General features: G+C 70.5%; 113 protein-coding genes, 1 tRNA gene and 1 pseudogene (2 of these 115 only partly in view). 79 read left to right on the forward strand and 36 right to left on the reverse strand.

The features are described from left to right. The 7 genes in view from ABD143_RS29750 to ABD143_RS29780 are tightly spaced (at most 57 nt apart) and all read left to right on the forward strand, a layout consistent with a single transcriptional unit that may run on beyond the window. Positions 1–612, forward strand: partial view of an N-acyl homoserine lactonase family protein gene (locus ABD143_RS29750; RefSeq protein WP_343984763.1) — the 3' portion only. Its footprint begins 201 nt before the window's first position; only the last 612 of its 813 coding nucleotides appear in the window; the start codon falls outside the window, past its left edge; its stop codon occupies positions 610–612. After that, positions 609–1,904, forward strand: coding sequence for a hydroxyacid-oxoacid transhydrogenase (locus ABD143_RS29755; RefSeq protein WP_343984764.1), 1,296 nt, complete (start codon positions 609–611; stop codon positions 1,902–1,904). The genes ABD143_RS29750 and ABD143_RS29755 overlap by 4 nt, the downstream gene beginning before the upstream one ends. 5 nt (positions 1,905–1,909) lie before the next feature. After that, on the forward strand, positions 1,910–2,332 hold the full coding sequence (locus tag ABD143_RS29760; protein ID WP_343984765.1) for an FmdB family zinc ribbon protein: 423 nt from the start codon (positions 1,910–1,912) through the stop codon (positions 2,330–2,332). Between the two features lie 5 nt (positions 2,333–2,337). Next, entirely contained in the window at positions 2,338–5,184 is a 2,847-nt protein-coding gene (locus ABD143_RS29765; RefSeq protein ID WP_343984766.1) for an FAD-binding and (Fe-S)-binding domain-containing protein, read from the forward strand. Positions 5,185–5,217: 33 nt separating this feature from the next. Continuing rightward, complete coding sequence (locus ABD143_RS29770; RefSeq protein ID WP_343984767.1) at positions 5,218–6,057, forward strand: patatin-like phospholipase family protein; 840 nt, start codon at positions 5,218–5,220, stop codon at positions 6,055–6,057. Positions 6,058–6,086: 29 nt separating this feature from the next. Further along, the gene (locus ABD143_RS29775) at positions 6,087–6,914 is read left to right on the forward strand and encodes an aldo/keto reductase (protein ID WP_343984768.1); all 828 of its coding nucleotides are present in this window, start codon (positions 6,087–6,089) and stop codon (positions 6,912–6,914) included. A gap of 57 nt (positions 6,915–6,971) precedes the next feature. Beyond that, complete coding sequence (locus ABD143_RS29780; RefSeq protein ID WP_343984769.1) at positions 6,972–7,277, forward strand: adhesin; 306 nt, start codon at positions 6,972–6,974, stop codon at positions 7,275–7,277. A 65-nt stretch (positions 7,278–7,342) separates the two neighbouring features. Here the strand turns inward: ABD143_RS29780 and ABD143_RS29785 are convergent, their stop codons facing one another. After that, on the reverse strand, positions 7,343–7,954 hold the full coding sequence (locus tag ABD143_RS29785; protein ID WP_343984770.1) for an SGNH/GDSL hydrolase family protein: 612 nt from the start codon (positions 7,952–7,954) through the stop codon (positions 7,343–7,345). Positions 7,955–7,997: 43 nt separating this feature from the next. Between ABD143_RS29785 and ABD143_RS29790 the strand changes: the two genes are divergently transcribed. From ABD143_RS29790 to ABD143_RS29815, 6 genes are all read left to right on the forward strand, one after another. Next, positions 7,998–9,002 carry an aldo/keto reductase family protein gene (locus tag ABD143_RS29790; RefSeq protein WP_343984771.1) on the forward strand — a complete coding sequence of 335 codons (1,005 nt, stop codon included), beginning with the start codon at positions 7,998–8,000 and terminating at the stop codon, positions 9,000–9,002. A gap of 559 nt (positions 9,003–9,561) precedes the next feature. Beyond that, positions 9,562–9,711, forward strand: coding sequence for a hypothetical protein (locus tag ABD143_RS29795; RefSeq protein ID WP_343984772.1), 150 nt, complete (start codon positions 9,562–9,564; stop codon positions 9,709–9,711). Continuing rightward, positions 9,708–11,072: a glycosyltransferase gene (locus tag ABD143_RS29800; protein ID WP_343984773.1), complete on the forward strand. Its 1,365-nt coding sequence runs from the start codon at positions 9,708–9,710 to the stop codon at positions 11,070–11,072. Before ABD143_RS29795 ends, ABD143_RS29800 begins: the two co-directional genes overlap by 4 nt. After that, entirely contained in the window at positions 11,069–13,192 is a 2,124-nt protein-coding gene (locus ABD143_RS29805; RefSeq protein ID WP_343984774.1) for an acyltransferase family protein, read from the forward strand. The genes ABD143_RS29800 and ABD143_RS29805 overlap by 4 nt, the downstream gene beginning before the upstream one ends. 29 nt (positions 13,193–13,221) lie before the next feature. Next, on the forward strand, positions 13,222–14,541 hold the full coding sequence (locus tag ABD143_RS29810; RefSeq protein ID WP_343984775.1) for a UDP-glucose dehydrogenase family protein: 1,320 nt from the start codon (positions 13,222–13,224) through the stop codon (positions 14,539–14,541). 97 nt (positions 14,542–14,638) lie between these two features. Beyond that, positions 14,639–15,637: a glycoside hydrolase family 26 protein gene (locus tag ABD143_RS29815; protein WP_343984776.1), complete on the forward strand. Its 999-nt coding sequence runs from the start codon at positions 14,639–14,641 to the stop codon at positions 15,635–15,637. Here the strand turns inward: ABD143_RS29815 and ABD143_RS29820 are convergent, their stop codons facing one another. The 3 genes from ABD143_RS29820 to ABD143_RS29830 are packed head-to-tail and all read right to left on the reverse strand — an operon-like array spanning position 15,638 to position 19,987. Further along, the gene (locus ABD143_RS29820) at positions 15,638–17,275 is read right to left on the reverse strand and encodes an ABC-F family ATP-binding cassette domain-containing protein (RefSeq protein ID WP_343984777.1); all 1,638 of its coding nucleotides are present in this window, start codon (positions 17,273–17,275) and stop codon (positions 15,638–15,640) included. Between the two features lie 39 nt (positions 17,276–17,314). Next, complete coding sequence (locus tag ABD143_RS29825) at positions 17,315–19,213, reverse strand: FtsX-like permease family protein (RefSeq protein ID WP_343984778.1); 1,899 nt, start codon at positions 19,211–19,213, stop codon at positions 17,315–17,317. 3 nt (positions 19,214–19,216) lie between these two features. Beyond that, on the reverse strand, positions 19,217–19,987 hold the full coding sequence (locus tag ABD143_RS29830; RefSeq protein ID WP_343984779.1) for an ABC transporter ATP-binding protein: 771 nt from the start codon (positions 19,985–19,987) through the stop codon (positions 19,217–19,219). Between the two features lie 140 nt (positions 19,988–20,127). Here ABD143_RS29830 and ABD143_RS29835 point away from each other — a divergent pair, with 140 nt between their 5' ends. The 3 genes from ABD143_RS29835 (at position 20,128) to ABD143_RS29845 (ending at position 22,372) form a co-directional block, all read left to right on the forward strand. Next, positions 20,128–20,415, forward strand: a complete 288-nt coding sequence (locus ABD143_RS29835) for a hypothetical protein (RefSeq protein WP_343984780.1) — start codon at positions 20,128–20,130, stop codon at positions 20,413–20,415. A gap of 152 nt (positions 20,416–20,567) precedes the next feature. Beyond that, entirely contained in the window at positions 20,568–21,809 is a 1,242-nt protein-coding gene (locus ABD143_RS29840; protein ID WP_343985014.1) for a helix-turn-helix domain-containing protein, read from the forward strand. Continuing rightward, positions 21,806–22,372: a flavoprotein gene (locus tag ABD143_RS29845; protein ID WP_343984781.1), complete on the forward strand. Its 567-nt coding sequence runs from the start codon at positions 21,806–21,808 to the stop codon at positions 22,370–22,372. Before ABD143_RS29840 ends, ABD143_RS29845 begins: the two co-directional genes overlap by 4 nt. Positions 22,373–22,776: 404 nt before the next feature. Here ABD143_RS29845 and ABD143_RS29850 read toward each other — a convergent pair whose 3' ends face one another. The 3 genes from ABD143_RS29850 to ABD143_RS29860 are packed head-to-tail and all read right to left on the reverse strand — an operon-like array spanning position 22,777 to position 26,119. Further along, positions 22,777–24,159, reverse strand: a complete 1,383-nt coding sequence (locus tag ABD143_RS29850; RefSeq protein WP_343984782.1) for an MGH1-like glycoside hydrolase domain-containing protein — start codon at positions 24,157–24,159, stop codon at positions 22,777–22,779. Further along, positions 24,156–24,956, reverse strand: a complete 801-nt coding sequence (locus tag ABD143_RS29855; RefSeq protein WP_343984783.1) for a sugar phosphate isomerase/epimerase family protein — start codon at positions 24,954–24,956, stop codon at positions 24,156–24,158. The genes ABD143_RS29850 and ABD143_RS29855 overlap by 4 nt, the downstream gene beginning before the upstream one ends. Then, a complete protein-coding gene (locus tag ABD143_RS29860; RefSeq protein ID WP_343984784.1) occupies positions 24,953–26,119 on the reverse strand; it encodes a zinc-dependent alcohol dehydrogenase in 1,167 nt (388 codons plus the stop codon). The genes ABD143_RS29855 and ABD143_RS29860 overlap by 4 nt, the downstream gene beginning before the upstream one ends. 171 nt (positions 26,120–26,290) lie before the next feature. Between ABD143_RS29860 and ABD143_RS29865 the strand changes: the two genes are divergently transcribed. From ABD143_RS29865 to ABD143_RS29880, 4 genes are read left to right on the forward strand one after another with little or no spacing between them, the layout of a single operon-like run. Next, positions 26,291–27,685 carry an ABC transporter substrate-binding protein gene (locus tag ABD143_RS29865; protein WP_343984785.1) on the forward strand — a complete coding sequence of 465 codons (1,395 nt, stop codon included), beginning with the start codon at positions 26,291–26,293 and terminating at the stop codon, positions 27,683–27,685. Then, complete coding sequence (locus ABD143_RS29870) at positions 27,682–28,686, forward strand: carbohydrate ABC transporter permease (protein WP_343984786.1); 1,005 nt, start codon at positions 27,682–27,684, stop codon at positions 28,684–28,686. The genes ABD143_RS29865 and ABD143_RS29870 overlap by 4 nt, the downstream gene beginning before the upstream one ends. Further along, positions 28,683–29,615, forward strand: a complete 933-nt coding sequence (locus ABD143_RS29875; RefSeq protein ID WP_343984787.1) for a carbohydrate ABC transporter permease — start codon at positions 28,683–28,685, stop codon at positions 29,613–29,615. The genes ABD143_RS29870 and ABD143_RS29875 overlap by 4 nt, the downstream gene beginning before the upstream one ends. A 35-nt stretch (positions 29,616–29,650) precedes the next feature. Then, a complete protein-coding gene (locus tag ABD143_RS29880; protein ID WP_343984788.1) occupies positions 29,651–30,862 on the forward strand; it encodes an ROK family transcriptional regulator in 1,212 nt (403 codons plus the stop codon). 56 nt (positions 30,863–30,918) lie between these two features. Here the strand turns inward: ABD143_RS29880 and ABD143_RS29885 are convergent, their stop codons facing one another. Beyond that, positions 30,919–32,811: a glycogen debranching N-terminal domain-containing protein gene (locus tag ABD143_RS29885; protein ID WP_343984789.1), complete on the reverse strand. Its 1,893-nt coding sequence runs from the start codon at positions 32,809–32,811 to the stop codon at positions 30,919–30,921. Between the two features lie 107 nt (positions 32,812–32,918). Here ABD143_RS29885 and ABD143_RS29890 point away from each other — a divergent pair, with 107 nt between their 5' ends. Further along, entirely contained in the window at positions 32,919–33,638 is a 720-nt protein-coding gene (locus ABD143_RS29890; protein ID WP_343984790.1) for a PIG-L deacetylase family protein, read from the forward strand. 24 nt (positions 33,639–33,662) lie between these two features. Then, on the forward strand, positions 33,663–35,306 hold the full coding sequence (gene menD / locus ABD143_RS29895) for a 2-succinyl-5-enolpyruvyl-6-hydroxy-3-cyclohexene-1-carboxylic-acid synthase (RefSeq protein ID WP_343984791.1): 1,644 nt from the start codon (positions 33,663–33,665) through the stop codon (positions 35,304–35,306). Between the two features lie 204 nt (positions 35,307–35,510). Here menD and ABD143_RS29900 read toward each other — a convergent pair whose 3' ends face one another. Continuing rightward, positions 35,511–36,749, reverse strand: coding sequence for an isochorismate synthase (locus ABD143_RS29900; RefSeq protein WP_343984792.1), 1,239 nt, complete (start codon positions 36,747–36,749; stop codon positions 35,511–35,513). Positions 36,750–36,855: 106 nt separating this feature from the next. Here ABD143_RS29900 and ABD143_RS29905 point away from each other — a divergent pair, with 106 nt between their 5' ends. After that, positions 36,856–37,362, forward strand: coding sequence for a DUF3592 domain-containing protein (locus ABD143_RS29905; protein ID WP_343984793.1), 507 nt, complete (start codon positions 36,856–36,858; stop codon positions 37,360–37,362). An 18-nt stretch (positions 37,363–37,380) separates the two neighbouring features. On the opposite strand, the gene ABD143_RS29910 is transcribed toward ABD143_RS29905, so the two are convergent. Next, entirely contained in the window at positions 37,381–38,262 is an 882-nt protein-coding gene (locus ABD143_RS29910; protein WP_343984794.1) for a DMT family transporter, read from the reverse strand. A gap of 65 nt (positions 38,263–38,327) precedes the next feature. Next, a complete protein-coding gene (locus tag ABD143_RS29915) occupies positions 38,328–39,158 on the reverse strand; it encodes an inositol monophosphatase family protein (protein ID WP_343984795.1) in 831 nt (276 codons plus the stop codon). Positions 39,159–39,372: 214 nt separating this feature from the next. On the opposite strand from ABD143_RS29915, the gene ABD143_RS29920 reads away from it, so the two are divergent. From ABD143_RS29920 to ABD143_RS30010, 19 genes and pseudogenes are all read left to right on the forward strand, one after another. Then, the gene (locus ABD143_RS29920) at positions 39,373–40,476 is read left to right on the forward strand and encodes a glycosyltransferase family 4 protein (RefSeq protein ID WP_343984796.1); all 1,104 of its coding nucleotides are present in this window, start codon (positions 39,373–39,375) and stop codon (positions 40,474–40,476) included. A gap of 58 nt (positions 40,477–40,534) precedes the next feature. Continuing rightward, complete coding sequence (locus ABD143_RS29925; protein ID WP_343984797.1) at positions 40,535–41,638, forward strand: glycosyltransferase; 1,104 nt, start codon at positions 40,535–40,537, stop codon at positions 41,636–41,638. A gap of 22 nt (positions 41,639–41,660) precedes the next feature. After that, the gene (locus ABD143_RS29930) at positions 41,661–42,350 is read left to right on the forward strand and encodes a demethylmenaquinone methyltransferase (protein ID WP_343984798.1); all 690 of its coding nucleotides are present in this window, start codon (positions 41,661–41,663) and stop codon (positions 42,348–42,350) included. Between the two features lie 89 nt (positions 42,351–42,439). Beyond that, positions 42,440–43,732: pseudogene (locus tag ABD143_RS29935) on the forward strand (geranylgeranyl reductase family protein). A gap of 131 nt (positions 43,733–43,863) precedes the next feature. Then, positions 43,864–44,229, forward strand: a complete 366-nt coding sequence (locus ABD143_RS29940) for an NADH-quinone oxidoreductase subunit A (protein ID WP_343984799.1) — start codon at positions 43,864–43,866, stop codon at positions 44,227–44,229. A 1-nt stretch (position 44,230) separates the two neighbouring features. After that, positions 44,231–44,794, forward strand: coding sequence for a NuoB/complex I 20 kDa subunit family protein (locus ABD143_RS29945; protein WP_343984800.1), 564 nt, complete (start codon positions 44,231–44,233; stop codon positions 44,792–44,794). A gap of 6 nt (positions 44,795–44,800) precedes the next feature. Further along, a complete protein-coding gene (locus ABD143_RS29950; RefSeq protein ID WP_343984801.1) occupies positions 44,801–45,652 on the forward strand; it encodes an NADH-quinone oxidoreductase subunit C in 852 nt (283 codons plus the stop codon). 55 nt (positions 45,653–45,707) lie between these two features. Next, entirely contained in the window at positions 45,708–47,024 is a 1,317-nt protein-coding gene (locus ABD143_RS29955) for an NADH-quinone oxidoreductase subunit D (RefSeq protein WP_343984802.1), read from the forward strand. Next, positions 47,021–47,824: an NADH-quinone oxidoreductase subunit NuoE gene (nuoE, locus tag ABD143_RS29960; protein WP_343984803.1), complete on the forward strand. Its 804-nt coding sequence runs from the start codon at positions 47,021–47,023 to the stop codon at positions 47,822–47,824. Before ABD143_RS29955 ends, nuoE begins: the two co-directional genes overlap by 4 nt. After that, positions 47,824–49,158: an NADH-quinone oxidoreductase subunit NuoF gene (gene nuoF, locus ABD143_RS29965; protein WP_343984804.1), complete on the forward strand. Its 1,335-nt coding sequence runs from the start codon at positions 47,824–47,826 to the stop codon at positions 49,156–49,158. The genes nuoE and nuoF overlap by 1 nt, the downstream gene beginning before the upstream one ends. Further along, entirely contained in the window at positions 49,155–51,605 is a 2,451-nt protein-coding gene (locus ABD143_RS29970) for an NADH-quinone oxidoreductase subunit G (protein ID WP_343984805.1), read from the forward strand. The genes nuoF and ABD143_RS29970 overlap by 4 nt, the downstream gene beginning before the upstream one ends. Before the next feature lie 23 nt (positions 51,606–51,628). After that, entirely contained in the window at positions 51,629–52,918 is a 1,290-nt protein-coding gene (gene nuoH, locus ABD143_RS29975) for an NADH-quinone oxidoreductase subunit NuoH (protein WP_343985015.1), read from the forward strand. Continuing rightward, a complete protein-coding gene (gene nuoI, locus ABD143_RS29980; protein ID WP_343984806.1) occupies positions 52,919–53,461 on the forward strand; it encodes an NADH-quinone oxidoreductase subunit NuoI in 543 nt (180 codons plus the stop codon). It abuts the gene before it with no gap. After that, on the forward strand, positions 53,458–54,312 hold the full coding sequence (locus tag ABD143_RS29985) for an NADH-quinone oxidoreductase subunit J (protein WP_343984807.1): 855 nt from the start codon (positions 53,458–53,460) through the stop codon (positions 54,310–54,312). Before nuoI ends, ABD143_RS29985 begins: the two co-directional genes overlap by 4 nt. Next, complete coding sequence (nuoK, locus tag ABD143_RS29990; protein ID WP_343984808.1) at positions 54,309–54,608, forward strand: NADH-quinone oxidoreductase subunit NuoK; 300 nt, start codon at positions 54,309–54,311, stop codon at positions 54,606–54,608. The genes ABD143_RS29985 and nuoK overlap by 4 nt, the downstream gene beginning before the upstream one ends. A gap of 84 nt (positions 54,609–54,692) precedes the next feature. After that, complete coding sequence (nuoL, locus tag ABD143_RS29995) at positions 54,693–56,648, forward strand: NADH-quinone oxidoreductase subunit L (RefSeq protein WP_343985016.1); 1,956 nt, start codon at positions 54,693–54,695, stop codon at positions 56,646–56,648. Beyond that, positions 56,645–58,264 carry an NADH-quinone oxidoreductase subunit M gene (locus tag ABD143_RS30000; RefSeq protein WP_343984809.1) on the forward strand — a complete coding sequence of 540 codons (1,620 nt, stop codon included), beginning with the start codon at positions 56,645–56,647 and terminating at the stop codon, positions 58,262–58,264. The genes nuoL and ABD143_RS30000 overlap by 4 nt, the downstream gene beginning before the upstream one ends. Beyond that, a complete protein-coding gene (gene nuoN / locus ABD143_RS30005) occupies positions 58,261–59,856 on the forward strand; it encodes an NADH-quinone oxidoreductase subunit NuoN (RefSeq protein WP_343984810.1) in 1,596 nt (531 codons plus the stop codon). The genes ABD143_RS30000 and nuoN overlap by 4 nt, the downstream gene beginning before the upstream one ends. Before the next feature lie 4 nt (positions 59,857–59,860). Then, positions 59,861–60,862: a polyprenyl synthetase family protein gene (locus ABD143_RS30010; protein WP_343984811.1), complete on the forward strand. Its 1,002-nt coding sequence runs from the start codon at positions 59,861–59,863 to the stop codon at positions 60,860–60,862. Positions 60,863–61,028: 166 nt separating this feature from the next. Here ABD143_RS30010 and ABD143_RS30015 read toward each other — a convergent pair whose 3' ends face one another. The 4 genes from ABD143_RS30015 to ABD143_RS30030 form a co-directional block, all read right to left on the reverse strand. Next, on the reverse strand, positions 61,029–62,102 hold the full coding sequence (locus tag ABD143_RS30015) for a 2-oxoacid:ferredoxin oxidoreductase subunit beta (RefSeq protein WP_343984812.1): 1,074 nt from the start codon (positions 62,100–62,102) through the stop codon (positions 61,029–61,031). Next, a complete protein-coding gene (locus ABD143_RS30020) occupies positions 62,099–64,048 on the reverse strand; it encodes a 2-oxoacid:acceptor oxidoreductase subunit alpha (protein WP_343984813.1) in 1,950 nt (649 codons plus the stop codon). The genes ABD143_RS30015 and ABD143_RS30020 overlap by 4 nt, the downstream gene beginning before the upstream one ends. 137 nt (positions 64,049–64,185) lie before the next feature. Continuing rightward, on the reverse strand, positions 64,186–64,941 hold the full coding sequence (locus tag ABD143_RS30025; RefSeq protein WP_343984814.1) for an enoyl-CoA hydratase: 756 nt from the start codon (positions 64,939–64,941) through the stop codon (positions 64,186–64,188). Positions 64,942–64,963: 22 nt separating this feature from the next. Further along, positions 64,964–65,605: a TetR/AcrR family transcriptional regulator gene (locus ABD143_RS30030; protein ID WP_343984815.1), complete on the reverse strand. Its 642-nt coding sequence runs from the start codon at positions 65,603–65,605 to the stop codon at positions 64,964–64,966. 82 nt (positions 65,606–65,687) lie between these two features. Between ABD143_RS30030 and ABD143_RS30035 the strand changes: the two genes are divergently transcribed. Both ABD143_RS30035 and htpX read left to right on the forward strand, forming a co-directional pair. After that, positions 65,688–66,599 carry an NADP-dependent oxidoreductase gene (locus ABD143_RS30035; RefSeq protein WP_343984816.1) on the forward strand — a complete coding sequence of 304 codons (912 nt, stop codon included), beginning with the start codon at positions 65,688–65,690 and terminating at the stop codon, positions 66,597–66,599. 110 nt (positions 66,600–66,709) lie between these two features. Beyond that, positions 66,710–67,570, forward strand: a complete 861-nt coding sequence (gene htpX, locus ABD143_RS30040) for a zinc metalloprotease HtpX (protein ID WP_343984817.1) — start codon at positions 66,710–66,712, stop codon at positions 67,568–67,570. A 7-nt stretch (positions 67,571–67,577) separates the two neighbouring features. On the opposite strand, the gene ABD143_RS30045 is transcribed toward htpX, so the two are convergent. From ABD143_RS30045 to ABD143_RS30060, 4 genes are read right to left on the reverse strand one after another with little or no spacing between them, the layout of a single operon-like run. Beyond that, positions 67,578–68,342 (reverse strand): SRPBCC family protein, encoded by a 765-nt coding sequence (locus ABD143_RS30045; RefSeq protein ID WP_343984818.1) that lies wholly within the window; start codon positions 68,340–68,342, stop codon positions 67,578–67,580. Further along, on the reverse strand, positions 68,339–68,929 hold the full coding sequence (locus tag ABD143_RS30050) for an ArsR/SmtB family transcription factor (RefSeq protein ID WP_343984819.1): 591 nt from the start codon (positions 68,927–68,929) through the stop codon (positions 68,339–68,341). Before ABD143_RS30050 ends, ABD143_RS30045 begins: the two co-directional genes overlap by 4 nt. 59 nt (positions 68,930–68,988) lie before the next feature. Next, a complete protein-coding gene (locus ABD143_RS30055) occupies positions 68,989–69,321 on the reverse strand; it encodes a nuclear transport factor 2 family protein (RefSeq protein ID WP_343984820.1) in 333 nt (110 codons plus the stop codon). Beyond that, positions 69,318–69,896 (reverse strand): TIGR03086 family metal-binding protein, encoded by a 579-nt coding sequence (locus ABD143_RS30060; protein WP_343984821.1) that lies wholly within the window; start codon positions 69,894–69,896, stop codon positions 69,318–69,320. Before ABD143_RS30060 ends, ABD143_RS30055 begins: the two co-directional genes overlap by 4 nt. A gap of 283 nt (positions 69,897–70,179) precedes the next feature. Here ABD143_RS30060 and ABD143_RS30065 point away from each other — a divergent pair, with 283 nt between their 5' ends. The 4 genes from ABD143_RS30065 to ABD143_RS30080 all read left to right on the forward strand — a co-directional run bounded on the left by ABD143_RS30065 (position 70,180) and on the right by ABD143_RS30080 (position 73,847). Next, the gene (locus ABD143_RS30065) at positions 70,180–71,007 is read left to right on the forward strand and encodes an AraC family transcriptional regulator (RefSeq protein ID WP_343984822.1); all 828 of its coding nucleotides are present in this window, start codon (positions 70,180–70,182) and stop codon (positions 71,005–71,007) included. A gap of 146 nt (positions 71,008–71,153) precedes the next feature. Then, positions 71,154–72,743 (forward strand): alpha/beta hydrolase, encoded by a 1,590-nt coding sequence (locus ABD143_RS30070; protein ID WP_343984823.1) that lies wholly within the window; start codon positions 71,154–71,156, stop codon positions 72,741–72,743. Positions 72,744–72,924: 181 nt separating this feature from the next. Further along, positions 72,925–73,059, forward strand: coding sequence for a hypothetical protein (locus ABD143_RS30075; RefSeq protein ID WP_343984824.1), 135 nt, complete (start codon positions 72,925–72,927; stop codon positions 73,057–73,059). Between the two features lie 62 nt (positions 73,060–73,121). Continuing rightward, complete coding sequence (locus ABD143_RS30080; RefSeq protein WP_343984825.1) at positions 73,122–73,847, forward strand: alpha/beta fold hydrolase; 726 nt, start codon at positions 73,122–73,124, stop codon at positions 73,845–73,847. Here ABD143_RS30080 and ABD143_RS30085 read toward each other — a convergent pair. Next, entirely contained in the window at positions 73,838–74,329 is a 492-nt protein-coding gene (locus ABD143_RS30085) for a YajQ family cyclic di-GMP-binding protein (RefSeq protein WP_343984826.1), read from the reverse strand. The two genes, ABD143_RS30080 and ABD143_RS30085, sit on opposite strands and share 10 nt — an antisense overlap. 81 nt (positions 74,330–74,410) lie before the next feature. On the opposite strand from ABD143_RS30085, the gene ABD143_RS30090 reads away from it, so the two are divergent. Further along, positions 74,411–74,492 (forward strand) — tRNA-Tyr (locus ABD143_RS30090). A 296-nt stretch (positions 74,493–74,788) separates the two neighbouring features. On the opposite strand, the gene ABD143_RS30095 is transcribed toward ABD143_RS30090, so the two are convergent. Both ABD143_RS30095 and ABD143_RS30100 read right to left on the reverse strand, forming a co-directional pair. Continuing rightward, a complete protein-coding gene (locus tag ABD143_RS30095; protein WP_343984827.1) occupies positions 74,789–74,926 on the reverse strand; it encodes a hypothetical protein in 138 nt (45 codons plus the stop codon). Further along, complete coding sequence (locus ABD143_RS30100; RefSeq protein ID WP_343984828.1) at positions 74,923–75,126, reverse strand: hypothetical protein; 204 nt, start codon at positions 75,124–75,126, stop codon at positions 74,923–74,925. The genes ABD143_RS30095 and ABD143_RS30100 overlap by 4 nt, the downstream gene beginning before the upstream one ends. Positions 75,127–75,988: 862 nt before the next feature. Here ABD143_RS30100 and ABD143_RS30105 point away from each other — a divergent pair. From ABD143_RS30105 to ABD143_RS30115, 3 genes are all read left to right on the forward strand, one after another. After that, a complete protein-coding gene (locus tag ABD143_RS30105; RefSeq protein ID WP_343984829.1) occupies positions 75,989–76,777 on the forward strand; it encodes a hypothetical protein in 789 nt (262 codons plus the stop codon). Next, on the forward strand, positions 76,774–77,919 hold the full coding sequence (locus tag ABD143_RS30110; RefSeq protein ID WP_343984830.1) for an XRE family transcriptional regulator: 1,146 nt from the start codon (positions 76,774–76,776) through the stop codon (positions 77,917–77,919). Before ABD143_RS30105 ends, ABD143_RS30110 begins: the two co-directional genes overlap by 4 nt. 409 nt (positions 77,920–78,328) lie before the next feature. Next, positions 78,329–79,555 carry a hypothetical protein gene (locus ABD143_RS30115; RefSeq protein ID WP_343984831.1) on the forward strand — a complete coding sequence of 409 codons (1,227 nt, stop codon included), beginning with the start codon at positions 78,329–78,331 and terminating at the stop codon, positions 79,553–79,555. 1,318 nt (positions 79,556–80,873) lie between these two features. On the opposite strand, the gene ABD143_RS30120 is transcribed toward ABD143_RS30115, so the two are convergent. Beyond that, positions 80,874–81,761: a YaaC family protein gene (locus ABD143_RS30120; protein WP_343984832.1), complete on the reverse strand. Its 888-nt coding sequence runs from the start codon at positions 81,759–81,761 to the stop codon at positions 80,874–80,876. 253 nt (positions 81,762–82,014) lie between these two features. Between ABD143_RS30120 and ABD143_RS30125 the strand changes: the two genes are divergently transcribed. Then, entirely contained in the window at positions 82,015–82,275 is a 261-nt protein-coding gene (locus ABD143_RS30125) for a hypothetical protein (RefSeq protein WP_343984833.1), read from the forward strand. A gap of 107 nt (positions 82,276–82,382) precedes the next feature. On the opposite strand, the gene ABD143_RS30130 is transcribed toward ABD143_RS30125, so the two are convergent. Then, positions 82,383–82,976 (reverse strand): nucleotidyltransferase family protein, encoded by a 594-nt coding sequence (locus tag ABD143_RS30130; RefSeq protein ID WP_343984834.1) that lies wholly within the window; start codon positions 82,974–82,976, stop codon positions 82,383–82,385. 108 nt (positions 82,977–83,084) lie between these two features. Here ABD143_RS30130 and ABD143_RS30135 point away from each other — a divergent pair, with 108 nt between their 5' ends. Both ABD143_RS30135 and ABD143_RS30140 read left to right on the forward strand, forming a co-directional pair. After that, positions 83,085–83,690 carry a nucleotidyltransferase domain-containing protein gene (locus ABD143_RS30135; protein WP_343985017.1) on the forward strand — a complete coding sequence of 202 codons (606 nt, stop codon included), beginning with the start codon at positions 83,085–83,087 and terminating at the stop codon, positions 83,688–83,690. Between the two features lie 176 nt (positions 83,691–83,866). Next, positions 83,867–84,688 carry an alpha/beta fold hydrolase gene (locus ABD143_RS30140; RefSeq protein ID WP_343984835.1) on the forward strand — a complete coding sequence of 274 codons (822 nt, stop codon included), beginning with the start codon at positions 83,867–83,869 and terminating at the stop codon, positions 84,686–84,688. A 69-nt stretch (positions 84,689–84,757) separates the two neighbouring features. On the opposite strand, the gene ABD143_RS30145 is transcribed toward ABD143_RS30140, so the two are convergent. Next, positions 84,758–85,291, reverse strand: coding sequence for a pyridoxamine 5'-phosphate oxidase family protein (locus ABD143_RS30145; protein ID WP_343984836.1), 534 nt, complete (start codon positions 85,289–85,291; stop codon positions 84,758–84,760). 286 nt (positions 85,292–85,577) lie between these two features. Here ABD143_RS30145 and ABD143_RS30150 point away from each other — a divergent pair, with 286 nt between their 5' ends. Beyond that, positions 85,578–86,375, forward strand: a complete 798-nt coding sequence (locus tag ABD143_RS30150) for an alpha/beta hydrolase family protein (protein WP_343984837.1) — start codon at positions 85,578–85,580, stop codon at positions 86,373–86,375. A gap of 226 nt (positions 86,376–86,601) precedes the next feature. Beyond that, entirely contained in the window at positions 86,602–87,177 is a 576-nt protein-coding gene (locus tag ABD143_RS30155; protein ID WP_343984838.1) for a dihydrofolate reductase family protein, read from the forward strand. A gap of 318 nt (positions 87,178–87,495) precedes the next feature. Here the strand turns inward: ABD143_RS30155 and ABD143_RS30160 are convergent, their stop codons facing one another. Further along, complete coding sequence (locus ABD143_RS30160) at positions 87,496–88,929, reverse strand: MFS transporter (protein WP_343984839.1); 1,434 nt, start codon at positions 88,927–88,929, stop codon at positions 87,496–87,498. Between the two features lie 118 nt (positions 88,930–89,047). On the opposite strand from ABD143_RS30160, the gene ABD143_RS30165 reads away from it, so the two are divergent. After that, a complete protein-coding gene (locus ABD143_RS30165; protein WP_343984840.1) occupies positions 89,048–89,536 on the forward strand; it encodes a MarR family winged helix-turn-helix transcriptional regulator in 489 nt (162 codons plus the stop codon). Positions 89,537–89,860: 324 nt separating this feature from the next. Here the strand turns inward: ABD143_RS30165 and ABD143_RS30170 are convergent, their stop codons facing one another. Further along, on the reverse strand, positions 89,861–90,130 hold the full coding sequence (locus ABD143_RS30170) for a hypothetical protein (protein ID WP_343984841.1): 270 nt from the start codon (positions 90,128–90,130) through the stop codon (positions 89,861–89,863). A gap of 50 nt (positions 90,131–90,180) precedes the next feature. Here ABD143_RS30170 and ABD143_RS30175 point away from each other — a divergent pair, with 50 nt between their 5' ends. The 10 genes from ABD143_RS30175 (at position 90,181) to ABD143_RS30220 (ending at position 99,080) form a co-directional block, all read left to right on the forward strand. After that, positions 90,181–90,303 carry a hypothetical protein gene (locus ABD143_RS30175; protein WP_343984842.1) on the forward strand — a complete coding sequence of 41 codons (123 nt, stop codon included), beginning with the start codon at positions 90,181–90,183 and terminating at the stop codon, positions 90,301–90,303. After that, positions 90,303–90,521, forward strand: a complete 219-nt coding sequence (locus ABD143_RS30180; protein WP_343984843.1) for a hypothetical protein — start codon at positions 90,303–90,305, stop codon at positions 90,519–90,521. Before ABD143_RS30175 ends, ABD143_RS30180 begins: the two co-directional genes overlap by 1 nt. A gap of 743 nt (positions 90,522–91,264) precedes the next feature. Next, a complete protein-coding gene (locus ABD143_RS30185; protein WP_343984844.1) occupies positions 91,265–92,032 on the forward strand; it encodes a FadR/GntR family transcriptional regulator in 768 nt (255 codons plus the stop codon). A 91-nt stretch (positions 92,033–92,123) separates the two neighbouring features. Continuing rightward, positions 92,124–93,221, forward strand: a complete 1,098-nt coding sequence (locus tag ABD143_RS30190) for an enolase C-terminal domain-like protein (RefSeq protein WP_343984845.1) — start codon at positions 92,124–92,126, stop codon at positions 93,219–93,221. Between the two features lie 26 nt (positions 93,222–93,247). Continuing rightward, positions 93,248–94,630, forward strand: a complete 1,383-nt coding sequence (locus ABD143_RS30195; RefSeq protein WP_343984846.1) for an ABC transporter substrate-binding protein — start codon at positions 93,248–93,250, stop codon at positions 94,628–94,630. Then, on the forward strand, positions 94,570–95,565 hold the full coding sequence (locus ABD143_RS30200) for a carbohydrate ABC transporter permease (RefSeq protein WP_343984847.1): 996 nt from the start codon (positions 94,570–94,572) through the stop codon (positions 95,563–95,565). Before ABD143_RS30195 ends, ABD143_RS30200 begins: the two co-directional genes overlap by 61 nt. After that, positions 95,562–96,470 (forward strand): carbohydrate ABC transporter permease, encoded by a 909-nt coding sequence (locus ABD143_RS30205; protein WP_343984848.1) that lies wholly within the window; start codon positions 95,562–95,564, stop codon positions 96,468–96,470. The genes ABD143_RS30200 and ABD143_RS30205 overlap by 4 nt, the downstream gene beginning before the upstream one ends. A 246-nt stretch (positions 96,471–96,716) precedes the next feature. Then, positions 96,717–97,958 carry a glycosyltransferase family 87 protein gene (locus ABD143_RS30210; RefSeq protein ID WP_343984849.1) on the forward strand — a complete coding sequence of 414 codons (1,242 nt, stop codon included), beginning with the start codon at positions 96,717–96,719 and terminating at the stop codon, positions 97,956–97,958. A gap of 121 nt (positions 97,959–98,079) precedes the next feature. Further along, on the forward strand, positions 98,080–98,505 hold the full coding sequence (locus ABD143_RS30215) for a VOC family protein (protein WP_343984850.1): 426 nt from the start codon (positions 98,080–98,082) through the stop codon (positions 98,503–98,505). Positions 98,506–98,510: 5 nt separating this feature from the next. Then, positions 98,511–99,080 (forward strand): YdeI/OmpD-associated family protein, encoded by a 570-nt coding sequence (locus tag ABD143_RS30220; protein WP_343984851.1) that lies wholly within the window; start codon positions 98,511–98,513, stop codon positions 99,078–99,080. A 10-nt stretch (positions 99,081–99,090) separates the two neighbouring features. Here ABD143_RS30220 and ABD143_RS30225 read toward each other — a convergent pair whose 3' ends face one another. Next, positions 99,091–99,720 carry a maleylpyruvate isomerase family mycothiol-dependent enzyme gene (locus ABD143_RS30225; protein ID WP_343984852.1) on the reverse strand — a complete coding sequence of 210 codons (630 nt, stop codon included), beginning with the start codon at positions 99,718–99,720 and terminating at the stop codon, positions 99,091–99,093. A 57-nt stretch (positions 99,721–99,777) separates the two neighbouring features. Next, the gene (locus tag ABD143_RS30230) at positions 99,778–100,146 is read right to left on the reverse strand and encodes an ArsR/SmtB family transcription factor (RefSeq protein WP_343984853.1); all 369 of its coding nucleotides are present in this window, start codon (positions 100,144–100,146) and stop codon (positions 99,778–99,780) included. 86 nt (positions 100,147–100,232) lie between these two features. Between ABD143_RS30230 and ABD143_RS30235 the strand changes: the two genes are divergently transcribed. Beyond that, positions 100,233–100,703 carry an ArsI/CadI family heavy metal resistance metalloenzyme gene (locus ABD143_RS30235; protein ID WP_343984854.1) on the forward strand — a complete coding sequence of 157 codons (471 nt, stop codon included), beginning with the start codon at positions 100,233–100,235 and terminating at the stop codon, positions 100,701–100,703. A 115-nt stretch (positions 100,704–100,818) separates the two neighbouring features. Here the strand turns inward: ABD143_RS30235 and ABD143_RS30240 are convergent, their stop codons facing one another. Then, positions 100,819–101,031, reverse strand: a complete 213-nt coding sequence (locus tag ABD143_RS30240; protein ID WP_343984855.1) for a DUF5957 family protein — start codon at positions 101,029–101,031, stop codon at positions 100,819–100,821. A gap of 188 nt (positions 101,032–101,219) precedes the next feature. On the opposite strand from ABD143_RS30240, the gene ABD143_RS30245 reads away from it, so the two are divergent. From ABD143_RS30245 to ABD143_RS30260, 4 genes are all read left to right on the forward strand, one after another. Beyond that, the gene (locus tag ABD143_RS30245; RefSeq protein ID WP_343984856.1) at positions 101,220–101,696 is read left to right on the forward strand and encodes a LuxR C-terminal-related transcriptional regulator; all 477 of its coding nucleotides are present in this window, start codon (positions 101,220–101,222) and stop codon (positions 101,694–101,696) included. A gap of 107 nt (positions 101,697–101,803) precedes the next feature. Next, the gene (locus ABD143_RS30250; protein WP_343984857.1) at positions 101,804–102,226 is read left to right on the forward strand and encodes a YciI family protein; all 423 of its coding nucleotides are present in this window, start codon (positions 101,804–101,806) and stop codon (positions 102,224–102,226) included. Between the two features lie 55 nt (positions 102,227–102,281). Continuing rightward, the gene (locus ABD143_RS30255) at positions 102,282–103,550 is read left to right on the forward strand and encodes an RNA polymerase sigma factor (RefSeq protein WP_343984858.1); all 1,269 of its coding nucleotides are present in this window, start codon (positions 102,282–102,284) and stop codon (positions 103,548–103,550) included. A gap of 88 nt (positions 103,551–103,638) precedes the next feature. Continuing rightward, positions 103,639–104,373: an SRPBCC family protein gene (locus ABD143_RS30260; RefSeq protein WP_343984859.1), complete on the forward strand. Its 735-nt coding sequence runs from the start codon at positions 103,639–103,641 to the stop codon at positions 104,371–104,373. A 10-nt stretch (positions 104,374–104,383) separates the two neighbouring features. Here ABD143_RS30260 and ABD143_RS30265 read toward each other — a convergent pair whose 3' ends face one another. The 3 genes from ABD143_RS30265 to ABD143_RS30275 form a co-directional block, all read right to left on the reverse strand. Next, complete coding sequence (locus tag ABD143_RS30265; protein ID WP_343984860.1) at positions 104,384–106,051, reverse strand: FAD-binding dehydrogenase; 1,668 nt, start codon at positions 106,049–106,051, stop codon at positions 104,384–104,386. A 284-nt stretch (positions 106,052–106,335) separates the two neighbouring features. After that, positions 106,336–107,301, reverse strand: a complete 966-nt coding sequence (locus ABD143_RS30270; RefSeq protein ID WP_343984861.1) for a patatin-like phospholipase family protein — start codon at positions 107,299–107,301, stop codon at positions 106,336–106,338. 27 nt (positions 107,302–107,328) lie between these two features. Beyond that, entirely contained in the window at positions 107,329–107,922 is a 594-nt protein-coding gene (locus ABD143_RS30275; RefSeq protein WP_343984862.1) for a 2'-5' RNA ligase family protein, read from the reverse strand. 170 nt (positions 107,923–108,092) lie between these two features. On the opposite strand from ABD143_RS30275, the gene ABD143_RS30280 reads away from it, so the two are divergent. From ABD143_RS30280 to ABD143_RS30300, 5 genes are all read left to right on the forward strand, one after another. Then, positions 108,093–109,325 (forward strand): serine hydrolase domain-containing protein, encoded by a 1,233-nt coding sequence (locus ABD143_RS30280; RefSeq protein WP_343984863.1) that lies wholly within the window; start codon positions 108,093–108,095, stop codon positions 109,323–109,325. A gap of 5 nt (positions 109,326–109,330) precedes the next feature. After that, positions 109,331–109,726, forward strand: a complete 396-nt coding sequence (locus ABD143_RS30285) for a phage holin family protein (protein WP_343984864.1) — start codon at positions 109,331–109,333, stop codon at positions 109,724–109,726. 101 nt (positions 109,727–109,827) lie between these two features. Further along, a complete protein-coding gene (locus ABD143_RS30290) occupies positions 109,828–110,091 on the forward strand; it encodes a hypothetical protein (RefSeq protein WP_343984865.1) in 264 nt (87 codons plus the stop codon). Between the two features lie 120 nt (positions 110,092–110,211). Then, positions 110,212–110,481 (forward strand): ATP-binding protein, encoded by a 270-nt coding sequence (locus ABD143_RS30295; protein ID WP_343984866.1) that lies wholly within the window; start codon positions 110,212–110,214, stop codon positions 110,479–110,481. Next, a complete protein-coding gene (locus ABD143_RS30300) occupies positions 110,478–111,134 on the forward strand; it encodes a response regulator (RefSeq protein ID WP_343984867.1) in 657 nt (218 codons plus the stop codon). Before ABD143_RS30295 ends, ABD143_RS30300 begins: the two co-directional genes overlap by 4 nt. A 29-nt stretch (positions 111,135–111,163) precedes the next feature. Here ABD143_RS30300 and tenA read toward each other — a convergent pair whose 3' ends face one another. Continuing rightward, a complete protein-coding gene (tenA, locus tag ABD143_RS30305) occupies positions 111,164–111,850 on the reverse strand; it encodes a thiaminase II (RefSeq protein WP_343984868.1) in 687 nt (228 codons plus the stop codon). Between the two features lie 208 nt (positions 111,851–112,058). On the opposite strand from tenA, the gene ABD143_RS30310 reads away from it, so the two are divergent. Beyond that, positions 112,059–112,277, forward strand: coding sequence for a hypothetical protein (locus tag ABD143_RS30310; protein WP_343984869.1), 219 nt, complete (start codon positions 112,059–112,061; stop codon positions 112,275–112,277). A 35-nt stretch (positions 112,278–112,312) separates the two neighbouring features. On the opposite strand, the gene ABD143_RS30315 is transcribed toward ABD143_RS30310, so the two are convergent. Together ABD143_RS30315 and ABD143_RS30320 are read right to left on the reverse strand one after the other, a co-directional pair. Further along, the gene (locus ABD143_RS30315; protein ID WP_343984870.1) at positions 112,313–112,525 is read right to left on the reverse strand and encodes a hypothetical protein; all 213 of its coding nucleotides are present in this window, start codon (positions 112,523–112,525) and stop codon (positions 112,313–112,315) included. Between the two features lie 81 nt (positions 112,526–112,606). Then, a protein-coding gene (locus tag ABD143_RS30320) for a class I adenylate-forming enzyme family protein (protein ID WP_343984871.1) crosses the window boundary here: on the reverse strand, positions 112,607–113,070 show its end. The gene runs 1,225 nt beyond the window's last position; 464 of the gene's 1,689 nt are visible here — the last part of the coding sequence; its start codon lies beyond the right edge, outside the window; its stop codon occupies positions 112,607–112,609.

Below are 113,070 nucleotides of genomic sequence, written 5' to 3' on the forward strand. Positions count from 1 at the left end.
GACTGGGAGGTCCGCTGGAAGCCGACCGGTCTCCAGGAGTTCTTCCCCTACGAGAAGGTCGGCGAGGACGAGTACCTGGACTCCCGGCTCAACCAGATGGGCGTCGGGCTCGACGAGATCGACTACGTGATCCTCTCGCACCTGCACTTCGACCATGCCGGCAACGTTCAGATGTTCAAGAACACGAACGCCACGCTCGTCTGCAACGAGAAGGAGCGCGACTTCGCGTTCGGCTTCGACGGGCTCTTCAACGGCGCGCACCTGAAGACCGACTACGAGGGCCTGGAGTTCCAGACCGTCTCCGGCGACACCGACTTCCTCCCCGGTGTGACGCTGATCGAGACGCCCGGCCACACCGTCGGCACCATGTCGATGCAGGTGGACCTGCCCGACAGCGGCACGATGATCTTCACCTCGGACGCGGTCTACATGGGCGACAGCTATGGCCCGCCCGTCACTCCCGCGGCGATCGTCAACAACCTCGAGGACTTCTACCGCTCCGTCGAGAAGCTGCGCGGTATTCAGGAGCAGACGAACGCGACCATGGTGTTCGGCCACGACGCCGAGCAGATCCACCAGCTGCGCGTGGCGCCGGAGGGCTCGTACACATGACTCTTCCGGACGTGAAGCTGACCGAGGAGACGATCTTCACGTGGGGCGCGCCGCCGCTGAAGTTCGGCGCGGGCGCCTCCGACGAGATCGGGTTCGAGATGGCCGGGTTCGGCGTGCAGCGGGTGCTGATCGTCACCGACCCGGGTATCCACGCCCTCGGCGCGCCGCAGCGCATCGCCGACAACCTCCGCCGCTACGGCATCGAGTCCGAGATCTTCGACGGCGTGCACGTCGAGCCCACCGACGACTCGATGAACAAGGCCACCGAATACGCACGGGCGCAGGGCCCGTGGGACGGGTTCGTCGCCGTCGGCGGCGGGTCGGCGATCGACACGGCCAAGGCCATCAACCTGCTGACCAGCCATCCCGGCGAGCTGATGGACTACATCAACAAGCCGATCGGCAACGCCAAGACCCCGCCGGGCCAGCTCAAGCCACTCGTCGCGATCCCCACGACGGCGGGCACCGGCTCGGAGTCCACCGCGATGTGCGTGCTGGACATCCTGTCGATGAAGGTCAAGACCGGCATCAGCCACTGGCGCCTGCGCCCCACGCTGGCCGTGATCGACCCGCTGCTGACGATGAGCCTGCCGCCTGAGGTCACGGCGGCGTCGGGCATGGACATCGTCTGCCACGCGGTGGAGAGCTACACGGCGCGGTACTACACCACGTTCGACCGGAAGAAGCCCGAGGAGCGGGTGACGTACTGCGGCTCGAACCCGGTGTCGGACCTGTGGTGCGAGAAGGCGATGACGCTGCTGGCGCAGTCCTTCCGCACCGCCGTGCACCACGGCGCGGACGACATCGAGGCCCGTTCGAACATGATGATGGCCGCCACCTTCGCGGGCATGGGCTTCGGCAACTCCGGTGTGCACATCCCGCACGCCAACGCCTACCCGATCGCCGGGATGGTGAAGGACTACCACCCCGCCGGCTACCCGGAGGAGGAGCCGATGGTGCCGCACGGCCAGTCGGTGTCCCTCACGGCGCCGGAGGCCTTCCGGTTCTCGTTCGAGAGCGAGCCGCAGCGGCACCTGCGTGCGGCGGCGCTGCTGGACCCGCGTGCGGACAAGGTCAACGACCAGCGCGAGCAGCTCCCGTCGGTGCTGATCTCGCTGATGCGTGACATCGGAATTCCGAACGGGATCGGCGGGGTCGGCTACACCGAGGCCGACGTGCCAGACCTCGTGCCCGGCACGATGAAGCAGCAGCGGCTGCTGGCGACCTGCCCGAAGACGCCGACCGAGGACGACATCGCCGCCATCCTCACCAACTCGGTCACGAACTGGTAGCCGAGATGCCGATCTACGAGTTCAAGTGCGGGTGCGGCCTTCGGTTCGAGCGGCTCACCCCGCTCGACGCGGCCGCGCCCGGCTGCCCGGAGTGCGGCGGCGAGACACGCAAGGTGCCGTCCGGCGTCGGCCTGGCCGGCGGCGGCCGGGCGGGCACGGGCCTGGCCAAGGAGCAGATGCCCCAGACCTGGCGGGGCACGTACGAGGGGAACCGGGAGTATGTCACCGGGTTACGGCGGCAGTGGGACCGCCGCCAGAAGCTGGAGGCGAAGCACCCCGAGCTGGCAGGTGACCAGCGCCCGATCATCGCGCACGAAGGCCGCTACCACGGGGCCCCGCTCCGTGCGGGGGACCCGGTCCTCGGGCACGGGCACGGGCACGGCCACGGGCACACGACGGACCCGACACCCCCCGCACCGTCAGACTGAGCAGCGTGCTGCCTCCTGATGCCGCCGACCTGCGCGCCGACCTGACCCGGGCCGTTCGCGGCCGCGTCCGGTTCGACACTGCGAGCCGGGCGATGTACTCCGCCGACGCGTCCAACTACCGCCGGGTGCCGATCGGCGTGGTCGCCCCGGTCGACGCCGACGACGTCGAAGCGGCGGTGTCGGTGTGCAACACGCACAAGGTGCCAGTGCTGCCCCGCGGCGCGGGCACCAGCATCGCGGGCCAGGCCGTCAACTCGGGCGTGGTGCTGGACTTCACCAAGCACCTGAACGGGGTGCTGGAGATCGATCCCGAAGCGCGGACCGCGCGCGTGGAGCCGGGACTCGTGCTCGACGCGCTGCGCGCCGCGGCCCGCCCGCACGGCCTGACCTTCGGGCCCGACCCGTCCACCCACAACCGCTGCACCCTGGGCGGGATGATCGGCAACAACGCCTGCGGCTCGCACTCCGTGGCATGGGGCAAGACGGTCGACAACGTGCACGCGCTCGACGTGCTCACCTACCGCGGCGAACGCATCTCCCTCGGCCCCGGAACGCCCGCGACCGGGCGCGTCCCGGACGCCCTCTACTCGCTGGCCGAGCGGCATGGCGCGCAGGTCCGCACGTCGTTCCCCGACCTCACCCGGCGCGTCTCCGGCTACAACCTCGACCAACTCCTGCCCGAGAACGGGTTCGACCTCGCCCGCGCGCTCGTCGGCACCGAGGGCACGTGCGTCACGGTGCTGGAAGCCACCGTCGGGCTGGTGGAGTCACCGCCCGCCCGCGCGCTGGCCGTGCTCGGCTTCCCGGACGCCTACCAGGCCGCGGACCACGTCACGGTGGTTCGCGAGCTCGGGCCGCTGACCATCGAGGGCATGGACGCCGGGCTGATCGCCGCCCTGCGCGCGTCCAATCCGGTCGAGACGGCATCGCGCGCTCTTCCCGACGGCAGTGGCTGGCTCTACGTCGAGACGGGCGGGGCCACGCGAGAAGAAGCCGAGGCGGCCGCGCACGCCGTCGTCACTGCGATGAGGCCGTACGGCCCGACGAGCGTGGTGGTGGGCGACCCGGCGCAGATGCGGGCGCTGTGGCGCATCCGGGAGGACGGCGCCGGGATCCTGACCCGCTCGCCGGACGGCGGCGAGGCGTGGCCCGGCTGGGAGGACACCGCCGTGCCGCCCGAGCGGTTCGGCGCCTACCTGCGGGAGTTCGACGCGCTGATGGCCGGCCACGGCCGCAAGGGCGCGTACTACGGCCACTTCGGCGACGGCTGCCTGCACGTCCGGATCGACTTCGACCTGCTCACCCGTGCCGGGATCGCGAACTTCCGCAGCTTCATGGAGGACGCCGCCGACCTCGTCGTCGCGCACGGCGGGTCGCTATCCGGTGAGCACGGCGACGGCGTGGCCCGCGCGGAGTTGCTGCCCCGGATGTACCCGCCGGAGATCATCGGCGCGTTCGAGGAGTTCAAGGGCATCTGGGACCCTGACGACCGGATGAACCCCGGCCGGGTCGTGCGACCGGCGAAGCTCGACGAGGACCTGCGCGTCTTCGTCGGGATGCCGACCCTGCGCGACGAGCCGGAGCTCGCGTTCCGGCACGACCGCGGCTCGTTCACCCGCGCGACCCGCCGGTGCCTCGGCGTGGGCAAGTGCGTCACCGACCACGGCGGCGTGATGTGCCCGAGCTACCGGGCCACCGGCGAGGAGATGCACTCGACGCGCGGGCGGGCGCGGCTGTTGTTCGAGATGGCAAACGGGCAGGTCGTCACCGGCGGCTGGCAGTCACCGGAGGTCGCGGAGGCGCTGGACCTGTGCCTGTCGTGCAAGGGCTGCAAACGCGACTGCCCGGTGGGCGTCGACATGGCGGCGTACAAGACGGAGTTCCTGGCGAAGCGGTACAAGGGCAGGCGCCGCCCCGCATCGCACTACTCGATGGGCGCGCTGCCGCGGTGGCTGAAGCTGGTGGGGAAGCTCCCGGCGCGGGCGATCGAGGCGCTGAACAAGGCGGCGAACGGCCCGCTGGGGACGGCGGCGAAGCGAGCAGGTGGCATAGCGGCAGAACGCGAGATCCCGAAACTGGCGAGCCGCCGCTTCACCTCCCACCGGTTCAGGAAACCCACATTCACTGGCGAGCGGGGGCGGGTGCTGCTGTGGCCTGACACCTTCACCGATCACTTCGATCCCGGCATCGCCCGGGACGCCGTCGCCGTGCTGTCCGCGCTCGGCTACACGGTCGAGCTGCCGCCGCGGTCGGTCTGCTGCGGGCTCACCTGGACCTCCACCGGCCAGGTCGACGCCGCCCGCCGGGTGCTGCGCCGCAGCCTCCGCACGATCGAGCCGTGGCTCGCCGCAGGTGTCCCCGTCGTGGGGCTGGAGCCCTCCTGCACGGCGGCACTGCGCTCGGATGGACTGGAGCTGCTGCCCGACGAGCCGCTCGCCGCCGCGCTGGCCGACGGCGTCCGCACTTTCGCGGAGGTGCTCGCCGACCACACCGACGAGCTGCGCGAACGGGCGGACGGGGCGACGCGGAGGGCGCTCGTGCAGGTGCACTGCCACCAGCACGCCGAGCTGGGCACCGAGGACGACCGGGCTGTGATGGCGGCGCTGGGCGTCGAGGCGGAGGTGCTCGACTCCGGCTGCTGCGGCCTGGCCGGCAACTTCGGCTTCGAGAAGGGCCACTACGACGTCTCGATGGCGTGCGCGGAGCGGGTGCTGCTCCCTGCGGTGCGGGCGGCCGACCCGGACGTCGCCGTGCTGGCCGACGGCTTCAGCTGCCGCACCCAGCTCCGCCAGGCGGGCACGCGGGAGCCGCTGCACCTCGCGCAGCTGGCTGCGAGAACCCTGGGCCTCTGACGGCGGGTGCGGCGTGCGTAGGAGGATCCGGGGATGGCTGAACGTGCGCTGGTGCTGGGCGGCGGGGGGATCACCGGGATCGCGTGGGAGCTGGGGATGATCTCGGCGCTTCGGGAGCTCGGCGTGGACCTGACCGGCGCCGACCTGATCGTCGGAACGTCCGCGGGGTCCGTCGTCGGCGCGCAGATCGCCACCGGCGTCGACCCGCAGGAGCGCTACGAGGCGCAGCTTGCGCCGCCAGACGGGGAGCTGGCCGCCGCGCTGGGCCGCGGCACGATGCTGCGGATGGGGCTGGCGATGATCGGGCCGCGCGACCCACAGCGGGTGCGGGCGCGGATCGGCCGGGTCGCGCTGCGAGCGAGCCGCGTGCCGGAGGCGGAGCGGATCGCCGTGATCGGGCGGCGCCTTCCCGTGCACGAGTGGCCGCAGCGGGCGCTCAAGGTGGCGGCCGTGGACGCGCACACCGGCGAGTTCGTCGCCCTCGACCGCGACTCCGGTGTGCCGCTGGTGGAGGCGGTGGCGGCGAGCTGCGCCGTGCCTGGCGTCTGGCCTCCGGTGACCACGGGCGGACGCCGCTTCATCGACGGTGGAATGCGTTCCCCCGCCAACGCCGACCTCGCTTCCGGCTCCGACCGGGTGGTCGTGCTCGCGCCGCTGGTGCGCGGCTTCGGCCCGATGGTCGGGGTGGCCGCCCAGACCGCGCAGCTGCGTGCGGCCGGCGCGGAGGTGGCGCTGGTCAGCCCGGACGCCGCGGCCCTCACCGCGATCGGCCGCAACGTGCTCGACCCGGCGCACCGCGCCGCCGCCGCCCGGGCCGGACGGGCGCAGGCCACCGCCGCGGCGGAGGCCGTCGCCGCTGTCTGGAACCGTTAGGGCGCGTCCGCCGCGGGTAGCCTCCGGCCATGTCGCAGGTACCGCACGTCCGGCTCAACAACGGTGTGTCCATCCCGCAGATCGGGTTCGGCGTCTTCCAGATCCCACCGGAGCGCACAGCCGACGCGGTGCGCGTGGCACTGGACGCGGGATACCGCCACATCGACACCGCGCAGGGCTACGGCAACGAGGAGGGCGTCGGGCAGGCCGTCCGGGAGTCCGGGCTGCGGCGCGGCGACGTGTTCGTCACCACGAAACTCGCCAACGACCGGCACGGCTACAAGGAAGCGATCGTCGCGCTGGACGAGAGCCTGGAGCGCCTCGGGTTCGACCACGTCGATCTCTACCTGATCCACTGGCCGCGCCCGCGCGCCGACCGCTACGTGGAGACGTGGCGCGCGTTCGAGAAGGTCGCCGCGGCCGGCAAGGCCCGGGCCATCGGCGTCTCCAACTTCCAGATCCCGCACCTGAGGCGGCTGGCGGCCGCGAGCGAGACCGTCCCTGCCGTCAACCAGATCGAGCTGCACCCGTACCTCGTGCAGGCGGAGCTGCGCGACTACCACCGCACGCACGGCATCGCCACCGAGGCGTGGAGCCCGCTGGCGAAGGGTGGTGACCTGCTCCAGGAGCCGGTGATCGTCGCGCTGGCCGAGAAGTACGGCAAGACGCCCGCGCAGGTGGTGCTGCGCTGGCACCTGCAGCTCGGCAACATCGCGATCCCCAAGTCGGTCACGCCGGAACGGGTGCGGGAGAACATCGACCTGTTCGACTTCGAGCTCGACAACGACGACGTCAGCGCGATCGAGGAGATGGGACGGTTCCTCCGTACCGGGCCGGATCCCGACCTCTTCGGCTGAGGCCATCCGGCCACCCCACCCTGCAGCTCGGCTCCCTTGGGCCTAACGTGGTCCGGCATGTTGGCAATCACCGATCTCGCGGCCGAGGCCATCAAGACCCTGACGAACGACGCCGAGCTGCCAGAGGGTGGCGGGCTGCGCATCTCCGCCCCCGACCCACAGCAGGGCCTCGAGCTCTCCCTCGCCGGCCAACCTGCCACGGACGACGTCGTCCTTGCAGGTGAGGGGGTCAGCGTGTTCCTCGAGCCGGTGGCGGCGGAGGTGCTCGACGACAAGGTGCTCGACGTCCAGCCGGTGGCGAACGCCGACGGCGAGCAAGAACTGAGATTCGCGATCGCGCCGCAGGACCCCCCAGAGGCCTGACCCCCTTCGACCACCCGGCGGGGTGGCTCCTCCCAACGTCGGGAGGAGCCACCCCGCCGTTTTCGTCAGGCCGGTGAAGCGGTGCGGACCGTCTCCAGCCACACTTCGGCCAGCGTGCGGTGGCCCTCGTCCGTCGGGTGCACGCCGTCGTCGGCCAGCGTGGCGGCGCCGACCTCCTCGGCCCGCTTCCGCAGCTCCCGGTCCGCCGTGACGAGCACCGCCCCGTGGCGGGCCGCCAGCCGGTGGACCACGGCGATCCGCTCCTCGACGTCCGGCCGCCAGCCCTCCTGGTCCGGTGAGACCGGCAGCACGAACGGCTCCACGAGCACGAGCCGCGGCCCGTCCAGGGTGGTGAGCAGGCGGTCGTACCTGGCCTCGAACTCCGGCACCGGGCTCGGCATCCCACGGTCGAAGCGGCGCCAGGTGTCGTTGATGCCGATGAGCACCGAGACCAGGCCGGCGTGGTGGGCAACGACGTCGCCCGGCCAGCGCCGTTCCAGGTCGACGAGCCGGTCGCCGCTGAGCCCCGTGTTGATGATCCGCGGCGCCGGGTCGCCCAGCTCCTGTTCGATCATCCGTACGTAGCCGCGGCCGATGCCGCGCGGGTCGGCGCGACGCCCGCAGTCGGTGACGCTGTCGCCCGTGAACACGATCGTGCCGACGTCCTGCAGTTCCATGCACGCTCCTTTGCCCAACTTGTCAGAGGACTAGTGTCGCGGTGTGGAATTTCGTTACCTCGGCGCCTCCGGGCTGAAGATCTCGCAGATCACCTACGGAAACTGGCTCACCCACGGCTCGCAGGTGGAGAACGACGCGGCGCTCGCCTGCGTCCGCGCCGCCCTCGATGCCGGCATCACCACCTTCGACACTGCCGACGGCTACGCCAACGGCGCGGCCGAGACGGTTCTCGGCGAGGCGCTCAAGGGTGAGCGCCGGCAGTCGCTGGAGATCCTGACCAAGGTCTACTGGCCGACGGGCCCGAGGGGGCACAACGACAGCGGCCTCTCCCGCAAGCACATCATGGAGTCGATCGACGCCAGCCTCACCCGGCTGCAGACCGGCTACGTCGACCTCTACCAGGCCCACCGCTACGACTTCGAGACGCCGCTCGAGGAGACGATGCAGGCGTTCGCCGACGTCGTGCGGGCGGGCAAGGCGCTCTACATCGGCGTGAGCGAGTGGACGGCCGACCAGCTGCGCGCCGGTCAGGCGCTGGCGGCCGACCTGGGCATCAAGATCGTGTCCAACCAGCCGCAGTACTCGGCGCTGTACCGGGTGATCGAGGAGCAGGTCGTCCCGACGTCGGCGGAGCTCGGCATCAGCCAGATCGTCTTCTCGCCGATCGCGCAGGGCGTGCTCACCGGAAAGTACAAGCCCGGCGCCGCGCCGCCGCCCGGTTCGCGGGCGACGGACGAGAAGGGCGGGGCCAACATGATCAAGCGGTGGCTCGACGACACCACGCTCACCCGGGTGCAGCAGCTGGAGCCGGTCGCCGCGGACCTCGGTCTGACGATGGCCCAGCTCGCGGTGGCGTGGGTGCTGCAGAACGAGAACGTGGCTTCGGCGATCATCGGCGCGTCCCGCCCGGAGCAGGTCACCGACAACGTCGGCGCCCTCGGCGTCACCCTCGAGGGCGACGTGCTCAAGCGCATCGACGAGGCGCTCGGCCAGGCTGTGGAGCGCGACCCGGCCCTCACGCAGTCGCCGCCGACCCGCCCGAGCTGATGATCGCGTGGGGTGTGCACCCACCGCACGTGCGACGGGTGCACACCCCACGGTCGAACCCACTACCCAGCGCGTACACCGCATACAGAATCCGCTACGTTCTGTAGTCGCCCTCTTGAGTCTCCACGATCGGGGGCGCAGTTTGTTCACGACTTTGTCATCCAGCGGACAACACCGCAGGTCACGGCGTCGTCGCCAGTCGTGACCGCCATCGAGGCGGATTGCCCCTCCCGTGCACCTGCACGATCGATGACATCGCAACCGCCGGCGTAACCCATCCGGGTGGTGCTTTCCCCCGAGTTTACCGCCGGTCGAGCGCATGAGAACCGGCTAATGCCCTGATCGGACCAAGTCTCCGTCGGACGAAGCGTTCAAACCGGACGCCGACCGTCACAATGAGTGCTTTACGGCCGAATGGCCTAGCGCTAGCGTCCGCCAACTGAGTGATGGGGACGCCGAGCCCAGGCGGGCCCACCACTCGGGCGCGGGGCCGTCGACGACGTGGTCGCACTCCGCCCCGCACGCGCCTCAGCGACCACTCGCCCCGCCGGGAGACTTCATGTCCGCCGCAGTGCCCTCTGCGCCTCTCGACCCCCCGAACGCCGACGTCCTGACTATCGCCGGTCTCAGCGGTCCGTTACTCGTGATGGTCGCGATCCTCGCGATCCTCGGCGTCCTGCTCGTGATCAACCGGTTGCCGAAGCGATGACGGAGGCCCAGCCAAGGATCACCACGAGGCTCCGCCGCTACCTGCCGCTGATCGGCGCGCTGCTCCTGCTCGGCTGCTCGATCATCGCGACGCGGCACTTCAGCCAGTACATCACCGGCCAGACGTCGGTCTTCATCTTCGTCGCGTACCTGTCGTTCATCTACCTGGCGTTCACGCTGTGGATGGCGCACACGCACGAGGACTTCGTCGCTACCGACCCGGAGAGCATCGCCTACCTCGCCGGCCTGCGTGTGAGCGTCGTGATGCCGGTTTACAACGAGGACCCGGAGACGTTCCGGCGGGCCCTGGAGTCCATCGCGGCGCAGACCCGGCCCGTGCAGCGGCTGCACGTCGTGGACGACGGCAGCAAGACGCGGGCGTGCGCCGAGGAGATGGAGCGGTTCATCGCCGCCCACCCGGAACTCGACGCCGCGTACACCTACGTCAGCAACAACGGCAAGCGCGAGGCGCAGGCGGTGGCGTTCCGGACCGACCCGGCTGCCGACATCTTCGTGACGATGGACTCCGACACGATCCTGGATGAGCGGGCGATCGAGAACGGGTTGCAGCCGTTCGCCAAGCCCAAGGTGATGTCGGTGGCCGGGATGCTGATCGGCCTCAACCGCCGCCACAGCCTGCTCACCCGTCTGGTCGACCTCGGCTACACGAACTCCACGCTCAACACCAGGGCCTGCCACTCGCGGCTCGGCAGCGTGTGCGTCAACCAGGGACCGCTGGCGTTCTACCGGGCCTTCATCCTGCGCAAGTACCTCGACGTCTACCTGAACCACACGTTCCTCGGCCGCCGCGTGGTGAGCGGGGACGACCGGATGCTCACGAACTTCTCCCTGCTCGAAGGGGAGACCGTGATGCAGCAGTCGGCCGTAGGCGCCACCCTGCTCCCCACCTCCATCGGCCACCTCACGCGGCAGCGCATCCGCTGGTCGCGCTCGTTCTTCCGTGGCGGTATGTGGCTCATCCGGCACCTGCCGGCCAACCGGACGGCCTGGTGGCTGATGGCGTGGCGGTACGTCGCGTTCTGCCTGTTCACGGTGATGTACCCGACGATCCTGCTCATCCAGCCCGCGATCGAGGGCTACCTGCCGATCGCGTTCTTCGTCTACGTCGGGCTGCTCAGCTACGCGAAGTCGCTGCGCTACCTCACCATCCGCCGGGCGGACGAGACCATCTGGTCACAGCTCGTCACCTACGCGATGGCGCCACTGTCGACGCTGCTGCACCTGTACCTGAGCACCCTGCTCCGGTACGTGGGGCTGCTGAGCGTGCAGTCGACCGGCTGGGGAACGCGCCAGAGCGTCGAGGTCGGGTTCACCATCGCGTCCGGGTCGGCGAAGGCATGAGCGCGACCACGGATACGGCGGCCCGGGGCACGGACGTCGCCGAGAAGTCGCCGGGCATCCACTACTACATCGCCCCGCCGCCGCTGCCCCGCCCGACGACGCGCGGTTCGTTCCGGCGAGACATCCAGGGTATGCGGGCGATCGCGGTGCTCGCCGTGGTGCTCTCGCACGCCGGCGTCGCCGGGCTCACCGGTGGCTACGTCGGGGTCGACGTCTTCTTCGTCATCTCCGGCTATCTGATCACCGACCACCTGCTGCGCGAGCTCGACGCGACCGGACGGATCCGCTTCGGGCGCTTCTACGCGCGGCGGATCCGCAGGCTGCTCCCCGCCGCCGTCACGGTCGTGGTCGTCACCGGCGTGTTCACGTACCTGTTCGAGTCGTCGCTGGCGGCGCGGAACCTCGCCCGCGACGCGCTCTGGGCCGCGGCGAACGCGATGAACATCAAGCTCGCCGTCGACGGCACCGACTACTTCGCGTCCGAGAGCGCCCCGTCGGTGCTGCAGCACTTCTGGTCGCTGGCCGTCGAGGAGCAGTTCTACCTGGTGTGGCCGCTACTGCTGCTCCTCTGCGGGGTCCTGCTGGCCCGCAGGCGGGGGACGCCGGGGTACTCGCGGCGTGGCGTCGGGGCCGGGCTCGGCCTGGTGCTGGTGGTCTCGCTCGCCCTGTCGATCTGGCAGACCGGGGTGGCTCAGTCCTGGGCCTACTTCGGGTCGCACACCAGGGCGTGGGAGCTCGCGGCAGGCGCGCTGGTGGCGTTCGCCCTGCCGGTGCTACGGCGGATCCCCGCCGTGCTCGGCCACTCGCTGTCCTGGCTCGGGCTCGTGATGATCGTCGCGGCCGTGCTGACGTTCACCGAGGAGACCCCTTTCCCGGGGTACGCCGCGCTGGTCCCGGTGCTGGGCAGCGTGCTGGTCGTGGCAGGCGGCTCGGTGGCCACCCCCGGCGGGGCGGAGCGGCTTCTCGGGCTGCGCCCGTTCCAGGCGGTCGGGGCGGTGTCCTACAGCTGGTACCTGTGGCACTGGCCGGTGCTGGTCCTGATGCCCGCCGCGCTCGGGTGGGAGCCGACCACGCTCAACAACCTGTTCGTGGTCGTCATCGCCCTGCTCATCTCGATCATCACGTACACGAACGTCGAGAACCCGCTGCGCACCGCGCGGTGGGTCGCCGCGACCGGCCGGGGACTGCTGCTCGGGCTCACGCTCACCGTGACGCTGGCCCTCACGGCCACGGCCGCGCTGGTGGCGTTGCCTCCTGTCATCGGTGCGGGGGTGCCGATCGACATCCGGCCCGGTGACGTCACGGTCGTGCGGGACTCGCTCGGCTTCCGCGCCGTCCCCGTGAACCTGACGCCGCCCGTCGAGCAGGCGCCCGACGACGTCCCGGCCTCCCGTGGCAACCAGTGCCACCTGCAGCTGCTCGAGGACCAGGTCCGGCAGCCGTGCGACTACGGCGATCCCACCGGGGCACGGAGCATGGTGCTGTTCGGCGACTCGCACGCCGACGCGTGGCTCCCCGCGATCGAGCAGATCGCCGGCGGCAACGGGTATCGGCTCTTCTCGCGCACCAAGGCCGCCTGCCCGGCCGTCGACATCGTCGTGCGCGACGGGGACCTCGGCCGCGAGTACACCGAGTGCGAGACCTGGCGGCGGCAGGTGATGGCGGAGATCGCCACGATCGACCCGGCCGTCGTCGTGATGAGCGGCTCGGCAGGCGTCGGCAACCAGTCGGCCGCCGACTGGGCCCGGGCGACCACGACCACCGTCTCGGCCCTCGCCGAACAGGGCATCCGGGTCGTCTACATCGTGGACACCCCGCGCCGGGGGGGTGACCAACCGGGGCCGGACTGCGTGGCGGCGCACCTCGACGACGTGTCGAACTGCATCACGCCACTGGCTGAGGCCCAGCCGTTCCGGGGCATCTCGACCGCGATCTCCACGGCGGTGGCGCGCTCCGGGGGAGTGATCATCGACCCCACCTCGTGGTTCTGCGCCGACGACCAATGCCCCTCGGTCATCGGCAACTACCTCGTCTACCGCGACCAGTCGCACGTGACGGCCAGCTACATGCGGTTCTTGGCGCCCGAACTGGAGCAGCTGCTCCCTCTCGACGCCCGATAGTCGATCTGGAGAGGACTGGGGTTCGTCCCATGAAGATGTCAGTCATCGGTTGCGGGTACCTGGGCGCCGTACACGCTGCGGCGATGGCGGAGCTCGGCCACGAGGTGGTCGGCGTCGACGTCGAGCAGGCGAAGGTCGACGCGCTGTCGGCCTCCCGGCCGCCGTTCTACGAGCCCGGGTTCGAGGAGTTGCTGGGCCGCGCGATGGAGTTGGGGCGGTTGTCGTTCAGCACGGACATCTCCGCCGCGGCGGGCTCGCGCGTGCACTTCGTGTGCGTGGGCACGCCGCAGCGGCGCGGCGAGTACGGGGCCGACCTGCAGTACGTCCATTCCGCCACGGAGGCGCTGCTGGAGGTCCTCAACCCGGGAGAGGTCGTCGTCGGAAAGTCGACCGTGCCGGTGGGGACGGCCGCGGAGCTGGCCGAGGTCGTCACGGGGAAGGTGCCGGGAGCGCTCCTGGCGTGGAACCCGGAGTTCCTGCGCGAAGGCTTCGCCGTGCAGGACACCCTGCACCCGGACCGCCTCGTCTACGGCCTGCCGGAGGGCACGGGCGGGGAGGCGGCCTGCTCCGTGCTCGACGAGGTCTACGCGCGGATCGTCGAGGCCGGGACGCCGAAGGTCGTCACCGACTACGCGACGGCGGAGATGGTGAAGGTCGCCGCGAACTCGTTCCTCGCCACCAAGATCTCCTTCATCAACGCGATGGCGGAGCTGTGCGAGGCCACTGGTGCCGACGTCAAGCAGCTGGCCGACGCCATCGGGCACGACGATCGGATCGGGCGCAAGTTCCTCAACGCCGGGCTCGGTTTCGGCGGCGGGTGCCTGCCGAAGGACATCCGGGCGTTCATGGCGCGCGCCGGCGAGCTGGGCGCCGACCAGGCACTGACGTTCCTCCGGGAGGTCGACAGCATCAACATGCGGCGCCGGATCCGGATGGTCGAGCTCGCCCGTGAGGTGTGCGACGGGTCGCTGATGGGCAAGCGGATCACGGTTCTGGGCGCGGCGTTCAAGCCGATGAGCGACGACATCCGCGACTCGCCTGCGCTCAACGTCGCCGCTCAGCTGCAGCTGCGGGGCGCCAACGTGTGTGTGACCGACCCGGCCGCGCTGGACAACTGCCGGCGGAGCTGGCCGCAACTGGACTATGCGGCAACCCCGCAGGAGGCCGCCGACCGTGCCGACGCGGTGCTGCTGCTCACCGAGTGGCAGGAGTACCAGGACCTCGACCCCGTCGAGTTCGGCGGCGTCGTCCGGCAGCGGCGGGTGCTCGACGGGCGCAATGCGCTGGACCGGGACAAGTGGGAGGCGGCCGGCTGGGCCTATCGGGCATTGGGACGGCGTGCCGCCTGAGTTGCACCGGCACGACCCACCGCGCGCCGGAAGGGGCTTGCTTCTGGGGGCCCGCCACCAGGCTCTGCACACACATACGCACCCGGTGCGTATGTGTGTGCAGAGCCAGGAACGGATCCGGCCCCTCAACCGCCGCACGCTGCTGCAGGGTGTGGTGGCCGCCGCCGCGCTCGCGGCTTGCGCCCCTGCCGAACCACCATCGGCGGAGGCCCAGACGCCGCTGGTCGAGCAGGCCGTCTGGGGCGCGTACGCGTCCACCGAGCCCTACCCCGACTGCGACGCCCACTTCGCGCTCGAGCGGCTGCTCGGCGTGCGGCTGTCGTGGATGTCGTGGTTCTTCAACTGGTCGGTGCCGTGGCCGACGGTCGGCGGGGAGCAGGCGGCGGCCGGCGGGTACGACGTGCTGCTGGCGTGGCAGCCGCAGCTAGACCGCGGTCCCGTGATGTTCGCCGACGTGCTGGCCGGGGAGTACGACGACTACCTGACGCGCTTCTTCACCTTGGCCGCCGCGCACCCGGGGCAGGTGATGATCCGGTTCGCGCACGAGATGAACGGAACCGGCTACCCGTGGGCGCTCGGCTACGACGGAGACCGGCAGCGCGCTGTCTCCAGCACCCGTCAGTTCGTGTCGACCTGGCGCTATGTCGTGGAGTTCCAGCGCCGGCTCGGTGGCGACAACGTGCGGTTCCAGTGGTGCGTCATGACGGCCGACCGCGGCGGGGTCGCGGCCGAGGAGTTCTATCCGGGCGACGACTGGGTGGACGCCCTCGGCTTGGACGTCTACAACGGCTACTACGGCTGGCAGGAGCCGCGGGCAGTGATCAGCTACACCTACCGGCGGCTCACGGCGATCAACTCGCACATGCCGGTGTGGATCTCCGAGCTCGGCTGCCGTGAGCCCGGTATCCGCGAGGAGTCGGGCGACGGGCCGCTGCCGGGGGAGAGCAAGGCGCGGTGGCTCTCGACGCTGTTCGCCAGCACGGAGTTCCCGCGGATCACCAACGTCAACTTCTTCCACGCGGCCCGGGCGTACGACTGGCGGCTGAACTCCTCGCGCGATGCCCTGGAGGTCTGCCGCACCGCGCTCGGCGGCTGATCAGGCCTCGGTCAGCTTCCCGTCCGCCACGGTCCAGCGACGGGTCGTGCGCACCGTGTCCAGCATCCGGCGGTCGTGGGTGACCAGCAGGACCGTGCCGGGGAACGAGTCGAGGGCCTGCTCCAGCTGCTCGATCGCGGGCAGGTCGAGGTGGTTGGTGGGCTCGTCGAGCACCAGCAGGTTCACCTCTCGGGCCTGCAGCAGCGCGAGCGCGGCGCGGGTGCGCTCTCCCGGCGAGAGCGACGCGGCCGGGCGGGGCACATGGTCGGATGTGAGACCGAACTTCGCGAGCAGCGTGCGGATGTCCGACTCGGCCCAGTCGGGTACGGCGTCGCCGAACGCCCTGGCCAGCGGCTCGGGGCCGAGGAAGAGCCCACGGGCCTGGTCGACCTCGCCGACGCGCACGCCCGAGCCCAGCCCGCCGCTGCCCTCGTCGAGCGGGATGCGACCCAGCAGGGCGCCGAGCAGGGTGGTCTTACCGGAGCCGTTCGCGCCGGTGACCACCACGCGGTCGGCCCAGTCCACCTGCGCGTCCACCGGGCCGAGCGTGAACGGGCCGCGCCGCACCACGGCCCCGGACAGCGACGCCACCACCGCGCCCGACCGCGGCGCAGCGGCGATCGTCATCCGCAGCTCCCACTCCTTGCGGGGCTCCTCGACGACGTCGAGCCGCTCCATCATCCGCTGCGTCTGGCGGGCCTTCGCGGCCTGTTTCTCGCTGGTCTCGGCCCGGTTCTTCCGGGTGATCTTGTCGTTGTCGGTGGCCTTGCGCCGCGCGTTGCGCACGCCCTGCGCCATCCAGTTGCGCTGCATCTGGGCGCGGTCCTTGAGCCCGCTCAGCTTGTCGTCGTACTCCTCGTAGGCCTCGCGGGCGTGGCGCCGTGCTACGTCCCGCTCGACGAGGTAACTGTCATAACCGCCGTCGTAGACGCCGACCTGCTGCTGCGCAAGATCGAGTTCCACCACGCGGGTCACGGTGCGGGCGAGGAACTCGCGGTCGTGGCTGACGATCACGGCAGGCGAGCGCAGGCCCTGCACGAACCGTTCGAGCCGTTCCAGGCCGTCGAGGTCCAGGTCGTTGGTCGGCTCGTCGAGCAGCAGCACGTCGTAGCGGGAGAGCAGCAGCGCGGCGAGCCCGGCGCGAGCGGCCTGCCCGCCGGAGAGCGCCGTCATCGGGGCGTCGAGGTCGACCCCGAGCCCGACGTCGGCCACCACCTCACCCGTGCGTTCGTCCAGGTCGGCGCCGCCGAGGGCGAGCCAGCGGTCGAGGGCGACAGCGTAGGCGTCGTCGGCACCCGGTGCGCCGGCGCCGAGCGCCTCGGCGGCTGCGTCCATGGCGCTCTGCGCTGCCGCGACGCCGGTGCGGCGGGCGAGGAACGCCCGCACGGTCTCGCCCGGCCTGCGGTCGGGCTCCTGCGGGAGGTGCCCGATCGTGGCGTCTGGCGGGCTGACGAGGACCTTGCCCTCCTCCGCCTCCTGCTCGCCAGCGAGCAGCCGCAGGAGCGTGGACTTGCCGGCGCCGTTGGCGCCGACGAGCCCGACGACGTCTCCGGGCGCGACGACGAGGTCGAGCCCGGAGAAGAGGACGCGGGCGCCGTGGCCGGCGGCGAGAGAGGTGGCCTGGAGCGTGGCACTCATGTCGACCGAAACGCTACCCGCCCGAAGATCGCGTTGGGGTCAGTCCCTCGCGGCCAGGAGCGTCACCCGGGTCCCGCGTGTTGCCGACCATGACGTGAGCACGCTCGTCACCAGGAACGCCCCGGCCACCACGGTCAGCACGAGTGGCCACGGGAGGGCGAGTGTCGCGTGGCCGGTGACGGCGGTCGTGGCGCCGAGCACAGCCGCGAGCGTCCCCGCCGCGGCGACCGCTCCCAGCACCAGCCCGACCGCCGTGACACCCCACGCCTCCACGAGCGCCATCCGCACCACTTGCCTGCGGGTGAGGCCGGTGGCGCGGGCGGCCGCGAACTCGGGTCGCCGCGCGGCAGCGCCGATCACCACCGAGTTGACCACGCCTATGAGCGCGTACATCCCCCCGAGGCCCATGACCACGAGGAACACGCCGGCGCTCGTCGCGTCGCGGGCCGCGGCGTCGCGGGCGATCCACTCCCCGACACCGTGCACCGTGCCGATCGACGTGAGCGCGGCGCTCACCGCGCCCGGGTCGGTCCCCGGCTCCAGGGCGACGAACGTCCGGGACGGGCCCGCTGCCACGTCCCCGGCGGGCGCGAGACCAGGCGGGAGCAGCAGGGTCGCTCCGCCGCCGATCCCGGGGGGCACGGCGGCGACGACGGGCAGCGGGCCCAGGTCGGTGTCGCCTGCCCGCACGCCGACGGTGTCGCCGACCGCGCCGCCGTCCCCACCGGGGCCGCCGGCGACGCTCCGCCCGACCAGCCCGTCGAGTGAGCCGGCGCCGGGGTGTGCGACGGGGTAGGCCGCCGGGTCGACGACGAGCCCGAGCCCCGTTTCGGTCTCGGCGTCCTCGCCGCTGCCGTGGGTCACGGCGACCGGCACCTCGATCTCGGTGGAGGCCGCCGCGACTCCCGGAACGGCGGCCACCTGCGCACCGACGGGGCCGGTCGCCTCGACGACGAGGTCGGCGACGGTGCTGCGGCGCTGCTCCGCCTCCCCGGCCGCGGCGAACGACGTGAGCGCCCCCGACTGGCCGAGCACCAGCGCCACCAGCACGATCAGCGGCGCTGCCGTGGCGGCGCTGCGCCGCACCCCGTCGCGCATGTTGGCCCTGGCCAGCTCGCCGAGCACGCCCGCGCGACCGGCCGGGAGCAGCCGGGCGACGCCCGGAACGAGCAGCGGGCTCAACGCGCTGAGCGCCACCGACCCGCAGAGCGCCACGTTCACGGCCATCGCCATGCCACCAGCGGCGCCACCGATGGGAGCCAGCACGATCAGGGCGATCGCGCCTGCGGTGAACAGGATCCCGATCACCCAGCGACCCGCGGTCATCACGCGGGCGGCGTCTCCGGTGTCGCGCAGCGCCTCCAGCGGCCGGACCTGCGCCGCCCGCCGCGCTGCGACCAGCACCCCGGCGAGCGCGACGCCGAGCCCGACACCTACCGAGACGCCGAGGATCCACGTGCGCCACTCGGCGGTGAACCCGGCGGGGACGAACCCGAGCGCGCCCAGCAGCCAGGACTGGAACGACATCGTGGCGAGGCCGGCCGGCACGCCGACGGCTGTACCGGCCAGGCCGAGCAGCACGGCCTCCCCGAGCAGCAGCCGGTGCAGCTGGCCGCGACCGCCGCCCGCCAGTCGCAGCAGGGCGAGGTCGCGGCGGCGCTGGGCCACCGTGAACGCGAAGGTCGAGCCGACGATGAACACGGCGAGGAACGCCGAGAAGCCGAGTGTCAGCGCCGACACCGTCACCGCGACGGAGGCGCCTTCGGTGAACCGGATCGCGTCGGACGCGGAGAGCCCGGCGGGGACGTCGAGGGTGGCCGCGGAGATCAGCACGAGCAAGGAGGACTGCACGAGCGCCACCCCGAGGCAGACGGTCAGCGCGGCACCGATGAAGAGCGGCCAGCGCTCGGTGAACGTGGACCAGGACAGGCGCAACACGGCTCAGCCCTCCAGCGCGACGAGGCGGTCGGCGACAGCGCGGGCGGTCGGATGGACCAGCCGGTCGACCAGCCGGCCGTCGCGCAGGAACAATGCGGCGTCGGCACGGGCCGCGGCCGCCGGGTCGTGGGTGACCATCACGATCGTCTGCCCACTGTCGACCATCGCCCGAAGCTGGTCGAGCACCGTGCGGGCGGCGGTCGAGTCGAGGGCGCCGGTCGGTTCGTCGGCGAACAGCACCTCGGGGCGGGTCACCATCGCGCGGGCGATCGCCACCCGCTGCTGCTGCCCGCCGGAGAGCTCGCGGGGCCGGTGCCGGGTCCGATCACCGAGGCCGACGGCGGCGAGCACCGCCCGGACCTCGGCCTTGGCCGGCCGGCGCCCGGCCAGCCGCAGTGGGAGCGCAACGTTCTGCTCGGCGGTGAGCGAGCCGATGAGGTTGAAGCTCTGGAAGACGAACCCGATGCGGTCCCGGCGCAGCGCGGTGAGGTCGGCGTCGCCGGCGGAGGTGATGTCCGTCCCGCCCAGCAGAACCTGCCCGCTGTCCACCCGCTCGAGTCCCGCCGCGCAATGCAGGAGCGTGGACTTCCCCGAGCCGGACGGGCCCATCACCGCGGTCCAGGTGCCGCGCGGGAAGCCGACATCGACGCGGTCGACCGCGCGCACAGCCGCGGTGCCGCTGCCGTAGGTCCGGCTCACCCCGCGCAGCTCGACGGCCGCCTGCAGGGTGCGGGGTACTGCCGCCGTCATGGTCCCCGTCATGGTTCCGGTCATGGCGACGAGTCCACACCGGCCCGGCCCCGCAGGCAGTCGCCTGCGCCCCCGAACCCGGGTGGGGATTACCCCATCCCGCTCAGAATGTGAGCACCCGCAGCTACCTGGGAGTAATCGTTGGTCACGGCAGGGGGGACCGCATGCGCGTCGACGCGCGGCTTCAGCAGCTCGCCGAGCGCAGCGCGAACTTCGGTTTCCTGCTGTCAGTGGAACCTGTGCTGCTGTCCAACGGCGCGGCAGCCTATGACGATCCGAACACGGTTCTCGTCAAGGCACGTCAGTTCGGGGAAGCGGCTGCCGACTCGCTGATCGCGCGAATGGGCCTGCGGAACGGCCAGGCGACGTGCTGCTCAGCATGGCATGCGAACGGATTCGGAGGAGGTGAACGGAATCTAGTGCGTCAGACAGTTCCGGGGTTATGGCGATGAGGGGTGTAGAGGAATCTCGGTCAAAGCCGACCAGGGCGAGTTGTGGGAACGAAGCCGCGGTCCGATTCGAGCGAGCCTCGTATCCCGATAGCCTCTCGTCTGATGGCACGGCTGGCGTGTCGACGACGCCGACTGGTGGCATGGTCTTCCTCGTGCGCGGTGCGGGGGATCAGCTGACTGTCGGAGAGCGGGTCGCCTTCTACCGGGCTCGGCGCGGTCTGACCCAGACCCAGCTCGCGAATCTCGTCGGGCGTGGCCCTGACTGGTTGAGCAAGATCGAGCGGGGCGAGCGGCAGCTGCGGAACGTCGAGACGTTGGCGGAACTGGCCAAAGCGCTCCGGGTGTCCCTGGGTGACCTCCTGGGGCAGCCCGTGCTGATGGAGGACGAGCCCGAGCTCGACGATGTGCCGGCGATCCGTGATGCCCTGATGGCACCCGCGCGGCTGTCCCGCGTGCTCTACGGGCAACCGTCTCCTGCGACGGTCATCGAGCCGTCACGAGCGGCGCAGCTCGTCGAGTTCGCATGGTCCGACTACCAGCGGGGTCGGCTCGGTCTGGTGGTGGCGCACCTACCCGGGTTGATCCGCGCTGCTCAGCAGCTCGAGGACACGGCTTCGGGGAGCACGGACACAGTGCGACGGCAGTCGTGGTCAGTGTCGGCGAGGACTCACCACCTGGCGGCGACTGCGTTGAGCAAGGTCGGCGAAGCGGATCTGTCCTGGATCGCGGCGGAACGTGCGATGCGTGCCGCGGATCGATCCGATGATGTGTTGGTCCTCGCCTCGACTGCCCGGGCGGCCACACATGCACTCCTCGCAGTCGGCCGCTTCGAGGATGCGGTCGATGTCGGTGAGACCGCGGAGAGATGGCTGGTTGCGCGCGCCGAGCAAGGAGATCCAGAGGCGCTGAGCCTCTTCGGGATGCTGCACCTGCGGACTGCGGTGGCGGCGGCTCGACTACAGGACCGCGCCGGGGCCAGCGAGCTGCTCGACAAGGCGCAGCTTGCCGCCGATCGCCTCGGCGAGGACGCCGACCACTGGAAGACATCGTTCGGCCCGACGAACGTAGCGCTGCACAGGCTGTCGGTCGGCCTCGATCTCGGTGATGTCGGCTGGATGGCTGAACACGGCCCGCGGGTCGGTGCGGAGAACATGCCTGTGGAGCGCCGGGTCACCCACCTGATCGATGTTGCACGAGCGATGTCGCATCTCGCCCGGGACTCGGAAGCACTCGACATGCTGTTGAGCGCGGAGCGCGAATCGCCGGCGCTGTTCCGGCACAACGCGGCGGTCCGGGAAGCGGTGAAGGCGATGTACCGGCGCGCACCCGTCACCGGCGGGATGCGATCGTCTCAGCTGCTGGAGTTGGCCAAGCGCTGCCGAGCGGTTCGGTGACGGGCAGCCAACCGGTCATCGGCTTGATCGCCTCAGGAGCTGGGGGCGTCGAGACGATCCGCGCGGGCTTCGTGGAACCCGCCCGTGATCGAGGCTGGCAGGTCGCCATCACGCTGACGCCCACAGCTGCCCGGTGGTTGGACGACACCGGCGAACGGGATCGGCTCGATCGGGCGGCCGGCCTTCCTGTTCGGAGCCGCCCGAGGATGCCGGGCGAGCGCAGCCCGCATCCGCCGGTCGACTGCCACGTCATCGCTCCGGCGAGCGCCAACACCTTCGCCAAGCTCGCCCTCGGCGTCGCGGACAACCAAGCTCTGACCACTGCGGTCGAGGCCATCGGGCACGGCGCCGTTCCCGTGGTGGTCTTTCCGCGTGTCAATGCCGCACATGTTCGACATCCCGCGTGGCCCTCGCACGTAGCCGCTCTCGAGTCAGCTGGGGTGCATCTCGTCCAGGGCGAGGATGTGTGGCCGCTCTACGAGCCGCGGGAGGCGGATCCCGATCGGCAACTGCCGTGGCCGGAGATCATCGATCTCGTCGCACGGCTGACAGATTCGGGCTGATCAGCCACAGACCTGACCCGGACCCGGACATTTCGTACGGGTTGATCCGCTGATCCTGCGGTCTTCTCGCGATGTGTCCCCAACCCCTCGCGATGGTGAAGCTGCTGATATCGCCGCTCGTTGCATCACCGCTGCAGCTCAGTTCCTCGCCGGTCAGGCGGGTGCGGCGGACCGCGCGCTCGCCAAACATCGACGTGCCTCGGATGGACGTTGCACAGGCTGCATGACGCGGCATGTGTCGTGGCCGTGCTCAACAGCCGTGATCGCGCAGCAGGCTCGAAGCCTGCAGTCGGCCACGGATCGCTGAGTCGTGAGTACTGTCCGCAGCCCAACGTCAGCAAGGTGACATTGCAGACGTTCAACGTCAGCGGGGCCACCCCCCTGACGTCCGGGCCCGGGGGTTCTCAGCCTCTCGCGGTCGCCAGGGGGCGACTCGGCTGGGCCTGCTGGCCCGTCAGCAGGTCGAGGGTGAGCGCCGCGGACCAGCTGAAGTCGCCGACACCCCGGCAGGCCCCGGTGTTCGGGTCGAAGTACTCGCGGAACCCCTGGTCGCGCACGGCTGTGAGCATCGCCGTGCGCAGCGTCGCGACATCGGCGTCGCGCCCGTGGCGTTCCAAGCCGCGCAGGACGAGCCAGCTCGTGTTGATCCACGCGGGTCCGCGCCAGTAGCGGGTGCTGTCGAATGCGGCGCCGGTGAGGTCGTAGCTGGGCAGCGGCACGCGGTCGTTCAGTCCGAAGTGCGGACCGGTGATGGCTGTGACCAGCCCGTCGACCACGTCCTCGGGGAGATCCAGCAGGAGTGGCGCGAGCCCGCTGACGGTGGACTCGGGGATCGGCGCGCCGTGCCGGTCGAGCGCGCGGAACAGCCCTGCGCCCGGGTCGTAGCAGTGCTCGAGGAGCGCGTTCCGCAGCTCCGCGGCCCGGCGCCGGTGCGGCTCGGACGGTTCGCCGATCTCGTCCGCGATGTGCGCCAGCGCCTCCTCCGCCCACGCGAGCAGGGCGTTGAACAGCGGGTCGACCACGACGAACGGGTGCGTGGGCAGCGCCGCGGCGTCACGGTAGCCGTGGCCGCGGTAGGCCTCCGCGATGGCGACGTACCGCGCGTAGTCGGCGCCCGTCGGCCGCTCGGCGGCGTTGACGTGGTCGAGGTCGTGGCGGCGGTGCCCGGCCAGCGGGCCCTCGGGACGGTCTGGCAGCGGCACCGCGGCCAGCTCGGCGTCCCAGGCAGGGGAGTTGTCCTGGCCCGACTCCCACGGGTGCACGATCACCACCAGCCCGTTGCCGGCCGAGCGCTCGCGCACGAGGTAGTCGTGCTGCGCGCGCAGCCGCGGGTACATCCGGCGCAGGAAGCGGCGCCCGAGCGCGGGAGCAGCTGCGTAGACCTCCCACACCGCCACGGCGTGCACCGGCGGCTGCACGATGCCCGACGTCTCCCGGCCCCCTGCCCGTCGATTCGGCGCCTCGGGCACATCGCGGGAGCGCCAGAAGTCGGGGCCGGGGAAGTATGCGTCCCGGGCCACCCGCGGGTTGAACACGATGTGCGGCACCCGCCCGTCGGACCACTGCGAGGCGAAGAGCGAGTGCAGCTCCTGGCGCCCCCGCGCGGGCGAGATCTGGGCCCAGCCGATCGCGATGAACGCCGAGTCCCAGCTCCACTGGTGCGGGTACAGCCGCCGCGACGGCACGGTGTACCCGTGCTCCCAGTTGCCGCGCAGCACCCCGGCCGCGCTGCGGCGCAGCGCGTCGGGGTCGATCGGCAGCCCGCTCGTGCGGTCGATCTCGGTCACTCCGCCGCTGCTGCGCGCAACGTCGCCGCCGCCTTCGGGAGCACCTGCTCCGCGGGCCCGGACAGGCGGCACTCCGCCGCCAGGTCGCCGGTGTAGCCGATGCTCGCGAGCGCGGCGAGGAACGCGGTCCAGTCGATGTGGCCCGCACCCGGCTCGAGCCGGTTGGAGTCCGACACCTGCACGTGGAACAGCCGGTCCGAGGCGGCGACCAGCGCTGTGGGCGGGTGGGTCTCCTCGATGTTCATGTGGTAGGAGTCGGCCACCACCCCGACGCTGCCGAGCCCGGTGTCGACGGCCAGCTCAACGGCCTGGTCGAGCCGGTTGACCATGTGGTCCTCGTACCGGTTGAGGGGCTCCAGGAGGATCTTCACGCCCTCGCGCTCGGCGTGCCTGCCCAGCTCGCCCAGCGCGTCGAGCAGCACCGCCCGGTCGCCGTCCTCGTCACGTGGCGGGACGAACGGGGGCAGGCGGCGCGAGAACATCCCGTAGGACGCCGGCGTCATCGCCGAGGAGCCGCCGATCTCGGCGATCACCGACAGCATCGTGCGCAGGTTGGCGAGCGCGTCGCTGCGCCGCTCCGCGTCGAAGTCGCCGATGAAGTGCAGCATCTCGACGCACACGGTGTTCATCACGACGCCGTCGCGGCGGGCCTGGTGCAGCTCCGGGAGCCGCTCCCGGATGCGGTGCCCGCCCCGGCCGCGCAGCTCGATGCCGTCGTAGCCGAAGCGCTGCGCCGCCTCCCATTTCTCCTGCAGCGTGTCGCCGGGGAGCAGCTGCTCCTGGCAGGTGAGGTTCACGACGCACTCCTGACGGGGTTCGGGTCGATGGGCCCTTGGGCTGGTTCGGCGATGCGGCGAGCCGGTTCGGCGCGCATCGCCTCGGGACGGAAGTCGAGCACCACCTGCAGTGCCGCGGCCGGGTCGGCGTCCAGCAGCGCGTAGGCGTCGGCGGCGAGCGGGGCCGGGATGAGGTGGCTGACAAGTGACAGCACGTCGATCTGGCCGGCGGCGACCAGTTCCACCACGGTCCTGTGCAGGCGCTCGGTGCTCCACCGCTGGGCGATCGCCTGCGGGGCGGAGGAGATCTGGGACGACACGAGCTGCACGCGGTTGTGGTGGAACTCCTCGCCGAGGCGCAGCCCGAGGCCGTCGCCCTGGTAGAAGCCGGCGGCGACGACCCGGCCGCCTGCCGCGCACCCGCGGATCGCCTCGTGCAGCGCCTGGTACGAGCCACTGATCTCGATGCAGACGTCCGCACCGCGGGCCTCGGTGAGGTCCTTGATCCGTTCGCCGACATCGTCGGCCATCGGGTCGAGCGCCTGGGAGGCGCCGAGCGCGAGCGCTCGGTCGCGACGGGAGGCGATCCCGTCGACGGCGATCACGGTCGCGCCGCTGCGGGCCGCGAACTGCGAGGCGATCAGGCCGAGCACGCCCTGGCCGAACACGGCGACGGTCTCGCCGATGTGGATGTCGGCGGCGAGCACGGCGTTCAGGGCGACCGCCCCGACCCTGGCGAACGTGCCCGCCAGCGGGTCGAGCCCGGCGGGCAGCAGCCGCTCGGCGACCTTCTCCACCGGCAGCACCGCCTCGCCGCGGTGGCCCCAGAGGCCCCACACGACCGCGCCGAGCAGGGCCGGGTCGACGCCCGCGCCGAGGCCGACGATCTCGCCGACCTCGCTGTAGCCCCAGACCGTGTTCGGGTAGCCGTTCACGGCGGCCTCGTCGACGAACAGACGCCGCTCCGGGTCGAAGACCCGGTCGAGGTGCGGGTTTGTACCGCGGTAGAGCGTGAGCTCCGTGCCGGCGGAGATGCCCGAGTACAGGGTGTGCAGCCGCACATGGCCTGGGGGGAGCGTCGCGGGCGGCAGGGGGAGCACGTCCACCCGGCGCGGTCCGGTGAGGGCCACGACAACCGGGCGAGTATCGAGCGGGTCTGCCGCGTCGGGGGCGACAAGTTCCATTGGGTCTGATCCTCAGATCTTCTGACCGTCACTGCTGACGAAATTCAAGTTACCAGCGACCTATTTACGCTTACCTGTCAATCATATATCCCCCAACCAGCGGTTGTGGATCAGTCCACGTCGAGGTTCACTGTGCGCCACCTGTTCCGAGCTGCGATGGGGGAGCTTGAGATGAGCACCGTGACCAGACGCATCGGCGTGACCCTCGGCCTCGTCTCCGCGATGCTCCTGTCCGCCTGCGGGGGCGGCGGCCAGGGCGGGGGCGGTGATCCACAGGCCATCACCGTGTGGACCGCCGACACGCTGCCCGACCGCGTCGCGGCCACGCAGGCGATCATCAATCGCTTCACGCAGCAGACGGGAATCCAGGTCAAACTCGTCGGGGTGGAGGAGGACCAGTTCAACCAGGTCCTCACGTCCTCGGCGGCGTCAGGCGCGCTGCCGGACGTGATCGGCTCGATCCCGCTGTCGTCGGTGCGCACGCTCGCCACCAACCAGCTGGTGAACACCGACGCCACGAAGGCGGTGATCGACGCGCTCGGGCCCGCGACCTGGAACTCCAGGGCACTCGAGCTCACCCGCGACGGGGACCGGCAGCTCGCGGTGCCGAGCGAGGCCTGGTCGCAGCTCCTCTACTACCGCCGTGACCTCTTCCAGGCCGCCGGGCTGCCGGCTCCCACCACCTACGACGCCATCCTCAACGCCGCCCGGAGGCTGGACACGCCGGAACGGGCGGGTTTCGTCGGGGCCACGGCGCCCGGCGACGCGTTCACCCAGCAGACGTTCGAGCACATCGCGCTCGCCAACGGATGCCAGATGGTCGACAACGCCGGCACGATCACGATCGACAGCCCCCAGTGCGTCGCGGCCTTCGACTTCTACCGCGACCTGATCAGCAACTACTCTGTGCCGGGCACGCAGGACGTCGACACGGTCCGCGCCTCCTACTTCGCGGGCCAGTCGGCCATGGCGATCTGGTCGACGTTCCTGCTCGACGAGCTCGCGGGGCTGCGCAACGACGCCATGCCCAGCTGCCCGGAGTGCGCGGCCGACCGCACGTTCCTCGCGAAGAACACCGGGATCGTCACCGCCCTGGCGGGGCCGCAGGGCACCGCACCAGCGCAGTTCGGCGAGGTGGTCTCGTGGGCGATCACGTCCGACGCGAAGACCGAGCCGGCGCAGCGGTTCGTGCAGTTCATGCTGAGCGACGGCTACACCGACTGGCTGGCGTTCGCGCCGGAGGGCAAGTACCCGGCCCGGACGGGGAGTGCTCCCGGCGCCACCGACTTCGTCGACACCTGGGAGAAGCTGCCGGTCGGCGTCGACACCGAGGGCCCGCTCGCGCAGTTCTACCCGCAGGACGTGCTCGACGCGCTGCAGACCGGACCGGAGGCCTTCAGCCGCTGGGGCATCACGCAGGGCCAGGGCGATCTGGTCGGCGCGTCCCTCGGCGAGCTGCCGGTGCCCGCCGCCGTCGCCGCAGTGACCAGCGGCGGCACCGACGCGCAGGGCGCGGCCCAGCAGGCCGCCGCCTCGCTGCGCAACATCCAGAGCTCCCTCCGGTGAGTGCCGGCGCCGAGGTCGGGGCGGCCCCGGCGCCGCCCCGGCCGGCCGGGGGCCGTCGCGGCGGGAGCGGGCGGACGCTCGCGCGGGCGGACGCCCGTGCCGGGCTGGCGCTGATCTCGCCGACGCTCGTGATCGTCCTGGTGATGGTCGTCGTGCCGATCCTCTGGACGGTCCTGCTCGCCTTCCAGCGGCTGCGGCTGCTCAACCTGCGCGGCGCGGGCCTCTTCGGCAACTTCACGCTGGCCAACTTCGAGAACGCCTTCACGTCGCCCGGATTCTGGAGCGCGCTCGCCACCACACTCGCGTACTCGGTGTTCGGTACGGCGCTCGCGATCGGGATCGGCCTCGTCGCGGCGCTCGCGCTGCGCAGGCCCTTTCGCGGCCGCGGGCTCGTCAGGGCGGCGATGCTGCTGCCCTACGTCGCCCCGATCGTCGCGGCGACGTTCGCCTGGACCACGATGCTCAGCCCGCAGTTCGGGGTGGCCAACCACTGGGGCACGCGGCTGCTGGGCTGGGACGAGCCGATCGCGTTCCTCAGCCAGCGCAGCAGCGAGGTGTCGATCTTCGGGCTCACGTTCGCGGTGCCGACGGCGCTGCTCACGGTGATCGCGTTCGAGGCGTGGCGGTCGTTCCCGTTCGCGTTCCTCTTCCTGACCGCGCGGCTGCAGGCTGTGCCGGCCACGCTGGAGGAGGCCGCGCGCGTGGACGGGGCCACCCAGACGCAGCGGTTCCGCTACATCGTGCTCCCGCAGCTCCTGCCGACGATCGCGGTCCTCGCCGTGCTGCGCTTCATCTGGACGTTCAACTCGTTCGACGACATCTACCTGCTCACGGGCGGCGGCGCGGGCACGGAGGTCGTCGCCGTGTCGGTCTTCAACACGTTGACGGCACGCGGGGACATCGGCGGGGCGGCCGCGCAGGCGCTCGTGCTCGCGGCGATCCTCGCCGTGTTCATCGGCCTGTACCTCTGGCGGCTCGCCCCTCGGGAGGAGCGGACGTGACCCAGCTGACGAGGGCCACAGAGACGGGCCCGGCGCCGGCCGCCGCGCCGGCCCGACGGCGCTTCAACCGCGACGCGTTCGAGAACCGACTGTTCGCGGTGCTGCGCGTGGTCGTGATCGTGCTCCTGCTGATCGTCACGCTTTTCCCCTTCTACTACATGGGGCTGCTCTCGCTGCGGCCGCTCGACCGGGTGCTGCAGGACCCGGGCGCGCTGTGGGTGGGCCCCTCCGAGGTCGACCTGGGCAGCTACGCGAGCGTGCTTGCGCCGCCGGCCTCGGGAGGCCAGGGCTTCCTGGTCTTCATGGCGAACAGTGCGATCGTGGCGCTCGGCGCGGTGGCGCTGACGCTGCTCTTCGCGCTGCCCGGCGCCTACGCGGTGAGCAGGCTGAACTTCTTCGGACGGCGCCAGATCAGCGTGCTGTTCCTCGCCGTCTACCTGTTCCCGAGCATCCTGCTCGCCGTCCCGCTCTTCGTTTTCTTCACCCGGATCGGGCTGCGCGGATCGCTGTTCGGCCTGCTCGTCGTCTACGTCTCGCAGATCGTGGCCGTGTCGATCTACATGCTGCGCAACTACTTCGACACGGTGCCGGTGAGCCTGGAGGAGGCCGCTGCCATCGACGGCTGCTCTCGCCTGGGCATCCTGCGCCGGATCAGCCTGCCGCTGGCAATGCCGGCGATCATGGCCAATGCGCTCTTCATCTTCATGATCGCGTGGAACGAGTTCCTGTTCGCGCTGCTCTTCCTCATCGAGGACCGCGACCGCTGGACCGTCTCCCTCGGGCTCTCGCAGCTGGCCGGAAGCATCGAGATCCCGACAACCGTGCTGATGGCGGGCTCGGTCATCGTGACCCTCCCGATCATCGCTCTCTTCTTCGCGAGCGAGAGACTCCTCACGGAGGGGCTCACCGCGGGAGCCGAGAAGGGCTGACCCGCGCCCGTCGGGTCAGGAGGAAGGTGGGCCTGGTGTCGGTCATCGACCCCGAGCGGACCGGCGCCGAGCGCGCCGCCACTCCGTTGTCGGCGGGCGGGCTGCTGCAGCTCGTGCGCCGGGGCGTCGCGACCACGCGGCGCGACCTGATCCGGGTCACCGGGCTGTCGCGGTCCACCGTCACCCAGCGCGTGGACGCGCTGCTGGCTGCCGGGCTGCTCAAGGAGCTGGCGGGCGAGGCCGAGGGGCGGGGCCGCCCGGCTGGGACCCTCGCGGTCGACGAGCGGTACGGGCACATCCTCGTCGCGGGACTGCACCGCGACCACGCCGAGCTGACGGCGATGGACATCGGTGGCCGGCTGTTGCACCAGAAGACGCTCCCGATGTCCATCAGCGAGGGGCCGGAGCGGGTTCTCACGGCAGTGGAGGCGGAGCTGGCAGGGCTGCTGGCCGAGGCCGATGTCGATCCGGGTGCCACCGTGGCGCTCGGCGTGGGCGTGCCGGGGCCGGTGGACGTCTCGGTCGGCCGCGCGATCCAGCCGCCCGTGATGCCCGGATGGCACGACTACCCCGTCCGTGACCGGCTGGAGGCGCACTTCGACGTGCCCGTGTACGTCGAGAACGACGCGAACCTCATGGCGCTCGGCGAGCAGCGGGTGCATTGGCCGCTGGCACCGAGCCTGCTGCTGGTGACGGTCGGGACGGGCATCGGCTCCGGGATCGTGATCGACGGGCGCCTCTACCGCGGGGTCGACGGGGGGGCGGGCGACATCGGGCACATCAAGATGTACGGGTACGAGGAGCGCTGCGCCTGTGGGGCGATCGGCTGCCTCGCCGCCGTCGCGTCCGGGGGAGCGCTGGTGAAGCAGCTCGCCGCGCTGGGCAAGGACGTCGCGCACGTCTCCGACGTCCGGCGGCTCGTGCAGCAGTGCGACGCGGACGCGGTGGCCGCGGTGCGGAAGGCGGGCCAGCTGGCGGGCGAGGTGATCACCACCGTGGTCTCGGTGCTGAACCCGGAGATCCTCGTGCTCGGGGGCGACATGGCCTACACCAACGAGCACTTCGTGACGGGGCTGCGGGAGCTGATCTACCAGCGCTCGCTGCCGAGGGCCACCCGGAACCTGCGGGTGGTGAGCACCCGGCTCGGGGCGCTGGCGTCCTTGGTGGGCATGCGCGAGCTGGTGCTGGACGAGGTCTTCGCCCCGGCGGCGGTGGACGCCCGCCTAGCCGCCGCGGCCGCAACCTGACCCCCGCAAGGACCTGGGTGGGCCTATTCGGGGCCTATTCGGGGCCTATTCGGGGCCTATTCGGGTTGGGTCCAGGACGGCAGGTCGGCTCCGCTCAGGTAGCTCAGCACCGCCACCGCGCCTGCTGCCGCCCAGGCCTGCGGGCGGCAGGCGGTCGGGTAGCTGACGGTCTCGCCGTCGAACTCCGCGTACAGCTCGGGGAGCCGGTCGGCGAACTCGCCCGCCGCCGCCACGAGCCCCTCGCCGAGCGAGGTGGCCACGTCGTGGCGTCCGATCCCGGCGAGCCCGAGCACCGCGATCGCCGTGTCGTGCGGCCACACTGAACCGCAGTGGTAGCTCAGCGGGTCGTACCCGCCGCTCGTGCTGGACAGGGTGCGCAGGCCGTGGCCGCTGTCGAGGTCGGCATGCGCGAGCCGGTCGGCGACGAGGTCGGCCTCGGCGGCCGTGAGCATGCCGGTGGAGAGCAGGTGCGCCATGTTGGACGCGGGCCCGGTCACCGGGCGGTCGTGCCCGTCGAGAGCGATCGCGGGGTAGGGCCCGTCGACGTCGTCGATCCAGAACGCGGCCCGGAAGCGCTCGCCGAGGCGGTCGGCCCAGTCCCGCCACCTGGCCGCGCCGGGCCGCCCGAACGTCTCCAGAAGCGCCGCACCGCCCCTCGCAGCGGCGTAGGCGTAACCCTGCACCTCGCACAGGGCGAGCGGGCGGTCGGCGATCGTGCCGTCGGCCCAGCGCACCGCACCGGCTGAGTCCTTCCAGCCCTGGTTGGCCAGGCCGCCGCTGGAGGAACCGCGATAGGCCAGGAAGCCGCCGGCTCCCGCGGTGCGGCCCATCCACTCGAGCGCGGCCTCCAGGTTGGGCAGCAGCGCGGCCACCTCGTCGTGGGGCATTCCGGCGCGCCACGCGTCGTGCAGCAGGCAGCACCAGAGCGCGGTGGCGTCGATCGTGCCGTAGTAGCGCGGCGGCAGGTCGAGCCGGCCCGCGCGCAGCCCGCCGGGCCGGAACTCGTGGATGATCTTTCCGGGTTCCTCCTCGGACCGGCGGTCGTCCACGGTCCCCTGCCTGCGGGCGAGCGCGCGCAGCGTGCCCGCGGCCAGCTCGGTGGAGAGCGGGAGGAGCATGCGCGCCGACCACAGCGAGTCGCGACCGAACAGCGTGCAGAACCACGGGCTCCCAGCGGCGGCGAAGCGGTCGGCCGGGCGCAGCGGGTCGGCCAGCAGCAGGCCGTCGAGATCGGCGAGGCAGCGGTGCAGCAGTGCGGCGGGGTGGCCCGCATCGACCACGGGGACCTTCCACCGCATCGGCGCGGCCGGGCGGAAGTCCTCCGTCCCGGGCGGCGACGGCTCCAGCGTGAACCGGACCGACCACCGGCTGTCCGGCTCCAGACGCACCGGCCAGCTCAGCACGGCGTCGCGACCGTCGGCTCGGGCACCGGCGGCCACCGGCTCCGTGCGCAGGGCGGCGGTGAGCAGGCCGCGGGACCAACGCACCCCGCTTCCGTCGAGCTGGGGGGCGACCGTTTCCACGGGCACACCCGACTTGACCACAGGTGTGGCCTCGAGGTCGCTGCGGGCGCGCAGCTCAAGCTGTAGCGCGATCGCGGTGGCGCCGGTGTTGTGCAGCTCGACCTCCTCGACCGCGCGGCGGTCGCCGAGCCTGCGGTACCGGTGCACCCGCACGAGGGTGCTTGCGCCACGCAATTCGCTGACGAACCGCGCGCGGCCGGCGCCGTCGAGCTGTGAGTCGATGGCGTGCAGCTCGACGCCCTCGACGCCGATCTCGAGTCGGCTGCAGAACCGCGTGTCGCCCACGTACAGCCCCTGGGCGCCCTGCGGGCGGACCTGCCCGTCCGGGTCGGAGAGCAGCTCGGCCGGCGCGGCGAGCACCGTCAGCAGTCCGTCGAGGATCGTTTCGCCTGGTCGGTCCGTCGCGTGACGCGTACGGCGGCGCATCTGGAGCTCCTGGTCCGGGCACTCGCGTGCCCACGGTTGCAGTGCCGAACGAACCTACCCACCGCCGCCGGAGTGCTCGCAGGCACCAGGTGCGGCACCATCTCCGCATGATCGAGCCGTACGGCCCCGTCCCCGAGGACTTCGATCGAGCCCTCGCGGTCGTCGCCCACCCCGACGACCTCGAGTACGGCGGCGCAGCCGCGATCGCCCGCTGGACGGCGCAGGGCCGCAGCGTCGCCTACCTGCTCGTCACTCGCGGCGAGGCCGGTATCGACTCGATCCCACCCGCCCAGTGCGGGCCGCTGCGCGAGGCGGAGCAGCGCGCAGCGGCGGCCGAGGTGGGCGTCGACGTCGTGGAGTTCCTCGACCACCCCGACGGCCTGATCAGCTACGGCGTACCGCTGCGCCGGGACATCGCGGGCGCGATCCGCAGGCATCGGCCCGAGATCCTCATCACCGTGAACCACCGGGAGACCTGGGCGGGCGGCGAACTCAACATGGCCGACCACCGGGTGGTCGGCGAGGCGGCCATCGACGCCGTGCGCGACGCCGCAAACCGCTGGTTGTTCCCCGAGCTGGGTGAGCCGTGGTCCGGGGTGCGCCGGGTGGCCGTGATGGCCTCGCCGCGCAGCACACACGCCGTGGACACGACCGCGGTGTTCGACCGCGGGGTGGCCTCGCTCACCGCCCACCGCGCCTACCTCGCTGCGCTCGGCGGGGCGATGGCCGAGCCGGAGCAGTTCCTTCGGGGCATGGCGGAGGCCGACGGCGCGCGCCTGCCCGGCGCCCGGTTCGCTACGGCGTTCGAGCTGGTCGAGCTGAGCTGACCACGACTGCATAGGCTCCTCGGCGTGAATCCGTCGACGATGCAGGCGCGCGTCCTCGTCGACGAGCTGGTGCGCTGCGGGGTGACCGAGGCCGTGCTGTGCCCCGGCTCGCGAAACGCCCCGCTCTCGTTCGCGCTGCAGGCAGCCGACGCGGCCGGGCGGCTGCGGCTGCACGTGCGCATCGACGAGCGGACCGCCGGGTTCCTCGCGCTCGGCATGGCGGCGCGCTCCAGGCGTCCCGTTCCGGTGTGCACGACCTCGGGCACGGCGGTGGCGAACCTGCACCCCGCGGTGCTGGAGGCGTCGCACGCGGGGGTGCCGCTGCTCGTGCTCAGCGCCGACCGGCCGCCTGCCATGATCGGCACCGGGGCCAGCCAGACGATCGAGCAGTCCGGGTTGTTCGGCAGGGCCGTGCGGCTCGCGCTCGACGGGCCCGTCGGGTGCGGCCCCGCCGACAACGGCCGGTGGCGCACCCTGGTCGACCGGGCGTACGCGGCCGCAACCGGGGCGCTCGGCGGCGCGCCGGGGCCCGTGCAGGTCAACCTCCCGTTCGCCGAGCCGCTCGTGCCCGACGCCGACGGTCCCGTCCCGGAGGGGCGTCCTGGCGGCGGGCCGTGGACGTCCGTGCCGCCGGTGGAGCGCCGCGCGCCGGTGCTGCCGCTGGACCCGGCCGCCCCGACGCTGGTGATCGCCGGCCTCGGCGCTCCTGAGGACCTGCTCGACCTGCACGTCCCGGTGATCGCCGAGCCGTCGTCGGCCGCGTGGCCCGCCGGCCTGCGCACCGGCCCATGGCTGCTCGGTGCCCCGTCCGCTGCCGAGCTCAAGCCGGCGCAGGTGGTGGTCGCCGGGCGCCCGACCCTGCACCGGCCCGTGCAGCGCCTTCTCGCCGACCCGGACGTCGCCACGTATGTGCTGGCCGATCCGCAGGGTCGTCCCTGGACGGACGTGGCGGGCACGGTCCGGGCTGTCGGGGCGCTGCCGCCGCTCGTCCCCGACCCGGCCTGGACCAAGCGCTGGGTGGAGGCCGATGACGCGGCGGCGACCGCCCTGGACCGGGCCCTCGACGACCGCGCGGCACCCGGCGGGCTGCGCCTGGCGAGGTCGCTGCTCGCGGCGCTGCCCGGGGGCGCGCAGCTCGTGCTCGGCTCGTCCAACCCGGTGCGGGACGTTTCGCTCGCGGCCGCACCCCGGCCCGGGCTCACGATCCTCTCCAACCGCGGCGTCGCCGGCATCGACGGCACGGTCTCGTCGGCGCTCGGCGCCGCGCTCGTGCACGACGGCCCCGCCTACGCCCTGCTCGGCGACCTCACGCTGCTGCACGACACCACCGGCCTCGTGATCGGCCCGGACGAGCCCCGCCCCGACCTCACGATCGTGGTGCTCAACGACGGCGGCGGCGGGATCTTCGGGCTCCTGGAGCAGGGGGCGCCGGAGCACGCGGCGGCGTTCGAACGCGTCTTCGGCACCCCCCACGGGGTGGACCTGGCCGCGCTCTGCACCGCCACCGGAACTACCCACGTCGAGGTGGACGTGGCGGACGTGGCGGACGCGGTGGCGCCGAAGCCGGGCCTGAGGGTGGTGGAAGTACGCGCGGACCGGAGGGACCTACGCGAAGCCCACGCAACCCTGCGAGCGACGATCGACGAGGCAGTAGCAGCAGCCCGCTAGTGTCCCGCGCCGCAAGTCCACCACATATCTCGACGGCCCAGCTCCCCGCTGGGCGCACCGGCGCACGGCCCGAGTACGCCCGGTACGAGGACCGCGCCCCGGCACACCCAGCGGAAACCTGGATCCGCCGATATACGCACCGGACTTCCGGCGCGGGACACTGGCCGGACGGCACACAGCGTCGGTGGTGTGTGCAACGTGCGGTCAGTTGCCCGCTTCCAGGGCGTCGCGGACGGCGACCATCTTCGCGTCGGCCTCGCGGACCTCGCTGTCGGGATCGGAGTCGGCCACGATCCCGCAGCCGGCGAAGAGCCGGGCCACCGGGCCGTCGAGCTGGGCGCAGCGCAGGGCGATGCCCAGCTCGCCGTCGCCGTCGCCGTCCACCCAGCCGACGGGGCCCGCGTAGCGGCCGCGGTCCATGCCCTCCAGCTCGGCGATCAGGTCGAGTGCGGCATCGCGCGGGGTGCCACCCACCGCGGCGGTGGGGTGCACGGCCGCGGCGAGCTGCAGCAACGGGGCCGGGGCGGCCGGGTCGAGGGTGCCGCGCACGTCGCTCGCCAGATGCGAGACGTTGGGCAGCGCGATCACCGAAGGCGTCTCCGGCACGTGCAGCTCGGTGCACAACGGGCGCAGGGCGGCAGCCAGCGAGTCGACGGCCAGCGCATGCTCGTGGCGGTCCTTCGCCGAGCCGAGCAGCTGGCCGGGCAGGTCGTCGCCCTCGCCGGGCCAGATCGTGCCCGCGAGTACCCGTGACGACACGGTGCCGTCCGTGCGCCGGACCAGCAGCTCCGGGGTGGCGCCGACGAGCCCGTCGACGGAGTACGACCAGCACGTCGGGTAGCGGGTCACCAGGCCACCGAGCAGGAAGCGCGGGTCGAGCGGGGCGTCGCTGATGGCGAGCAGGTCGTGGGCGAGCGCAGCCTTGTCCAGCTCACCGGCCTGCATCCGCCGCACGGCCTCCGCGACGGCCAGGCGGTAGCGGCCGACCGGCAGGCGGCCGTCGGCGAAGCGGAGCGTGCCGGTCGGACGCACGGGGGTGACCGCCTGCACCGCGGACCGGCCGTCCCCGTCCGCGAACTCCGTGATCCACGAGATGCCGCCGCGGCGGCCGACCAGCACCCGCGGCACGACGAGCACCGAGCCGGGTGAGTCGTCGGTGAAGGTGAAGCTCGCGAACGCGACGGGGCCGGTGCCGGGCACCCCCACCTCGTCGCGGACGTCGAGGTGCTTCGCGAACGACCGCCACCACGCGTCGGCCTCGGCGAACCGCCCGGGACCCCTCGTGGCGATGCGCGCGACCTCCCCCCAGCCCACGAGGCCGTCCCCGTGACGCAGCCAGGCGAGTGGGTTGTGGTCGTCGGGCAGCAGGTCCACGAGCCGTCCGGGGACGTCGAGGAACCGGCTGCGCACGCCCAACCCGATGGGTAACGGGGCAGTCGTCACGAATCTGAGGGTAGGAGCCCCCGCGACGGAGTGCGCGCTCGGCCCGAGAAGCCTCCGACTCACCGTCCCGGCCACACCATCCTCCCGTCGCCTACGATTGACGGCCGTGACCACCGGCGCGGGAACCAGCGGAACGGGGACGCAGCGCACCCGGGCGGCCGATGAGCTGGCCTCGCTGCTGCTGCCCGTCGGTCGCGCCATCGTCAGGCGGCTGCCCGAGATCGTCGCTGGTGTCGCCGTGCTCGTCAGTGTGCTCGCGGTGCTGGCCGTCGCGGGGGCGACTTTCGACGACCGGGCGATCGCCGCCAATCCGGCCGTCAGCCAGGCCGAGGTGCTGGACGGCTCCACGTTCGTCCGCACGCTGGTGCGGTTCACGGTGGCCAGCGGCGAGGCCGTCGTGCCGGAGGGCGGCATCTTCTACCCGCGCGGCCTACAGGTCGGCCAGTCGGTGGCCGTCGAGTACGACGTGACCAACCCCGACCTGGTGCGAGTGGCCGGGCGCAGCGCCCTCGACGGGGTGTTGCCGCTGCTCGCCGGGGTGGCCGTGGTGTGGGCGGCGCTGCTCCCGCTGGCGATCTGGCTGCGCAGGCGCCGCGCCGCCGCGAAGAGCTAATCCCGCGACTCGCGCTCTCTAATCCCGCGACTCGCGGGGTGGGTGGGCCCGGCCTTCCGCGAGTCGCCGGATTTGTGCGCGCGAGTTGCGGGTGGCGAGTGCCACACCTAGCACCGCCAGCACCATCCCGCCCAGTGCGACCAGCCCGAGCGTCTCGCCGAACATGGCCCACGCCATCAGCGCCGTGACGCCGGGCACCAGGTAGAAGTAGCTCGTCACCTGCGTGGCCGCGCCCCGGCGCAGCATCAGGAACAGCAGTGAGATCCCACCGCCGGTGAGCACCAGCACCGACCAGGCGAGCGCGCCGACCAGCTCGGGCGTCCAGTCGAAGCGGAACGACTCGAAGGCCAGCGCGAACGGCAGCGTCACGACGATCGACGCGGCGAACTGCACGACCTGGCCGGTGCGCAGGTCGAAGTCCGGGCAGAACCGCTTCTGGTAGAGCGTGCCCGCCGTGATCGCGAGCAGGGCCATCGTCGTGAGGCCGAGCGTCAGCGGCGAAAGGCCCTCGGTGGTCAGCCGATTCGACACCACGAGCGCCACCCCGGCGAACCCGAGCAGCAGCCCGGTGACCTGGCGTCTCCCGAGGGGGTCGCCGAGCACTCCGGCGACCACCGCGGTGAGCACGGGCTGCAGGTTCACCACGAGCGCCGCGACCCCGGCCGGCATGCCGGCCGCGACGGCCGCCCAGACGCCGCCGAGGTATCCCGCCTGGATGCCGATCCCGGCGACCGCGATGTGCATCGCCTGCCGAGGCCTCGGCCACGACGCCCTGGCGAGGGCGGCGAGCGCGAGCATGAGTACTACCACGCCGGCGTAGCGCAGGATCAGGAAGCTCAGGGGCTCGGCGTACGGGGCGGCGTACTTGGCGACGACGAACCCGGACGCCCAGATCACCACGAACGCGAACGGCGCGGCCCGGACGGCCGATACGGATCTCGACGACGTGGTGGCGATACCGGACCCTAACCCGCAGTCCACCACCCCAGCACGTCGTCGAGGGCGCCCGGCACGGCAACGATCATGGTTCCGGTGGGTAGCGGGTCGGGGCGCCCCGCGCCGTCGACGACCAGCGCCCCTGCCTCGGCGGCCAGGCACGTGGCGCCGGCGACGTCCCACTCCTGGTAGCCCTCCAGCACCGCGGCGACCGCGTGCCCGAGCGCCACCTGCGTGATGGCGAGCGCCGACGACCCCAGCACCCGGATGCCGGTGTGACCGGCGGCGGCGCGGCGGGCGAAGCCGGCGGCGCGGCCTGGTGACAGCTCCGCGCACACCAGGCCCCCGGTGGACGCCCGGGGCGCGACCCGCACCGCCACGCCGTTCGCCCGCACCCCTCGACCGCGGGCGGCGGCGTAGATCTGTGCCCGGCTCGGGTCCGCGATCACCCCCACGACCGGCCCGGACGCGTCCACCAGCGCGAGACTGTAAGCGCACCACGGGAAGCCCGCGACGTAGTTGGCGGTGCCGTCGACCGGATCCACCACCCAGCGGTACGGGGCGCCCGCCGCGCCCGCGTCGGCGCCGAATTCCTCGCCGACCACCGGGATACCGGGGAACTCCGAGGCCAGCACGCGACGGGTGTGGCGTTCGAGGGTGTGGTCGGTGTCGGTGACCCAGTCGAACGGGCTCTCCTTGTGCGCGGCGCCGTCCTGGTGGTCGCGGCCCGCTGTCGCCGTGATCACCTCTGCTGCGTCGTTGGCCAGCCGCCCCGCCACCTCGAGGGCCCGGGACAGCAGGCCCGGCTCCACCGGGAGCGGCGGGGCCGCGGAAGCGGTGGGGTGCTGCTGGACGGTCATGCTCGCCGAGCGTCACCGGCTCCGGTGTCCCGGGTGGGTCCCTCAGGTGACGTGCTGTGGATCACTCGGCCAACTGTGCTGGCCGGAGGCGACCGACATGGGTTGTTGGCCGTGAGTTCGGGCCGTCGTCAGCGGCTGGTCCGACGGCCGCGCGACCGTGCGGACCGTGCGCGTCGCGATCGTCTCCGAGTGCTTCCTTCCTGTCATCAATGGTGTGACGAACTCGGTCCTGCGGGTGGTCGAGCATCTGTCCGAGGCCGGTCACGACGTGCTGGTGGTGGCGCCTGGCATGGACGGGCCCACGGAGTACGCCGGTGTTCCGGTCGTGCGGGTGCCCGCCGTGGACCTCCCTGTTGTCTCCTCGATGCCGGTCGGTGTGCCGAGCCGCCGGGTGCTGACCGCGCTGCGGGAGTTCCGGCCCGACGTCGTGCACCTCGCGGCGCCGTTCGTGGTCGGCTACCGCGGGCTGACCGCCGCGCGCCGGCTGGGCATCCCGACGGTGGCCGTCTACCAGACCGACGTCGCAGGCTTCGCCTCCTCGTACGGCCTCGGCCTCACGGCCAGGGCGGCGTGGCACTGGACGTGCCGGCTGCACACCCAGGCCGACCGGACGCTCGCCCCGTCGAGCTGGGCGACCTCCGCGCTGCGGGCGCGCGGGGTGCCGCGGGTGCACCAGTGGGCGCGTGGGGTGGACTCGCGCCGGTTCACCCCCTCCAAGCGGGACGCCGCGCTGCGCGCGGAGCTGGCCCCCGGCGGCGAGATGCTGGTCGGGTACGTGGGCAGGCTCGCGCCGGAGAAGCAGGTGGAACGGCTGGCGGCGCTGGCCGGGCTGCCGGGCACCCGGCTGGTGGTCGTCGGGTCGGGGCCGAGCGAAGAGCAGCTGCGCGAGACGCTGCCGAGCGCCGCCTTTCTCGGCTTCCGCGGCGGCGACGAGCTGGCGCGGATCTACGCCTCGCTGGACGTGTTCGTGCACACCGGCCCCTCCGAGACGTTCTGCCAGGCCGTGCAGGAGGCGCTCGCGTCGGGACTGCCGGTGGTCGCCCCCGACGCAGGCGGCCCGCGCGACCTCGTGCTGCCCGGCCGCACAGGGTTCCTGGTGCCGCCGCATCCGGAGGGAGCGAGCCCGGACGACCCGGTGTCCGTAGCTGCCGACGCCGATCTGCGGGCCGCCGTGCAGGCGCTCGCCGACCCCGGCGTCCGGGCCCGGTTCGGGCTGGCGGCGCGGCACTCCGTGCTACGCCGCACCTGGTCAACGGTGTGCGACGAGCTGGTGGGGCACTACGCAGGCGTCATCGCGGCAGCATCGGCGGCGGCCTGAGCACTTCTGGTGGATCAACGCCGTCAGGCGGAGATCCAGCAGGGAAGGAACAGTCAACGTGCGGATCGTCCAGCTGGCGAACTTCTACGGGCCCCGCTCCGGCGGGCTCCGCACTGCGCTGCACCACCTGGGGGCTGGCTACTCCGCTCGCGGGCACGAGGTCGTGCTCGTGGTGCCCGGCCCGCGCTCGGCGGACGAGGTGCTGCCCACCGGCAACCGCCGGATCACCGTGGCGGCGCCGCGCCTGCCTGCGACGGGCGGGTACCGGGCCGTGGACCCGTGGCGCGTGCAGCGGCTGCTGGAGCGTCTCCGGCCCGACGCCATCGAGGTGTCCGACCGGCTCACGCTGCGCGGGCTCGGGGCGTGGGCGGCGCGGCGCGGGGTGCCCAGCGTCGTGATCTCACACGAGCGGCTGGACCGGTTACTCGCGCAGTTCCTGCTGCCCGACCGGGCTGCCCGGCGCGTGGCCGACATGGCGAACGCCCGGATGGCAGCGGCCTACGACAGGGTCGTGTGCACCACCGGGTTCGCGAGGGCGGAGTTCGACCGGATCGGCGCTACCAACGTCACGCAGGTGCCGCTCGGGGTGGACCTGGCCACGTTCTCGCCGCTGCACCGCGACCGCGACCTGCGCGCCGAGCTCTCCGCGGGCGCCGACGCACTGCTCGTGCACTGCGGGCGCCTCTCGCCGGAGAAGCACCCCGAGCGCAGCATCGACACGGTGGCCGCGCTCCGCGAGGCGGGGCACCGAGTGCGGCTGGTGGTGGCGGGTGACGGACCGCGCCGGCCCGCTCTGGAGCGGCGGTCGGCCGGGTTGCCGGTGACGTTCGTGGGCTTCGTGCCCGATCGCACGCTGCTCGCGCGGCTGCTGGCCTCGGCGGACGTCTCGCTCGCCCCGGGCCCGCACGAGACGTTCGGGCTCTCCGCGCTGGAGGCGCTGGCCAGTGGCACGCCGGTGGTGGTCTCGGCGTCCTCGGCGCTGCCGGAGATCGTCGGCGGTTCCGGCGCGACGGCCCTCGACCGGCCCGAGGCGTTCGCGGCCGGGGTGACGACCCTGCTGGCTGCGGAGGAGGAGACCAGGCGGGCCGCGGCGCGGACGCGGGCCGAGCAGTTCAGCTGGCCGGCGTCGGTGGACCGGATGCTGCAGACGCTCACGGTCTGAGGTCCGCGTAGCGTTTCGCCCCGTGAGTCGCGCCGACCTGGACAAGGACCCGCACGACGTCGCCGCGATGTTCGACGGTGTCGCCCGCCGCTACGACCTCACCAACACCGTGCTCACCGCAGGGCAGGACCGGCGTTGGCGCCGCCTCACGCGGGAGGCGCTCGGGCTGCGCCCGGGCGAACGGGTGCTCGACCTCGCGGCGGGTACCGCGGTGTCGACTGTGGAGCTGAGCCGCTCGGGCGCATGGTGCGTGGCCGCCGACTTCTCGCTCGGCATGCTCCGCGCCGGTGCGCACCGGGACGTGCCGAAGGTGGCCGCCGACGCCCTGCACCTGCCGTTCCGCGACCGCTCCTTCGACGCGGTGACGATCTCGTTCGGCCTGCGCAACGTCGCCGACCCGGACGTGGCGCTGGCCGAGCTCGCCCGGGTCACGCGCCCAGGTGGGCGGCTCGTGGTCTGCGAGTTCGGGCGCCCCACGGTGGCGCCGTTCCGCGCCGCGTACTACACGGGGCTCGCCACCGTGCTGCCCGCGGTGGCGCGGCGGGTGTCGAGCAACCCGGAGGCCTACGCCTATCTCGGCGAGTCGATCAGGGACTGGTCGCCCCAGCCTGAGCTGGCCGTTCGCATCGGCAGGGCGGGCTGGGAGCGGGTGGCGTGGCGCGATCTCGCGCTCGGCGCCGTGGCGCTGCACCGGGCATTCCGGAAGTACTGACCGGAGTCAGGCAGGGAGGGGGCGCGCGCTGATGCGTCCGGATGCTTAGACTCATCACCGACTTCGTGAATCCGTTCACAAGGAGCCGCATGGCCGCGCCCGAACCCACCACAGGCGACGCCGACGTGATCATCGTCGGCGCCGGTCCCGCCGGATCGACGGCCGCCTCGTACCTGGCCAGGGCCGGTCTCGATGTCCTGCTGCTGGAGAAGTCCACGTTCCCGCGCCCCAAGGTGTGCGGCGACGGCTTCACCCCGCGCGGCATGAAGCAGCTGATCGACCTCGGGATCGACTGCTCCGAGGAGAACGGCTGGCTGCACAACAAGGGCCTGCGGGTGGTCGGCGGCGGCGTCACCCTCGAACTGTAGTGGCCGACGCTCGCCAGCTTCCCGAACTTCGGGGCGGTCCGGCCGCGGCAGGACTTCGACGAGCTGCTCGTGCGGCACGCGGAGAAGGCGGGCGCCCGCCTGCAGGAGGACACCACCGTCACCGACGCCGTCACCGACGAGCGCACGGGCCGGGTGGTCGGGGTCCGGGGCACGGTCGGCAAGGGCAAGGACAAGCGCCCGGTCAGCTACCGTGCGCCGCTCACCATCGCCTGCGACGGCGTGAGTGCGCGCCTCGCCCTGTCCCTGGGCATGGGCAAGCGGGACGACCGGCCGATGGGCGTCGCGGTGCGCCGCTACTACACCTCGCCGCGCACGCACGACGACTACCTCGAGAGCCACCTGGAGCTGTGGGACCGCTCCGACCCGGCCGGCCCCAAGCTGCTGCCCGGGTACGGCTGGATCTTCGGGATGGGCGACGGCACCTCCAACGTGGGGCTGGGGATCCTGTCCACCAGCAAGGCCTACGGCAACACCGACTACCGCGCGCTGCTCAAGTCGTGGCTCGACGGCACGCCGGAGGAGTGGGGCTACCGCGACGAGAATGCGATCGGCACGGTCGGCGGCGCCGCGCTGCCGATGGGCTTCAACCGCACCCCGCACTACCGCCCCGGTCTGCTGCTCGTCGGCGACGCGGGCGGGATGGTCAACCCCTTCAACGGTGAGGGGATCGCGTACGCGATGGAGTCGGCGGCCATCGCGGCCCGCTGCGCGGTGCAGGCGCACGCCCGCACGGGAGCGTCCCGCGAGGCGGCGCTGGCCGGCTACCCGACGGCGATGAGCGAGGCGCTGGGCGGCTACTACCGCATCGGCAACCTGTTCTCGAAGCTGATCGGCAACCCGACGATCATGGGGATGGCCACGAAGTACGGGCTGCCGCGCACCACGCTGATGCGGTTCATCCTCAAGCTGCTCGCCAACTTGTACGACCCGAAGGACGGCCGCGCGAGCGACCGGGTGATCACCGCGATGACCAGGCTCGCGCCCAGCTTGTGATGACGCTCATGCCACCGATGCAGTAAGGCTCACCTGGCTCCGGCCCCCCTGCAGGGCCGACCTAGGGTGCCCGACCGGATTCAGTACAGCTCAGACGACTTGCTCGGAACGACAACGACGAGGGTGACCGGATGCTCGATCCCTACCTCCCGCTGGTGCTGCTGTTCGCACTGGCCGCGGCGTTCGCGCTGTTCTCGGTGACGGCTGCGCCGTACGTCGGGCCTCGTCGCTACAACCGCGCGAAGCTCGACGCCTACGAATGCGGCATCGAGCCGTCGCCGGAGCCCGTGGTCGGCGGCGGCCGCATGCCGGTCGCCTACTACCTGACCGCGATGTTGTTCATCCTGTTCGACATCGAGATGGTCTTCCTCTACCCGTTCGCCGTCAGCGCCGACGCCCTCGGCCTGTTCGGGCTGGTGGAAATCGTGCTGTTCATCGTCACGGTCGGCTTCGCCTACATCTACGTGTGGCGGCGCGGCGGGCTGGATTGGAACTGAGATGGGTCTCGAAGAGCACCTGCCCAACGGCGTGCTGCTGACCAGCGTCGAGAAGCTGGTCAACTGGACGCGCAAATCCTCGCTCTGGCCCGCCACCTTCGGTCTGGCGTGCTGCGCGATCGAGATGATGACCACCGGCGCACCCCGCTACGACCTCGCCCGGTTCGGCATGGAGGTCTTCAGGGCCTCGCCACGCCAGGCCGACCTGATGATCGTCGCGGGCCGCGTGAGCAACAAGATGGCGCCGGTGCTGCGGCAGATCTACGACCAGATGCCGGAGCCGCGCTGGGTGCTCGCGATGGGTGTCTGCGCCTCCTCGGGCGGGATGTTCAACAACTACGCGGTGGTGCAGGGCGTCGACCACGTCGTGCCCGTCGACATGTACCTCCCCGGCTGCCCGCCCCGGCCGGAGATGCTGATGGACGCGATCCTCAAGATCCACGCCAAGATCATGGACGAGCCGCTCGGCGCCAAGCGCGCCGCCGAGCTGGCGGCCAGCGGGCACAAGACCGAGCTGATCCCGTCCTCGATCAAGTACGCCCAGAAGAACTCGGCAGGGAAGTGACGGACCATGCCTGACGAGACCGCCGGCGCAGCCGGCACTTCCAAGGAGTCGGCCGAGCCGACCGGAGGACCCCAGTCCTCGGCCGAGCAGAGCGGCGCCGACGCCGCTGAGCAGCGCGCCCGCGGTGGCCAGGAGCCGGAGGGGGGCGAGGTCGAGCCTTCCGTCAACGGCGACGGCACCTCTCCCGAGGGCGGCACGCGGGTAGCGCCAACTCGTGAGCGGCGCGGCATGTTCGGTGTCAGCGGCTCCGGCGACACCTCCGGCTTCGGCGGCCTGCGGCTGCCCGGGCACGTCCCGGCCCCGGCCGAGCGGCCCTTCGGCGGCTGGTTCGACGACTTCGCCGACGACTTCGCCGACGCGCTCTCCGATCGCGGCATCCCGCGCTCGGCGGTGCAGCAGATCACGATCGACCGCGGCGAGATCACGTTCTACGTGCGCCGCGAGAGCATCGTCGAGCTGTGCCGCACGCTGCGCGACGAGGAGGACCTGCGTTTCGAGCTGTGCTCCTCGGTGTCCGGTGTGGACTACGGCGAGGACGTGCCGCAGCGCCTGCACGTCGTCTACCACCTGACGTCGATGACCTACCGTCGCCGCATCCGGCTGGAGGTCGCCGTCGACGTGGACGACGCGCACGTGCCGAGCGTCGTCGAGGTCTACCCGACGGCCGACTGGCACGAGCGCGAGACCTGGGACATGTTCGGCATCGTCTTCGACGGCCACCCGGCGCTGACCCGGATCCTCATGCCGGACGACTGGGAGGGGCACCCCCAGCGCAAGGACTACCCCCTGGGCGGCATCCCGGTGGAGTACAAGGGCGCGGAGATCCCGCCCCCAGATCAGCGGAGGTCGTACACGTGACCAGGTTTCTGGCGCGGAGATCCCGGCAGCGCCTCGATCAGGAGAGGTCGTACACGTGACCACTGAGTACGACGCGTACGCCCCGGAGCGCGAGACCACCGAGGGCACCGTCTACACCGTCACCGGCGGCGACTGGGACACGTTCCTCGACGACGAGCACGACGACCGCATCGTCATCAACATGGGTCCGCAGCACCCGTCCACGCACGGTGTGCTGCGGCTGGTGCTGGAGCTCGAGGGCGAGACGGTCACGCAGGCCCGCTCGGTCATCGGCTACCTGCACACCGGCATCGAGAAGAACTGCGAGTACCGCACCTGGACCCAGGGCGTCACCTTCGTGACGCGCATGGACTACCTGGCGCCGCTGTTCAACGAGGCCGCGTACTGCCTGGGCGTCGAGAAGCTGCTCGGCGTCGAGGTGCCGCGCCGGGCGCAGGTCGCCCGCGTGCTGCTGATGGAGATCAACCGCATCGGCTCGCACCTGGTGGCGCTGGCCACCGGCGGCATGGAGCTGGGCGCGCTCACCGGCATGACCGCCGGGTTCCGCGAGCGCGAGGAGGTGCTCCACCTCCTGGAGTACCTGACGGGGCTGCGCATGAACCACGCGTTCATCCGCCCCGGCGGCCTCGCCCAGGACCTCCCGGAGGACTGGGCCGAGAAGGTCACCGAGTTCATCAAGATCATGCGTAAGCGGCTCCCGGACTACGACAAGCTGCTCACCGGGCAGGCCATCTGGCGCCAGCGCCTGGAGGGCGTGGGCTACCTGCCCGTCGACGGCTGCCTCGCGCTCGGCGCGACCGGCCCGATCCTCCGGGCGGCCGGGCTGCCGTGGGACATGCGCAAGGTCGAGCCGTACTCGGGGTACGAGGAGTACGACTTCGAGGTGCCCACGGCCACCGAGGCCGACTGCTACGCGCGCTACCGGCTGCGCGTCGCGGAGATCCACGAGTCGCTCAAGCTCATCGAGCAGGCCGCGGCGAAGATGGAGCCGGGCCCGGTGATGGTCGAGGACCGCAAGATCGCCTGGCCCGCGCAGCTGTCGATCGGTGCCGATGGCATGGGCAACTCGCTCGAGCACGTCCGCAAGATCATGGGTCAGTCGATGGAGTCGCTGATCCACCACTTCAAGCTGGTCACCGAAGGCTTCTCCGTCCCGGCCGGGCAGGTCTACCTGCCCGTCGAGTCGCCGCGCGGCGAGCTGGGCTTCCACCTGGTGTCCGACGGCGGCACGAGGCCCGTGCGCGTCCACGTGCGGGACCCAAGCTTCGTGAACCTGCAGACGATGCCGGCGATGAGCGAGGGCGGCATGGTCGCCGACGTCATCGCGGCCGTCGCGTCGATCGACCCCGTCATGGGAGGTGTGGACCGGTGACTCTCCCCGAGGGAAACCCGGAGATGAACAGCCCGGCCGCCGCGGCGCCGGAGGAGGTCGTGTGGGACGCCGTCGTCGAGGACGCCGGCCCGGTCGTCCCGAAGTTCGACGAGCTCACCCGCCGGCGCACCAAGGAGATCATCGCCAAGTACCCGCAGTCGCGGTCGGCGCTGCTCCCGCTGCTGCACCTCGTGCAGTCGGTGGAGGGTCACGTCAGCCAGGACGGCATCCGGTACTGCGCCGACGCCCTGGAGCTGACCACGGCGGAAGTCTCCGCGGTGGCCACCTTCTACACGATGTACAAGCGCAACCCCTGCGGTGAGCACCTCGTGAGCGTCTGCACCAACACGCTCTGCGCGGCGCTCGGCGGCGACGCGATCTACGGGCGCCTCAAGAAGAAGCTCGGCGTCGGCCACGAGGAGACGGCGGGCGAGCCCGGGTCTCCCGGCTCGATCACGCTGGAGCACGCCGAGTGCCTCGCGGCCTGCGACCTCGCGCCGGTGCTGCAGGTCAACTACGAGTACTACGACAACCAGACCGTCAAGTCGGCGGAGGAGCTGGTGGACGCGCTGCAGCGCGGCGAGCGTCCCGCGCCCACCCGCGGCGCCCCGCTCACCGACTTCAAGACGGTCGAGCTGGAGCTGTCCGGGATCCTGCCCGACCTGGAGCGCAGTGTGGAGGGCCCGTCGACCGCGCCGGAGACGGTGCGGGGCGCGCAGCTCGCCGCCGAGCGCGGTTGGGTGGCCCCGCCGATGCCCGACTCGCCTCCCGCGTTCCCTGCGCTGCCGGAGAAGAACTGATGAGCACTCCTGCCAAGACCCCGGACCCGCTGACCCCGGTGCTCACCCGGCGCTGGCAGTCGCCGCGCTCGTGGTCGATCGAGACCTACGAGCAGCTGGAGGGCTACCAGGCCCTGCGGTACGCGCTCACGGCCCAGCCCGACCAGCTCATCCAGCTGGTGAAGGACTCCGGGCTGCGTGGCCGAGGCGGCGCGGGCTTCCCCACGGGCATGAAGTGGAGCTTCATCCCGCAGGGTCCCACCGGCCCCGGCGCCAAGCCCAAGTACCTCGTGATCAACGCGGATGAGGGCGAGCCGGGTACCTGCAAGGACATCCCGACGATGATGGCCGACCCCCACTCCCTGGTGGAGGGCTGCATCATCACGAGCTACGCGATCCGCGCGAACTTCTGCGCGATCTACGTGCGCGGCGAGGCCCTGCACTGCATCCGCCGGGTGCGCAACGCGGTGGACGAGTCCTACCGGGCCGGCTACCTCGGCAAGGACATCCTCGGCTCCGGGTTCGACCTGGACATCGTGGTGCACGCCGGGGCGGGCGCCTACATCTGCGGCGAGGAGACGGCTCTGCTCGACTCGCTGGAAGGTCGTCGCGGTCAACCGCGCCTCAAGCCTCCCTTCCCGGCCACGTCGGGGCTGTACGCCTCCCCGACCGTGGTGAACAACGTCGAGACGATCGCCTCTGTTCCCGCGATCGTGCAGGGCGGCAGCCAGTGGTTCCGCGCCATGGGCACCGAGAAGAGCCCCGGCCCGAAGATCTACTCGGTGTCCGGGCACGTCGAGCGGCCCGGCCAGTACGAGGCCCCGCTTGGCATCACCCTGCGCCAGCTGCTGGAGCTCGCGGGCGGCATGAAGGACGGCGTCCCGCTCAAGTTCTGGACGCCGGGCGGCTCGTCCACCCCGATCTTCACCGCCGCGCACCTCGACGTCCCCCTGGACTTCGAGGGTGCCGCAGCCGCCGGCTCGATGCTGGGCACCACGGCGGTGCAGGTCTTCAACGAGACCGTGTCGGTGCCGTGGGCGGTCATGAAGTGGACCGAGTTCTACAAGCACGAGTCGTGCGGCAAGTGCACGCCGTGCCGCGAGGGCACGTACTGGCTGGTGCAGATCCTCGAACGGATGGTGCACGGCGAGGGCACCGAGGCCGACGTCGAGACGATGCTCGACATCTGCGACAACATCCTCGGCCGCTCGTTCTGCGCGCTCGGTGACGGCGCCACCAGCCCCATCACGAGCGCCATCAAGTACTTCCGCCAGGAGTTCCTGGACCTCATCGCGGAGCAGCCCGCGGTTGCGCGTCCGGAGCAGCTGGACGATCTGGTTGGAGCCCAGGCATGACGATCGCACCGGAGAAGATGGAGGCGCGGCCCGTCCCCGAGGGCCACGTCCGCCTGACGATCGACGGGCAGGAGGTCGACGCACCTAAGGGCGAGCTGCTCATCCGCACCTGCGAGCGGCTCGGGATCATCGTCCCGCGGTTCTGCGACCACCCGTTGCTCGACCCGGCCGGCGCCTGCCGCCAGTGCCTCGTCGAGGTGGAGATGGGCGGCCGGCCGATGCCGAAGCCGCAGGCCAGTTGCACGATGACGGTCGCGGACGGCATGGTCGTCAAGACGCAGCACTCCTCCCCGGTGGCCAAGAAGGCCCAGGAGGGGGTGATGGAGCTGCTGCTCATCAACCACCCCCTCGACTGCCCCATCTGCGACAAGGGGGGCGAGTGCCCCCTGCAGAACCAGGCGATGAGCACCGGCCGCACCGACTCGCGGTTCATCGAGACCAAGCGGACCTTCCCGAAGCCGCTCCCGATCTCCAGCCAGGTGCTGCTCGACCGCGAGCGCTGCGTGCTCTGCCAGCGCTGCACCCGGTTCTCCGAGGAGATCGGCGGTGACCCGTTCATCGACCTGCTCGAGCGCGGCGCCAACCAGCAGATCGGCGTGGCCGACGACAAGCCGTTCCAGAGCTACTTCTCCGGCAACACCATCCAGATCTGCCCCGTGGGCGCGCTCACCAGCGCCGCCTACCGGTTCCGCTCCCGCCCGTTCGACCTCGTCTCCACCATGGGCGTCGACGAGCACAGCGCGAGTGGTGCCGCATTGCGCATCGACACCCGGCGTGGTGCCGTGATGCGTCGCCTGGCGGGCAACGACCCGGAGGTCAACGAGGAGTGGATCGACGACAAGAGCCGGTTCGCGTTCCGCTACCTCACCTCGAAGGGCCGGATCACCCGGCCGATGGTCCGCGGCGCCGACGGTGTGCTGGCTGAGACCTCGTGGACGGAGGCGCTGCGGGTCGCGGCCGAGGGCCTGCTCGCGGCGCGCCCCGGCGGCATCGGCGTGCTCGCAGGCGGCCGGCTCACCGTCGAGGACGCCTACGCCTACGGGAAGTTCGCCCGGGTCGCGGCCGGCACCAACGACGTCGACTTCCGCGCCCGGCCGAACTCCACCGAGGAGCTCGACTTCCTCGCCTCGCACGTCGTGGGCCAAGGCCCGGAGACGCTCAGCTACACCCGGCTGGAGGCCGCGCCCGCGGTGCTGTGCGTCGCTCTTGAGCCGGAGGAGGAGGCGCCGATCGTCTTCCTGCGGCTGCGCAAGGCGGCCCGGAAGCACGGCCAGCGCGTCTTCCACCTCGGCCAGTGGACCACTCCCGCCGTGGAGCGCACCTCGCTGCAGCTCGGAGCGGCCGCCCCGGCTGCGAAGGACAACCTCATCCCGGCGGTGCCCGGGGCCGAGGCAGCGGTCCTCTCCGAGCTGCCGGAGCACGTCGTCGAAGCCCTCAGGGGTGGCGGCGTGATCCTGGTCGGCGAGCGGGCCGCCGAGGTGCCCGGCCTGTACTCCGCGGTGGCGGCACTGGGTGCGCGCACCGGCGCGGCGATCGGCTGGGTGCCGCGCCGGGCCGGCGAGCGCGGCGCCGTCGAGGCGGGCGCGCTGCCCACGCTGCTGCCGGGCGGGCGCGCGGTCACGGACGCCGCGGCGCGCGCCGAGGTCGAGAAGGTCTGGGGCCTCGCGGCGGGCACGCTGCCGGTCACCCCCGGCCGCGACACCGACGAGATCCTGGCGGCCGCGGCCAACGGCGAGCTGGCGGGCCTGGTGGTCGGCGGGGTCGACCCCACCGACCTGGCGGACCCGGCCACGGCGCTCGCCGCCCTGCGTGAGGTGGGTTTCCTGGTCAGCCTGGAGCTGCACGCCTCGGCGGTCACCGAGCTGGCCGACGTCGTGCTCCCCGTGGCGCCCGACGCCCAGCGCGCCGGCTCCTACGTCAACTGGGAGGGCAGGCTCCGCGAGTTCGGGCCCGCCCTCGACGCGAGCGGCGTGCTCCCCGACTGCCGGGTGCTCGACACCCTGGCCGTCGAGATGGACGTCGACCTGTTCACCCAGACCCCGGCCGCCGCGGCCGGGGAGCTGGATCGGCTCGGCCTCCGCGCGGGCGCAGCGCCGGCCGCTCCGACCGTTCCGGCCGTCGAGCCGCTGCGTCCGGGTTTCGGGCAGGCGGTGCTCGCGACCTGGCGCCAGCTGGTGGACGACGCCTCGCTCGCGGTCGACGAGCCCGCGCTGGCGGGCACGGCCCGGCCGGCGTACGTGCGGATCAACGCGGCCACGGCCACCGTCCTCGGCCTCACCGAGGGCGAGTCGGCCACGGTGCGCACGGCAAGCGGGGCGATCACGCTTCCGGTGGCGCTGGCCGACCTGCCTGACGGCGTGGTCTGGCTGCCGGGGAAGTCCGGTGACTCCCGGGTCCGCGCCGTTCTCGGCGCCGGGCACGGCGACCTGGTGGGGGTGACGGCGTGAATCTGGCTCAGGCCCAGGAGGGCATGACCCGCACGCAGCAGCTGCTGGCCGACGACCCGCTCTGGCTGGTGCTGCTCAAGGTGGTGGCGCTGTTCGCGATCGGTGTGTTCCTGACGCTGTTCATGATCGTCCTGGAGCGCAAGGTGGTGGGCCGGATGCAGCAGCGTCCGGGCCCCAACCGCACCGGCCCCGGCGGGTGGCTGCAGTCCTTGGCGGACGGCCTCAAGCTGGCGTTCAAGGAAGACATCATGCCGGCGATGGCGGACAAGAAGGTGTTTTTCATCGCCCCGGTGATCTCCACGATTCCGGCGTTCGTGGCGTTCTCGGTGATCCCGTTCGGCGGCGAGGTGTCGATCTTCGGTGAGCCGACGGTGCTGCAGTTGGTGGACCTGCCGGTCGGGGTGCTGGTGGTGCTGGCGTGTTCCTCGATCGGGGTGTACGGGATCGTGCTGGGCGGTTGGGCGTCCGGCTCGCCCTATCCGCTGCTGGCGGCGCTGCGCAGTGCGGCGCAGGTGATCTCGTATGAGATCGCGCTGGGGCTTTCGATCGTGGGGGTGATCCTCTACTCCGGGTCGCTGTCGACCGCGGACATCGTGTCGGCGCAGTCCAGCGGCTGGTATGTGGGGTTGTTGCTGCCCAGTTTCGTGGTGTTCGTGATCGCGATGGTGGGGGAGACCAACCGGGCGCCGTTCGACCTGCCGGAGGCGGAGTCGGAGCTGGTGGGTGGGTTCCACACGGAGTACTCGTCGTTGAAGTTCGCGCTGTTCTTCTTGGCCGAGTACGTCAACATGGTCACGGTCTCGGCGATGGCGACCACGCTGTTCCTGGGGGGTGGGCAGTGGCCGTGGCCGTTGTCGTTCCTCAACGCCAACGGCTGGTTGCAGTTCGTGGCGTTCCTGATCAAGACGTTCTTGTTCTTGTTCGTGTTCATCTGGTTGCGCGGCACACTGCCCCGGATGCGGTATGACCAGTTCATGCGGCTGGGTTGGAAGGTGCTGGTCCCGGCCAGTCTGGTGTGGATTCTGGCGATCTTCGCGGTGCGGGCGTTCCGGTCGAGCGGGGGCAGCACGGCGTCGTTGATGATCGGGATCGGGATCGCGCTGGCGGCGTTGTTGGTGGTGGCGTTCCTGGTGCCGGACCGGAAGGTCCCGACCGAGCAGGTCGAGCTGGCCTCGGACTACCCGGTGCCACCCCTGGACCTCGCCGTGCCCAGCCCCTCCCGGCACAAGCTGCGCCGTCGCGAGGTCAAGGCCGCGGACGACACGCGCGAGCCCGCGCTCACCGGGGGCGTCTCCCGGAAGGAGAACGAGTAGATGTTCGAGTTCTTCAAGGGCTTCGGCGTCACCTTCGGGACGATGTTCAAGAAGGTCGTCACCGAGGAGTACCCCGAGAACTTCCCGCCCGCCGCGCCGCGCTACCACGGCCGGCACCAGCTCAACCGGCACCCGGACGGGCTCGAGAAGTGCGTGGGTTGCGAGCTCTGCGCCTGGGCCTGCCCGGCCGACGCCATCTACGTCGAGGGTGGTGACAACACCGAGGAGGCCCGCTACTCGCCCGGCGAGCGGTACGGCGCGATCTACCAGATCAACTACCTGCGCTGCATCGGCTGCGGGCTCTGCATCGAGGCCTGCCCCACCCGGTCGCTCACGATGACCAACTTCTACGAGATGGCCGACGACAACCGGCAGGACCTGATCTACACGAAGGAGCAGCTGCTCGCGCCGCTGCTGCCGGGCATGGAGCAGCCGCCGCACCCCATGCGGCTCGGTGAGAACGAGCAGGACTACTACGTGCAGGGTCCGGTGCTCGCCCGCAAGGGTGCGGCGAACGACCCGGTGGGGGAGCAGGTCAAATGACTGTCGATCTCCTCGCCCAGGCGCCGCTGGCGCAGGCGCCGGACGTCGTGTCCACCGGCGAGGCCGTGGTCTTCTGGATCCTCGGCCCGCTCGCGCTGCTCGGCGCGCTGGGCATGGTGCTTGCGCGCAACGCGGTGCACTCGGCGCTCGCGCTGGTCGGCACCATGTTCTGCATCGCGGTGTTCTATATCGTGCAGCAGGCACCGTTCCTCGGCTTCGTGCAGATCATCGTCTATACCGGCGCGATCATGATGCTGTTCCTGTTCGTGCTGATGATGGTCGGCCGGGACAGCTCCGACTCGGTGGTGGAGGTGCTGCGCGGCCAGCGGCTCGCGGCGCTGATCTTCGGCCTCGCACTCGCCGTGCTGCTCGTGGCCGCCGTCGGGCGCGCGCTCACCTCCGTCACGTCGGTCGGCCTGGCCCAGGGCGCCGCCGGCTCGAACGGCAACGTCACCGGGCTCGGAGCGCTGATTTTCACGCGCTACCTGTTCGCGTTCGAGCTCACCTCTGCGCTGCTGATCACGGCAGCACTCGGCGCGATGGTGTTCGCCTACGCACAGACCCGCAGCCACGCGAAGCGCACCCAGCGCGAGACCGTGGAGGCGCGACTGCGCGGCGAGCACGACCGGATCTCCCCGCTGCCGGGGCCCGGCGTCTTCGCCACCGGCAACTCCGTCGCGGTGCCGGCCATCCTCCCGGACGGCTCGATCGCCCCCGAGTCCATCTCGGCCATCATCGACGCCGCTCCCGTCCGGCCGCACGACGAGCCGCACCCCGACGCCCACGCGCTGACCGGCGGCCGGCCGGACGGCGCCGACCACGACGACCGTGAAGGGGACGAGGCGCGGTGACTCCCACCAACTACCTGCTGCTCTCGGCGCTGCTGTTCTCCATCGGCGCCGTCGGCGTGCTGGTCCGGCGCAACGCCATCGTCGTCTTCATGTGCATCGAGTTGATGCTCAACGCCGTCAACCTGTCGCTGGTCACGTTCTCGCGGATCAACGGCGCGCTCGACGGCCAGGTGATGGCGTTCTTCGTGATGGTCGTGGCTGCGGCAGAGGTCGTGGTCGGTCTCGCGATCATCATGTCGATCTTCCGCACCCGCCGCACCGCGTCCGTCGACGACGCGAACCTGCTCAAGTACTGACTTCGAGAACTGCCGCGACAAAGGAGTGCTCCCCGTGCTCAGCCCACGCCACTGCCGCCGACCTGAGGTGGACCGGTGAACGCCGTGCTCGCGGCCGCCGAGCTGCCAGAGGTCGGGACGGCCACCGGCGCCGCGTCCCTCGCCTGGCTGCTGTTCGCGCTGCCCGCACTCGGGGCGCTCGTGCTGTTCGTCGCCGGGCGGCGCGCCGACGCGTGGGGACACCTGCTCGGCGTGCTCACCGTCGTCGCGTCGTTCGTCGTCGGCCTCGTGATCTTCTTCGAGACCGTCGCGCTGGACCCCGCGCAGCGCACCCGGGAGATCTCGCTCTACGACTGGATCTCGGTCGGGGCGCTGCACGTCGACTTCGGACTGCGGGTCGACCCGCTGTCGATGACGTTCGTGCTGCTCATCACCGGTGTCGGGGCGCTGATCCACATCTACTCCACCGGCTACATGAAGCACGACCCCGGCCGTCGCCGGTTCTTCGCGCAGCTCAACCTGTTCGTCGCGGCGATGCTCCTGCTCGTCCTCGGCAACAACTTCGTGATGCTCTACCTCGGCTGGGAGGGCGTCGGCCTGGCGTCCTACCTGCTGATCGGCTACTACCAGGACCGCCCGTCCGCGGCCACGGCCGCCAAGAAGGCGTTCCTCATGAACCGCGTCGGTGACGTCGGGCTGGCGATCGCGATCTTCCTGCTCTGGTCGAACCTCGGCACGCTCGAGTACACCCAGGTCTTCGAGCGGATCGGCACCCTCGACAGCGGCACCATTCTCGCGATCGCGGTGCTGCTCTTGCTCGGCGCGTGCGGCAAGTCCGGCCAGTTCCCGCTGCAGTCCTGGCTGCCGGACGCGATGGAGGGCCCGACCCCGGTCTCGGCCCTCATCCACGCGGCGACGATGGTCACCGCGGGTGTCTATCTCATCGCCCGGACGAACCCGATCTACAACCTGACCGAGACGGGCCGGCTCGTCGTGGCGCTGGTCGGCCTGATCACGGTCCTCATCGGGGCGATCATCGGCTGCGCGTACGACGACATCAAGAAGGTGCTCGCCTACTCCACGGTGAGCCAGATCGGCTACATGATGCTGGCCGTCGGGCTCGGCCCGGCGGGCTACGCGCTCGGCATCTTCCACCTGCTCACCCACGGCTTCTTCAAGGCGGGGCTCTTCCTCGGCGCGGGCTCGGTGATGCACGCGATGAACGACGACGTGGACATGCGCCGCTACGGCGGGCTCGCCCGGTACATGCCCATCACGTTCGTGACGTTCGGGCTGGGCTACCTCTCGCTGATCGGCTTCCCGTTCTTCTCCGGCTACTTCTCGAAGGACGCGATCATCGAATCCGCGTTCACGCAGCCGGGCTGGCAGGGCTGGGTGTTCGGCGGCATGGCCACCCTCGCCGCCGGGATCACCGCCTTCTACATGACCCGCCTGATGCTGATGACGTTCTTCGGCGAGAAGCGCTGGCAGAACCTGAAGGCGGCCGACGGCAGCGACTATCACCCGCACGAGTCGCCCTCGTCGATGACGGTCCCGATGATCGTGCTTGCGTTCGGCTCGGTGTTCGCTGGATTCCTGCTCTACAACAACCACGTCCTCTACGACTGGCTCGCACCGTCGCTCGGCCCGCTGGAGGAGCACGAGGGCGGTGCGATTCCGCACGCTCTCGTTCCGTGGATCGTCGTCGCGTTCTCCGCAGTCGGTGTGCTGATCGCGATCCTGACCGTCGGACGGCACCGGGTCCCGGTCGAGCGGCCGGAGCCGGTCTCGCTGCCGGTGCGTGCAGCCCGGCGTGACCTCTACGCCAACGCCGTCAACGAGACGCTCATCGCGCGGCCGGGCACCTGGCTCGCCCGGTTCCTCGTCTTCGTCGACAACCGCGGAGTGGACGGCGTGATCAACGGCACGGCCGCCCTGCTCGGTGGCAGCTCCGGACGCCTCCGGCGGCTGCAGACCGGATTCGTCCGCTCCTACGCGCTCTCGATACTCGGCGGCGGCGTGCTCGTCGTCGCCGCGCTCCTGGCGGTGCGGTTCTCATGAACACCGGAGGCAGTGTGCTTCTCCTGATCCTGCTGGTGCTGCCGCTCGTCGGCGCTCTGGTGGTGGCGCCGATCAAGGACAACGCGCGGCTCGCGAAGCTCGTCGCGTTCGGGTTCGCGCTGGCGTCGCTCGTGGTCACCGCGGTGGCCTGGTTCTCCTACTCCGTGACCGCCGCCGCGGGCGGCTCCCGGTTCCAGCTCGAGCTCTCGGTGCCCTGGATCCCGGCGTTCGGCACGCGGTTCGCGCTCGGCGTCGACGGCATCGCGCTCGTGATGCTCGCCCTGATCGCGGTGCTCGTGCCGATCGTCATGGGCTTCTCCTGGAACGAGAAGATCCCCGAGGGGCGCACGACATCGGGCTTCTTCGCCCTGCTGCTCGCCACGCAGGGCCTGCTCGTCGGTGTCTTCGCCGCCACCGACGTGTTCCTGTTCTACGTGTTCTTCGAGGCCATGCTGATCCCGATGTACTTCATGATCGGGCGCTTCGGGGGGCCGCGCCGGCAGTACGCGGCGGTGAAGTTCTTCCTGTACTCGCTGCTCGGCGGGCTGATCATGCTGGCCTCGGTGATCGGCCTGTACGTCGTGAGCGGCGCGCGCCTCGACCAGGCGAGCTTCTCCTGGACCGAGCTCCAGTCGATCGCCTCGACCGTGCCCGAGTCCACGCAGATCTGGCTCTTCCTCGGTTTCTTCGTGGCGTTCGCGATCAAGGCGCCGCTGGTGCCCTTCCATACCTGGCTGCCCGACGCGGGTGCGGAGGCGCCGGTCGGGGCGGGTGTGCTGCTCGTCGGTGTGCTCGACAAGGTCGGCACCTTCGGTTTCCTGCGCTACTGCCTGCCGCTCTTCCCGCTGGCGTCGCAGCGGCTCGCTCCGCTCGTGCTCACGCTTGCCGTCGTCGGGATCCTCTACGGCGCGCTTCTCGCCGTGGGGCAGACGGACATGAAGCGGTTCGTGGCCTACACCTCGATCGCGCACTTCGGGTTCATCGCGCTGGGGATCTTTGCGTTCTCCACGCAGGCGTTCGCCGGTTCCGCGCTCTACATGGTCAACCACGGCATCTCGACGGGCATGCTCTTCATCGTGGTCGGCCTGGTGATCGCCCGCGGGGGATCGCGGCTCGTGACCGACTACGGCGGCGTGCACAAGCTCGCGCCGCTGCTGGCGGGCACATTCCTGATCGCCGGCCTCTCGTCGCTGGCGCTGCCTGGCACCAACTCCTTCGTCAGCGAGTTCCTGGTGCTGGTCGGCTCCTTCCCGCGCGAGCCGGTCTACACGATTCTGGCCACGGTCGGGATCATCTTCGCCGCGCTGTACGTGCTCTGGACCTACCAGCGCGTCATGCAGGGCCCGGTGCGCGGCGCGGCAGTGCTCGGCGCACTGGAGCGCGGCGGGGCGGGCGGCCCTGGCACCATGCTCGACCCCGCGGTCAGCGCCAAGCGCGGCAGCAGCGGTTTCCCCGACCTGTCCGGGCGTGAGATCGCGGTGCTGACGCCGCTGATCGTGCTGGTCATCGTGCTCGGCTTCTTCCCGGGCCCGGTGCTCCATGTGCTCGAGCCGTCGGTCGTGGCCACGTTGAACGAAGTGGGTCTCCCCGACCCGGTGGGAGGAATTTCCCGGTGACGACGCTCGCACAGGGGGCGCTGTCGGCGCCTCCCATCGACTACGGAGCGATCGCCCCGCTGCTGATCGTGCTGGGCGCGGGGTGCATCGCCGTGCTTGTGGAGGCATTCCTGCCGCGCCACCAGCGCTGGCCCGCCCAGGTGGCGCTGTCCGTGCTCACGATCGGCGCCGCGGGCGTCGCGCTCGGGATTTACGCCGGCTCCGCCGGTCCTGAGGGCTTCACCACGCTCGGCGACGCGCTCGCGATCGACCGGCCCACGCTCTTCATGTGGGGCACGCTGCTCGCACTCGGCCTCGGCAGCCTGCTGCTCATCGCCGACCGCTCGGTCGAGCCGGGTGGGGCGATCGTGGCGTCCGCGGCGGCGCGCGCTGCCGTCGGGGGCGGCACGGGCGGGCTCGCCGAGCCCCCGGAGGACCGCTCCTACGGGCCGCCCGGGCTGGCGCCGACCATGCAGACCGAGGTCTTCCCGTTCACGCTGTTCGCGCTCGGCGGGATGATGACCTTCGTCGCCGCCAACGACCTGCTGACCATGTTCATCGCGCTCGAGGTGCTGTCGCTGCCGCTCTACCTGATGTGCGGGCTGGCCCGGCGCCGCCGCTTGCTCTCGCAGGAGGCGGCCGTCAAGTACTTCCTGCTCGGCGCGTTCTCGTCGGCGTTCTTCCTCTACGGCCTCGCCCTGATCTACGGCTTCGCCGGCTCGGTGCGGTTCACCGACATCGCCGAAGCGGCTGCCGGCTCGCCGGTCTCCGACACCCTCCTGTTCGGCGGGCTCGCCCTGCTGGTGGTCGGCCTCATGTTCAAGGGTTCCGTCGGCCCGTTCCACACCTGGACGCCGGACGTCTACCAGGGCGCGCCGACCCCCGTCACCGCGTTCATGGCCGCCTGCACGAAGGTCGCCGCGTTCGGCGCGATCCTGCGAGTGCTGCACGTCGCGTTCGGTGACACCCGGTGGGAGTGGCGGGGTGTGCTCTGGGCAGTCGCGATCGCGTCGATGATGATCGGCGCCGTGATCGGTCTCACCCAGACCGACATCAAGCGCATGATCGCCTACTCGTCGGTGGCGCACGCGGGCTTCTTGCTTATCGGTGCGATGGCCGTCACGGAGCAGGGTGTCTCCGGCACGCTCTTCTACCTGCTGGCATACGGCTTCACCACACTGGCGGTGTTCGGCGTGATCAGCCTGGTGCGCGACGCGGACGGCGAGGCCACCCACCTCTCGCAGTGGGCCGGGCTCGCAAAGCGTTCGCCGATCGTGGCCGGGGTGATGACGTTCCTCCTGCTCGCCCTCGCCGGTATCCCGCTGACCAGCGGGTTCACCGCCAAGTTCGCCGTGTTCGCGGCGGCCCTCGGCGACGGGATGGCGCCCCTCGTGGTGATCGCACTGATCGCGAGCGCGATCGCCGCGTTCTTCTACATCCGGGTGATCGTGCTCATGTACTTCAGCGAGCCGGCGCCCGACGGGCCGACCGTCACCGTCCCCGGCGCGTTCACGACCGCCGCCATCACGCTCGGCGTCCTGATCACGCTGCTCCTCGGGATCGCCCCGACGCTGGCCTTGAACTGGGCCAGCGGCGGTGGCTTCGTAGGCTAGGTCCGTGAGTTCCAATGCGATCGCCGGTGTCGAGCTAGGGGACCCCCAGCTCGGCGCCGCCACGGAGACGGCCCTGGCGCGGGTGGAGGAGCTGCTGCACCGCGAGGTGCACAGCGACTACCGGTTCGTCACCGAGACGTCGATGCACCTCATCGACGCAGGTGGCAAGCGGTTCCGGCCGCTGTTCACGCTGCTCGGGGCACACGTCGGGCCAACACCCGAGGCCGACGAGGTGTTCACGGCCGCGGCCGTGGTCGAGCTGGTGCACCTGGCCACGCTCTACCACGACGACGTGATGGACTCGGCCACCATGCGCCGCGGCGCGGAGAGCGCCAACTCGCGCTGGGACAACAGCGTCGCGATCCTCACCGGCGACTTCCTCTTCGCGCACGCGTCGCGGCTCGTCGCCGACCTCGGCCCGCTGGCCGTGCGGATCATCGCCGAGACCTTCGCCGAGCTCGTCACGGGGCAGATGCGCGAGACCCGTGGGCCGGGCCCTGACGAGGACCCGGTGCAGCACTACCTCACGGTCATCGCGGAGAAGACCGGCTCGTTGATCGCCACTTCCGGGCGCTTCGGCGGGATGTTCTCCGGCTGCCCGCCGGAGCACGTCGAGGCGCTGCGCCGGTTCGGTGCCACCATCGGCACCGCCTTCCAGATCTCCGACGACATCATCGACATCGCCTCGCCGTCCGACAGCTCAGGCAAGACGCCCGGCACGGACCTCCGCGAGGGTGTGCACACGCTGCCGATGCTCTACGCGATGCAGGAGTCCGGCGCCGACGCCGAGCGGCTGCGGGTGCTGCTCGCACGCCCGATCACCGACGACGCCGAGGTGGCTGAAGCGCTCGACCTGCTGCGCGCGGGCCGCGGCCTGGGCAGGGCCCGCGACTACCTCGCGGGCCAGGCGGGCGCCGCCCGCGCCGAGCTGGAGAAGCTCCCGGTCTGCCCCGCCACCGAGGCGTTGGCCGCGCTGACGACCTATGTGGTCGATCGCACCGGGTGAGCCGGCCTTCCGGCCCTGGTGTCGCGCAGTAGGCCCGAGCTGATCAGGCGCTCCTACCTGACGTGCGCGCCGAGCCCTGACCCGACGGCCCGCCGTCCGATTCCGCCGACGGCGCCACCTCGCCGTCGGCGGACCCGATCAAGGCCAACACCGGCGCGGGCCGCTCCTAGCCGGCGACAGTCCAGGTGTCACGGCCATTCAGCAGCGCCTGCAGGTCACCGGTGCCCTTCGCGCGGGCCGCGGCAACCTGCTCGCGGGTGGCGTCGTCGTAGGCGGGCCGCTCGACGCTGCGGAAGATTCCCGTCACCGCGTGCGTGAGGTTCTGGTCGGACAGCCGTGAGAGCGCGAAGGCCAGGTTGTGGTCGGTGGCGTCGTGCACCACGACCTGCTCCGGACCCACCTCGTCGACCTTCGCGACCCCGAGCCCGAAGCCCTCCTGCACGACCGCGAAGCTGCCCAGCCCGTCCTCGGCGGCGGGGCCGAAGCGGATCGGCTCGCCGTGGGTGAGGGGGATGAGGCGCTCCTCGACGTCGTCGCCCTTGCGGAGCACGTCGAAGCTGCCGTCGTTGAAGATCGGGCAGTCCTGGAAGATCTCGACGAGCGCCGTGCCGCGGTGTGCCGCGGCCGCCCCCAGCACTGCGGTGAGGCCCTTGCGGTCGGAGTCGAGCGCCCGGCCCACGAACGTGGCCTCGGCGCCGAGCGCCAGCGAGATCGGGTTGAAAGGGTGGTCCACCGAGCCCATCGGCGTGGACTTGGTGACCTTGCCCTCCTCGCTGGTGGGCGAGTACTGGCCCTTGGTGAGCCCGTAGATCCGGTTGTTGAACAGCAGGATCTTGAGGTTCACGTTGCGGCGCAGCGCGTGGATCAGGTGGTTGCCGCCGATCGAGAGCGCGTCGCCGTCACCGGTGACGACCCAGACCGACAGGTCGGGCCGAGTGACGGCCAGCCCGGTGGCGATCGCCGGGGCGCGGCCGTGGATCGAGTGCATCCCGTAGGTGTTGAGGTAGTACGGGAACCGCGAGCTGCAGCCGATACCGGAGACGAACACGGTGTTCTCGCGCTTGATCCCCAGCGAGGGGAGGAACTGGCGCACGGCGGCCAGCACGGCGTAGTCACCGCAGCCGGGGCACCAGCGCACCTCTTGATCGGAGGTGAAGTCCTTGGCGGTCTGCTTCTCGTCGGTGGTCGGAACGCCGTCCAGGCCGCCGAGCGAAGGAAGGCCGAGGTCGATCGCGCTCATGATGCGTGCACCCCGTTGATGCGTCCTGCGTTGACTTGCTCGGTGTCGAGCCCGGTGGGGTCGAGGTGGTCCAGGAACACGTTCTGCAGCTCCTCGGCCTTGAACGGCAGGCCCGACACCTTCGTGTAGCTCTTGACTTCGGTGAGGTAGCGACCGCGCAGGAGCAGGGCGAGCTGGCCGAGGTTCATCTCGGGCACCAGCACCGTGCGGTAGCGCGCGAGCACGTCGCCGAGGTTGGCCGGCAACGGATGCAGGTGGCGCAGGTGCGCGGTGGCGACCTGGCGGCCCATGGCCCGCACCCGCCGCGCCGCGGCTCCGATCGGCCCGTACGTCGAGCCCCAGCCCACCACCAGCAGCTCGGCGTCGCCGGTGGGGTCGTCCACCTCGACGTCGGGCACGGTGATCCCGTCGATCTTCGCGGCCCGCAGCCGGACCATCCGGTCGTGGTTGTCCGGGTCGTAGGAGATGGAGCCGCGGCCGTCGGACTTCTCGAGGCCACCGATCCGGTGCTCCAGACCCGCCGTGCCGGGCACAGCCCACGGGCGCGCGAGCGTGGTGTGGTCGCGCAGGTACGGCCAGAACTCGCCGGAGCCGTCGGGGGCGTTGGGCCCGGTGGCGAAGCCGGGGTCGAGTGTGGGCAGCGCCGACGCGTCGGGCACCTTCCACGGCTCGGAGCCGTTGGCGAGGGAGCCGTCGGAGAGCAGCAGCACCGGCGTGCGGTACGTGACGGCGATCCGCACGGCCTCCAGCACGGCGTCGAAGCAGTCACCGGGCGAGCGCGGCGCAATGATCGGCACCGGTGCCTCGCCGTTGCGGCCGAACATGGCCTGGAGCAGGTCGGCCTGCTCGGTCTTGGTGGGCAGGCCGGTGGACGGACCCCCGCGCTGCACGTCGACGACGAGCAGCGGGAGCTCCAGCGCGACGGCCAGGCCGATCGTCTCGGACTTGAGCGCGAGGCCCGGGCCCGACGTGGTGGTGACGCCCAGCGCGCCGCCGAACGCGGCGCCGAGCGCCGCGCCCACACCCGAGATCTCGTCCTCGGCCTGGAACGTGGTGACGCCGAAGGACTTGTGGCGCGCCAGCTCGTGGAGGATGTCCGACGCCGGGGTGATCGGGTACGAGCCGAGAAACACCGGCAGCCCACTCGTCTGGCCTGCCGCGATGATCCCGTAAGCGAGCGCCGAGTTGCCGGTGATCTGGCGGTAGGTGCCGACGTCGAGCTTCGCGGGCGCCACCTCGTAGGTGACGGCGAACGCCTCGGTGGTCTCCCCGTACGCGTGGCCCGCCCGGAAGGCGAGGATGTTGGCCTCGGCGAGTTCGGGACGGCGCGCGAACTTCTCGCGCAGGAACCGCTCGGTGCCCTCGTGCGGGCGGTGGTACATCCAGGACAGCAGGCCGAGCGCGAACATGTTCTTCGCGCGCTCCGCGTCCTTCTTGGACAGACCCGTCTCTTCCAGCGCGCCCCGCGTCAGCGTCGCCATCGCCACGGGGAACACCGCGTACTGCTCGAGCGATCCGTCCTCGACGGGGTCGGACGCGTAGCTGACCTTCGTGAGGTTGCGCTTCGTGAACTCGTCGGTGTTGACGATGAGCGTGCCGCCCGCAGGCAGATCGCCGATGTTGGCCTTGAGCGCGGCCGGGTTCATCGCGACGAGCACGTCGGGGCGGTCGCCGGGCGTGAGGATGTCGTAGTTCGCGAAGTGCAGCTGGAACGACGACACGCCGGGCAGGGTGCCGGCAGGTGCCCGGATCTCAGCGGGGAAGTTGGGGAGCGTCGAGAGGTCGTTGCCGAACGCCGCCGTCTCGGAGGTGAAGCGGTCGCCGGTGAGCTGCATCCCGTCGCCGGAGTCGCCGGCGAACCGGATCACGACTCTGTCGCGCTGGAGCACCTCGCGGCCACCGCCGGACTGCGCGGATGATGGATCGACGGCGGTGTCAGAAGTCATTCGAGGTCAGGTCCTCGGGTCGACGGGGCGTGCTTTGTAGTGAGGGTCGCTTTTGGAGACTAGCTCTCCTGCCGACGAAATGTCGTCGCGACCCGGGGCATGTCACATACGTCCGTTCGCAGATCCGCAACGCTGCGTTACCGGTCCGACCTGCTGATCCGTGCCTGGAGCGCGGCGAGCCGCTCGCGGAACTCGGGCGACTGCACCGACGCCGCCTGGGCCCGCACCTCGATCTCCACGGCGTCTGCCTGGGCCGTGATCCCCGACGTCAGCTGGAGGGTGGCCTTGGTCGTGCGGACGAGATCGGGCGGCGCCGCGGCGGCGTTCGCGGCGAGCTCGACCGCCGCCGCGACCACGTCGTCGGCGACACGGTGGACGAGCCCGATCCGCGCGGCCTCGGCGGCGTCCGCGACGTCACCGAAGAGCGTGAGCGCGGCGGCCCGCTGCGGGCCGAGCGCACGCTGGACCATCCACGTGTAGCCGCCGCCGGGGTGCAGGCCGAGCGGGAGGAACCGGGCGTCGAACCGAGCATGCGGACCGGCGAGGCGGAGGTCGCAGGCCAGCGCGAGGTTGAGGCCCGCGCCGACGGCCGCGCCGTTCACCGCGGCGACCGTGGGCAGCGGGCACTCGGCGACGGCGAGGAACCCCGCGTAGACGGTCTGGAGCGTCGCCGGGTCGGCCGTCGCCAGCTCGCTCAGGTCGCCGCCCGCGCAGAAGGCGGGGCCCTCGCCGGTGATGACGATCGCGCCGACGCCCTCGTCGGCAGCTGCGCAGCGCACGGCGTCGGCGAGCTTCTGCGACAGCTCGATGTTGAGCGCGTTGCGTCGCTCGGGGTTCGACAGCGTCAGCACGGCGACGCGGTCGGTGATCTCGGTGCGGACGTCGGTGGCCATCCGGGCATCCTGCCTGCCGCCCTCAGCCGGCCTGCGGGCCCCATCGCGCGGCGTAGGCCTGCGGGTCAGGCGGGTCGCCCGGTAGCGGCTCGGCGCCAGGGGCGCGCAGGCCGTCGAGAGCGATCGCGACGAGGCGGGCGCGGGCCGCGCCCTCGTCCGCCACGGGGGTGCGCGAGCGCCTGCTGAACTGCTCGATGAGCAGCGCGATGTCCAGCCGCGTCGCGTCGGCCCTGAGCACGCCGGCCGCGTGCGCGCGCTCGACGAGTGCGGCGATCACGCTGCTGCCACGCTCGCTCGTGGCCCACATCTCCGGCGACGTCGCGATCGTGCCGGCAAGTGGCGCCAGCGCCCCGGACCCGAACGCGACGCACTCGCGCACGTAGTGGGCGAGTCCCGACCACGGGTCCTCGTGCCGCAACCCGGTCTCGGCGGCCTCGACGGCCTGCTCCATCGCGAGCACGCACAGCCTCTGCAGCAGTGCCTCCTTCGTGGGGTACCGGCGGTAGAGGCTGCCCATGCCGCATCCGGCCCGCTCGGCGACGGCGGAGACGGGCGCGTCGAAGCCCTGGGCCGTGAAGACCTCACGCGCGGCCTCGAGCACCGCGCGGTCGTTGCGTGCGGCCTCGTTGTAACGCCCGCGCCTGCGCGGGACCTCCTCGGGCATGGGGCGACCGTACTGCTTGCGGAGCGGACCGCTCCGACATAGGTTTCGGAGTGATTTACTCCGACAAAGAGGGGGGACGGCCATGCGCGCTGCGGGACTGACATCGTTCGGGCCGCCGGAGGTCCTGCGGCTGATCGAGGTGGACGAGCCGCACGCCGGTGCGGGGCAGGTGCGCGTGTCCGTACGGGCGGCCGGGGTGATGCCGTTCGACTGCGGGGTGCGGGCAGGCGGATTCCCGCCCGGCGTCGAGCTGCCGGTCCCAGTGGTGCCCGGCAACGAGTTCGCCGGCGTGGTGGACCAGGTCGGCGAGAGCGTAGCCGGGCTCACGGTGGGGCAGGAGGTCCTCGGCTTCTGCACCCTGGGCGCGTACGCCGACCACGTCGTCGTCCCGGCCGACCAGGTGGTGCTGAAACCGGCCGCGATGGCGTGGGAGGTCGCGGGCGCGTTCTCCGGCACGGCCCAGGGCGCCCACGTGGCGGTCGAGGAGATGCGCGTCGGGCCCGGCGAGACCGTGCTGGTGGACGCCGCGGCGGGCGGTCTCGGCACGATGGCGGTACAGCTGGCGGCACTGCGCGGCGCGAAGCTCGTGATCGGCACCGCCGGACCCGCCAATCACGAGTACGTGCGATCGCTCGGCGGGGTGCCGGTCGAGTACGGCCCCGGGCTCGTGGAGCGGATCCGGGTCGTGGCGCCGTCCGGTGTGGACGCGGCGCTCGGCTTCGGCATCGACGGGATGCGGGCAGCCGTGGAGGTCACGGGCGATATCGACCGGGTCGTGACAATGGTCCACGGGCCGGAGCACGCCGCGCTCGGGCTGCGGGACTGGACGGGCGTCCGGTCGGCAGCGCGGCTCGCCGAGATGGTCGCCCACTGGGTGGCGGGAGAGCTCCGGCCGCACGTCAGGACCGTCTACCCGCTCGGTGACGCCGCCGCGGCCCATCGGGACCTCGGTTCCGGCCACGGGCGCGGCAAGGTCGTGCTCGTACTCGACTGAGCGGCTTGGCTGACATGTTGCCAACCGCAAGTGAACGTCCCCACCCGCCCGTCCGGCCGGAACACCACTTGGTGGTTGCTCGTTGAACGGCCGGATGGGAAGGACCCGAAGTGCACAGGTCGATGAACGGTGTGAAGACCGCGGTGCTGCTCGGCGGGCTGAGCGCGCTGGTGCTGCTCGTCGGGTCGCTGTTCGGTCGCGGCGGGCTGGTGATCGCCCTGTTCGTCGCAATCGGCGTCAACGGGTACGCGTATTTCAACTCCGACAAGCTGGCGCTGCGCGCCATGCACGCCCGGCCGATCACCGAGCCGGAACACCCGGTGATGTTCGCGATCGTCCGCGAGCTGTCGCGCGCCGCGCGCCAGCCGATGCCCCGGCTCTATGTGAGCCCCACGGCCGCGCCCAACGCGTTCGCCACCGGCCGCAGCCCCCGCCACGCCGCCGTCTGTGCGACCACCGGGCTGCTCTCGATGCTCGACGAGCGGGAGCTGCGCGCGGTGCTCGGCCACGAGCTGAGCCACGTCTACAACCGCGACATCCTCCTCTCGTCGGTGGCCGGCGCGCTGGCGTCGATGGTGAGCTTCCTGGCCAGCTTCGCGATGTTCGCCGGGCTGTTCGGTGGCGACGAGGACCGGCCCAACCCCATCGCGCTGCTGCTCATCGCGCTGCTCGGCCCGCTCGCCGCTGGTCTCGTGCAGATGGCCGTGAGCCGGTCGCGGGAGTACCAGGCCGACGCGAGCGGCGCCCAGCTCACGGGCGACCCGCTCGCCCTCGCGTCGGCGCTGCGCAAGCTGGAGCGCGGCACCCAGCTCGCGCCGCTGCCGCCGGAGCCTCAGCTGATGGCCCAGTCACACCTCATGATCGCGAGCCCGTTCCGCGCCGGCGCGCAGATGACCAGGCTGTTCTCCACGCACCCGCCGATGCGCGACCGCATCCGGCGGCTGGAGGAGATGCACCTCAGGCGGCGCTGACCCTCGGTCAGGCGGTGGGCGGGAACAGGTCCTCGAGCCACCCCTGCCACTGCGCGGTGAGCGCGGCGACGTCTACGGGGCGGCCGTAGAAGTAGTGGTAGGCACTCATGCCGCAGCCGGCGTCGCCCTCGGCGCCGATCCGGTGCAGCCCGCTCGCGGAGCGGATTCCCAGGAACTCGTCGCTCGCCACGTCCACCACACCCTCGATCGTGGGCGGCCCGTCCGGGGTGAGCACGACGGCGGCGCCGAGCGCAGGGGCGCCGGTGAGCCCGAGGGCGCGGTGGAGCACCGGCCAGACGTCCGCCGCCCGCCCCGGCGTGTAGGCCATGGACACGACGTTCTGCGCGGGCTGACCGGCGAAGTGTGTCAGGTAGCTCTCGAGGTTGGCGAGGAAGAGGCTCCAGCCCGTGTCGAAGCTGTTGTACTCGTCGTCCCACCCGGCACCGTCGAGGAACCCGCTCTGCACGAACCGGAGCACCGTGCCGCCGCCGTCGCGGCCCTCGATGAGGAACTCGTAGGCATAGTCCGGGCGGCCGTCGCCGGGCTGCTCGAACGACCCGTAGGCGAACTTCTTGCCCGGTTCCCAGGCCGTGACCCGGCCCCTGGTCGTCGCGCCGCCGCCGTAGTCCTGCTCGAGCGTGCCCCCTTCGTGCGGCTCCACCCGGTGCGGCACGAACCACGTGGCGATACCGGGGCCGGTCGCGATCGCCTCCCAGACCTGCTCGGGGCTCGCGTCCAGCTCGAGCTGCTGCTCCAGGCGCCGTTCCGTCATGCGTCCTCCCGTCGCACGCCCGGGTGCACGGCGACGACCACGCGGTGCAGCCGGCCCCCCTCGGCGCTCTCGTCGTGGTACTTCGCCACCAGGGTCGTGACCGCGGCCGCGAGTTCGTCGGCGAACGCGGCGCGGTCGGCCGCCGAGGCGAACCGGACCTCGCCGTCGACAGCGAACGTCGCCAGGCGCTTGCCTGCCTTCGTGGCGCCGGCCAGCAGGTCCCCGACCTCCCGCACCGTGCGCGCGGCGACCGCGATGAGCCAGCGCGCCGAGAGCCGGTCCGGCGCCCGTCCGGGATCGGGGGCGACGGCGCTGAGCGCGGCAGGCGAGATCACGTAGCTCGCCGCGGTGGCCTGCATGACCCGCTCGGTCATGTTGCCCTTGCGCCGCTCCGCGACCAGCTCGACGAGGCCGTGCTGCTCCAGCGTGCGGAGATGATAGTTGATCTTCTGCCGGGGCAGCCCGACCTTCGCGGCCAGGCTGCTGGCCGACCCCGGTTCGACGAGCTCGGCGAGCAGCCGGGCCCGGACCGGATCGAGCGAGACGCCCGCGGCGGCGGGGTCGTCGATGACGCTGAGCTCCTGCACCGGACGACAGTCCCACCGACAAGAAAACTTGTCAATACGCCTCCGAAACGCCTGGTAGCTCAGCCCTTCACGTACGCCCGCTTCTCTGCCACCCGGCCGTCGCGGACCGTGAAGATGTCCACGCCTCGCACATGCCCGTCGCCCCACGAGTAGCGCCACCGCACCACCACCCGATCCCCGGCGTCGATCACGTCCTCCGTGCTGAAGACGCCGTCGGGCGACGCGGCGAACAGCGCCGTCCAGGCGGCGCGCACGGCGTCGGGACCCACGTGCCGCACGCCGTCGGGCGGGCTGGTGTCCTCGAAGACGCAGTCGGGGGTCATCGCCGCCATGACTGCGTCGACGTCCCGGGCGTCGAAGGCCTTCTGGAACGCGGCGACGGCGGCGTTCACGGCGTCCGTCCCATCATCCCGAGCAGCTCGGCCTGCGCCCCGGCCCCGGCCGGCACGGCGACACGCGGGCCGATCACCCCCATGTCCCGATAGGCGGGCTCCATCTCGCCGAACCACTCCCGGACGGCCGCCGCCGTCGCGGGATCCACTGTGTCGTCCACACCCAGCGCGCGGGCGAGGTCGACGGCGTGCACCAGGTGGTCGGCCGCAAGCTGCATCGCGTACTCCCGGCCCGGGTGGTCGCCGAACGACAGGTGCACCGTGCGGTCCAGCGCGCCATCCGCGCTCACGGCAGTGACGGCAGCGGCGGCGGCTTCGTCGAAGGCGCGGACCGGGTCGTCCCCGAGGAGTTCACCCTCGAACCGGGACCCCACCTGCTCGATCGTCTCCCCGGCGAACAACGGCGGAGCCCACATCTCCTCGTCGACGAGGTGGTGCACGAGCCGCCGCACGTCCCAGCCGGGCAACGGCGTCGGGGCGTCCCACCGGTCGCCGATCGCGTGCACCCGGGCACCGAACTCGGCGCTGCAGCGGGTGTACACCTCACGCACGTCCACTGTGGTCAGCATGGTCATCAGCCCCTTCGCGTAGTCGGACGCGCCCCACCAGTCGACGACGACCTGCGTCGTGCCCCGACGGGAGCGCGGTGACCTCGGCGTCGAACTCGTGCCCCTCGGCCGTGCGCACCCGCGACGTCCCCGACGTGGTACTGGAAGTGCGGTGCCTCGCACAATTCCGTACCCGCGAGCGGTTTCGCATAGTCCGACCAGCGCCAACCCGGCTCGTGCGCGAGCCTGCCGATGTCGGCCGGCTCGCGCAGCTGAGGCGACTGTCGGGGGCCGCGCGCATGATGTTGCCGTGAGCAGGCACGAGGTGGCCACCACCAGCGAGTACGGGGTGCTCGGGGTGCGCGACATCGACTTCTCCCTCGACCGCTACCCGCCCGCACCCGACCTCGCTGCTCTCGTCGAGCGGCACTGGCTGGTCTCCTGGTCTCTGCCACCCGGGCGCGAGGCGTCGGTCACGCTGTTGCCCCACCCGTGCGTCAACGTCGTGCTCGACCGCGGACGCATCGGGGTGCACGGGGTGGGGCGCGACCGGTTCACCTACGTCTTCCGCGGCGAGGGCCGGGTGTTCGGCGTCAAGTTCCGGCCCGGGGCGTTCCTGCCGTTCCTGGGCCGGCCGCTGTCGAGCATCACCGACTCCATGCTGTCGGCCGAGCAGCTGTGGGGCCCAGCGGCAGCCGAACTGGCCACCCGCATGACGGCGGCGTGCGGCGTCGACGAGCTGGTGGCGCTGGGCGAGGCGTTCCTGCGGGAGCGCTGGCCGGCCCCCGACCCGCAGGTGGAGTTCGTCGGCGACATCGTCGCGGCGCTGCTGCACGACCGCACGATCAGCCGGGTCGACGACGTCACCGAACGCTTCGGCATCACGCCGCGCACGCTGCAGCGGCTCTTCCAGCGCTACGTCGGCGTCAGCCCGAAGTGGGTGCTGCGCCGGTACCGCCTCCACGAGGCCGCGGCCGTGCTCGCCAGGGAACAGCACCGCTCGTGGGCCGAGGTCGCCGCCGACCTCGGCTACTTCGACCAGAGCCACTTCATCCGCGACTTCACCAGCGCCATCGGCATGCCCCCCGTCGCCTACGCCCAGGCCTGCCGCCTCCAGGTGCAGCCCGTGAGCGCGTGACGATGCAGCCGAGTGCCGAGCTGGTGCCTTGGCCGCTCGCCGCGAAGCATCGCCGGCGGCGTGTCACCGGAGTCGATGACTGGCGTCATGAGTTCTGGTGATCACGGGCACTGGGTCGGCATCCGCTGATCGGGGAGGGTGCAGGCATGTCGCGATCTCCCCGGACCTCGGCCCGCCTGCGCGCGGCAGGCCTGTTGCTCGGCGGTCTGCTGCTCACCGCGGCGTGCTCCGCCCCGGCGGCGCCCGCCGCGGCACCCACCCTGGCCTGGGCCGCCTGCCCGTCGGACCCCGCGCTCCACTGCACCACGATCACCGTGCCCCTCGACCGTGCCGAGCCCGGCGGGGCGACGGTAGCGCTCCCGGTGGTGAAGGTGCCCGCGCGGCAGCCGGAGCAACGCCTCGGCTCGCTGGTGCTGCACCGCGGCGGGCCCGGGTACAGCGTCCTCGAGTACCTCGCCGCCATCAGGTCCGGTCAGCTGACCGATCCACTGCGCCAAGCCGTCTACGACCGCTACGACGTCATCGCCGTTGACCAGCGCGGCGCGGGCGGCTCGCAACCTGCCGTGCGCTGCTTCGCGAACCCCGAAGATGCGGCGGCGCTCACGGCGGGGCTACCGACGATCCCCGTCACCGATGACGAGCGCGCGGCCCGGATCCGTGCCGACGCCGAGTTCGCCGCGGGGTGTCGTGCCGAGTCCGGCGACCTGCTCGACCACATCAGCACCGAGGACGCCGCCCGCGATCTCGACGATCTCCGGGCCGCGCTCGGCGATGACCGGCTCAATTTCGTCGGGCAGTCCTATGGGACGTTCGTCGGCACGGTGTACGCGAACCTCTTCCCAGAGCGCGTCGGGCGGTTCGTGTTCGACAGCGTCGTCGACCCCGCGCAGGTGGCCGGTGACGACCCGCTGCGGTCGACACGGACGGGCGCCGACGTTGCGTCAGCGGAGACGATGGCGGAGTTCCTGCGGCTGTGTGCCGTGGGCGGCGAGCGCTGCCCGTTCGGCGCGGGGGATCCAGCGGGCGCATTCGACCGGCTCACCGCACGGCTGCAGGCCGAGCCCGTCACGCTCACCGCACCCGACGGGCGCACGATCCGGATGGGCTGGTCCGAGGTGGTCTCGTGGGCCGGCAACTGGCTCTACCAGCCCTCAATGTGGGAGCAGCCCGTCTCGGGCGCGTCGTTCCTCGCGGGTGCGGAGCAGGCCGCCGGCGATCCGGCAGGCCCGATGGGGCAGGCGATGGCCCAGGTGCTCCTCAGCCTGCGTAACGACGCCGACCTCATCACGGCGCCGTACGCGGGCGCGCTCAACGCCACGGCGTACGGGGTCAACTGCTCGGAGAACACGTACCCGGCCGACCAGGACGCGCTGCTCGCGGCAATCGACGAGAGAGCGGCCGCGGTGCCGCGGTTCGGCGCGCTGCGCGGGTGGTCCGACAGCGTGTGCGCGCAGTGGCCGGTACGCGACCAGGGGTACACCGGGCCGTGGGACGCCGCCACCGACGAGCCGATCCTGATCATGAACAGTCGCTTCGACCCGGCCACTCCGCTGGCCGCGGCGGAGCGCCTGCACGACCTGCTCCCACACAGCGTCCTGCTCGTGCACGAGGGCTGGGGGCACGTGACGGTGCAGCAGTCCGGCTGCATGACCGACGCCGCGAGCGCCTACCTCGTGGACGGGACGGTGCCGGCGCCCGGTACGACCTGCGCCCCCGACCACGTGCCGTTCTCCTGACCGGCGCCGGGTCCGCCGGTGCTCAGCCGGTAACGCGGCGAGAGACGCGGCGAGATCCGGTGGGGCTAACTCGACTCGGCGCTTCGTTTACGTCTGCGCTTTCCTCGCGTTCGTCGGCCTCAGCATCGTCGACGGTGACCCGTGGTGGTTCACTCCGCCCGAGATCGACCGCAGCAGCGCCATGGCGATCATCGAGAACACGAACTGGTTCCACTTCATGGCGACGATCTTTGGTGTCACCGCTGTCATCGAGGCAGTCTCTGCGTCGTTCGGCAAGCCTGCCTCGCGGCGCGTGGCGAACGGACGCCGCTCGTGACCCGCCCCCTCGTCGTCACGGTAGGTTCGTCGACGGCGAGGCGGCCCGGCAGACTGGCGCCCATGAGCGAGCTGCGGGTGCGGCAAGGCGGGAATGGCGGGCCGGTCGTCCTGCTCCTGCACGGGCTGGGCGCCACGGCGGAGGTCTGGGACGGGCTCGCCGCGCAGCTCCCCGGCGAGTGGGTGGCGCCGGACCTCCCCGGACACGGCGGCTCCGCCCCGCTGCCCGCGTACACGTTCGCCGCCGTCGCGGACTCTGTGGCCGACCTGGTCGACCCCGAAGGCACGTTGATCGTCGGGCACTCGTTCGGGGGCGTCGTCGGGCTGCACCTGGCCGCGCGCCCCGGAGTGCGCGCCGTGATCGGGCTGGGCATCAAGGTCGCGTGGACCGACGAGGAGCTGGCGCGCGCGGCGGCCCTGGCTGCTCGTGAGCCCGCCCGGTTCGACACGCGTGCCGAGGCCGTCGAGCGCCACCTCCGCCTCTCAGGGCTCACCGGGCTCGCCGGGCCGGACAGCGCGATGGCGACGGCCGGCGTCGTCGAGGAGGACGGTCGCTTCCGTCCAGCGCTCGACCCCCGCGCCTTCGGCGTGGGCGATCCGGCGGTGGCAGACCTGCTCGCGGCCGCCCCCGTGCCGGTGCTGCTCGCGCGCGGCGAGCACGACGCGATGGTCGGCGCCGACCAACTCCGGGCGCTGACCCCCGACGCCGTCGACCTGCCCGGCCTCGGCCACAACGCCCACGTCGAGGACCCGCGGGCGGTGGCGGCGCTGGTCGAGGGCTACCGGTAGTTCACGAACTGCAGCGCGATCCCGAAGTCGCGGTTCTTGAGCAGCGCGATCACGGCCTGCAGGTCGTCCTTCTTCTTGCCGGAGACGCGCAGCTGGTCGCCCTGGATCTGGGCCTGCACACCCTTGAGCTTCTCGTCGCGGATGGCCTTGCTGATCTCCTTGGCCTTGTCGGTCGCGATCCCCTGCAGGATCTTGCCGTTGACCTTGTAGACCTTGCCGGAGACGGCCGGCTCCCCCGCCTCGAACGCCTTGAGCGGCACGTTCCGCTTGATCAGCTTCTCCTTGAAGACCTCAACGGCCGCCAGCGCCCGCTGCTCGGTCTCCGACTCGATCTGCAGGGCCTCGTCACCGGTCCAGGTGATCGAGGTGCCCGTGCCCCGGAAGTCGTAGCGCTGCGAGAACTCCTTCGCAGCCTGCTTGAGGGCGTTGTCGACCTCCTGCCGGTCGACCTTGCTCACCACGTCGAACGACGGGTCTGCCACGGAGTGCCTCCTTGCCGGACGGGCCCCTGCAGGACCCGGTTCCGCGCTGTCGTATCCTGGTTACCGCGCCACGGCGCACCCGGCAGGTTGCCCGAGTGGCCAAAGGGAGCGGACTGTAAATCCGTCGGCTTAGCCTACGAAGGTTCGAATCCTTCACCTGCCACACCCAGGCGGAACGGCCCCTGAACTGCGGAAACGCAGGACGGGGGCCGTTCTGCAGTGGTCCGGCTGTGTCCGGTTCCTACCGGCTCTGAGCGGCTGTCTGTGGGCCCTCCGTGGGCCGCTCCTCGCGGGAGGCGTGGCGGCGCTGGCGGCGCGGGCTCGTCCCTCGACCTGGTTGCCGTCTCGACGTGCTGTGAGGAGATCACCGCCCGCCGCACCTCGCCGCTCTTTGAGCGGCGCCGGGTTCGGGTGGAGCCCGAGGGACCGAGCGCGATGCGCCCGGAGCAGCGGCACGGGTCACGCAAGCTGCGGGCCGACCTCCGCCACAGCAGCACGCTCCAGCACCTCTGACTCGTCGTCTACGGGCCGCGCAAGCGACTTCGCGACTTGGCTCATCGCGAACTCCCACTGGACCACCGACAGGTGGATCGTCAAGATTGATCCATCGGGGGCCACTGGCCGTCGACCCAGGGGACCTGGTCCCAGCCGGCCTGGCGGATGTCGCGTGCAGCTGTCTCCGTGGCCTCGTCGAAGCCGTGCATCGCGTTGGCTGCCGTGTTGTCCATCGTGGCGTCGATGACGGACCATGATCGAGCGGTGAGCTGGACAGCGACTATGGCATCAGTGGCGCTCATGGGGCGAGCATGGCGCACCAGCCGATCCCCTGTGAGTGCGGATCGCCCGTCACGGCAGGGCCGGGTAGCCGGTGCCGCCGGCTGCGAGCGGGCCGGAGGCAGGAGCGAGCGAGCCGAGCGGGGCTGGCCCGCGCGGCCGGAGGCGGCGACTTGCTCCGTGGAGACGGATTCGGAAAGACCGTGAATCAGATCTAGCGAGACGTGTCAACGGTTTAGGAAGATGAGTAGGCCATGGCGCGCTGCACCCCACTTGACGTGCGACGATCCAGGCTGTCCGGGCTCACGGCCCGATGCTTCGGCACACCCTCGGCACGGCGGCTGGAATTGGCGGACGAGGCCAGCTACCGCCGCGAATCCCTCGGCTAGACGAGTCAGGGAGCGAGGGCGACACCGGGAGCAAGACCTCTCGACACAACACGCTTTCCAAGTCTGACGATCGGTGATCGGAGCCGACCGTGGCACGCTGCTGCGCAGGTCGAGCCCGCGTGGGCGAGCCAACGGCGGTCGGCGATTGCCACCGAACGCCACCGGAACTGCCACCAGCGATGTGCGGCCGGGCTCGTCGGCCCCCGCCGACGAGGTCTCGCGCGATGTAGAGGTTCCTCGTGCTGACTGTTTCGCGTGTACTGCGGCGCGCCCGGCGGCTGCTAGGTCGACTGAACATGCTGGCCAGGCGGGCAAAGGTGGCCCGAGGCCATCGCGCAGCGACGCGGTAGGCGTGCTTGTCGCCGACGCCGCGGCGTGGATACTCCTCAGCCGAGGGGCGACATCGCCATCAGCCCGTCGGTTCACCCCCTGCCCCGCGACACGCTCAGTGGTTCAGTTTCAAACAAAGAATTGACGTGGTGGTACGTTCTCACGCATGAGCGAGCAGGCCGACGCGATCGGCGATCTTCGCGATGCTGGCGTCCTCGATGGGCTCTCCTGGTCGGGTTGGTCGAGCTACCGCGGCGTCATGCAGGACTATCGCCCCGCTGCCGGCCATGACCAGGGATGGATCGGCTACACGGGCCACAAGCTCATGCTGAACAGGCTCGACCGTGTCTTCAGCTGCGAGGGCTTTGCGGTCGATGAGTCTGGCCCGGTCCTTGGCTCTGACCTCGTCCAGGAGGGCATCTCCGAGATCGAGTACCGCTCGATGCCGGAACTCCGTCCCGGCAAGGTGGTCCGGGACAATCTCAACGGCTCGCCCGGCTGGCGCTGCGGACGGTGGCGCTGGCTGATGAGCTCGGCGACGTTCGGACGGGTGGAGGAGATGGACTGGCGAAAGGCGCGCCCGACGAAGCGGAGTGTTGCTGCGCAGCCTTTCCTCGACGGTCCGGACCTATTCACGTTCGCTAAGGAATACGACCCCGTCGTGGCAGCGTGGCGCGCCTTGCACCGTAGTAACGACACTCAGACTCTGATGCTTATGCACACCGTAGACCCAGATACGGGGGTCTTCGAGGGCTTCCTCGGACGCCCACGTCTTTGGGTTGAGCCGGATGAGCAGTCGTGGCACTGGATCGCTCGCCTCGACGACTGGAACCCGGGCCGTCCCGGCCGCGGTTACGATACGACGCTCGCCCCCGACAGCACCCAGCTGAAGCCTGTCAGTGACGCGCCCGTTCGGCTGCGCAAGGATTCCCAGCAGCAGAAGAAGAAGCCATGACCAATCGACGCGATCGAGCGCAGGACATCGCAAGGCTTTTCGACGGAGAGCGACTGACCCTTGCCCGCCAGTTAGCCGGACTGCGCAAGAACCAGCTTGCCGAGAAGATCGACAAGACCCCGACCGCGGTCGCTTCCTACGAAAGCGGGAGGAAGCGACCCGCGGCAGCGACCGTTGCGCAACTCGCCATGGCCCTGGGGATCGAGCCCGAATTTTTCTTGCCCTCGGCCGGGGAACTGCAGGCGGCGAGCGCTCCCCACTTCCGCTCGTTGAGGTCAACTACTCAAATCGCCCGCGATCGCGCCCGCGCCTACGGCCTGATGGTCATCGAGATCATCTCTTCCTTGGAACGGCATGTGGAGTTCCCGAACCTCGACCTCCCGCTTCATGCTGTCGACTTAGAGCTGTGGGAGGTCAGCGAGCCAGAGGACGCGGCGAGGGTGGTTCGGAAGTGCTGGGACATCGAGACCGGGCCGATTGACCACATCGTCAGACTATTGGAGAACAAGGGAATCTTTGCCGCATTCACATCTCGCCAGATCGCAGCAATCGACGCATACTCGTTCAGCTCAGACATGCGACCGGTCGTATTGTTGAACCCAACAAAGGACGACTACTATCGCCAGCGCTGGGACGTTGCGCATGAACTAGGGCACCTTGTAATGCACGCCGACGCAGAGCCTGGCAATCGAGATGCGGAGGAGCAAGCAAACCGATTCGCCGCAGAGCTTCTTTTGCCGGAGGCAGAAATTGCGCCCCTGCTTCCAAATAGGCCCGGCTGGAGGCATCTCCAATCACTAAAGGAAGAATGGGGCGTTAGCCTGCAAGCGCTTCTCTTCCGATCGCGGAGACTTGGTGTAATGCCAGAGCAGGCGTACAAGTCAGCTATGACTACTGTGTCTGCGCGCGGGTGGAGACGTCAGGAGCCTGGGCGGTCCGTCCTCGTTGAGCAGCCATCGCTACTCCCCCGAGCTGTCGAGGTATTGGCACAGGTGAACGTGGATGACCGGCAGCTCGCGGATGAGTGCCGCGTGCCACTCGACTTGTTCCGACTGGCGACGTCGCGTACACCGAGCCCGCTGCGACCGTCTGGCGACATAGGCAGCGCCAACCGCGCACGTCTGGCGGTAGTGCCGCAATAGGCCGAACTAAAGTATCCGCGCGTCGCCACGAGGACGCCGAGGCTAGGTAGCCGGGCTCTGGTTCCGGGAGCGGGCTGGAAGCGTAGTGAGTGAGCTGCCCGGTGACGGCGCCAGTGGCCCCGCGCCGCCGGGGACCGCGGCTGAATGAGCCGGGCACGCGTCGTCTCTCGGGCGAGCCCCGCCGGGGGAACTACCGGCCCCGCGGCGCGAAAGCCATGTGGCCCGAGCAATGACGAACTGGGCCATCGTTCAACCTGCGTCGCGCCCGCCGACGTCACAGTCGTCTACCCGAGGGTAAGACACTGGATCGCATCGACATTGCCGGGATGCCCGTCCGCGCCCCGTAGGTTTTTCCCGCGCTACCCCAGAGAGATTCCCTGACTGAGGTCAGTGTGGCATCATGCATCGAATGGTGGCTGTCATCGACTCTGGCGATATCTCCGAGTTGCTTGCGTTCCGTTCGGGCCGTCAGGGCAGGGATAGTTATACAAGTGTTGCCTGGCGAAGTCATGAATGGAAGGGTGCAAAGTTTCATCTAGCGCTGCTGGTTGATGAGGAGGGTGACGTTCGGTGGCTCGGTCGAGCACAAGGTCGCAAGCGTGTATCGGACCGTGAGCGCCGTGTTGATATCTCAGAGATTTACGAGGTCGGTGGTCCGAGTCTGGAGCAGATACGAAGACTACTGCCAGAACGACATAAGCAGGGTCTTCAATACGGGATCTTGTCTGAAGCAGTCGGTGAGGCAGTTACGCGCGCGCTGCTAACCTTTCATCCATCGGAAAGTGACACGATCCGTAGACTCGGAAGGCAGGAGTTCTTTAGGCAGGAGCCTGGGGAGCGAGGACGTCGACTTAACGAGCAGCGTGACGCCACTGGGCTACTTCTGGAGATCGGCGAGGTTGGCCGGGAGGCACTTCGAGATATGAGTGCGCCGACGCCCGCGCAGCCCTCATTTCTGGCCGGCTTGTCGAATCGGTCCGCCTCTGAGGAGAACCTCATCAATTACGACATCGGGCGATTCCCCGGCATGACAGAAGTGGGTAGCGCGCATGTCGACTGGCGCATCTTCCAATCAAATAACCGACGAATGTTCATTATGAATGCGAACATGGAGCCGCTTGAGACCACCCTCGGTACCGACGTCATCTATTACAACGAGTTCAGGCAGTCATTCGTTCTCCTTCAGTACAAGCGACTAGTTCGAGAGTCTGGCCAGACTAAAGGAGCTTGGTACCGGCCGGATAAGAACATTTGGGCTGAGCTGGAGCGGATGGCCAAGGTTGACGAGCTCTGTGGCAACGTTGCCGATGGGGAGTTTCGTCTGCACGGTAAGGCTTGCTGGGTAAAGCTATGCGACTCGGATGCGAGAGTTGAGAACTCTCAAGACCTTGTCAAGGGGATGTATCTGGCGCGCGAATACTTCGAGGAATTGCTCGCCACTCTAAAAGGACCTCGCAAGGGCCCGCGCCTCGGATATGACAATGTGCCAAGGCATATTAACAATACAACGTTTATTCAGCTGGTTAAGGATGGGTGGATCGGTACGCGCGGAACGGCTACCCGGCAGCTGGAAGATATCGTGCGCGAGGTCCTTCAGAACCGTCGAGTTCTCGTTCTTGGGGCTTCTATGCCCTAGTCCTGGTGGTTCGGCTACCCGAATGTGCTCTCGGCTGTGCGGAGCGGCCGTGATACTGGTCGTTCCGGTGGGGACCGCAGGTGCAGCCGGGCAGGTGCTTACAGGTCGTCGGCTTGGAGGTCGTGGCGGACTCGGCGAAAGGTGGTTGGGTGCCGCCAGACCGGTCGACCGCGCACGATGTCGGCTGCTGTGTCGACGGCGAGTTCCACGACGACTGTCGGTTCCACCCGCGTGTACTCGACGGGGGCCGCGTCTCTGAACCTCGCCGGCGGTAGGACGGCGGGCCATGGGTGCTGGTCGTTGGCCGGGCGCAGCAGGGCGCCTATGGCTTGCCGGGCGTCGCGGGGGAGCGGGCCGGTGCGTCCGGCCACCCGCAGGCCTCCGGCCTTGTCGCGGCGGCCGAGGACCAGCGCGACCGGCGTGTTGAGCGGGCCCAGGTTCTAGTCTTTCGCCTTCGACCCCAAATCGGGCGTACTCCGACGAGACGAAGACGCCAGCAACGCAGGCGATGTGCTGGGTACTACAAGGACGGCCGACGAAGCGATAGCTAATATTGCGCCGGAAGCCATCGCGGCCGCTGTCGGAGCGGAGGCAACGAACGGCCACGAGTACAAGAAGTCGGGCATACTTGATGGGATAGCGGTCCGCAGAGAAGCGCAGCTGGTAGCACGCTTTCAGGCAGCACTAGAGGCAGACGGTCACTCGGTCGGCCGATATCGATTGCGTCCGGCGGGTGAGCCCCGCGATCTTTATACCGACATCTTCGATCATACCGAGAATCGCTTGTACGAGGCCAAGGCGAGTGCGACCCGAGACGCAATCCGTATGGCGCTCGGACAATTGCTCGACTACTCTCGACATATCCCCGGAAATCCTGATCTAGCTGTATTGTTGCCGGCGATGCCCACGGATGACCTACAGATTCTGCTTCACAGGCATCGAGTTAAGTGTGTCTACGAGGCCTCAAATGGAACGTTCATAACTGCTAAGCCGCCGGTGCCTGGATGATCTATCGCGAAGTGAAATTTGTCGAGGCATGCACCGAGTAGCTTCCTCGACTGCATCCGCGTCGGCCATCGCTCCGTGACGCCGGTCCTTGTGCTTGCTCGTCGGCGGCGACGACCTCAGTGTGAACACGGACGCATCCATGATGCCGGCTACCTCTCCCTGGGCGCTGACCTGCTGCTCTGCTCTGTGGCGCGTTGTCGCGCGCGACAGGGCAGCGCGAGTAGGCTGTTTACTCCGAGTTTGGTCGCCAAATCACGCACTTCCGGGCTATCTCGGCGACCTGCCCGCTCGGAGGGCGCTGCTCCTCAGTTCACGGACCGTGCGCGTTCAGATCAAACTCTTGCAAGTGCCAAACAATTATATTCGCACAGACCTTATGGGCGCGACGCATGAGGTGTTCGATCGCTGTTGCGTCAGATGACCTATCTACGTCGAGCATTGCGGACCATGCTGAGGGTCGGTACCTGGCAAGCATCGAGAGCGCAAAGAGTACCGCCCACCACGAAATGATCGGGTCTAACGGCTTTGTGTTCTTGCCGAGTGTTGGCGTGGCGTATGTTCGACGATACTTTCTATCGCCGTAGATGATGTGACCAAAGGTCATCAGAAGCCACGCGGGCAACGCTGGCTTATTCCGGAGATCCACGAGAAGCCACCCCTTGGGGGTGGGTACGTCAAGCATCAGTTGGAACAAGTCGCCGCTCAGGCTCATAGGTCTCGGTGTGAAGCTATTGTGGAGTGTCGGAAAAGTGCGGTTAAGAAGGGCGGCACGTTCGTCGAACGACAGACCCTTGTCGGCGTTGAGCCAGTTGAACTGGCCGTAGAGCTCGAAGCCTGACACCTCATCGTTAGGAAAGTTCGGTATGCGACCAACGGGCGATATCTCGACGACCGAGGGGAGCTGCCGGCTGCCGGAGAGCGGACTGTTCGCGCCCTCCGGCAACGACATCCAAACCTCCCGCAGGGTTGACCCGTCTGGGAGGCTCGGAGAGCCGGCATAGGTCGCCAACGTCAGAAAGCTCGACCGGTCATCGTTGCGTCGACCCGCGTCCTTGACGACTAGGTCGCCCAGCTCCGCAACCTCGTCGAGGTTCGGGCACTTGATGCCGTGCCCCGAGACTTCCCATTTCTCGTCTGGCTCCGCGGCGGCGGCTACTAGCGCGCGGCCTGCTTGGTTAAGGCCGTAGTAAAGCAGCACTGGCTATCGGCACCGATCGACTGGACCGGCCGCCGGACCCACGCCCTGCTGCCCGACGCGAGGCTCGCGGTCGTCGAGGGCGCGGGGCACGGCCTCTACATGAGCGACCCGGCCCGCTACAACGCGGAACTCCTCGGTTTCGCCGACACTCTCCCCGCACCGCATCGAGCCTGAAACCGTTCCCGGCGGCGAAAGGATCGACGGCGACCGTGCCTCCGCGCTCGGCGGCGACGACCAGCACACCTACGACCGGTTGACCGCGCAACGGCCGTTCGACTGGTTCAACGCCTGGAACGTCCTGGGCGGGCCGAGCATCCAGTTCGGGATCACCGCCGCCGACGTGACCGCCCTGTCGGTGACCGGACCGGACGGTGTCATTCGATCGGCCCAGCTGCGCAACGGGACCTTCGCCGTGGAGACCCCCACCGGCGAGGACAGCAACGTGGCCTCCACCCACCGGGTGCGAGCCACCCTGAGGACCGGCGAGATCGTCATGGGGTCCTTGCGGAACTAGGCTGCCGCCATTGGTAGAAGGTCGATCAAGGGCGCGCGTGGCCGGCTATACCGGCCCCGCCGACCCACTCCATCTGCCGCCGGCCCGGTCGGGGTCGGCGCGTCCGGCTACCCGGTCACTCCCACCGAGTCGGGCCAGGGATCCACGACCAGACTCGGCCACTCCTGCTGCCACCGTCGGGCCTTCGCCTCGTACACCGCGCGCGGCGCCAACCGCGGATTCGGACGCACCCGCATCGCGAACAGGTCCGCGTACCCGTGAGGCGCGTAGTCGACCAGCTCACCTCCGGGCGTTCGAGACACGCCGAAGCAGCACGTCGTCGACGCGAAGTGGTCGATCGCGTCCGCTGAGCTGGTAAATCGCACCCCCGGGACGCCGAAGCGCGACTCGTACCAGAGGTGCACGCGCGCTTCGTTGCGGACCTCCACCACCACCCCGAGCTCAGCGAACAGCGCGGCGGCCTTGCGGATCACCACGTCCTCGGCCTCGTAGGACAGGTCCGAGGCGTCGTAGTAGAAGAAGTCGTAGTCGGCTATCCCGGCGCCGGGGCTACGGCCGTCCAGGACGTTCCACACGGTCTGGAACACCGCCCCGGCGGTCAGCCACCAGTCCGGGACACCGAGCGCCGGCGCGCGGTCGAGGATCGCCGCATTGATCGAATTCCGCTGGACGAAGTCGAGGAAGCGGGCACGCTGATCCATGATCAGCAGTCTGGCGCAGCGGACCGCCAAGCACCGCGGGCTCCGCCCGCACCGACGCCGCTTCGGAGATCACCACCGGCACACTCGTCGTGGGAGGAGCGGAGCGTGATGGGTGCTGATCTCGGGCGCTGGGTGCCGCTTCCACTGAACGAGGTGGCTGGCCTGTTCTCGTCGTTCCCGGGGACGTGGTGGATTGCGGGCGGGTTTGCTGTTGAGCTGGCTGTCGGGCATCCGGTCCGGGACGAGCACGGCGACATCGACGTCGGTGTCGTTCGCTCCGATCACCTCACTCTCCACGATGTGCTCCGAGGGTGGGAGTTGTGGGCGGCCGACCCACCGGGGTCGCTCCGTCGCTGGAGCCCAGGCGAGCAGCTCCCAGCGCACGTGCACGATGTCTGGTGCAAGCAGGGGCCGGAGGCGCCGTGGGGCCTCCAGGTGATGATCGACGACACGGATGGGGACGAGTGGGTCTCGCGTCGGGACTCGGCCGTACGCCGGCCGCTGGCCGAGATCATCGGCGTTGGTAGCTCGGGCGTCCCTTATCTCATCCCAGCAGTGCAGATGTACTACAAGGCTGCCAGGCACCGTCCGAAGGACGATGTTGACCTTCGGGCTGTGCTGCCCGTCATGACTGGGGAGGAGCGCCGGTGGTTGCGGGCAACGGTCGAGGCCACGTTTCCGGGGCATCCGTGGCTTTCGGTCGTCCACGGGTAGGTCTGCTTGCGGACTATGCGCGGACGCGGACCGTCTGTCCGTAATTGTGCGAAGTATGGCGGGCCGTGCGGGGCCAGACACCGGCTGCGCGAGCACGCTCGACGTAGGTACTGGAGCGCAATTTCGGATCGATTAGCAGAACTGGTCGATGCGATCCCAAAGACGAGGAGATCACCATGCCGACAATCACCACGAACGACGGGGCCGCTATCTTCTACAAGGACTGGGGAAGTGGCCGCCCGGTCGTTTTCAGTCACGCCTGGCCGCTCACCGCGGATGCCTGGGACCCCCAGCTCAACTTGGTGGCGGGGACTGGCTACCGAGCGCTAGCCCACGATCGGCGGGGCCACGGCCGCTCCGACCAGACGTGGGAGGGCAACGAGATGGACACCTACGCCGACGACCTGGCCGCGTTACTGGACCAGCTCGACATCCGCGACGCAGTCCTGGTCGGGCACTCGACCGGCGGCGGGGAGGTGGTTCGCTACCTCGCTCGCCACGGTCAGGATCGGGTCGCGAAGGCCGTCCTGCTCGGTGCGGTCCCGCCGCTGATGCTCAAGACCGACGACAACCCCCACGGCGCCCCGATGGAGTCGTTCGACGCGATCCGCGCCAGCCTGGCGAACGATCGGTCGGCCTTTTACAAGGAGCTCTGCGAGCGGTTCTATGGGTTCAACCGCGCTGGAGTCGCTGCGTCCGACGGCAAGCGCGACGAATTCTGGCTGCAAGCCATGCAGGTCGGACTCAAGGGCGCACTGGACTGTGTGAAGGCGTTTTCGGAGACCGACTTCACCGAGGACCTTATGAAGATTGATATCCCGGTGCTCGTTGCGCACGGTGACGACGACCAGACCGTGCCGATCAAGGCGTCGGGGCTGCGTGCCGCCGCGCTGCTGTCGAACGCGACGCTCAAGGTGTACCCGGGAGCACCCCACGGCCTGCACGGCGCGTTCGAGCAGGAGTTCAACAGCGACCTGCTCGCCTTCCTTGCCGGCTGACCCCGGGCGATTCATGGCGGCAGTTGATCTTCTTGGTCGCTCGTCAGGCTGCTGTGGGCCTGGCCGTGCCTAGGACGCGCGCGCCGCCCCGGCGATGAGCCGGTCAGGGTCGGAGGCGTAGACGGTCATCCACGTTGGCCGGAGCCGGTAGTAGACGACGTCGGACCAGTCGAACGACTCGTCGCCGTACAACGTGTGCAGGTACTCGTGGATCGCCGGCCAGTCGGCGTGGCCGTGGCCGTCCACTGGGTTGAGCTCCTCGACGACGCCGTGGACGAACACGCCGAGCTCCTCCCCGCGCAGGTGCGCGACGCTCGCGGCCGGCCGCGCCCGCAGGTGCCGCGCCTTCGCCGCTCCCCGGCTGGTGCCGAACACCCAGCGGCCGTGCAGCAGGTGCCCGTCAACGGCGCTGACGCGCGGCTCGCCCCGCGCGGTGACTGTGGAGAGCACGAGGACGCACATGCCGGTGAGCACGCCCACCAGCTGCTCGGCGGTTAGGCTCCGCTGGCCGGTGATGATCGACTGCAGGTGCGCTGTCGAGCGCCCGAGCGAGGTGTCGATGAGGGTCTGCAGCTCCCGGAGCTCCGCCTTGGTTTCGTACACACCACGAGGGTGACACCTAAACCTGACAGGTCCTGTCGGCGAATCGCGTGGATCTTCCCCAGTCACCGCTGGACCTTCGTCTCGTAGGCCTAACGCGGAGCCAACCGCGGGTTTGGACGCAGCAGGGCGGCGCGGTCGGGGGTATAAGGGCTTGAGCAGCAACGGAACGCCGATGGCGTGATCTTCTGGCCGACCGGCACGACAAACCCGAGCGGCCCGCCGCGCTGATTTCCGCTAGTGGCGTAACCGATTCCGCGGCACGCGGCGGTAGACCTACCGTCGCCGCATGCACTTACCGATCACGGGCACGGCCGCCGGCGTCCCGTTCACCGCGCTGCCGCCGGCCGACGACGGCCCCGCGCCGCTGATCGTCACCTGGCACATGCTGGACGCGCCGAGGTCGAACGCCGCGTTCGCTGCCGCGTTGCCGATGAACGACCTGCCCGCGTGGCGGGTGCACCTCGGCATGCCGATGTGCGGGGCGCGCATGGTCGACGGCAGCATGGCCGCCGGCTTGGAGTTGATGCGCAAGGACGTCCTGATGTCCTTTCTGTACCCTTTCGTCCGACAGGCGACCGAGGAGTTCCCAGCCGCGCTGGCGTCGATCCGTGCGCAGCTGCCGGTCGATGACGGCCCGATCGGCGTGCTGGGCGGGTCGCTGGGCGGGGCAGTCGCGCTGCGGATCCTTGCCGACACCGAGATTCCGGTCTTCGCCGGCGCCGTCGTCAACGCCGCCATCCGGATGCGGTCCGTCGTCGAACTGTTCCCGGGCGACTACCGGTATGACGCCGAGTCCGAGAAGGCCGTCGACAGCCTGGACTCCCTCCCCAAGGCGGGCGTCATCGCCGGTCGCGCGCCGCTGCTGGTCGTCAGCGGCGAGCTGGATCACGCGGCGCTTCGTGCCGACGCGTTCCGCCTCGTCGACGCTTTAGGGAAACGGTCCGAACTGCTGTCGATCCCTGGGTTGGCGCATCCCCTCGCCGACGAGCCTGGCATCGAGCCCGCGCCACAGCTGCCACTGGCTCGCGAGGTGGACGCCGGCCTGACCACGTGGTTCCGACGCCACCTCACGGATGCAGGCTAGGCGACGCCGGCGACCTGCTTGGTGCTCAACATCCTCAAACCGTCGGGGCGCATCTGGTTCGGCGCGCTGAAGACATGCGCCAGGGCTTGCCGACGAAGCCGCTCCCCAAGGCCGACACGAACTCCGAGCGCACCGAGAAGAAGAAGGTCCGTCGGTCGTGTCGAACTTGCGTGCCGCTCTTCGACGCACAGGTGAAGATCGAGATCAACTCTGTGAGGATGAAGCCATGCGCACCCTGATCACTACCGCCTTCGTCTCCCTGGACGGCGTCGTCGAGGCCCCCGGCGGGGAGGAGGGCTACCGCAACGCCGGCTGGACGTTCAAGGACATCGAGTTCTTGCCCGAGGCCTACGAACTCAAAGGCCGCGAGCAGGATGAGGCCGCCGCGATGATGATGGGCCGGGTCAGCTACCAGGCGTTCAGCCCGGTCTGGCCGACGATGACCGAGGACTTCGCTGGGTTCAACGCGCTGCCCAAGTACGTCGTGTCTTCCACGCTGAGCGACGACGACCTCGTGGACAACTGGGGCGAGACGAGCATCCTGCGGTCCCTGGACGAGGTGGCAGCCCTGAAGGAGACTGAAGGCGGGCCGATCATCGTCCACGGCAGCGCCACGTTGAACCGCAACCTGTCCGACGCGGGCCTGATCGACCGCTACCACCTGCTGGTGTTCCCGGTCCTGCTCGGCGCGGGCAAGCGGCTGTTCAGCGACTCCGACGTCGACAAGAGCACGCTCAAGGTGCTCGAGAGCGAGTCCTACCCCAACGGCATCCAGAAGCTGGTCTACGACGTCGTCCACTGACCCGCCGCGGCAGAGCCCGAAAGCGAAACCTCAGGTCCCACTTGGACGGTGGGACTTGGGGTTTCGCTTCGTAGCGGATTATGCGCGCCGAACCCGGGTCTCCGACCCGTCGGCACAGTGGCCGCCGCCCCGGTCGCTAGACGGTCGGCCCGATGTCGAACACGGGGCTCAGGGAGACCGGAGCGCCTTTGTTCGATGCTCGGGACGCCTTCGGCACGGGCGGCTGGAACAGGTGGGGAGGGCGGTCCAGGGTGGCGATCTCGACCTGCTCCACGGTCCGGGTCCGCCGTTGTTCCTCCCCCTGGCTCGGTGACAGCGTCACGCATTCCGTGCTCGGGAATGAGTGCTGAGGGTGAGGGAGAGCGCGGCGCTGACGACGAGCACCGCCACGATCGTGAGTGTGCTGGCAGTGAAGGCCGCGGGATAGCTACCGGTGTCCAAGCCGCCGAAAAAGATCGAGCCGAGCACCGCGACGCCCACCGCGCCGCCGAACTGCTGACTGGTGTTCCAGATACCCGACGCCGAACCGGCGTACTCGGGTGGCACTGCGGCGAGGAACAGGGTGACCAGCGCCGGCATCACGAGGTTGATTCCGACGCCGAGCGCGAACAGACCGGGCACCAGGGACCAGCTGCCGACGGCGTGCGACGTGGACTGTGCGGCAGCGAGCACCCCGAGCGCGCCCACGCTGGACAACAGGCATCCGACCAGCACCACGAGTCGGCCGAACCGGATTGTGAGGCGGCCGGTGAACGGGGCGATGACCAGGCTGCCCGCTGAGAACCCGATGGTGACCAACCCGGCGTCCAATGGGGAGTAGCCCTGCCCGTCTTGCAGCCACAGCGCGAACACCAGCAGGAACCCGCTGAAGCCGGCGAATGCGAGTAGCTGCACTGTCAGCCCGGCGGCGACGGCCCGGCTCCGGAACAGTTCCACCGGCAGCAAAGCGCCTGCGCGCCATGCCGGTCGTCGGTGCTCGGCGAACGCCAGCCCCGCGACCGCCAGGACGCCGGCGGCCAAGCAGACCCAGCACCAGATGGGCCACCCATAGCCACGGCCTTCCAGCAATGGGAACACGATCGCGACCAACGCGGCGGTGAGGATGCCGGCGGCGAACCACCGCGGCCGGGTGCCGCCCACCACGCGACTCTCCGGCACCAGCCATGCCCCGGCTGCGACCAACAGGACGGCGACCGGCACGCTGACCAGGAAGATCGTGCGCCAACCAAGTCCGGCGACGTCCGCAGTAATCAGCGCACCACCGAGCACCAGGCCCCCAGCCTGTGCGAATCCGGCGACAATGCCGAACGCACCGAAAACCGTGGCCCGCTCGCGGCCGTGGAACATGGTGTACAGGGTGCTCATCACCTGCGGGGCGAGTACCGCTGCGGCCAGGCCCTGCGCGGCACGGGCCGCGATCAGCTCCGCCGGATTGTGCGCGACACTGCACCACAGACCGGCCAGGCCGAAGGCGGTCAATCCGACGAGGAAGACCCGCTTGCGACCCCACAGATCGCCCAGCCGGGCTGCGGTGATCAACGCCACGGCGAACGCGAGCAAGTAGGCCGCCGAGATCCACTCCAGCTCGGTGGGGCTGGCGCGCAGGTCGCGCTGGATCGCGGGCAGCCCGACGTTGACGATCGTGACGTTCAGCAGGTCCAGCATGAACGCCAGGACCAGCACGACCATCGCGGCCCAACGGCGCGGATGCACTTCCGAGCTGGGCTGAGTAGAGAGTGCTTCAGCAGTCACGCTGTGCTCCTGACTGGCGAGGACATAAAATCGCGTGAGCGCGACATGGTCGCCCGCGCGACTATGTCGTTTGGACGACTTTGTCGTGAGGACGACAGACTAGGTACGGAGGCCGCCGATGGCAAACGAGTCGCTTACCGCGGGCAGGTGGGCATCGACCATCGCTGCCGCCGCGCGCCGACACGCGGCGGCGTCAGCGCGGTTCGACCATGATGTGGGCGCTCGGGCGGGACTGACGCTGAGCACCTGTGAGGCGAACTTCGTCAACCTCCTGTACCTGCACGGCCCGCTCAGCCCGGGACGCCTCGGTCAGCTCGCCGGGATCAGCTCCTCAGGCACCATCACCGGAGTGATCGACCGCCTGGAGCAGGCCGGCTACGTCCGCCGGACACGTAGCACCGAAGACCGCCGCAAGGTCACCGTCTCGTTGAACAGCGACTGGCTCGACCGGGAGAACGCGCCACGGTCGAAGAGTCTTGCCACCGTCCTCGCCGACTACGACGAAACCCAGCTCGCCCTCATCGCCGACTTCCTCACCCGCCTCGCGGACGTCGAAACCGACGCCACCGTCCAACCCCGAACGCCAGACGGGCCGATCGACCAGTGAGCGCCGCTGCGGGGCGACGCCGACGGAGCCCGCACACAGCGCCCCGCCGCCGCGGCGGGTGTTCTCCGTTACGCGGAGGGGTCTTTCAGGTGCATCCGGATGTGTGGTGGCGGCCGACCCCCGCGGGTGTCGAGCGCTCCGCATTCCGTCCCTCGGGCAAGCTGCTCAGGCAGCGCCCGGCAGCATCGGCAGGGTTGCCGACGTTCGCGAGCTGATAGGTCAGCGACGACAAGAGCTGACCGGCTAGCACGTCGTTCCCGGCCGCCTGAGCGGCCGAAGCCCGTGTGGCCGCGGTCGACGGGGTGTGACCTCTGCCGGGGAGGGCTATGCCTCCTCCTGATCATCACCAGCCAGGTACGGACGCGCCCAGTCGTGGGCGGTCATCGCAGGGATGCCGGTGAGACGGCTGATTTGCGGCCAGCTCAGCCGCCTCCGTTGGTACAGAGCAGCCACTGCACGGCCGATGCCCTCCGGAGCAGCCTTCCGGAGTGCTCCCCAGGTGGCGATCAAGCTCAGGAGTTCATCGTCCGACAGCGTGTCGACTTCACGGGACAGCAGACGCGCCAGCTCTGCGACGTCGGCTGCCTCCTCCACTCGGGCAGTTTCGGCAGACACAGGCTTACGGCTCCCGTAAGGTCATCCCGGTGAGCTACGTGTATGCGGTTCTTGCGGCCCGTCCGGATGACGTCGGCGCCGAGGAGCAGTCGGTCCGAAAGGCCCGGCCCGGCACGATATACCCGGTCGCCGACCTGGCCGGGGGTGCTTGATGGCAGACCCGTTCTCACGAGCCCAGCGCTGGGACACGCGAGTCGTGTTCATCGAGAAGCGGCAACGGTGGTGGTGGAACGCCTGGCGGCCGTCCACCCTTACCGAGCTGTACGGCTTCGCTGACTCCCAGGAGGAGGCAACGCAGGCGATGTACCGGGCGATCGAGCAAGCGGAACCGTCGCCCGCCCTGGACGTTCCTCGCACCGAGTACCCGTAAGGGCAACGGCCCGTGATCGAGGACGGCTCGTGCCTCCCGCAGCCCCGAGACGACCAGTCCCTGAAGTTCTTGCGTTACTGCTTTTCGCCGCGCTCCGGTCGCGCGGGAGAGCATCGATCTGCTGCCGCAGCTTCTCCACGTCCCACCGGAACTGGCCGGTCGGCAGCGTCATCGGGTGCAACGACGCCGGGGCGGGGGACGCCGCAGACGGCGTGGCCGTGCTCCTTATGGACGCTCGCCGACGCGGCGCGCCAGGTCCGGGTGCAGCGGAAGACGCGGAGCTAGCCGCCGGGCGCAGACGCGCCCGAGAGCAGCGGAATGACAGTCGCCGTCGCAGTAGGTGGACATGTGTGCCGTTTCGACCCAAGGGGGGAGCGGGTGCGGCGTGAATGGGTCGTCGCCACGGTGCCGAGCCCTGACGCGCCAGGTCGCCGCTCTGGGTCACGACCGCCGGCCCTCGCTGCCGGTCCCGTGCGCCACAGCCATCCCGTCGCCATCCCATCCGACTGTGATGGTGCGCCCCCGTGGCCCAGACTGCTTGCCGAGGATCCGGTCCTCTTGGCGACATCTCCGGTGGATAGATCGGATCAATGAGTGCCGTTACGTGCAGAGGTACACCTGTATGTCCGTTTACTCAGCCGAAGCTGACGGCTTACGCAAACTCTTCTTCCGCTCCGGTGCTCCTGGGTGCATACTCTGCCGACATAGAGCAGATCTATCCGTGAGCGGAGCGGGGGCCACTGGTGGCAGGCGCGGGGAACCCCGGCGACGGCGAACGTGTCGGCGACTCCGACCGTTACCGTCCCGGCTATGAGCTGGTCGCGGAGCAGGTGCTGGCCTACATAGCCGAGCATGACCTACGGCCCGGCGACCGGCTCCCGACCGAGAAGGGGCTCGCCGAGACTCTCGGCGCCACCCGCAACGTGACGAGAGAAGCGGTCAAGGTGCTCGCCGCGATCGGCAGGCTCAGCGTGCGCAAGGGCGCCGGCATCTTCGTCGCCTCTTCTGAACCGCCCGCCGGGGCACCGAATGGGACGTTGGCGCACTTCCAGCCCACCGACCTGCAGCAAGTGGTGATGCTCCTGGACTACCGTCGTCTGATAGAGGCGGAGACGGCCCGGCGGGCGGCGAGTCTCGCCGCGCCGATTCAGGTGCGTTCACTCCGGCAGTACGCCGAGCAGTCTGCCGTGGCGGCGACAGAGGGCGACGTCAAGGGTTTCGCCGAGGGCGACGCGCTCTTCCACGATGCGGTCGGCGCCGCCGCGCAGAACGTGTTCCTGCAGGCCGCAGTTACGAACATTCGCCGGTTCGCGGCGCAGTCTGACGTGCTTCTGTTCCACGGTGACGTACCCGGCTCGCTCGAAGTGGCCGGTGCGCAGCACGTCGGCATCGCCGAGGCCATCGCGGCCGGGGATCCGGAGAGCGCAGCGAAGCTGATGACCGAGCACGTCGATACCACCCGTGAGCAGTTCGAACGCCGGATCCGCTTCAGATTGACCCCCAGCACATAAAACGGACGCCCGGGGCAGTACGAGCTGCAGTTCTGCGGCGGCTTTGCAGCCGCTCCGCTGTGAGCAGCGCCTATCCGAACAGAAAGTCAGCATGAAGATCACGCATGTCGAAGTCCACCGGGTCCATGTCCCGGCGGCCGACCCCCCGTTCCGCTGGCGGCACGGGCTGGGCGGGAGCGCCCCTGCGGGTGACGGCGCGGTTCTGCGCATCGGCACCGACGACGGCGCCGAGGGTGTCGCGCTGTTCGCCCGGCCGGGTGCGGCGGTGATGCTCGAGGACCTCGTGGAGCGCGTGTTCCGCCAAGAGCTGATCGGGCAGGACCCGTTCCAGCGCGAGTGGTTGTGGCACCGGGTGTGGGAGCTTGACCGGATCCAGGAGCTCCCGCTGCCCACGCTCGGCCTGATCGACATCGCCCTGTGGGATCTGGCAGGCCGGGTGGCCGACCAGCCCACCTGGCAGGTGCTCGGCGGGTTCCGCACGGAAATCCCGGCGTACGCATCGACATCGACCTTCGCCACCACCGAAGAGTTCCTCGACGTGGCGGATCAATGCCTCGAACTCGGATACCACGGCATCAAGCTGCACGCCTGGGGCGACGCCACCCGGGACGCGGCGCTGTGTGTCGCGCTGCGTGAGCATGTCGGCCCGAACGTTCCGCTGATGTACGACGGTTCGGCCGGATTCGACCTGCCGGACGCCATCCGGCTCGGCCGCGTGCTCGGCGAGGCAAATTACCTCTGGTACGAGGAGCCGATGCGCGAGTTCAGCATCACCGCGTACCAGCGACTGGCCGACGCGGTCGGCGTGCCTCTGCTGGTGGGTGAAACGTCCGACGGCGCGCACATGAACTCCGCCGATTTCATCCAGGCGGGCGCGGCGACGTTCGGAGTCCGCACGAGCACGACGTTGCGCGGCGGCATCACCGGCGCGATGCGGACGGCTCACTTGGCTGATGCCTATCGAATTCGCGCGGAGGTGCACGGTTCGGACATCCCCAACCATCACCTCTGCATGGCAATTTCGAACACCACCTACTACGAGTCGCTCGTAACCGCGCACACCGTGGTGCGGGAGCGGCACGTCGACGCCGCAGGGCTGGTGCACGCACCGCAGGGGCCGGGCATCGCCCTGCCCGCCGAACTCGACTTTGGCCCTGAGCTCAGCCGCTTCACAGAGCCGGTCGCCTGAACCCCGTTGATCAAGGAAGGCAACCCATGAAGTCATACCTGTCATCGAAGCCAGGCAGGCGGCGGGCCCGCAGTGTCCTCGCACTGCTGTCGCTGGCCACAGCCGCTGCGCTCGCCGGCTGTGCGAGCGCCGAACAGTCGACCGACGCAGCCGGTCAGTCGCCTGCCGGCTTCCAGCCCGTCGCGCAGGTCGACGGGTCGCCGATCACCGTATGGGCGGACTCGACCCGGCTCCCAGCCGTGCAGCAGTACCAGGCGTCGCATCCCGACGTGAAGATGGACGTCGTCACCTATGACGGCAGCGCGGACGGCTCCACCTACCTGCAGGCCAAGGTGCAGCTGTTCGACCGGACCGGGAGCGGCTGGCCGGACGTCGTCTTCGGCAGCCCGACCGACGTCACGTGGGCTTCCCGGCCGACCGGTCCGTCGGCCACGGCCTTCGCCGCTCCGCTGGATCAGAACCTCGTGCCGCAGCAGACGCTCGACGGCTTCGCGAAGGGTTCGCTCGAACCGTGCCAGGCGGGCGGGCACACCTACTGCATGCGCAACGACATCGCGCAGGTCGTGCTTTGGTACAACAAGTCGCTGATGGACCAGTTCGGCTACCAGGTGCCCACCACCTGGGAGCAGTACCAGGCGCTGGGGGAACGGGTTGCCAAGGAACACCCCGGTTACCTGGTCGGCTCGATCGGGGACACGAACTCGCAGGAGTCCTACTTCTGGTCGAGCCAGTGCCCGGCGTTCAACCTCGTGGGGCCGGACACGCTCAAGGTCGACCTGACGGACAAGAACTGCACCCGCATGGCCACCCTGCTCGACTCGCTGATCGCGGCGAAGTCGGTCACCACGCAGGGCTTCTTCAGCCAGGCCTTCGCGAAGGATGGCGGCGACAAGGTCCTGATGGCCAACGGCCCGTCCTGGTACGGGCAGTATCTGTTCAACTCCGCCTTCAAGGTGCCGGCCGGGCAGATCGCCGCCGCGGCGCCGCTGACCTGGGAAGGGGACACCACCGCGGCCACCGGCAATGTGGGCGGTGGGGTCTGGATGGTGTCTTCGCACAGCAAGAACTTGAAGGCGTCCACCGATCTGGTCACCTGGCTGACCACCTCGAATGACGTCCAGGCGAACGCGCCGACCTACCCCGCCTACGTCCCGGCGGCGCAGGCGTGGCTGGCCAACCCGGCGAACCAGCAGTACTTCGCGACCGACATCAGCGGCGTCTTCCAGGAGGCCGCCGACATGGTCTGGACGGGATGGTCGAACACGAGGTTCAGTGACGCCACATCGTGGTCGAGCGTTGTGCTGCCGGCGTTGACCGCGGGCAAGACTCTCAGCGAGACGCTTCCGCAGTGGCAGACCGCGATCATCGACGAGGCGAAGTCCGTCGGATACACGATTGCGACCCAATGACCTTGGTGCAGACCGGGCAAGCATCCGTGCCCTCCGCCACGCCGGTTCGTCGTCGCGCCACCACGCGACGGCGGGCCGGCCTGGCCGGCTACCTGTTCGTCTCCGGCTACACGATCCTGTTGCTGGCCTTCGGGGTCTTCCCCACGGTGTACGCGTTCTTTCTGGCACTGACCAACGACCGTGGCCAGTTCACCGGGCTCAACCAGTTCATCAAGGTGGCGGGGGACTACCGGTTCGTGCCTGCCTTCCTCAACATCCTGCTGTACCTCGTCATGTGGCTGCTGTCGCTGGTGGTGCTGACCGTTCTCGTCGCGGTGGTACTGCGCAGCCGGATGCGGCCGCGCCTTTCGGCGATCTTCCGCTTCCTGTACTACCTGCCAGGCGCGCTCGCAGGCGTGGCGAGCGTGCTCGTGTGGCTCTTCATGCTCGATCCGTCGGTCAGCCCGGTGTCGTGGTTCCTGCGGTCCCTGGGCTTCACCACCTTCGCCGAGGTGCTGTCGCCCGGCAATCTTCCGGTGATCTTCGTGCTGATCGCGTTCTGGACCGGGGCGGGCGGCTGGATCGTGGTCATGTACGGCGCGCTCAACAACATCCCGGACGAGGTGCTGGAAGCGGCCCGGATGGACGGTGCCGGTCCGTGGAAAACCGCCTGGCACATCCAGATTCCGATGATCCGCAAGTGGATCGCGTACATGGCCATCCTCGCCTTCGCCGCCGGCACACAGTTGTTCGTCGAGCCGCAGATGCTTCAGACGGCGAGCCTCGGCCGCCTCAGCCCGACGTGGTCACCGAACCAACTGGCCTACGTCTACGCCTTCCAGCACGGTGACTTCAACGGCGCCGCCGCGATCTCGATCGTCCTGCTCGCGCTCGGGCTGATCTGTGCCGGACTGCTGGTGAGCCGCTCAGACCTGTTCAAGGTGGACGAATCATGACGAACGCCTCCCTCGCCTCGGCGCCTCGACGGCGGCGCCACTCGCAACTGGCGTCGAACCTCGTCGTCATCGTGCTGTTCGCGGCATTGCTGCTGTTCTTCATCGTGCCGGTCGGCTGGCTGCTGCTCGCCCCGACCAAGACGGCGGACGAGCTGATCCACGACGGTCCGCTGTCGTTCGGGTCCTTTGCCAATCTGGGTGCGGCGTGGCAGCACCTGATCACGTTCCAGGACCACGCGTTGTTGGTGTGGCTGGGCAATTCCGCGGTTTACTCGATCGGGGCGCTCGTTCTCACCCTGGCCACGAGCCTGCCCGCTGGATACGCCCTGGCGCTGACGAGGTTCCGTGGCCGGAAATCGTTACTCGTGATCACGCTGGTAGTCATGATCATGCCGTCGGCGACCCTGGTGCTGCCGATCTTCCTCGAGCTCAACAAGTTCGGACTGATCGGCACGATCTGGTCGGTGATCCTGCCGTTCTCGTTCTACCCCTTCGGCGTCTATCTGGTGTACATATATTTCGCGACGAGCCTGCCGCGGGACATCCTGGCCTCGGCGCGCATCGACGGGTGTTCGGAATGGCAGCTGTTCACCCGTATTGCGCTTCCGCTGGCGAAACCGGTCGCCGCGCTCGTCGCGTTCTTCAGCTTCGTCGGCAACTGGAACAACTTCTTCCTCCCGTACCTGGTGCTGCCGAACAGCGACCAGTTCCCGATCCAGGTGGGTCTGAACCAACTGCTGTCCTCCACCCCGTCGTTCAACCCCGTAGCGGGTGCCGGGTTGAACATCACCAGCCCGGAGCTGGCACTGGCGATCATTATCGCCATCGTGCCGGTGCTGACCCTGTTCCTTTTCTCGCAGAGGGCCCTGGTCTCCGGCATGCTCGCGGGTTCTACCAAGGAATGACCTTGCGACCGAGCGTCCGCTAGGGCGTCCCAAGGGGAGCAGCCGGTCCGACTGTGGACACCGTAGGGCCCGCCACTCGAACGACGCTCGACTGTGCGTCCAGCGCACGACCCCGGGCCGCCGGGAGGCAGCAATTGCCGGCCGGGGCCCCGATCACTGGGCCCGCGGCCCCTGGCTCACTGCACCGGGAGCGACGACTTACCCTCCCTCCGTAGCAGTTTTGGTCTCTCTGACGATGTGAACGCGATGCTCCCCAATCACCTGCAGCTGCCTCCTCCCCGGCTACTCGGCCGCGGGTTGGTGCTGCTGGTCGCGGCGGCGGCGCTCGTCACTTCGGTGACGTTCTACGTACTGGACGGCTCCTTCGTCCTGACCCGCCTGGTCAGCACCGACTGGAAGATGCACACCGACTTCGAGACGTTCTGGCAGTCGGCCCGCGCGCTCCTCGAGGGGCGGGACATCTACGAGACGTCCGCGGCAGTCGTGAACCTCAACCCGCCCTTCGCGTCGCTCGTCCTCGCGCCGCTGGGGTGGTTGGACTTCTGGCCCGCCTACCGAGCCTTCACGTTGCTCTGCGTGGCGCTGGTCGTCGCGAGCATGGCCACGGTCGCCGGCGAGCTCCGCGTTCGGCCGGCCGCCGCGATCATGGTGACCACGGCCGTGCTGGTCTCCAGCCCGGTGCTCGCGACCCTCGGGCTCGGGCAGATCTACCCGCTCCTGATGGCGGGCCTTACTGTCGCCTGGGTGCTCGGCCGTCGCGGGCATGCCGTGTGGGCGGGCGCTGCGCTCGGGGTTGTGGTGGCGCTCAAGCCGTCCCTTGCGCCGGTGCTGCTCCTCCCGCTGGCGCGCCGCCAATGGGCCGTCCTGACCGCCGCGATCGGGACGGGTGGGCTTGCGGCGCTCGCCGGCTGGTTTACGGCGGGCTGGCAGTCGCTCCCGAACTGGGTGCTGCTGGTGTTCGATCACCCTGTCCAGGCCTATGTGGACAACGCCTCGCTCGTCGGCACCGCGCAGCGGCTCACAACGCAGTCACCCGGGGTCGATCCGCTCGTCGAGCTCCCCGGCGGCGCCGTGATCGGCCTGCTGCTCGGTCTCGCGTTGGTCGCCGTCACCACCTGGACGGTCCGCCGGCCACCCGCCGCCGGGCCCGACACCGGGTTGTGGGCCATGGCGGGCGCATCGCTGCTTGCGTCGCCGCTGTCCTGGCACAACTACTTGTTACTGCTCATGCCCGGGGTGTTAGTGCTCATCGTCCGGGGCCGCTGGCCGATCGCCGCGCTGCTGCTGGCGCTCTCCTCCATCGGGATGGAGTGGCAGTGGGTGTGGGGTGCGCCGGCGCCTGCGGTCGCGATGTCGCTGTACTGCGGGGTCCTGCTGGCCTACTGGGCGGCGCTCCTGCAGCGGCCGGCCGCCCGGGTGGACGCGGAGGTCGTTGCTCTGCCCCCGGCTCCAGGGCTGCCCGGCCAGCGAACCCACGTAGGCGTCTGACCTGCCAGGCCTCTAACGAGGGACAGCACGCGGATTACACATTCCGAAAAGTGCTCACTTCGTGAGCACTTCACCTCCGCATGATGACGGTGTTCACCCGCCCCGGCCCGAGGGAGCACCGATGTTCCGAGGATTCGCCACCATGAGCTTCTACGCCGACGACCTGGCCGCGGCCCGCGACTGGTACACGCAGCTACTGGACGTGGAGCCCTACTACGCCTACCCGCCCGCTCCCGCCGCCCCGGCATACCTGGAGTTCCGGATCGGCGACGACGCCGACGAGCTCGGCATCATCGACCGCCGCTACGCCCCCGCCGGCGCTGCAGCCGCCCCCGGGGGTGCGGTCATGCACTGGCACGTCGACGACCTCCCCGCCACCGTGCGGAAGCTGCTTGCAATGGGCGCCACCGAGTACCAGCCGATCACCGAGCACGGCGACGGATCCGGGTTCGCGACGGCCTCGGTCGTCGACCCCTTCGGCAACGTCCTCGGCGTCATGCACAACCCGCACTACCTCGACGTCCTCGCGGCCAGGGCGAAGGCGTGACGGCCATGACCACCACGGGCGTGCGCACGTTCCAGGCGGTCGACCGCGGGCAGTGGCGGGCCTGGCTGCAGGACAACTTCCAGACCGCCGACGAGATCTGGCTGGTCATCCACCACACCGGCAGCGGCACCCCGAGCATCCGGCAGCATGAGGCGGTCGAGGAAGCCCTCTGCTTCGGCTGGATCGACAGCCTCGCCCGCAAGCACGACGCCCACTCGTGGCGCCAGCGCTTCACCCCGCGCAACCCGCGCGGCGCCTGGAGCAACGTCAACCGCGAACTCGTCGAACGCCTCACCGCCGAGGGCCTCATGACCCCGCACGGCCAAGCCGTCGTCGACGAGGCCAAACGGACCGGAACATGGTCGGTCCTCGCCGACGCGCAGAACGGCGTGGTCCCCGACGACCTGCGCGAACAGCTCGCCGCCGACCCCGCCGCGGCCGACGCTTTCGACGCGTTCTCCCGATCGGCCAAGCGGGCGATCCTGGAGTGGATCGCCACGGCCAAACGACCGGAGACGCGCCGGCGCCGCATCGCGCGAACCGTCGAACGCGCCGCGCAGAACATGCGGCCGTGACCGCCGATCCCTAGCAGCGTTCCTGGAGGATTGCGACGCCTTCGCCCTCGAGGTCGTCGCAGTACGCCGCCCGTCCGGTCATGGCCATCACGAGTGCAAGCGTCGTGCCGGAGACGACTGGGCCCTCACCACCTGTGAAGGGCCCATCCGTCGCGACCAGCCGCAGGCCGCGCACCCGGCCCTTGGCGAGGACGACCATGTCCGAGCGCTCGTAGTGCCGGGCCACGTGCGTGACGGTGTCGATCGGGTGGTCGGGCTTGATGCCCAGGGGCCGCCGGATGTCCGCCGAATGGACGATCACCTCGCCGAGCATCGCCATCCTCGGGAGCGGCGGAGTGGTCGTGCTGGTGACGACCCGCTCGAAGCGGGCGAGCGTCTCGGCCGGGGACGCACCGAGCTGCTCGGCCAGGCGCATCGCGACCTGCTTGTCGAAATCGAACCGGCACCGGATCACTCCGGCCATCCAACGGGGGCCGTTGAGGCTCGCCGCCGCGGTCATGTGCGCGAGGACCTCGCGAACGTTCAGGCCGCTGCACAACGACGAGGTCGCCCACCGCTGCTCGTCGAGGCCTGCGAGGTCGGCGGCGAGGGCTGCGCGCTCAGCATGGATCAGGCGCCAGGTCCCGGTCGTTCTGCTCATTCCCACCAGACTCATTGCGGGGGTCGGAAATCATCGCTGCCGACTGAGGATGCTGGGTCACGTGCGGATCTCATCGAGTGAGACGACCGCGGACACCTGTCGCAGCGCATCGGGCAGCACACGGTAGTAGACCCACGTGCCGCGGCGCTCCCCGGCGATCAGCCCCGCCTCGCGCAGGACCTTGAGGTGGTGGGAGATGGTCGGCCCGGTCAGGTCGAACACCCCGGTCAGGTCGCAGACGCAGGCCTCGCCCCCGTCGTGAGACGCGATCAGCGAGAGCAGCCGCAGCCGCACCGGATCGCCCATCGCCTTGAACACCTTGGCGAGCTCGACGGCCTGGGCAGCCGACAGGGGCTCGCGGGCGAGCGGCTCGCAGCACCCGACCGAGCCGGCCGGCTCGACGAGCAACCGCTCCTGGTTCGACATGCTTCTACCTTGACAGCCGTCTAATCAGCGCGCAACCTCTGCATTGACAGTCATCGAATCAAGGTCATCGAATCAAGGAGGCAGTCATGTCCCGGGTCCAGCTCGCGCTGCGTGTGTCCGACCTCGAGGCGTCGATCGGGTTCTACCGGTCCCTGTTCGGCGTCGAACCGGCAAAGCGCAGGCCGGGCTACGCCAACTTCGCCGTCGCCGAGCCGCCGCTCAAGCTGGTGCTCATCGAGGGCGAGCCGGACCAGCCGACCGTGCTCGACCACCTCGGTGTCGAGGTCGAGACCACCGACGAAGTCGACGACGCCACCGCCCGGCTGGCGTCACTCGGCCTCTTCACCGCGGTCGAGAACGACACCACCTGCTGCTACGCGCTGCAGGACAAGGTGTGGGTGCAGGGGCCCGGTGCGGAGCCGTGGGAGGTCTACACGGTGAAGGCCGACGCCCCGGACGCCACCAGCATCCACCCCGCCGACCAGCCCGACTCCGGTCCGTGCTCCTGCGGAACTCCTGCCGACGTCGAGGCCGGGACCTCCGGCGCCTGCTGCTGAGCCCGGCTCGAACGCGACGTCGTTGCAGGTCCTATTGGTCGCGCGTGAGGTCGGCCGGGTCCGCGAGCTCGCGGACCGCACGTCGCCACCCACGCGAACGCGACAGTGGCCGCCCTCATCGCACGTCCTCGCGATCGTGACGGGCCTCGCGCCGCACGACGACCAGGGCGATCACCCCTCCCGCCACGCCGAGCACGGCGGGCAGGTAGCGCAGCCCGGTCGGCCGATCGAACAACAGCAGACCCAGCACGGCGACGACCTCGCTGAGGGCGAACCCGGCCAGCGCGCCGCAGGTCACGCCGAGCACGAGCGCTCCGGCGACTCTCATGGTGATCCTCCGATCGGGGTCGAACCCGTCGCCGCCGACGCTAGGAACAGTTCGCGCTTGTGTCGTCGGCTCAGCGGCGCGCGCCGCGTACGCCTCTGGGCGTAGGCGCGCGCGATCGCATACGCCCTGTGGCGCCAGCCGGCCGCACGGCGCTGACCTGCGCCGCATCGCCCCCTAGGCTCGGTGATGTGGATCGTTCCGTGGCGGCCGCCAGGCCGCGAGCGCGCAGGCCGAGCGGGAACGGGAAGCGGCGGCGCGGGTCGAGCAGGAGCGGTTGCGCATCGCACGGGAGCTGCACGACGTGCTCGTTCCTGGTCAAGGACACCGCGCACGACGAGCTGCGCCGCGCGGTGCGGCTGGTGGCAGCGGGCGACGCGATGCTCTCGCCCGCCGTGACCCGGCGGGTGATGCGCGGCGCGGCTGCCGGCCGTCCCGCGCTCGCCACGGATCGTCTCGCCGGGCTCACCGAGCGGGAACGCGAGGTGCTCGCCGAGGTCGGTGCCGGGCGGTCGAACGCAGAGATCGGCGAGCGGCTGTTCATCAGCCCGGCGACGGCGCGCACGCACGTCAGTCGGCTCCTGGGCAAGCTGGGCGTCCGGGACCGTTCGCAGCTCGTCGTGCTCGCCTACGAGACCGGTCTGGTGATGCCGGGAGCGGGGCTCTGAAAACTCGTCCAAGATTCTTTGGCGAGCGTGTCGAATCCGGTCGAGGCCGTTCGACGCGTGGGCAGAGGCGCCGAGAGGCGGCGCCGGGAACGACGAGGAGCACCCCGATGCGCGTCATGGTGATCATGAAGTACGACGGCCAGACCGAGAATGCCGCCGTTCCGACCCCGGAGTACATGGAGGCCATGCGCAGTTTCAACGAGGAGCTGGTGAAGGCCGGTGTGCTGCTCGCGGGTGAGGGGCTGCACCCCAGCGAGAAGGGGGCGCGGGTCCGCTTCGAGGCCGGCGGCACGAGTGTGATCGACGGCCCGTTCACCGAGGCCAAGGAGCTGGTGGCCGGGTTCTGGCTGTGGCAGGTCGGGTCGCTGGAGGAGGGCATCGAGTGGCTGAAGCGCTGCCCGATGCCCGACGACTCGCCCGCCGAGATCGAGATCCGGCAGGTCTTCGAGACCGGCGACTTCGGCGAGGAGTACACGCCGGAGCAGCGCGAGAAGGACGAGGAGCTCCGGGCGCAGGTCGAGGGCCGGTAGCCGTAAGCGGTACCCGGTTGCCGGGCCGCAGGAGGGCCTGGTCTGATGGCTCGTCGTGAGTCTGAGCGATGCCCATCGGACGGTCGAGGCGGTCTGGCGGATCGAGTCCCCGCGGCTCGTCGCCGGGCTCGCCCGGCTGATGCGGGACGTAGGGGTGGCCGAGGAGCTGGCGCAGGACGCGCTGGTTGCGGCGATGGAGAAATGGCCGGAGTCGGGCGTCCCGGACAACCCGGGCGCCTGGCTGATGTCCGTCGCCAAGCGGCGGGCGATCGACCAGATCCGCCGCAACGAGGTGCTCGCCCGCAAGCTCGGCGAGATCGGCCGGAACCTCGCTGCCGACGGCGAAGGCGTCATGCCGGACTTCGACGCAACCCTCGAGGACCACATCGAGGACGACCTGCTGCGGCTCGTGTTCGTCGCCTGCCATCCCGTGCTCTCCACGGACGGGCGGGTGGCCCTGACGCTCCGGCTGCTCGGCGGGCTGACGACGGACGAGATCGCGCGTGCCTACCTCGTGCCGGAGTCGACGATCGCGCAGCGGATCGTGCGGGCGAAGAAGACGCTGGCGAAGGCGGGCGTCCCGTTCGAGGTGCCGGTCGGCAACGAGCGGGTGGCCCGCCTCTCGTCCGTGCTGGAGGTCATCTACCTCGTCTTCAACGAGGGTTACGCGGCCACGGCCGGCGACTCGTGGCTACGGCCGACGCTGTGCGAGGAGGCGCTGCGACTGGGCCGGGTGCTCGCGGGGCTGATCCCGGACGAGCCGGAGGTGCACGGCCTCGTCGCGCTGATGGAGATCCAGGCGTCGCGGCTGCGCGCCCGGACCGGCCCCGACGGCGCGCCCGTGCTGCTGCTCGACCAGGACCGTGGCCGGTGGGACCACATGCTCATCCGCCGTGGCCTCGCCGCTCTCGAACGTGCCGAGGCCCTGGACGCCGAGCGCGGGCCCTACACGTTGCAGGCGGCGATCGCGGCGTGCCACGGCCGGGCCCGGACGGCCGAGGAGACGGACTGGATGCGCATCGCCGCGCTCTACGCCGGGCTTGCGCAGGTGGCGCCGTCGCCGGTGGTGGAGCTGAACCGGGCGGTCGCCCTGTCGATGGCGTTCGGCCCGGCCGCGGGGCTGGAGCTGGTCGACGAGCTGACGGCGGTGCCGGCGCTGAAGGAGTACCACCTGCTCCCGAGCGTGCGCGGCGACCTGCTGGTCAAGCTCGGCCGCCTGCGGGAGGCCGGCGCGGAGTTCGAGCGGGCCGCGGCGCTGACGCGCAACGAACGCGAACGGGAGCTGCTCACGGCGCGAGCGGTGGCGGCGCGGGCGGATACCTGAGGCGGCTCACCGACAACTCCATCGACGTTGACAACATAAGTTGTCGGTGGGAGGGTCAGGCGGTCGAACCCCACCGAAGGAGTGCCTGATGTCCCGCGAGTTCGAGCTGCGCAAGGAGGTGGCGCTCGATGCGTCGCCGGAGCAGGTCTGGGAGGCCATCGCCACCGGCCCCGGCCTCACCTCCTGGTTCATGACCCATGAGGTGGAGCCGGGTGTGGATGGCGTCGTGCGGCTGCGGGTCGGCGACTACGTCCAGGAGTCGCGGATCAGCGCGTGGGAGCCACCGAACCGCCTGGAGGTCGTCGGTGGCACGGCCGACGAGCCGTACGCCTTCGAGTACCTCGTCGAGGCCCGCGACGGAGGCAGCGCCGTGGTGCGGTTCGCGCAGAGCGGCTTCCTCGGGGACAACTGGGAGGCCGAGTACGAGGGGATGAACGTCGGCTGGGGGCACTACTTCCACACCCTCGACCAGTACCTCCGGTACTTCTTCGGCCGCCCGGTCACATTCGTGCTGGCCGACGGCCCCCAGGAGTCGGCCCCGGCGGAGGCGTGGCAGCGGCTCCTCGACGCGCTCGGGCTCGGCCACCGTCCCGTCGTCGGCGAGCAGGTGCGGCTGACCGGCCCCGAGCGGCTCGACGGCGTCGTCGACTACGTGCTCGACAGCTTCCTCGGCGTCCGCACGGCCGACGGCCTCTACCGCTTCCACGGACGGGCGATGCTCGGCATGCCGGTCGCCGTCGGGCACCACGTCTTCCTGCCCGACGTGGACGGCGAGAAGGAGAACGAGCGCTGGCGCACCTGGATGGAAGGGGCCTTCGCGTAGCGGGTCTGTTTCAGGAGACCGCCACTGCTGCGGCCCGCCCAGCCTGCCGTCCGGAGAAGATGCAGCCGCCGAGGAACGTGCCCTCCAGCGAGCGGTAGCCGTGCACACCGCCGCCCCCGAACCCGGCCACCTCACCCGCCGCGTACAGGCCGGGGAACGGGGTGCCGTCGGCGCGCAGCACCCGGCCGGACAGGTCGGTCTGCAGCCCGCCGAGCGTCTTGCGGGTGAGGATGTTGAGCCGCACGGCGATCAGCGGGCCGCTTGCGGGGTCGAGGATCTTGTGCGGCGACGCCACGCGCACGAGCCGGTCGCCGCGGTAGCGCCGAGCCCCGTGGATCGCCGTGACCTGCGGGTCCTTCGAGAACGGATTGTCGATCTCGCGGTCGCGCGCCACGATCTGGCGGTGCAGGTCGGCGAGGTCGAGCAGCGGCTCGTCGGTCAGCTTGTTCATGCCGGCGACGAGGTCGGGGAGCGTGTCGGCCACGACGAAGTCCGGGCCGTTCTCCTTGAACGCCTCCACCGGCGGTGGCGCGCCCGGCCGGACGCGGGCAAACACTTTCCGGACGTCCTTGCCGGTGAGGTCGGGGTTCTGCTCGGAGCCGGAAAGAGCGAACTCCTTCTCGATGATCTTCTGCGTGAGCACGAACCAGGAGTGGTCGTATCCGCTCGCGAGGATCGCCTGGAGCGTGCCGAGCGTGTCGAAGCCGGGGAAGTTCGGCGCCTGGAACCGGCGCCCCCGCGCGTCGAACCACAACGATGACGGCCCGGCCAGGATCCGGATGCCGTGCTGCGCCCAGATCGGGTCCCAGTTGCGGATGCCCTCCGTGTAGTGCCACATGCGGTCCCGGTTGACGATCCGGCCACCGGCGTCCCCGGCGATCCCGAGCATCCGGCCGTCGACGTGTTCGGGGACGCCCGAGATCATGTGCTGCGGTGCCGGACCGAGGCGGGCGGGCCAGTTCGCGCGGATGAGGTCGTGGTTCGCACCGATGCCGCCGGAGGTGACGAGCACGGCCTGCGCGTGCAGGTCGAACGCCCCGACCTCAGTGCGTGAGCTGGCCGTGCCGCGCGCGGCGGTGCTCGGCTCGAGCACGGCGCCGCGGACGCCGTCGACCACACCGTCGGTGACACTGAGCTCGTCGACCCGGTGCCGGAACCGCAGCTCCACCAGGCCCTTCGCCACCGCGGCGCGGACGCGTCGCGCGAACGGCGCGACGACGCCGGGGCCCGTGCCCCACGTGACGTGGAAGCGCGGCACCGAGTTGCCGTGGCCGTCGGCGAGGTGGCCGCCGCGCTCGGCCCAGCCGACCACCGGGAACCAGCGCACGCCCTGCGCGTGCAGCCACGCGCGCTTCTCGCCGGCAGCGAAGTCGACGTAGGCGGTGGCCCACTGGCGGGCCCAGAAGTCCTCGCCCGCCGGGTCGTCGACTCCGCGGTCGAAGGCGGCGGTGCCGAGCCAGTCCTGCATGGCGAGGTCGGCGGAGTCCCGCACGCCCATCCGCCGCTGCTCGGGGGAGTCGACGAGGAACAGCCCGCCGAACGACCAGAACGCTTGCCCCCCGAGGCTCGCCTCCGGCTCCTGGTCGAGCACCAGCACCTTCTTGCCCGCGTCGGCAAGCTCGGCCGTGGCGACAAGGCCCGCGAGCCCGGCGCCCACCACGATCACATCGGCGTCCATGTGGCAACCCTGGAGGCGACGCCGGGTGTGGTCAAGAACGGTGGCCCTGCCGACCCGACCCCGACACCTGCGGGCGGCCTGGAGGTGCGCGGGCGGTCCCCAGGCTCTGCGCACATATGCGCGTCCACCCACTTCCCGGCGGGTCGTGAGATGGACACCGGAGCTGCTTTTGGTTGGCGGATTCGCGCTGATGTCCATCTCACGGTGCCACTCGGTGCGTATGTGTGTGCAGAGCCTGCAAATGCGCGGGCGCGCCCTACCCACTGCACCGCGGCGCGCGTTGATCAGGGCTCGGCACGCACCCGGCGCAGCGCTGCAGTGACCGCGCCGTAGCCCTCCCGGGCCGCCCGCCGCACGCGCGGCACGTCGGTCGTCAGGCCGCGCACCCCCACGTCCTGCTCGGGCACGATCGCCAGCAGGTGCGCGTCCGCGCGGGAGGGGTGGGCGGCGTCGTCGAGGATCGCGAGCACCGGGGCGTGCCGGTGAGCTTCCTGCGCCATCATCCCGAGCCCCGGCGCGATCCGGTCGAGCGCACGTGCCCACGGGGCCGGGCCGCTGCCCGCACCCCGCCGCAGCTCCGAGGCGGCCCGCGTGAAGAGCGCGAGCACGTGGGTCGCGCCCTCGCTCAGCGCGCGCAGCACCGGCAGGGGCTCGGTGACCGACCCGTCGATCCAGTGCCGCCCGTGCAGCTCGACGGGGGGACCGGCGAGGAGCGGGATCGACGCGGTGGCCCGGAGCGCGAGCTTCCACTCGGCGGACGTGGTGGGTTCGAGGACGTGGGGTTGCAGGTCGTCGGCGGCGGTCGCCACCACGCGCAGCGGGACGGGTGAGTCGCGCAGCCGGTCCCATTCCAGCGGCTTCGAGTGCACGAGGACGTCGTCGAGCAGGTGGTCGAGCGACACCAGCGGGCGGCGCGGGAACCGGCGCGGGTCGATGAAGGCGCGGCACGCCATGTCCTCGAAGAAGATGTGCGCCGAGCCCCGACCGCTCCCGACCAGCAGCCCGGCGCCGACGTACGCGCCCGCCGAACTGCCGTAGACCGCGTCGAACAAGTCGCCGAGGCCGGTCTCCTGGAGCGCGTGCACCATCCCGCCCGCGTACGCGCCCCGCATCCCACCGCCGCTCACGGCCAGCGCGATCCGGTTGCCGTCCGCGCGCGTGCCTGCATCGCGTCGGCGCAGCAGCGCGCGCAGGACCTCGTCGTCGCCCCGCAGCACGGACGGGCCGGCGAGCTGGGATCGCGGCCTCACCACCCGATCATCTCCCGGCAACGGTCATCAGGGCAGCGAGAACTCCGCCACTGTCGTCCACGACCCCGCGACATCCGACCCGGCCATCAGGCGAACCGAGCCCACGTGCGCACGTAGCGGCAGGCCCGGCTCCAGTTCGGCGGCCGCGGTCCGCATGCGCGGCAGCGGCGCCCTGTGCCCGACGGTCAGGTGCGGTATGACCTTCAAGCCGTGCGCGCCCTCGTACGGTTCGAGCCCGAACCGCGCGCGGATCCCCTCCGCGAGCGCGACGAAGGGCGCCGCGGGCTCCGGGGCCAGCCACACCACGTCCTCGTCGAACCACTCCACCCGGGGGAATCGCGCCTCGAACGCCGGCACGGCCGCGACGACATCCTGGACGACGGCGAGCACCTTGTCGTCGACGTCCGCGGGCGGGACGAACGGGAACATCACCGTGACGTGGGCGGGCACGCCGAGCGCCGCAGCGGTGTCGAGCTCCGCGCGCAGCCTTCCCACCAGCGGTTCGGCCTCGGGAACGGGGACGATCAGGGCGCTCAGCCGGTGCTCCACGTCGGAAGCCTGCCACGGGCTCGCCCGGAAGTGCGGTTTCGCCGACCCGGCCGAGGCGGGTCGATCGACCATGCAATATGTCGCATCAACGTTCGGCCCGCCGATACGGGCGAAGGCGACACGGGCCGTGACTGGGTCCTCGTCGTCAACGAGGCGGCCCGCGGCGTCGGACCGCCCGGCCGTCTGCCCGCCTGACGCACGAGCCACCGCTCGGGAGATCACCCGGCGGTACTGTCCTACTCATGGCGGTGCTGAAGGTTGAGGTGGATCCGGACGAGGTGGGGATCGACGGGTCCCGGCTACAGCGTGTGGACACGCACTTCCGGCGCTACGTCGACGACGGGCGCCTCGCCGGTTGGACCATCGTCGTCGCTCGCCGCGGCCGCGTGGCGCACCTGACTCACCACGGACTCGCCGACGTCGAGGCGCAGCGAGCGGTTGCTGACAACACGCTCTGGCGTATCTACTCGATGACCAAGCCGATCACGTCCGTGGCCGCGTTGATGCTGGTCGAGCAGGGGGCGTTGCAGCTGAACGACCCCGTCTCGCGCTACATCCCCGCCTTCGCCGACGCCCGCGTGTACGCGGGTGGCTCGGCGGCCAACCCGGGCACAGTCCCCGCCACCGAGCCCGTACGCGTCTGGCACCTGCTCACCCACACCGCGGGGCTCACCTACGGCTGGCACCACGCGCACGCGGTCGACGAGATGTACCGGGCGAAGGGCTTCGAGTTCGGCGCGCCGCGCGGGATGGACCTCGCCGCGGCCTGCGAGGTGTGGGCCGGGATCCCGTTGCTGTTCCAGCCCGGCGCCGAGTGGAACTACTCGGTGGCCACCGACGTGCTCGGGCGTGTGGTCGAGGTGGCGTCCGGGCAGCCGCTCGACGGGTTCTTCTCGGAGCACGTCTTCGGCCCGCTCGGCATGACCGACACCGCATTCTCCGTGTCGCCCGACGACGTCGAGCGGCTCGCCGCGCTGTACGTGCCCAACCCGGCGGGCGGGCTGGTGCGCAACACGGTGATGGGCGAAGCGGTCACGCGGGAGCCCGCCTTCCTGTCCGGCGGCGGGGGCCTCGTCTCCACGGCGGGCGACTACCACCGCTTCGCCCAGATGTTGGCCCGCGGCGGCGAGCTCGACGGTGCGCGGCTGCTCGGCCCGCACACCGTCGCCTACATGACGCGCAACCACCTGCCGGGCGGCGCCGACCTGCACGCCTACGGCAGGCCGCTGTTCGCCGAGTCGCCCTACCGTGGCGTCGGCTTCGGCCTCGGCTTCTCCGTCGTGGTCGACGCCGCCGAGGGCAAGGCGCTCACCCACGAGGGCGAGTACGCCTGGGGCGGGCTCGCCAGCACGGCGTTCTACGTCGATCCCGCCGCCGAGGTCACAGCCATGTTCTTCACGCAGCTCATGCCCTCGAGCACCCATCCCATCCGCCCCCAGCTCCGTACGCTGGTCAATCAGGCACTGGTGGAGTGATTCCGATGTCGAACGCTCTCGCGCTCACGATTCGCGTGGCGGTTATCGCCGTCAGCCTCTGGGTGGCGACGCTCATCGTCCCGGGGATCGGCGTCACGGCCGGTACGACGTCCAATCGGTGGGTCACGCTGGTTCTGGTGGCCATCATCTTCGGCGTCGTCAACGCGGTGCTGAAGCCGCTGATCAAGGTGGTCGGCTGCCCGTTCTACGTCCTCACGCTCGGGCTCATCGGGCTCGTGGTCAACGCGCTGCTGTTCCTGCTCGTCGGCGCCGCTGCGCAGGCGCTCGGCCTGCCGTTCGTGGTCGCCGGCTTCGGAGCGGCGTTCGTCGGCGCGATCGTCGTGGCCGTGGTGGGCTTCGTCCTGCACCTGGTCATCCCCGACCGGCTCGACCAACGCTGACTCCGAGTTCCACCCGGAGATCCACCCGCGGGTGGTGCCGGTCCACCCGCCCCGGTTCCTAGCGTCGCCCTCGTCGGAAGAACACCGAGGAGGAGGCACCGATGGAGATGGACGAGCTGCTCACGTTCCTGCTGCTGCGCTTCGCGCTGATCGCGGGGGTCGTGCTGCTGGTGATTGCGGCGGTCGTCGTGGCCGTTGTCCTGCTGCGCCGCGCGGGCCGGCTCGACGAGGCCAGCCGGTACGTGGCTCCGGTCGTGCGGAGGAGTGCCGCCAACCGCCGGGGTGCGGTCGGACTGGCCGGCCGAGCCGCAGCGCAGTACCTGGACAGCCGCAACGACCGGGATCGCGACCGGGACGGGCGTTGACCCTGACGTTGACCTTGGCGAGGACGGTGCGGGCCGGGCTGGCGGTTCCGGCTCGACCACGGCGCCGCGGTCGAGGTCACGACTGCGGGCGCGCCGCGGGACGTCCCGACGCCCGTGGCCGTGGCGCTGCTGCGCGCCGCCCGGGAGGCGCTCACGAACGCCGCCCGGCACGCGCCGGGTGCCACGGTGCGGCTGGTTGTTGAGTTCGGGCCGCAGTTGCTGCGGCTCACGGTCGCCAACGGTGCATCGACCCGCCCGCCCTCGGCCGGCGGCGAGCCGGGCCACGGCCTCACGGGGATGCGTGAACGCCTGGAGCTCGCCGGCGGACGGCTGCACGCCGGGCCGGACGGGCCGGGCTGGCGGGTCACCGCCGAGGTGGCGGTGCCGTGACCGAACAGGTGCGCGTGGTTGTCGTGGACGACCAGCTCGTCGTGCGGGAGGGGCTCATGGCACTGCTCGGGCTCGCGCGTGAGATCGACGTGGCCGGGGACGCCGGCGACGGCGCGCAGGCGGTGGAGCTGCTCGCGACCACGGCGTGCGACGTCGTGCTGATGGACCTGCGCATGCCCGTGCTCGACGGCGCCGCGGCTACGCGGGTGATCACCCAGGAGCATCCGGCCGTGGCCGTCTTGGTGCTCACCACCTACGACGACGACCGCTCGCTCGCCGATGCGCTCGCGGCCGGGGCGCGAGGCTTCCTCACGAAGGACGCGGGCCGCGCCGAGATCGTGGCCGCGATCCGGGCCGCGGCCACCGGCCAGTCGGCGTTCGGCCCGGGCGTCGCCCGGCGGCTCGCCGAAGCCCTGGTCGGCACCACAACGACCACAGCCGTGGCGGAGCCACCCGCCGGGCTCACCGCCCGTGAGGCCGAGGTGCTCATGCTGATCGCGCGCGGGGCGTCGAACGCGGACATCGCCGAGTCGCTGGTGATCGCCCCGGCTACCGTCAAGACGCACATCAACAACCTGTTCGCCAAGATCGGCGTTCAGACCCGCGCAGATGCCGTGCGCTATGCGTACGGCACCGGGCTGGCGCGACCGTGAATCGCCCGTGTGGCGTCGGGACGAACGCCTCAGATCGGCCAGGTCTCCTGGCGATAGCCGGCGTCCCAGAACATCCACTCGTATTTCGACGTCGTGCGGAAGTGTTTGCGCATCGCCGTGCGCTCGCCCTCCGAGAGCCCGGCCCCGATCTTGTCGGTGACGGCCAGCACCGCGTCGACCACCGACTGGAAGTCGTCGCTGCCGTACATCGCGATCCAGCGGGCGTACAGCGGGTCGGGGGAGCTGCGGGCAAGCAGCTCCTCCCCGACCTTGGCGTAGATCCAGTAGCACGGCAGCACCGCGCCGACGGCTTCCGCGTAGGACCCGCCGAGCGCGGACGCCATCATGTACGAGACGTAGGCCTGCGTCGTCGGGGCCACCGGCTCCACCGCGGCCTCCTCCGGCGAGGAGCCCATCTCGCCCATCAGCGCCGCGTGCAGGTCCCGTTCAGCAGCGATCGCCCCGGCGGCGTGCTGGGCGAACATCACCGTGTCGTCTTCGTCCGGGGCCTTCGCCGCGCAGACGGCGAGGGCCTTGGCGTATCCGCGGAGGTAGTGGGCGTCCTGAACGATGTAGTGCCGGAACGACGCGCGTGGCAGCGTGCCGTCGGTCAGCCCGGAGACGAACGGGTGGGCGAGGATCGCGGCGTAGACGTCCTCGACGTCGGACCAGAGCACGTCGCGCGTGCGCAGGGTGGAGGCATCCGGGGTCACCATGACGAGCACGCTACGTGCGGAGGACCACCTGATCACAGCGCTGGGTCACGGATCATGCACCCCAGGTTCGCCTAAACGAGATGTCAATCACTTTCGGGTTCGATACCGCAGGGTGAACATCGGGGTAGTTCACGATGGACGGTGCACGGGCGACTCAGCGCTGAGGGCGCACCACCCGAACCGCAACGCACCGCGGAGGTGAGTCGGAATGACCCCCGTTCCAATGGACCATCACGAGAAGATGCGGCTACGCGCAGCCGCGTTCCGCGTGACGCGCCTGTACCCCGGCCCTGTCGGCGAGCTGCTCTCCCGTGAGCTGCTCACGTGGGAGGAGTTCGGGTACCGGCTCGGCGGCGAGCAGCTCGTGATGCGGCTGGTCGACCACGTGCTCAAGGCGCCCATCGCGCAGAGCGAGGCCGCCGCCTGATCTGCCGCTGATCCGCCGGCGCTGAGCCCTCGGGCTCAGCGCTCGTAGGTCACCGTCACGGTCGGGGCGCCGCCGGCGGGCACACCGTCGGCGAGGCTCGCTGCCGTAGCGGCCAGCACGAGCAGGGCCGCGAGCGTGACAACGCTCCCCACCCCGACCAGCACGGCCACGCCGAGGGCAGCGCGACCTCGTTGCCTCCGCGGCGCCCCGCCCGAGGGCGCCTCGGAGGCAGGGAGGTCGCTCGGCATCGGAGTCCGCACGGTTCTGGAATCGTGGCCGATGATCCGGCTGTTAACGATCCGGCAACCGGCCGCCCCCGGACCACCCGGTCAGCGCAACCGCTCGCGGAGCTCCCGCTTGAGTACCTTGCCCGCCGCCGACACCGGGATCGCGTCCACCAGGTGCAGCTCCCGCAGGTGCTTGTACGGCACCACCTGCTCGTTCACCGCGGCCATCAGCGTCTCCGCTCCCGCGTCGTCGAGCCTTGGCGCCACCACGAAGGCGACCGGCAGCTCCCCGACCATCGGGTCGGGCCGGCCCACGACCGCCGCACCGACCACCCCCGGCCGGGCGAACAGCAGCTCCTCCAGCTCGCGCGGGAAGACGTTGTAGCCCTTGTAGATCAGCATGTCCTTCTTGCGGTCGACGATGCTGAGATAGCCGTCGTCGTCCAGCACTCCGACGTCGCCGGTACGCAGCCAGCCGTTCACGAGCGCGGCAGCGGTCTCCTCCGGCTGGTCCTTGTAGCCGAGCATCACCTGCGGCCCCCGGATGCACACCTCACCGCGCTCGC

Origin of the sequence: Pseudonocardia aurantiaca (genome assembly GCF_039526725.1) — a bacterium.
Taxonomy (GTDB): domain Bacteria; phylum Actinomycetota; class Actinomycetes; order Mycobacteriales; family Pseudonocardiaceae; genus Pseudonocardia; species Pseudonocardia aurantiaca.

Coding starts and splice junctions, on each gene's coding strand:
- ABD143_RS30000 (WP_343984809.1), top strand. CDS start 56,645: ATGAACACCGGAGGCAGTGTGCTTCTCCTGATCCTGCTGGTGCTGCCG.
- ABD143_RS30030 (WP_343984815.1), bottom strand. CDS start 65,605: ATGCCCGAGGAGGTCCCGCGCAGGCGCGGGCGTTACAACGAGGCCGCA.
- ABD143_RS30135 (WP_343985017.1), top strand. CDS start 83,085: ATGGGTGCTGATCTCGGGCGCTGGGTGCCGCTTCCACTGAACGAGGTG.
- ABD143_RS29860 (WP_343984784.1), bottom strand. CDS start 26,119: ATGGAACTTGTCGCCCCCGACGCGGCAGACCCGCTCGATACTCGCCCG.
- ABD143_RS30080 (WP_343984825.1), top strand. CDS start 73,122: ATGAGCGAGCTGCGGGTGCGGCAAGGCGGGAATGGCGGGCCGGTCGTC.
- ABD143_RS30280 (WP_343984863.1), top strand. CDS start 108,093: ATGGCGGTGCTGAAGGTTGAGGTGGATCCGGACGAGGTGGGGATCGAC.
- ABD143_RS30265 (WP_343984860.1), bottom strand. CDS start 106,051: ATGGACGCCGATGTGATCGTGGTGGGCGCCGGGCTCGCGGGCCTTGTC.
- ABD143_RS30180 (WP_343984843.1), top strand. CDS start 90,303: ATGGCAGACCCGTTCTCACGAGCCCAGCGCTGGGACACGCGAGTCGTG.
- ABD143_RS30115 (WP_343984831.1), top strand. CDS start 78,329: ATGGTGGCTGTCATCGACTCTGGCGATATCTCCGAGTTGCTTGCGTTC.
- ABD143_RS29785 (WP_343984770.1), bottom strand. CDS start 7,954: ATGGAACTGCAGGACGTCGGCACGATCGTGTTCACGGGCGACAGCGTC.
- ABD143_RS29985 (WP_343984807.1), top strand. CDS start 53,458: ATGACTGTCGATCTCCTCGCCCAGGCGCCGCTGGCGCAGGCGCCGGAC.
- ABD143_RS30285 (WP_343984864.1), top strand. CDS start 109,331: ATGTCGAACGCTCTCGCGCTCACGATTCGCGTGGCGGTTATCGCCGTC.
- nuoI (WP_343984806.1), top strand. CDS start 52,919: ATGTTCGAGTTCTTCAAGGGCTTCGGCGTCACCTTCGGGACGATGTTC.
- ABD143_RS30210 (WP_343984849.1), top strand. CDS start 96,717: ATGCTCCCCAATCACCTGCAGCTGCCTCCTCCCCGGCTACTCGGCCGC.
- ABD143_RS30150 (WP_343984837.1), top strand. CDS start 85,578: ATGCACTTACCGATCACGGGCACGGCCGCCGGCGTCCCGTTCACCGCG.
- ABD143_RS30110 (WP_343984830.1), top strand. CDS start 76,774: ATGACCAATCGACGCGATCGAGCGCAGGACATCGCAAGGCTTTTCGAC.
- ABD143_RS30250 (WP_343984857.1), top strand. CDS start 101,804: ATGCGCGTCATGGTGATCATGAAGTACGACGGCCAGACCGAGAATGCC.
- ABD143_RS30035 (WP_343984816.1), top strand. CDS start 65,688: ATGCGCGCTGCGGGACTGACATCGTTCGGGCCGCCGGAGGTCCTGCGG.
- ABD143_RS29890 (WP_343984790.1), top strand. CDS start 32,919: ATGATCGAGCCGTACGGCCCCGTCCCCGAGGACTTCGATCGAGCCCTC.
- ABD143_RS30105 (WP_343984829.1), top strand. CDS start 75,989: ATGAGCGAGCAGGCCGACGCGATCGGCGATCTTCGCGATGCTGGCGTC.
- ABD143_RS29805 (WP_343984774.1), top strand. CDS start 11,069: ATGAGCGCGACCACGGATACGGCGGCCCGGGGCACGGACGTCGCCGAG.
- ABD143_RS30290 (WP_343984865.1), top strand. CDS start 109,828: ATGGAGATGGACGAGCTGCTCACGTTCCTGCTGCTGCGCTTCGCGCTG.
- ABD143_RS30025 (WP_343984814.1), bottom strand. CDS start 64,941: ATGGCCACCGACGTCCGCACCGAGATCACCGACCGCGTCGCCGTGCTG.
- ABD143_RS30275 (WP_343984862.1), bottom strand. CDS start 107,922: ATGGTCGATCGACCCGCCTCGGCCGGGTCGGCGAAACCGCACTTCCGG.
- tenA (WP_343984868.1), bottom strand. CDS start 111,850: ATGGTGACCCCGGATGCCTCCACCCTGCGCACGCGCGACGTGCTCTGG.
- ABD143_RS29820 (WP_343984777.1), bottom strand. CDS start 17,275: ATGAGTGCCACGCTCCAGGCCACCTCTCTCGCCGCCGGCCACGGCGCC.
- ABD143_RS29940 (WP_343984799.1), top strand. CDS start 43,864: ATGCTCGATCCCTACCTCCCGCTGGTGCTGCTGTTCGCACTGGCCGCG.
- ABD143_RS29865 (WP_343984785.1), top strand. CDS start 26,291: ATGAGCACCGTGACCAGACGCATCGGCGTGACCCTCGGCCTCGTCTCC.
- ABD143_RS30155 (WP_343984838.1), top strand. CDS start 86,602: ATGCGCACCCTGATCACTACCGCCTTCGTCTCCCTGGACGGCGTCGTC.
- ABD143_RS30045 (WP_343984818.1), bottom strand. CDS start 68,342: ATGACGGAACGGCGCCTGGAGCAGCAGCTCGAGCTGGACGCGAGCCCC.
- ABD143_RS29775 (WP_343984768.1), top strand. CDS start 6,087: ATGTCGCAGGTACCGCACGTCCGGCTCAACAACGGTGTGTCCATCCCG.
- ABD143_RS30315 (WP_343984870.1), bottom strand. CDS start 112,525: ATGCCGAGCGACCTCCCTGCCTCCGAGGCGCCCTCGGGCGGGGCGCCG.
- ABD143_RS30075 (WP_343984824.1), top strand. CDS start 72,925: ATGGCGATCATCGAGAACACGAACTGGTTCCACTTCATGGCGACGATC.
- nuoH (WP_343985015.1), top strand. CDS start 51,629: ATGACCCGCACGCAGCAGCTGCTGGCCGACGACCCGCTCTGGCTGGTG.
- ABD143_RS29945 (WP_343984800.1), top strand. CDS start 44,231: ATGGGTCTCGAAGAGCACCTGCCCAACGGCGTGCTGCTGACCAGCGTC.
- ABD143_RS30235 (WP_343984854.1), top strand. CDS start 100,233: ATGTCCCGGGTCCAGCTCGCGCTGCGTGTGTCCGACCTCGAGGCGTCG.
- ABD143_RS30195 (WP_343984846.1), top strand. CDS start 93,248: ATGAAGTCATACCTGTCATCGAAGCCAGGCAGGCGGCGGGCCCGCAGT.
- ABD143_RS29770 (WP_343984767.1), top strand. CDS start 5,218: ATGGCTGAACGTGCGCTGGTGCTGGGCGGCGGGGGGATCACCGGGATC.
- ABD143_RS30260 (WP_343984859.1), top strand. CDS start 103,639: ATGTCCCGCGAGTTCGAGCTGCGCAAGGAGGTGGCGCTCGATGCGTCG.
- ABD143_RS29800 (WP_343984773.1), top strand. CDS start 9,708: ATGACGGAGGCCCAGCCAAGGATCACCACGAGGCTCCGCCGCTACCTG.
- ABD143_RS29970 (WP_343984805.1), top strand. CDS start 49,155: ATGACGATCGCACCGGAGAAGATGGAGGCGCGGCCCGTCCCCGAGGGC.
- ABD143_RS30225 (WP_343984852.1), bottom strand. CDS start 99,720: ATGAGCAGAACGACCGGGACCTGGCGCCTGATCCATGCTGAGCGCGCA.
- ABD143_RS30060 (WP_343984821.1), bottom strand. CDS start 69,896: ATGACCATGCTGACCACAGTGGACGTGCGTGAGGTGTACACCCGCTGC.
- ABD143_RS30070 (WP_343984823.1), top strand. CDS start 71,154: ATGTCGCGATCTCCCCGGACCTCGGCCCGCCTGCGCGCGGCAGGCCTG.
- ABD143_RS30100 (WP_343984828.1), bottom strand. CDS start 75,126: ATGAGCGCCACTGATGCCATAGTCGCTGTCCAGCTCACCGCTCGATCA.
- ABD143_RS29795 (WP_343984772.1), top strand. CDS start 9,562: ATGTCCGCCGCAGTGCCCTCTGCGCCTCTCGACCCCCCGAACGCCGAC.
- ABD143_RS29830 (WP_343984779.1), bottom strand. CDS start 19,987: ATGACCGGAACCATGACGGGGACCATGACGGCGGCAGTACCCCGCACC.
- ABD143_RS30205 (WP_343984848.1), top strand. CDS start 95,562: ATGACGAACGCCTCCCTCGCCTCGGCGCCTCGACGGCGGCGCCACTCG.
- ABD143_RS29810 (WP_343984775.1), top strand. CDS start 13,222: ATGAAGATGTCAGTCATCGGTTGCGGGTACCTGGGCGCCGTACACGCT.
- ABD143_RS29885 (WP_343984789.1), bottom strand. CDS start 32,811: ATGCGCCGCCGTACGCGTCACGCGACGGACCGACCAGGCGAAACGATC.
- ABD143_RS30140 (WP_343984835.1), top strand. CDS start 83,867: ATGCCGACAATCACCACGAACGACGGGGCCGCTATCTTCTACAAGGAC.
- ABD143_RS30215 (WP_343984850.1), top strand. CDS start 98,080: ATGTTCCGAGGATTCGCCACCATGAGCTTCTACGCCGACGACCTGGCC.
- nuoF (WP_343984804.1), top strand. CDS start 47,824: ATGAGCACTCCTGCCAAGACCCCGGACCCGCTGACCCCGGTGCTCACC.
- ABD143_RS29835 (WP_343984780.1), top strand. CDS start 20,128: ATGCGCGTCGACGCGCGGCTTCAGCAGCTCGCCGAGCGCAGCGCGAAC.
- ABD143_RS30130 (WP_343984834.1), bottom strand. CDS start 82,976: ATGGATCAGCGTGCCCGCTTCCTCGACTTCGTCCAGCGGAATTCGATC.
- ABD143_RS30230 (WP_343984853.1), bottom strand. CDS start 100,146: ATGTCGAACCAGGAGCGGTTGCTCGTCGAGCCGGCCGGCTCGGTCGGG.
- ABD143_RS29915 (WP_343984795.1), bottom strand. CDS start 39,158: ATGACCGTCCAGCAGCACCCCACCGCTTCCGCGGCCCCGCCGCTCCCG.
- ABD143_RS29760 (WP_343984765.1), top strand. CDS start 1,910: ATGCCGATCTACGAGTTCAAGTGCGGGTGCGGCCTTCGGTTCGAGCGG.
- ABD143_RS30015 (WP_343984812.1), bottom strand. CDS start 62,102: ATGAGCGCGATCGACCTCGGCCTTCCTTCGCTCGGCGGCCTGGACGGC.
- ABD143_RS29755 (WP_343984764.1), top strand. CDS start 609: ATGACTCTTCCGGACGTGAAGCTGACCGAGGAGACGATCTTCACGTGG.
- ABD143_RS30220 (WP_343984851.1), top strand. CDS start 98,511: ATGACCACCACGGGCGTGCGCACGTTCCAGGCGGTCGACCGCGGGCAG.
- ABD143_RS29950 (WP_343984801.1), top strand. CDS start 44,801: ATGCCTGACGAGACCGCCGGCGCAGCCGGCACTTCCAAGGAGTCGGCC.
- ABD143_RS30190 (WP_343984845.1), top strand. CDS start 92,124: ATGAAGATCACGCATGTCGAAGTCCACCGGGTCCATGTCCCGGCGGCC.
- ABD143_RS29780 (WP_343984769.1), top strand. CDS start 6,972: ATGTTGGCAATCACCGATCTCGCGGCCGAGGCCATCAAGACCCTGACG.
- ABD143_RS30165 (WP_343984840.1), top strand. CDS start 89,048: ATGGCAAACGAGTCGCTTACCGCGGGCAGGTGGGCATCGACCATCGCT.
- ABD143_RS30020 (WP_343984813.1), bottom strand. CDS start 64,048: ATGACTTCTGACACCGCCGTCGATCCATCATCCGCGCAGTCCGGCGGT.
- ABD143_RS30240 (WP_343984855.1), bottom strand. CDS start 101,031: ATGAGAGTCGCCGGAGCGCTCGTGCTCGGCGTGACCTGCGGCGCGCTG.
- ABD143_RS30310 (WP_343984869.1), top strand. CDS start 112,059: ATGACCCCCGTTCCAATGGACCATCACGAGAAGATGCGGCTACGCGCA.